At 62.2% G+C, this 115,343-nt stretch carries 88 protein-coding genes and 2 tRNA genes (2 of these 90 cut by a window edge); 52 read left to right on the forward strand and 38 right to left on the reverse strand.

The window, feature by feature from the left end:
• Together AC1DU8_RS08260 and AC1DU8_RS08265 are read left to right on the forward strand one after the other, a co-directional pair.
• On the forward strand, positions 1-2,110 hold the 3' portion of the coding sequence (locus tag AC1DU8_RS08260; protein WP_477726621.1) for a two-partner secretion domain-containing protein. The gene continues 440 nt to the left of window position 1, outside the view; 2,110 of the gene's 2,550 nt are visible here — the last part of the coding sequence; its start codon lies beyond the left edge, outside the window; its stop codon occupies positions 2,108-2,110.
• A 504-nt stretch (positions 2,111-2,614) separates the two neighbouring features.
• On the forward strand, positions 2,615-9,856 hold the full coding sequence (locus AC1DU8_RS08265; RefSeq protein ID WP_457280513.1) for a two-partner secretion domain-containing protein: 7,242 nt from the start codon (positions 2,615-2,617) through the stop codon (positions 9,854-9,856).
• 175 nt (positions 9,857-10,031) lie between these two features.
• Here AC1DU8_RS08265 and AC1DU8_RS08270 read toward each other — a convergent pair whose 3' ends face one another.
• Together AC1DU8_RS08270 and AC1DU8_RS08275 are read right to left on the reverse strand one after the other, a co-directional pair.
• Complete coding sequence (locus tag AC1DU8_RS08270; RefSeq protein ID WP_457280514.1) at positions 10,032-12,023, reverse strand: sensor histidine kinase; 1,992 nt, start codon at positions 12,021-12,023, stop codon at positions 10,032-10,034.
• Between the two features lie 12 nt (positions 12,024-12,035).
• A complete protein-coding gene (locus AC1DU8_RS08275; protein ID WP_457280515.1) occupies positions 12,036-12,731 on the reverse strand; it encodes a response regulator in 696 nt (231 codons plus the stop codon).
• 395 nt (positions 12,732-13,126) lie between these two features.
• Between AC1DU8_RS08275 and AC1DU8_RS08280 the strand changes: the two genes are divergently transcribed.
• The 4 genes from AC1DU8_RS08280 to AC1DU8_RS08295 all read left to right on the forward strand — a co-directional run bounded on the left by AC1DU8_RS08280 (position 13,127) and on the right by AC1DU8_RS08295 (position 21,582).
• A complete protein-coding gene (locus AC1DU8_RS08280) occupies positions 13,127-18,277 on the forward strand; it encodes a two-partner secretion domain-containing protein (RefSeq protein WP_477726622.1) in 5,151 nt (1,716 codons plus the stop codon).
• 114 nt (positions 18,278-18,391) lie between these two features.
• Entirely contained in the window at positions 18,392-18,673 is a 282-nt protein-coding gene (locus tag AC1DU8_RS08285; RefSeq protein ID WP_457280517.1) for a hypothetical protein, read from the forward strand.
• Positions 18,674-19,204: 531 nt separating this feature from the next.
• Positions 19,205-20,890: a ShlB/FhaC/HecB family hemolysin secretion/activation protein gene (locus AC1DU8_RS08290; RefSeq protein ID WP_457280518.1), complete on the forward strand. Its 1,686-nt coding sequence runs from the start codon at positions 19,205-19,207 to the stop codon at positions 20,888-20,890.
• A gap of 494 nt (positions 20,891-21,384) precedes the next feature.
• A complete protein-coding gene (locus AC1DU8_RS08295) occupies positions 21,385-21,582 on the forward strand; it encodes a hypothetical protein (RefSeq protein WP_457280519.1) in 198 nt (65 codons plus the stop codon).
• A 35-nt stretch (positions 21,583-21,617) separates the two neighbouring features.
• Here AC1DU8_RS08295 and AC1DU8_RS08300 read toward each other — a convergent pair whose 3' ends face one another.
• The 3 genes from AC1DU8_RS08300 to AC1DU8_RS08310 all read right to left on the reverse strand — a co-directional run bounded on the left by AC1DU8_RS08300 (position 21,618) and on the right by AC1DU8_RS08310 (position 23,449).
• On the reverse strand, positions 21,618-21,926 hold the full coding sequence (locus AC1DU8_RS08300) for a pentapeptide MXKDX repeat protein (RefSeq protein ID WP_457280520.1): 309 nt from the start codon (positions 21,924-21,926) through the stop codon (positions 21,618-21,620).
• Positions 21,927-22,018: 92 nt separating this feature from the next.
• Entirely contained in the window at positions 22,019-22,810 is a 792-nt protein-coding gene (locus AC1DU8_RS08305) for a molybdopterin-dependent oxidoreductase (RefSeq protein ID WP_457280521.1), read from the reverse strand.
• Between the two features lie 42 nt (positions 22,811-22,852).
• Positions 22,853-23,449: a cytochrome b/b6 domain-containing protein gene (locus AC1DU8_RS08310; protein WP_457280522.1), complete on the reverse strand. Its 597-nt coding sequence runs from the start codon at positions 23,447-23,449 to the stop codon at positions 22,853-22,855.
• A 226-nt stretch (positions 23,450-23,675) separates the two neighbouring features.
• On the opposite strand from AC1DU8_RS08310, the gene AC1DU8_RS08315 reads away from it, so the two are divergent.
• The gene (locus AC1DU8_RS08315) at positions 23,676-24,242 is read left to right on the forward strand and encodes a TVP38/TMEM64 family protein (protein ID WP_457280523.1); all 567 of its coding nucleotides are present in this window, start codon (positions 23,676-23,678) and stop codon (positions 24,240-24,242) included.
• A 2-nt stretch (positions 24,243-24,244) separates the two neighbouring features.
• Here the strand turns inward: AC1DU8_RS08315 and AC1DU8_RS08320 are convergent, their stop codons facing one another.
• The 6 genes from AC1DU8_RS08320 to AC1DU8_RS08345 all read right to left on the reverse strand — a co-directional run bounded on the left by AC1DU8_RS08320 (position 24,245) and on the right by AC1DU8_RS08345 (position 28,592).
• Positions 24,245-24,661, reverse strand: a complete 417-nt coding sequence (locus AC1DU8_RS08320; RefSeq protein WP_457280524.1) for a hypothetical protein — start codon at positions 24,659-24,661, stop codon at positions 24,245-24,247.
• Positions 24,662-24,664: 3 nt separating this feature from the next.
• Complete coding sequence (locus tag AC1DU8_RS08325) at positions 24,665-25,192, reverse strand: O-acetyl-ADP-ribose deacetylase (RefSeq protein WP_477702165.1); 528 nt, start codon at positions 25,190-25,192, stop codon at positions 24,665-24,667.
• A gap of 69 nt (positions 25,193-25,261) precedes the next feature.
• Complete coding sequence (locus AC1DU8_RS08330; protein ID WP_457280526.1) at positions 25,262-25,993, reverse strand: amino acid ABC transporter ATP-binding protein; 732 nt, start codon at positions 25,991-25,993, stop codon at positions 25,262-25,264.
• Positions 25,971-26,738 (reverse strand): amino acid ABC transporter permease, encoded by a 768-nt coding sequence (locus tag AC1DU8_RS08335; protein WP_457280527.1) that lies wholly within the window; start codon positions 26,736-26,738, stop codon positions 25,971-25,973. Before AC1DU8_RS08335 ends, AC1DU8_RS08330 begins: the two co-directional genes overlap by 23 nt.
• An 18-nt stretch (positions 26,739-26,756) precedes the next feature.
• Positions 26,757-27,524, reverse strand: a complete 768-nt coding sequence (locus AC1DU8_RS08340; protein ID WP_457280528.1) for a basic amino acid ABC transporter substrate-binding protein — start codon at positions 27,522-27,524, stop codon at positions 26,757-26,759.
• A 177-nt stretch (positions 27,525-27,701) separates the two neighbouring features.
• Positions 27,702-28,592: a dienelactone hydrolase family protein gene (locus AC1DU8_RS08345; protein ID WP_457280529.1), complete on the reverse strand. Its 891-nt coding sequence runs from the start codon at positions 28,590-28,592 to the stop codon at positions 27,702-27,704.
• A gap of 313 nt (positions 28,593-28,905) precedes the next feature.
• Here AC1DU8_RS08345 and AC1DU8_RS08350 point away from each other — a divergent pair, with 313 nt between their 5' ends.
• The 4 genes from AC1DU8_RS08350 (at position 28,906) to AC1DU8_RS08365 (ending at position 34,431) form a co-directional block, all read left to right on the forward strand.
• Positions 28,906-29,712, forward strand: coding sequence for a DUF2726 domain-containing protein (locus AC1DU8_RS08350; protein ID WP_457280530.1), 807 nt, complete (start codon positions 28,906-28,908; stop codon positions 29,710-29,712).
• A gap of 67 nt (positions 29,713-29,779) precedes the next feature.
• Positions 29,780-30,067, forward strand: a complete 288-nt coding sequence (locus tag AC1DU8_RS08355; RefSeq protein ID WP_477702164.1) for an HNH endonuclease — start codon at positions 29,780-29,782, stop codon at positions 30,065-30,067.
• An 8-nt stretch (positions 30,068-30,075) separates the two neighbouring features.
• Positions 30,076-32,835: a 7TM diverse intracellular signaling domain-containing protein gene (locus AC1DU8_RS08360; protein ID WP_477702163.1), complete on the forward strand. Its 2,760-nt coding sequence runs from the start codon at positions 30,076-30,078 to the stop codon at positions 32,833-32,835.
• Between the two features lie 9 nt (positions 32,836-32,844).
• Positions 32,845-34,431 carry an alkaline phosphatase D family protein gene (locus AC1DU8_RS08365; RefSeq protein ID WP_477665836.1) on the forward strand — a complete coding sequence of 529 codons (1,587 nt, stop codon included), beginning with the start codon at positions 32,845-32,847 and terminating at the stop codon, positions 34,429-34,431.
• A 171-nt stretch (positions 34,432-34,602) separates the two neighbouring features.
• Here the strand turns inward: AC1DU8_RS08365 and AC1DU8_RS08370 are convergent, their stop codons facing one another.
• From AC1DU8_RS08370 to mfd, 3 genes are all read right to left on the reverse strand, one after another.
• Positions 34,603-36,459 (reverse strand): ABC transporter ATP-binding protein, encoded by a 1,857-nt coding sequence (locus AC1DU8_RS08370; protein ID WP_477665837.1) that lies wholly within the window; start codon positions 36,457-36,459, stop codon positions 34,603-34,605.
• 115 nt (positions 36,460-36,574) lie between these two features.
• Complete coding sequence (gene serB / locus AC1DU8_RS08375; protein WP_457280535.1) at positions 36,575-37,285, reverse strand: phosphoserine phosphatase SerB; 711 nt, start codon at positions 37,283-37,285, stop codon at positions 36,575-36,577.
• The gene (gene mfd / locus AC1DU8_RS08380; RefSeq protein WP_477726623.1) at positions 37,282-40,782 is read right to left on the reverse strand and encodes a transcription-repair coupling factor; all 3,501 of its coding nucleotides are present in this window, start codon (positions 40,780-40,782) and stop codon (positions 37,282-37,284) included. Before mfd ends, serB begins: the two co-directional genes overlap by 4 nt.
• Before the next feature lie 157 nt (positions 40,783-40,939).
• Between mfd and ispD the strand changes: the two genes are divergently transcribed.
• Positions 40,940-41,674: a 2-C-methyl-D-erythritol 4-phosphate cytidylyltransferase gene (gene ispD / locus AC1DU8_RS08385; protein WP_477665839.1), complete on the forward strand. Its 735-nt coding sequence runs from the start codon at positions 40,940-40,942 to the stop codon at positions 41,672-41,674.
• Between the two features lie 49 nt (positions 41,675-41,723).
• Positions 41,724-42,206, forward strand: a complete 483-nt coding sequence (gene ispF / locus AC1DU8_RS08390) for a 2-C-methyl-D-erythritol 2,4-cyclodiphosphate synthase (RefSeq protein ID WP_477726624.1) — start codon at positions 41,724-41,726, stop codon at positions 42,204-42,206.
• A 101-nt stretch (positions 42,207-42,307) separates the two neighbouring features.
• On the opposite strand, the gene AC1DU8_RS08395 is transcribed toward ispF, so the two are convergent.
• Both AC1DU8_RS08395 and ompR read right to left on the reverse strand, forming a co-directional pair.
• A complete protein-coding gene (locus AC1DU8_RS08395) occupies positions 42,308-43,684 on the reverse strand; it encodes a sensor histidine kinase (RefSeq protein WP_457280539.1) in 1,377 nt (458 codons plus the stop codon).
• A gap of 345 nt (positions 43,685-44,029) precedes the next feature.
• Positions 44,030-44,767: an osmolarity response regulator transcription factor OmpR gene (gene ompR, locus AC1DU8_RS08400; RefSeq protein WP_007866319.1), complete on the reverse strand. Its 738-nt coding sequence runs from the start codon at positions 44,765-44,767 to the stop codon at positions 44,030-44,032.
• A gap of 362 nt (positions 44,768-45,129) precedes the next feature.
• On the opposite strand from ompR, the gene AC1DU8_RS08405 reads away from it, so the two are divergent.
• A complete protein-coding gene (locus AC1DU8_RS08405) occupies positions 45,130-45,846 on the forward strand; it encodes an SIMPL domain-containing protein (RefSeq protein WP_457280540.1) in 717 nt (238 codons plus the stop codon).
• Here AC1DU8_RS08405 and AC1DU8_RS08410 read toward each other — a convergent pair.
• Positions 45,815-46,357, reverse strand: coding sequence for a multidrug/biocide efflux PACE transporter (locus tag AC1DU8_RS08410; RefSeq protein ID WP_457280541.1), 543 nt, complete (start codon positions 46,355-46,357; stop codon positions 45,815-45,817). The two genes, AC1DU8_RS08405 and AC1DU8_RS08410, sit on opposite strands and share 32 nt — an antisense overlap.
• A 125-nt stretch (positions 46,358-46,482) precedes the next feature.
• On the opposite strand from AC1DU8_RS08410, the gene AC1DU8_RS08415 reads away from it, so the two are divergent.
• Positions 46,483-47,391, forward strand: a complete 909-nt coding sequence (locus AC1DU8_RS08415; protein WP_477690048.1) for a LysR family transcriptional regulator — start codon at positions 46,483-46,485, stop codon at positions 47,389-47,391.
• Positions 47,392-47,534: 143 nt separating this feature from the next.
• Here the strand turns inward: AC1DU8_RS08415 and AC1DU8_RS08420 are convergent, their stop codons facing one another.
• Positions 47,535-48,158 carry an outer membrane beta-barrel protein gene (locus AC1DU8_RS08420; protein WP_457280543.1) on the reverse strand — a complete coding sequence of 208 codons (624 nt, stop codon included), beginning with the start codon at positions 48,156-48,158 and terminating at the stop codon, positions 47,535-47,537.
• 215 nt (positions 48,159-48,373) lie between these two features.
• Here AC1DU8_RS08420 and AC1DU8_RS08425 point away from each other — a divergent pair, with 215 nt between their 5' ends.
• The 3 genes from AC1DU8_RS08425 (at position 48,374) to AC1DU8_RS08435 (ending at position 51,434) form a co-directional block, all read left to right on the forward strand.
• On the forward strand, positions 48,374-49,219 hold the full coding sequence (locus AC1DU8_RS08425) for an N-formylglutamate amidohydrolase (protein WP_477726625.1): 846 nt from the start codon (positions 48,374-48,376) through the stop codon (positions 49,217-49,219).
• A 72-nt stretch (positions 49,220-49,291) separates the two neighbouring features.
• On the forward strand, positions 49,292-50,338 hold the full coding sequence (locus AC1DU8_RS08430; protein ID WP_477665845.1) for a histone deacetylase family protein: 1,047 nt from the start codon (positions 49,292-49,294) through the stop codon (positions 50,336-50,338).
• A 1-nt stretch (position 50,339) separates the two neighbouring features.
• The gene (locus AC1DU8_RS08435) at positions 50,340-51,434 is read left to right on the forward strand and encodes an NAD(P)/FAD-dependent oxidoreductase (protein ID WP_477726626.1); all 1,095 of its coding nucleotides are present in this window, start codon (positions 50,340-50,342) and stop codon (positions 51,432-51,434) included.
• Positions 51,435-51,440: 6 nt separating this feature from the next.
• Here AC1DU8_RS08435 and AC1DU8_RS08440 read toward each other — a convergent pair whose 3' ends face one another.
• A complete protein-coding gene (locus tag AC1DU8_RS08440) occupies positions 51,441-52,223 on the reverse strand; it encodes a 3-hydroxybutyrate dehydrogenase (protein WP_477649166.1) in 783 nt (260 codons plus the stop codon).
• A 118-nt stretch (positions 52,224-52,341) separates the two neighbouring features.
• Between AC1DU8_RS08440 and AC1DU8_RS08445 the strand changes: the two genes are divergently transcribed.
• The 5 genes from AC1DU8_RS08445 (at position 52,342) to rimO (ending at position 58,003) form a co-directional block, all read left to right on the forward strand.
• The gene (locus tag AC1DU8_RS08445; RefSeq protein WP_477665848.1) at positions 52,342-53,253 is read left to right on the forward strand and encodes an alpha/beta fold hydrolase; all 912 of its coding nucleotides are present in this window, start codon (positions 52,342-52,344) and stop codon (positions 53,251-53,253) included.
• An 82-nt stretch (positions 53,254-53,335) separates the two neighbouring features.
• Entirely contained in the window at positions 53,336-55,597 is a 2,262-nt protein-coding gene (locus AC1DU8_RS08450; protein ID WP_457280549.1) for a RelA/SpoT family protein, read from the forward strand.
• Between the two features lie 90 nt (positions 55,598-55,687).
• Positions 55,688-55,764 (forward strand) — tRNA-Val (locus tag AC1DU8_RS08455).
• Positions 55,765-55,949: 185 nt separating this feature from the next.
• Positions 55,950-56,528 (forward strand): polyhydroxyalkanoate synthesis repressor PhaR, encoded by a 579-nt coding sequence (gene phaR / locus AC1DU8_RS08460; protein ID WP_457280980.1) that lies wholly within the window; start codon positions 55,950-55,952, stop codon positions 56,526-56,528.
• A gap of 65 nt (positions 56,529-56,593) precedes the next feature.
• Entirely contained in the window at positions 56,594-58,003 is a 1,410-nt protein-coding gene (gene rimO, locus AC1DU8_RS08465) for a 30S ribosomal protein S12 methylthiotransferase RimO (RefSeq protein WP_457280550.1), read from the forward strand.
• 135 nt (positions 58,004-58,138) lie between these two features.
• Here the strand turns inward: rimO and AC1DU8_RS08470 are convergent.
• Positions 58,139-58,223 (reverse strand) — tRNA-Leu (locus AC1DU8_RS08470).
• A 167-nt stretch (positions 58,224-58,390) separates the two neighbouring features.
• Here AC1DU8_RS08470 and rnr point away from each other — a divergent pair.
• Together rnr and AC1DU8_RS08480 are read left to right on the forward strand one after the other, a co-directional pair.
• Complete coding sequence (gene rnr / locus AC1DU8_RS08475) at positions 58,391-60,712, forward strand: ribonuclease R (RefSeq protein WP_477665849.1); 2,322 nt, start codon at positions 58,391-58,393, stop codon at positions 60,710-60,712.
• A 75-nt stretch (positions 60,713-60,787) separates the two neighbouring features.
• The gene (locus AC1DU8_RS08480; RefSeq protein ID WP_457280552.1) at positions 60,788-61,357 is read left to right on the forward strand and encodes a YggT family protein; all 570 of its coding nucleotides are present in this window, start codon (positions 60,788-60,790) and stop codon (positions 61,355-61,357) included.
• A gap of 36 nt (positions 61,358-61,393) precedes the next feature.
• Here AC1DU8_RS08480 and AC1DU8_RS08485 read toward each other — a convergent pair whose 3' ends face one another.
• The 3 genes from AC1DU8_RS08485 to AC1DU8_RS08495 form a co-directional block, all read right to left on the reverse strand.
• Positions 61,394-62,935 carry an NAD(P)H-hydrate dehydratase gene (locus tag AC1DU8_RS08485; RefSeq protein ID WP_477690052.1) on the reverse strand — a complete coding sequence of 514 codons (1,542 nt, stop codon included), beginning with the start codon at positions 62,933-62,935 and terminating at the stop codon, positions 61,394-61,396.
• Between the two features lie 71 nt (positions 62,936-63,006).
• Positions 63,007-64,266: a D-amino acid dehydrogenase gene (locus tag AC1DU8_RS08490; RefSeq protein ID WP_477726627.1), complete on the reverse strand. Its 1,260-nt coding sequence runs from the start codon at positions 64,264-64,266 to the stop codon at positions 63,007-63,009.
• Between the two features lie 121 nt (positions 64,267-64,387).
• The gene (locus AC1DU8_RS08495) at positions 64,388-65,731 is read right to left on the reverse strand and encodes an amidase (RefSeq protein WP_477726628.1); all 1,344 of its coding nucleotides are present in this window, start codon (positions 65,729-65,731) and stop codon (positions 64,388-64,390) included.
• Between the two features lie 162 nt (positions 65,732-65,893).
• Here AC1DU8_RS08495 and rpsB point away from each other — a divergent pair, with 162 nt between their 5' ends.
• The 20 genes from rpsB (at position 65,894) to AC1DU8_RS08595 (ending at position 87,149) form a co-directional block, all read left to right on the forward strand.
• Positions 65,894-66,646, forward strand: coding sequence for a 30S ribosomal protein S2 (rpsB, locus tag AC1DU8_RS08500; protein ID WP_457280556.1), 753 nt, complete (start codon positions 65,894-65,896; stop codon positions 66,644-66,646).
• Between the two features lie 126 nt (positions 66,647-66,772).
• Positions 66,773-67,687 carry a translation elongation factor Ts gene (tsf, locus tag AC1DU8_RS08505; protein WP_477726629.1) on the forward strand — a complete coding sequence of 305 codons (915 nt, stop codon included), beginning with the start codon at positions 66,773-66,775 and terminating at the stop codon, positions 67,685-67,687.
• Between the two features lie 61 nt (positions 67,688-67,748).
• Positions 67,749-68,459: a UMP kinase gene (gene pyrH / locus AC1DU8_RS08510; protein ID WP_036838012.1), complete on the forward strand. Its 711-nt coding sequence runs from the start codon at positions 67,749-67,751 to the stop codon at positions 68,457-68,459.
• Between the two features lie 52 nt (positions 68,460-68,511).
• Positions 68,512-69,072 carry a ribosome recycling factor gene (gene frr / locus AC1DU8_RS08515; RefSeq protein WP_457280558.1) on the forward strand — a complete coding sequence of 187 codons (561 nt, stop codon included), beginning with the start codon at positions 68,512-68,514 and terminating at the stop codon, positions 69,070-69,072.
• Between the two features lie 26 nt (positions 69,073-69,098).
• Positions 69,099-69,839: a polyprenyl diphosphate synthase gene (gene uppS, locus AC1DU8_RS08520; protein WP_457280559.1), complete on the forward strand. Its 741-nt coding sequence runs from the start codon at positions 69,099-69,101 to the stop codon at positions 69,837-69,839.
• The gene (locus tag AC1DU8_RS08525) at positions 69,839-70,699 is read left to right on the forward strand and encodes a phosphatidate cytidylyltransferase (protein WP_457280560.1); all 861 of its coding nucleotides are present in this window, start codon (positions 69,839-69,841) and stop codon (positions 70,697-70,699) included. Before uppS ends, AC1DU8_RS08525 begins: the two co-directional genes overlap by 1 nt.
• Before the next feature lie 13 nt (positions 70,700-70,712).
• On the forward strand, positions 70,713-71,900 hold the full coding sequence (gene ispC / locus AC1DU8_RS08530) for a 1-deoxy-D-xylulose-5-phosphate reductoisomerase (RefSeq protein ID WP_457280561.1): 1,188 nt from the start codon (positions 70,713-70,715) through the stop codon (positions 71,898-71,900).
• Position 71,901: 1 nt separating this feature from the next.
• Complete coding sequence (gene rseP / locus AC1DU8_RS08535; protein ID WP_457280562.1) at positions 71,902-73,275, forward strand: RIP metalloprotease RseP; 1,374 nt, start codon at positions 71,902-71,904, stop codon at positions 73,273-73,275.
• Positions 73,276-73,288: 13 nt separating this feature from the next.
• Complete coding sequence (bamA, locus tag AC1DU8_RS08540) at positions 73,289-75,586, forward strand: outer membrane protein assembly factor BamA (protein WP_457280563.1); 2,298 nt, start codon at positions 73,289-73,291, stop codon at positions 75,584-75,586.
• Positions 75,586-76,092 (forward strand): OmpH/Skp family outer membrane protein, encoded by a 507-nt coding sequence (locus AC1DU8_RS08545; RefSeq protein WP_457280564.1) that lies wholly within the window; start codon positions 75,586-75,588, stop codon positions 76,090-76,092. The genes bamA and AC1DU8_RS08545 overlap by 1 nt, the downstream gene beginning before the upstream one ends.
• Before the next feature lie 48 nt (positions 76,093-76,140).
• Complete coding sequence (gene lpxD, locus AC1DU8_RS08550) at positions 76,141-77,205, forward strand: UDP-3-O-(3-hydroxymyristoyl)glucosamine N-acyltransferase (RefSeq protein WP_457280565.1); 1,065 nt, start codon at positions 76,141-76,143, stop codon at positions 77,203-77,205.
• On the forward strand, positions 77,202-77,642 hold the full coding sequence (gene fabZ, locus AC1DU8_RS08555; protein ID WP_457280566.1) for a 3-hydroxyacyl-ACP dehydratase FabZ: 441 nt from the start codon (positions 77,202-77,204) through the stop codon (positions 77,640-77,642). Before lpxD ends, fabZ begins: the two co-directional genes overlap by 4 nt.
• Before the next feature lie 155 nt (positions 77,643-77,797).
• Complete coding sequence (lpxA, locus tag AC1DU8_RS08560; protein ID WP_457280567.1) at positions 77,798-78,592, forward strand: acyl-ACP--UDP-N-acetylglucosamine O-acyltransferase; 795 nt, start codon at positions 77,798-77,800, stop codon at positions 78,590-78,592.
• Between the two features lie 92 nt (positions 78,593-78,684).
• The gene (lpxB, locus tag AC1DU8_RS08565; RefSeq protein WP_477702205.1) at positions 78,685-79,821 is read left to right on the forward strand and encodes a lipid-A-disaccharide synthase; all 1,137 of its coding nucleotides are present in this window, start codon (positions 78,685-78,687) and stop codon (positions 79,819-79,821) included.
• Positions 79,793-80,410, forward strand: a complete 618-nt coding sequence (rnhB, locus tag AC1DU8_RS08570; RefSeq protein WP_457280569.1) for a ribonuclease HII — start codon at positions 79,793-79,795, stop codon at positions 80,408-80,410. The genes lpxB and rnhB overlap by 29 nt, the downstream gene beginning before the upstream one ends.
• On the forward strand, positions 80,407-81,198 hold the full coding sequence (locus tag AC1DU8_RS08575; protein WP_457280570.1) for a TrmH family RNA methyltransferase: 792 nt from the start codon (positions 80,407-80,409) through the stop codon (positions 81,196-81,198). The genes rnhB and AC1DU8_RS08575 overlap by 4 nt, the downstream gene beginning before the upstream one ends.
• 470 nt (positions 81,199-81,668) lie before the next feature.
• Positions 81,669-82,853 carry a glutamine-hydrolyzing carbamoyl-phosphate synthase small subunit gene (gene carA, locus AC1DU8_RS08580; protein ID WP_477726630.1) on the forward strand — a complete coding sequence of 395 codons (1,185 nt, stop codon included), beginning with the start codon at positions 81,669-81,671 and terminating at the stop codon, positions 82,851-82,853.
• Positions 82,853-86,083, forward strand: a complete 3,231-nt coding sequence (carB, locus tag AC1DU8_RS08585) for a carbamoyl-phosphate synthase large subunit (protein WP_457280572.1) — start codon at positions 82,853-82,855, stop codon at positions 86,081-86,083. Before carA ends, carB begins: the two co-directional genes overlap by 1 nt.
• A gap of 134 nt (positions 86,084-86,217) precedes the next feature.
• Positions 86,218-86,694: a transcription elongation factor GreA gene (greA, locus tag AC1DU8_RS08590; protein WP_457280573.1), complete on the forward strand. Its 477-nt coding sequence runs from the start codon at positions 86,218-86,220 to the stop codon at positions 86,692-86,694.
• Between the two features lie 17 nt (positions 86,695-86,711).
• Positions 86,712-87,149 carry a DUF4149 domain-containing protein gene (locus AC1DU8_RS08595; RefSeq protein WP_477726631.1) on the forward strand — a complete coding sequence of 146 codons (438 nt, stop codon included), beginning with the start codon at positions 86,712-86,714 and terminating at the stop codon, positions 87,147-87,149.
• A 96-nt stretch (positions 87,150-87,245) separates the two neighbouring features.
• Here the strand turns inward: AC1DU8_RS08595 and folD are convergent, their stop codons facing one another.
• From folD to AC1DU8_RS08610, 3 genes are all read right to left on the reverse strand, one after another.
• Positions 87,246-88,112, reverse strand: coding sequence for a bifunctional methylenetetrahydrofolate dehydrogenase/methenyltetrahydrofolate cyclohydrolase FolD (folD, locus tag AC1DU8_RS08600; protein WP_457280575.1), 867 nt, complete (start codon positions 88,110-88,112; stop codon positions 87,246-87,248).
• A gap of 83 nt (positions 88,113-88,195) precedes the next feature.
• A complete protein-coding gene (locus tag AC1DU8_RS08605; protein ID WP_348047552.1) occupies positions 88,196-88,822 on the reverse strand; it encodes a response regulator transcription factor in 627 nt (208 codons plus the stop codon).
• 50 nt (positions 88,823-88,872) lie between these two features.
• On the reverse strand, positions 88,873-91,440 hold the full coding sequence (locus tag AC1DU8_RS08610; RefSeq protein WP_457280576.1) for a PAS domain S-box protein: 2,568 nt from the start codon (positions 91,438-91,440) through the stop codon (positions 88,873-88,875).
• Between the two features lie 351 nt (positions 91,441-91,791).
• Between AC1DU8_RS08610 and aceE the strand changes: the two genes are divergently transcribed.
• From aceE to AC1DU8_RS08635, 5 genes are all read left to right on the forward strand, one after another.
• A complete protein-coding gene (aceE, locus tag AC1DU8_RS08615; protein ID WP_457280577.1) occupies positions 91,792-94,527 on the forward strand; it encodes a pyruvate dehydrogenase (acetyl-transferring), homodimeric type in 2,736 nt (911 codons plus the stop codon).
• Between the two features lie 44 nt (positions 94,528-94,571).
• Positions 94,572-96,239 carry a dihydrolipoyllysine-residue acetyltransferase gene (gene aceF / locus AC1DU8_RS08620; protein ID WP_477702203.1) on the forward strand — a complete coding sequence of 556 codons (1,668 nt, stop codon included), beginning with the start codon at positions 94,572-94,574 and terminating at the stop codon, positions 96,237-96,239.
• Positions 96,240-96,252: 13 nt separating this feature from the next.
• Positions 96,253-96,843 carry an Ntn hydrolase family protein gene (locus AC1DU8_RS08625; RefSeq protein ID WP_457280579.1) on the forward strand — a complete coding sequence of 197 codons (591 nt, stop codon included), beginning with the start codon at positions 96,253-96,255 and terminating at the stop codon, positions 96,841-96,843.
• A complete protein-coding gene (gene lpdA, locus AC1DU8_RS08630) occupies positions 96,840-98,708 on the forward strand; it encodes a dihydrolipoyl dehydrogenase (protein ID WP_477726632.1) in 1,869 nt (622 codons plus the stop codon). The genes AC1DU8_RS08625 and lpdA overlap by 4 nt, the downstream gene beginning before the upstream one ends.
• 558 nt (positions 98,709-99,266) lie before the next feature.
• The gene (locus AC1DU8_RS08635; RefSeq protein ID WP_477726633.1) at positions 99,267-100,694 is read left to right on the forward strand and encodes a reverse transcriptase family protein; all 1,428 of its coding nucleotides are present in this window, start codon (positions 99,267-99,269) and stop codon (positions 100,692-100,694) included.
• A gap of 63 nt (positions 100,695-100,757) precedes the next feature.
• Here AC1DU8_RS08635 and AC1DU8_RS08640 read toward each other — a convergent pair whose 3' ends face one another.
• The 12 genes from AC1DU8_RS08640 to AC1DU8_RS08695 all read right to left on the reverse strand — a co-directional run bounded on the left by AC1DU8_RS08640 (position 100,758) and on the right by AC1DU8_RS08695 (position 111,567).
• A complete protein-coding gene (locus tag AC1DU8_RS08640) occupies positions 100,758-101,552 on the reverse strand; it encodes a bestrophin-like domain (RefSeq protein WP_457280582.1) in 795 nt (264 codons plus the stop codon).
• A gap of 358 nt (positions 101,553-101,910) precedes the next feature.
• Positions 101,911-102,822, reverse strand: a complete 912-nt coding sequence (locus AC1DU8_RS08645) for a polysaccharide deacetylase family protein (protein ID WP_457280583.1) — start codon at positions 102,820-102,822, stop codon at positions 101,911-101,913.
• A 7-nt stretch (positions 102,823-102,829) separates the two neighbouring features.
• Positions 102,830-103,195, reverse strand: a complete 366-nt coding sequence (locus AC1DU8_RS08650; protein WP_477727043.1) for a nuclear transport factor 2 family protein — start codon at positions 103,193-103,195, stop codon at positions 102,830-102,832.
• Positions 103,196-103,305: 110 nt separating this feature from the next.
• Positions 103,306-104,286 (reverse strand): Bug family tripartite tricarboxylate transporter substrate binding protein, encoded by a 981-nt coding sequence (locus tag AC1DU8_RS08655; RefSeq protein WP_477726634.1) that lies wholly within the window; start codon positions 104,284-104,286, stop codon positions 103,306-103,308.
• 354 nt (positions 104,287-104,640) lie between these two features.
• Complete coding sequence (soxA, locus tag AC1DU8_RS08660) at positions 104,641-105,414, reverse strand: sulfur oxidation c-type cytochrome SoxA (protein WP_457280585.1); 774 nt, start codon at positions 105,412-105,414, stop codon at positions 104,641-104,643.
• Complete coding sequence (gene soxZ / locus AC1DU8_RS08665; protein WP_457280586.1) at positions 105,411-105,734, reverse strand: thiosulfate oxidation carrier complex protein SoxZ; 324 nt, start codon at positions 105,732-105,734, stop codon at positions 105,411-105,413. The genes soxA and soxZ overlap by 4 nt, the downstream gene beginning before the upstream one ends.
• On the reverse strand, positions 105,734-106,207 hold the full coding sequence (locus AC1DU8_RS08670; protein WP_457280587.1) for a SoxY-related AACIE arm protein: 474 nt from the start codon (positions 106,205-106,207) through the stop codon (positions 105,734-105,736). Before AC1DU8_RS08670 ends, soxZ begins: the two co-directional genes overlap by 1 nt.
• A gap of 4 nt (positions 106,208-106,211) precedes the next feature.
• On the reverse strand, positions 106,212-106,658 hold the full coding sequence (soxX, locus tag AC1DU8_RS08675) for a sulfur oxidation c-type cytochrome SoxX (protein WP_457280588.1): 447 nt from the start codon (positions 106,656-106,658) through the stop codon (positions 106,212-106,214).
• Positions 106,655-108,862 (reverse strand): xanthine dehydrogenase family protein molybdopterin-binding subunit, encoded by a 2,208-nt coding sequence (locus AC1DU8_RS08680; protein WP_457280589.1) that lies wholly within the window; start codon positions 108,860-108,862, stop codon positions 106,655-106,657. Before AC1DU8_RS08680 ends, soxX begins: the two co-directional genes overlap by 4 nt.
• Entirely contained in the window at positions 108,859-109,362 is a 504-nt protein-coding gene (locus tag AC1DU8_RS08685; RefSeq protein ID WP_457280590.1) for a (2Fe-2S)-binding protein, read from the reverse strand. The genes AC1DU8_RS08680 and AC1DU8_RS08685 overlap by 4 nt, the downstream gene beginning before the upstream one ends.
• 166 nt (positions 109,363-109,528) lie before the next feature.
• Complete coding sequence (locus AC1DU8_RS08690; RefSeq protein ID WP_457280591.1) at positions 109,529-110,653, reverse strand: winged helix DNA-binding domain-containing protein; 1,125 nt, start codon at positions 110,651-110,653, stop codon at positions 109,529-109,531.
• A gap of 2 nt (positions 110,654-110,655) precedes the next feature.
• Entirely contained in the window at positions 110,656-111,567 is a 912-nt protein-coding gene (locus tag AC1DU8_RS08695) for a glycosyltransferase family protein (protein WP_457280592.1), read from the reverse strand.
• Positions 111,568-112,099: 532 nt separating this feature from the next.
• Between AC1DU8_RS08695 and AC1DU8_RS08700 the strand changes: the two genes are divergently transcribed.
• Positions 112,100-113,803: a ShlB/FhaC/HecB family hemolysin secretion/activation protein gene (locus tag AC1DU8_RS08700; RefSeq protein ID WP_457280593.1), complete on the forward strand. Its 1,704-nt coding sequence runs from the start codon at positions 112,100-112,102 to the stop codon at positions 113,801-113,803.
• A gap of 41 nt (positions 113,804-113,844) precedes the next feature.
• Positions 113,845-115,343, forward strand: partial view of a beta strand repeat-containing protein gene (locus tag AC1DU8_RS08705; protein WP_477726635.1) — the beginning only. Its footprint extends 3,424 nt past the window's final position; only the first 1,499 of its 4,923 coding nucleotides appear in the window; it begins with the start codon at positions 113,845-113,847; the stop codon falls past the right edge of the window.

Here is a 115,343-nt window from a genome sequence, read left to right on the forward strand (position 1 = left end):
CGCCTCGACGCTCAGCATGAGCAACGCCGACTTCATGTCCGGCAACCATGTGCTCACAGGCTCGGTCGGCTCGGTTGTCAATCAGGGCACGCTGAACGCGGGGCAGGGTGGCTACCTCGCCTTGCTGGCGCCCGAAGTACGCAATGAAGGCGTGATGACGGCATCGCTGGGCACTGCACTTCTGGCCGCAGGCAACAAGGTCACGCTGAACATCGACAACGGCAGCCTGCTGGGCTACAGCATCGACCAGGGCGCCATTAACGCGCTGGCCGAGAACAAACATTTGATCCAGGCGAACGGCGGGCAAGTACTGCTTTCCGCGAAAGCCATGGACAGCTTGACCACCGCCACGGTGAACAACACCGGTGTCATCGAAGCCAAAACGATCCAGAACAAGGCCGGCCGTATCCTGCTGATGGGCGACATGGACACCGGCACGGTGAACGCAGGTGGCACGCTGGATGCATCGGCACCCATGGGCGGTGATGGCGGCTTTGTCGAAACGTCGGCGGCCCACGTCAAGGTAGCCGACGGTGCCGTCATCACCACTTTGGCCGCTGCAGGCGGTGGGGGCCACCACGGCACATGGCTGATAGACCCGACCGACTTCACCATCGCCGCGGGCAGCGGCGCGCTGACCGGCAGCGGCATAGGCGCGGGTACCCTGGCCGCCAGCCTCAACCTGGGCAATGTGGCGCTGGCGACCAACAATGCCGGCGGTACGGATAACGGCGACATTCACGTCAACGCGGCCTTCACCTGGAACGCGGGCACCACGCTGACCTTGAGCGCCTGGCGCAATATCAACATCAACGCGTCCATCACCTCGCAGCACGCCAATGGCAAGCTGGCGCTGGAATACGGGCTGGGCGCCATCAATGCGGGGAACACTGCAACGTACAACGTCAGGGCGACAGTCAACCTGCGGGCTGGCGACAATTTCAGCACCCGGCTGGGCAGCGACGGCGTCACCGACCCATACAAAGTCATCACCAGCCTGGGCGTGGCAGGCAGCACCACCGGCACCGACCTGCAGGGCATCAACGGCAACCCCACCGGCAACTACGTGCTGGGCGCCGACATCGACGCGAGCGACACGGTGAACTGGAACGCCGGTGCCGGCTTCGATACCCTGGGTGGCGTCGGCGCGCCGGGTATTTTCGAGGGGCGTTTTGACGGCCTCAACCACAAGATTCGCAACCTCTTCATCAACCGCCCGGGCGACAACTTTGTGGGCCTGTTCGGCCTTACACAGAGCACCAGCATCCAGAACCTCGGGCTGGTGGGCGGCAGCATCACCGGCGCCGACTTTGTGGGCGCCATCGCGGGGCAGGGCTGCTGCACCACCTTCAGCAATGTCTACAGCACAGCATCGGTTCAGGGCAACGACGAGGTTGGAGGCCTGGTGGGCGAACTCAGCCAGGGCGGCATCACCGACGCGTACGCCAGCGGCGCCGTGAGCGGCGCCGACAAGGTGGGCGGACTGGTCGGCAGCTCGCTGGACGGCATCATCACGCGCGCCTACAGCACCGGCCGCGTCACTGCCACCGGCATGGCAGGCGGGCTCGTGGCCGAACAGGTTGGAACGGCAGCGACAAACAACAGCTATTGGGACATTGGCACTTCTGGGCAGGCCACCAGCGCGGGCGGCACCGGCAAGACCAGTGCGCAGCTGACGCAGGCCAGCACTTTCAGCGGCTGGGACATCGCCACCCAAGGCGGCTCCACGGCCACGTGGCGCATTTATGAAGGCCAGACCGGTCCGCTGCTGCGCAGCTTTCTGCAGCCGCTCGCGCTGCCCGACACCAGCGTGGCCTACAACGGTGCGCAGCAGTCGGGCGCCGGTGCGCCGGGCGTCACGGCCGCCAGCGGCACCAACCCTGGCAGCTACTTCGCCTGGTCGGACCAGGAGGGCTACGACATCACGGGTGGCACGCTGACGATTTCGGGTGGCAATTTCCTGATCGACGAGGCCTACCGCAGCGCGATGATCTACCTGGCCGGCGTGAACCGCTCCGCGAACCCCCGCATCGGCCTCAGCCCCGACGCCCAGGTCGATGCCCTGAGGACGGCCGCCGCCGAAGCCGGCAACACGGGTGAAGACGAGTAAGTGTCAAGCTGGCGGTGGAGGACAGGAAACGCTTCTCGTCATGCGGTACCACCCAGGAAGTCAGGAAGTGACTGGAGGGGTGCTATGTTTTTTATAGCTGCTGGCGCACGTCTGTATTGCCTGTAGGCGTGATTTCTTGGTCAAAAATTGCCAACAAAATGGGATTTTTGGGATCTACGCACCCCGACAGGGCTGGAAAACAGCGCTAAACGTTTTTTTCAGCCAATTCCGGCCTGTTCTTTAATGCAAAAAGTGCCTCCAGCGCAATATGGACGTGCGCGAGCAGCTATTAAAAACATAGCGTCAAAATCCCCCTCCAACACGCGCGGGCATCGTTGGTTCCCGCACCCGCGTAGGTACGCCGGTGTTGAAACGCCACATGCAGTCGTTTCCCCATGCATTTCGGGGGTAATTCAAGGATACTTATGGTTACCTTCACGGGGCCCTTGTTACCCCGCTCGCCCAGGCGGTAGCCGGATTTCCTGACCTTCCGAAAAGACTCCCATGAAAAGTCACGCCAGCATCAACCGCATCTATCGCCTGGTCTGGAACGCCGCGCTTGGCCTGTGGGTGGCCGTGGCTGAAACCGCCAAAGGCCGAAGCAGGGGCGGCTCCGCGCGCAGCGGTGTTGAAGTTGCTTCCGCCGGCCCTCGTGGGGGCCTCGTTTTTGTCCTGCATGAACGGTGCCGCGCTGCCGTGGTCATGCTGCTGGCGATGTCCGTCTTTAACTTGCAGGTGCATGCTGCCGATGCGCTGAATTCCACCGTGGTGGTGGGCAGCGGCAATGTCAGCACCAGCGGCGCCACCACCACGATCAACCAGGCCAGCCAGCGCCTGGCGATCGACTGGACGCATCTTTCCACCGCGGCCAATGAGGCGCTGGTGTTCAACCAGCCGAATGCGCAGGCCATCGCGCTGAATCGCATCACCGGCAGCAGCCCGAGCGAATTCCTGGGCAGCCTGACGGCGAACGGCCAAGTGTTTATCCTCAACCCGAACGGCGTGCTGTTTGGTGCGGGCAGCCAGGTCAATGTCGGCGGCCTCGTGGCTTCGACGCTTTCCATGAGCAATGCTGACTTCATGGCCGGCAGCACCACGTTTGGCACAGACCCCGGCCAAGCTGGCACCGGCAGCAGCGCCGGCAAGGTTACCAACAAGGGCACGTTGACGGCTGCGAATGGCGGCTATGTGGCCTTGCTGGCGCCCGAGGTACGCAACGAAGGCGTCATCCGGGCCATGCTGGGAACCGCCTTGCTGGCAGCGGGCAACAAGATCACCCTGAACCTGGACAACGGCAATTTGCTGGGCTACAGCATTGACCAGGGCGCCATTAACGCGCTGGCTGAAAACAAGTTGCTGATCCAGGCGAATGGCGGCCAGGTTCTGCTGTCCGCCAAGGCCATGGACCAGCTGACCACGGCGACGGTGAACAACACCGGCGTCATTGAAGCCAAAACCCTGCAGAACAAGGCCGGGCGCATCCTGCTGATGGGTGACATGGAGACGGGTACGGTCAATGTCGGCGGCACGCTCGATGCCTCGGCTCCCGATGGCGGCAATGGCGGCTTTGTCGAAACCAGCGCCGCGCATGTGAAGGTGGCCGACAGCGCCAGGGTCACCACGCTGGCTTCCGCCGGCAACACCGGTAAATGGCTGATAGACCCCAACGATTTCACCATCTCCGCCGGGGGCGACATGACGGCCGCAGCCGTCGCGGCCGCTTTGACTGGCGGCAACTTTGAAATCCAGACCGCGACCATGGGCACGGCCGGCGGCAACGGCGACATCCACGTCAACCAGGCCATCAACCGGACGGACAACAACACCTTCACGTTGACTGCCGAGCGCGACATCAACATCAATACCGGCGCGAACATCACCAAAACCAATGCAGGCGCGGCCGGTATGACCATGACCGCCGGGCGCAACATCCTCCTCAACGGCAATATCGGTGTGGGCGGGCCTTCCACAACTCTTTCTGTGACGGCCAACGCCGTCGGCGATATCACCGGCGTGGGAACCCTGAACCTGAACGGCGGTGCGCTGGACATGACGGCCGGCGGCAGCATCGGCGGCACCGACGGTCTGGGGCAAATCTTTGCCGGCAGTTTGAAGCTGAAAGCCACCACGGGTGAAGTGGTCATGAATAGCGGCGTGGACTGGCAGGGTTCTTCCTTCGACCTGTACGCGGGTACCAACATCCGGGGAAATGCCGGCGCCGTCAACGCCACCATGAGTGCCCCCGGCGGCAGTTTCACCGCATCTGCGGGCAACACGGGTAATGGCCGAATACGCATCAACAGCTTCTCCAATGCCATAGGCACGCTCAACCTGACCGCCCTGGGGACAGGCGGAGGTGGCCAGGTCGACTTTTTGAGTGCCTCAGCCATCGCCAACGCTTCCATCACGGCAGCCCAGGACGTGAACGTCAGCGCGACTGGCAGCCTCAACCTCAATGCCCTGACCCTGACGGGCGCCAACCAGAACGTCAGCCTGGCGGCCGGCGGTGGCACGCTAACGACGCTGGGGGCCTTGAACACCGGCGCAGGCAACCTGACCTTGTCGGGCGGCTCTATTTCCCTGGGCGGCGACCTGGGCGCCAAAGACCTCAGCCTGACCGCAACAAGCGGCCTGAACATCAACAGGAACCTCACGGCGACGGGCAACCTGGCGCTCACCGCGAGTAATGCGGCCATCCAGCAAACCGCCGGCGTCCTGGTCGCGGGCGGCACGACGACCGTCAATGCCGGCGCGGGTAGCGTCAACTTGAGCGGCCTCAACAATTTCAACGGCGCAGTCAGCGTCAGCAACCTGGGCGTGAACAACGTCGCGATCAACAACGCGGGCGGTGCGCTGACCCTGGGCACTGTGTCGGTCGGCAGCGGCACGCTGAGCCTGAGCGGCAACAACATCGCGCAGACGGGCGCGATCACGCAGGCCGCCGGCGCGGGCGCGGTGACCATCAACGGCGGCGCCAGCGCGATAGACCTGAGCAACGCGGGCAACAATTTCACGGGCGCGGTCGGGCTCAATAATTCCGGCAACAACGCCGTGACCATCCGGAATGTGAACGATCTGGTGCTGGGCCCATCCACCGTGGGCGGCAGCCTGACGGCGACTTCCAGCACCGGCTCCATTTCGCAAGCCGGTGCATTGAACGTGACGGGCGCCTCCACGTTCACGCTCAACGGCACCAGCAAGGACGTGTTGCTGGGCACTTCGGCCAATACCTTCGGCGGTGGCGTGACGGTCAATGGCAGCGGCAGCGTCAGAGACATGGCCTTCCGTTATGGCAGCGGTTTTGCCTTTCCCACCACGCCCACCTACTCCGGCATCCTGACACTGATCAGGGACGTCGGAGCCATCAACCTGGGCACGCAAACCTTCAGTGGCGGCCTCGCGCTGACGGCGGGCGGGGGCATCAACCTGTTCGGCGGTACGCTGCAGACGGGCGGCGCGCAAACTTTCAACAGCGCGGTAACGGTTGCCGGCACCGTCAGCCTGGTCAGCACCGCCGGTGGCATCACATTCGCCAACACGGTCGACGGCGCGAACGCGCTGAGCACCACGAGCGCCGGGCCCACCAATTTCAATGCGTCGGTGGGTGCCACCACGGCGCTGACCAGCTTGAGTGTCAATTCGGGCGGCGCCATCAACGTGCAGACCGGCGCCACGCTGCGCACGGGCGACCTGATGCTGACGGCAGCGGGCGGCATAGGCAACGGCACCGGTGGTGCGGCAGCCATCGATGCGGCGCGCCTGAGCGCCATCAATTCAGGCAGCGGCCATATTGCGCTGTCGCATGCCGGTACAGGTACGCTGGTGGTGACAGACCTGGGGCAGGGCGATGGCATACAGAACAGCGCAAGCGGCGCCAACGTCAGCCTGGCGGCGGCCAACGGCAGCATCCAGGTGCTGGGCAGCACGGTCAGCGCGGCCGGCGGCAACGTTGTGCTTAGCGCGGCTGGCGCCAGCGCGACGCATTCGGTGGAGATCGTGAACAACGGCGCTACCCAATCGAACGTTACTACCACCGGCACAGGCAACATCACCATCAACGGCAACCTGACGAGCGGCGGCGCCAGCGCCACCGGCGGCTCGGCGGGCGGCGTGGTCGTCACCAATTCCAACATCACCGCAGGCAACGGAGTCATCACCATTTCGGGCGATGCGGGCTGGCCTTCCGGTTTACCGCAAGTGTCACGTGGCGTGCGCCTGGATTCGGGCGCGAAAGTTACCGGCGCCGGCAACATCAGCATCACGGGCCGGGTCGGCAGCAGTTCGCTGGCCACCAGCAAAGGCCTGCAGTTGGCCGGCGGGGCGGAAGTTTCCAGCACCGGTGGAGACGTTGCGCTCACTGGCACGCTAACCAATCATTCCATCCTTGATGGTACGGGCCTGCATGTCAGCGGCAAGGTGCAGTCCGGCGCCAGCAAAAAAATCACGCTTACGGGCTCGGCTACGGTGGGCGGTAGCGCAGGCAAGGGTGTGCTGATCGATGGGGCGGCGGAGCTGCTCGCGGGCACGGGTGGTTTGACCATTGTGGGCACCACCAGCTCCGCGACCACTGCCACCAGCGTCGTCGGCACATCCATCACCGTCAGCATTGGTGGCGTCAGCCCCATTGTCAGCTCCACCGGTGCAATGGACATCACGGGCACCCTCGACGGGGGATCTATCGTCGGAGGCTCCGGCTTGGTCATGGAGGGCGGCACCATCAACTCCAATGGCGCGAACATCGTTTTGCGTGGCTCCGGCGTGCCTGCGCCTGCGCCTGTGGCTTCCCGTGATGTCAATCTCAGCGGTACGACGGTCACCAGCGGTGGCGGTGAAATCCAGATTATTGGCAACCGGGTCCAGATTGACAGTACGGTCAATGCAGGGGCCGGCCGTGTGGTGATTGCGCCCTTTAGCACCAACCGGGAGATCACGCTCTCGTCACCGGTGGGGGGTATTGAAGCCGTAACACTGAATTTGAGTACCACTGAGATCAACAACATCACGGCGGGGGTGTTGCAGATCGGTACCCTGACGAGCACGGGCGGCATTGAGATTGGTGGTGCCATAACTGCCGCACCGGGACCCTTGCCGGTCATCAGTTTGCTCAATGCCAGCACCATCAGCCAGACGGGGGCCATCAGTGTTGGCAAGCTCAACGCGGTAGGCTCCTCCGTGACCCTGACCAACGCCGGCAACCAGATCGACGAGATCAGCGGGCGCTCTACCACCGGCGCATTCGCCGCCACCAGCAGCAAGGCTGCGCCGCTCACGGTTGGTACGGTTGACGGGTACACAGGCATCAACTCGGGCAGCAACGCCACCACGCTCACCAACCTGAACGGCGCCATCGCGCAGACCCAGGCCATTGTGGCCAGCAGCTTCACCGGCAGCGGTGTGGGTGGCGTCAATCTCAACCTGGCTGCCAACCAGATCGGCGCCTTTACGGCGACCAATAGCGGCGCGGGCGATATCGTGCTGCGCAACGGCATCAACACCACACTCACGTCCCTCACCAATACCGGCACCGGCCGCATTGACGTCGACAACATCGGCACGGTCACGCTGGCGTCAAGCGGCATCACCAGCAGCGGCACGGCCACGGGTACCACCGCCGGCACAGCGGCGGTGCGCGTCAAAGGCTCGCAGGGCATTGTGGCCAGCGGCGCGGCTCCGCACATCAGCAATTCGGCGGGCGGCTCGGTCTACCTCGACGGCGGCGCAGGCAGTGTAGGCACCAGCCCCGCCGGTGCGGTGGGTATTTCCGCTGCGTCCGTCACTGCGGTGGCGGCAGGCGGCGCCTCGCAGGTCAACCTGAGCCTGGCCAACGGCGGCACGCTGGAAAACATCTTCGCGGCGGGCAGCGTCAATGTCACGGCCACGACCGGTAACCTGGCGGTCAAGACGGTGTCGAGCAGCTCGGTCAGCCTCAGCGCCGCGGCCGGCGCCATCACCGACGCCAACGGCGCGGCGAACAACATCTCAGGGACGTCTCTGACTGCTTCCTCACAAAACGGCATCGCGCTGGGTACCAATGTGAGCGGTGCGCAGGCGCTGAGCACCACGGGCGCAGCCGGCGACATCACCATCACCGCCGCCAATGCCATCGACACCAGCAACTTCAGCGTGAGCACCAACGCGGGTTCCGCCCAGACCGTCAGCCTGGCTTCGAATGCCGGCATTACGGTGGGCGGCGCGTTCGGCAACAGCCAGGACAAGCTCAAGCTGATCACGACCGGCGGCAATATTGCCGTCAACGGCGCGCTGACGGCCAGCGAACTCACGCTGAACACCGCCGGTACCAGCACCCAGAGCGCGGCCATCACTGCCACGGGCCTGGAACTGCTGGGCACCGGCAGCCATACGCTGAACAATGCAGGCAACGCGGTGACCACGCTGGCCGGCAACACCGGCAACGTCAGTTATTCGCAGGCCGGCGCGCTGGCCATCGGTACCGTCAACACGGCAGGGTTGACCGCCAGCGGCAAGGTGCTGGTGCGCGCCACCGGCGCGGCGGGCGACATCACGCTGAACAATGCGGTCACCTCAGGCAGCGCGGCGAACGACTCGCTGGTGCTGGCCGCCGGGCGCAACTTCATCAACAACGCTGGCGCCACACCGCTGAACCCGGGCGCGGGCCGCTTCCTGGTGTATTCAACCGATCCGACGGCCAACACCATGGGCGGCTTGGCCTCTACCGGCAACGCCTTTAGCCGCACTTATGCGGCCAATGCGCCCACCGATGCTTCCATGACTTCGCTCAGCGGCAACCGCATGGTATACAGCGTGACGCCGGTGCTCACCATCACGGGTGACAACCAGGCCAAGGTCTATGGCGCGGCCGACCCGGGCCTGACTTACACGCTGAATTCCGGGCTGGTGGCCGGCGACACGGCCGCAACCGCGCTGGCCGGCCTGCTGGCAGCGCCGACGGGTTCCGCGGCCTCCGCAGGCACGCATGCCATCACCCAGGGCACGCTGGCTTCAGCCCTGGGCTACGGCATTGCGTACACCAACGGCACCCTGACGGTGGGCAAAGCCACGGTGAGCGTGACGGGCATGGCGGCCAACAACAAAACCTACGATGGCAGCGCAACAGCGACCCTCGGCAACGTCGGCACCCTGACGGGCCTGGCCTACGGCGAGCTATTGACCCTGAATTCCACGGGTGCCAGCTTCTCCGACGCGAATGCCGCCAACGGCAAGACCGTGACCGCCACTTACGGCCTGGCCAACGGCGCGGGCGGCCTGGCCAGCAACTACCAGCTGGCGGCGGCGCCCGTCACGGCGACGGCCGACATCAACAAGGCCAACCTGAGCATCACGGCCAACAATGACAACCGGACCGTGGGCGCCGCAGCCTATACCGGCGGAAACGGCGTGAGTTTCAGCGGCTTTGTGGGCGGCGAAACGGCGGTCGTGCTGGGCGGCGCGCTGACCTACGGCGGCAGTTCGCAAGGCGCGAGCGCTATGGGCAGCTACGCCATTACGCCCGGGGGCTACAGTGCCGGCAACTACGCGCTGGCCTATGTCGACGGCGTGCTGACCATCAACCCGGTAGCAGCGCCTGCGCCGGTGCCGGTAGTGCCAGGCGGCAGCCCGGCAAGCGACGCTTATCTGAGCGCGCTGCGGAACATCGCGAGCCTTGGCGCTTCAGGTGACGGTGGCGGCGCGCAGGGTGGTGGTGCGGACCCCAGTGACGCCCTGAAAGCCGCCGCTGCCGAAGCCGGAAATACGAACGAGGAATAAGCCCACCCCCGTCCAGCCTCACTTCGTGTAGCCTGTTCTCAGGGGGCGGCGCCTGCGGTCTGGCAAAGCCAGTCCCGCGACCCCCGTTTATGCGCCCAGAACTCTTCAACCAGCATGAGCCGTGGAACCGGCTTTGCCGGGCCACAGGCGGGCGGCCCCCTCGGGGGGCAAGGAACTACACGGAGTGAGTGACTGTGGGGGCCAATGGAAGCCACAAGGTAAAGCGCGTGCCCGCCGGCCCCGATTGCCAGTTGACCGTGCCGTCAATGGTTTGCGCGCGGCGCCGCTGGTTTTGCAGGCCTTTCCCCGCGGCGTCGCCAAAGGCTTGGTCGACATCAAAGCCCTGGCCGTTGTCTTCGATGATGACCTGCACCCCGGCGCCTTCGATGGCAGTGCTAAAGCGGATCTCGGTCGCATGCGTATGGCGCAGGATGTTGGCCACGCTTTCCTGGATGATGCGCAGGATGTGCAGCGCGCTGGAAGGGTTCAGCCAGTCCAGCGTGGGGAGTACCTGCACTTCCCACAGCAGCGTGACGCCGGTGCCTTCCAGCCGGGGTTCGAGCCGGAAACGCAGTGTGGCCAGCAGCAGCAACAGGTCGGCCTCCACCGGCTCCATCGAGTCGATGGCGAGCTTCAGGTCGTCCATGCAGTCCTTGAGGGTCTGCGTCACGCGTTCGTCACTCATGCCGCCGACTTCGATGGAGCGGATGGCGCTGATCAGCGTCGAGCCCAGGCCGTCGTGCATGTCCTGCATCATGCGCTGGCGTTCATCGCTCAGCATCTGCTGCTGGGCGATCTCGCGCAGGCTGCGGTGGCTGGCTTCAAGTTCGGCTTCACGCGCCCGCAGGCGCTCGGCCAGGCTGGCGTTGACCTGCTCGACTTCCGCAATGGCGCCGGTGTAACGGCGGTACATCACATAACCGAAGACGCTGAAGGTGATCGCGTTGGTATGCGGGCCCATATACCAGCTTTCGGGGCTGATGAAATTGTTCTGTACCAGCCAGTCGGTCGCGCTAAAGAGCGTGGCCAGCACCGTCCCGATGGCCACCACCATGGCGCTGCGAGAGCGCCCCCAGGCGTTGATGACGCCCGCCACGCTGACGCTCACGCCCATCAGTGCGGCCACCACATACAGCACTGGTGTGGTCCTCGGCGTGTTGGGCAGGGCCGACCACAGGGGCAGGGTCAGCAGGGCCATCAGCACGGACGCGGTGATCAGTGCCCGCGTCAGCCACAGTTGCTGGCGCCGGTGCAGCAGGCCGATTGAAAAGTGCACCACCGTGACCAGCCAGAACAGCGAGTTGACGGTGAACCAGGCAAACCAGTCGTTGGCAATCGGGAAGCTCACATAAAAATGCAGGCCCCGCACGAAGGACATGACCGCCAGCACAAAAAACAGCAGATAGCCCGGCTCATGCCGGCGCCGCAACCACACCAGCAAGGCGAAGATGCCGACCGCGAGGAAAGCCGAGCTGAACATGCCCGGCAATTCCTGCTGCAGCCATTGGCGGCCGCGGTAGCGCCAGCTGATGGCATCCACCGGGCCCAGCCACAGTGATGACAGCGCCACCTGCGTCGCAGCCGTGTGCTCGATGCGCAGCGTGATCTCGTGCGGCGGCCGGCCATCGGGTGATTTCTCCAGCAGCACCCACAGCGGCGTGTGCGGGCTGTTCCATAACGGGCCTTGCTGCTGTGCGGTGTGTACCAGGTGACCGTCGGCATACACCGCGAGGGTGCCGTCGGTGCGCACGCGGGCCGCATACAGCGCCAGCGGCGTGGACGATGCCGGGGCCTGCGGCACGGTCAGTCGAAACCAGCTGGTGCGTGTGACGGGGGCCACGCCGGCGGATGCTGCAGCCCGGGCCTGTCCCAGCAACGCTATGGGCAGGGCATGCGGCAGCGTAACGGGTTGCCAGCGGTCCAGCAGGATTTGGCCGTCGAGGGTGAGCGGTGGCGAGGTGAAGCCCGCATCGGTTTGCACCTGCCAGTCAGCCTGGGTGAGATGCAGGGCCGCTGCGTTGGGGGAACCACCCTCGCGGGTGCCTGCAGAGTCACAGGCGACAAGACCCGTCAGCACCGCAGCTGCTGCCAGCAGCGCTACGGCCGCACGGGGCGAAAAGCGCAAGGGGCGCAAGAGGCGCGAGAGGCGGTGGTGATGAAAGGGCATTCGCGCGGGCAACTACTGCGCCAAAATGCCCTGGTTCCTGGCTTCGTAGATTGCTTCAGCCTTGGAGGTCACCTTGAGTTTGCTGTAGATGCGCCGCACAAAAGTGCGCACCGTGAAGTGCGACAACTCCATCAACCTGGCGATTTCCACCGCAGTGAAGCCTTTGGTGATGTAGTCCAGCACTTCTTTTTCACGTGCCGACAGCAGCGATGACGCGTCGATATCGGCGGGCGTCGTGCCGGCGCCGGCTGCGGTGCTGCGGCGAAAGCGCGCCAGCACCTGCCGGGCGATGATGGGGCTGATCGGGCTGCCGCCGCTGGCCAGGCTGCGGATCTCTGCCGCCATCTTCAGCGGTGAGCTGTCTTTCAGCAGGTAGCCGGCAGCGCCGGACTCAATCGACTGCATCACATGCGTCTCGTCGCCAAAATTGGTGCTCACCATGATGCTGCATGCCGGCCACTGTCGGGAAGCCGCGCGGATCACGTCGATGCCAGAGCCATCGGGCAGGCCTAAATCAACCAGCAGCACATCGGCCGGCGGCTGCATCAGCATCTGCAAGCCTTCGGCACGGGTACCTGCCGCGCCCACCAGGCGCATGTCAGAAGCGCCTTGCACCACGCGGCTCAGCGCTCCGCGAAAGCCCGGATCGTCCTCGACGATGGCGACATGGATCATGGGCAGGTCTTGTTCAGCGGGAGGTGCATTCATCAGGCAGACATTTTGCGACGGTTTTCGGGTACACGACTCGCTATTTGTGTAGATCGTTTGTTCTACGTGCAAGCCGGTAACGGGTGTCTTGTCACCGGCAGGGCCTGTTCACTGCCCCGTCGGTGCCGATCATCATGCCATCCGGCCGACCGGATCGCTATATTTTTGATAGCTGTCTGCGCCCATTGCTGTTGGTCTGCAGCCCGATCTCGTCTCTAGAACGGGGCACCTGAAGGTATCTGGCGTAGCGCATATGCGCTACAGACAGCGGCTTTCGTGATTCGTACGATGACGGCCAGTCGGCCAGAGCGTTCCATAACAGCCGGGGCGCGGGCCCGGCTGATTGGCGAACCGCCTGGTCCGCTGCAAGCTCCGCCCTTCAACGAAAGTCTTCCATGAAAAGCCACGCCAGCATGAACCGTATTTACCGCCTCGTCTGGAACGCGGCTTTAGGGTTGTGGGTGGCTGTGGCTGAGAACGCCAGAGGCAAAAGCAAGGGCGGCTCTGCGCGTAGCAGCGTGCTGTTCGGCTCGGCACCGGCCGAATCGGCTGAAGGGGGTGGCGAAGGCGCGGGCTTCAGGCTCAATACCGCCTGCCGCGCAGCGCTGGTATTGCTCACTTCTCTTGCCGTGGTCACGCACCAGGCGCGTGCTGCCGATGCGGCCAATGCCAGCGTGACCGCGGGTGCGGCTGGCATCACCACGGTCGGCAACACCACCACGATCAACCAAAGCTCCCAGCGGGTAGCCATCGACTGGACATCCCTGTCTACCGCAGCGAACGAAGCGCTGAGATTCAACCAGCCCAATGCGCAGGCGATTGCGCTGAACCGCATCACCGGCAGCAGCCCGAGCGAGCTGCTGGGTAGCCTCACGGCCAACGGCCAGGTCTTCATTCTCAATCCCAACGGTGTGTTGTTTGGTGCGGGTTCTCAGGTCAACGTTGGCGGCCTGGTGGCTTCTACCCTTTCCATGAGCAATGCCGACTTCATGGCCGGCAACAACGTGTTCACGGGTTCCGGTGGCTCGGTGGTGAATCAGGGCACGCTGAACGCAGGGCAGGGCGGCTATCTGGCACTGCTGGCGCCCGAGGTGCGCAACGAAGGCGTCATGACCGCGAGCCTTGGCACGGCGCTTCTGGCAGCCGGCAACAAGATCACCCTGAATCTGGACAACGGGAGCCTGCTCGGTTACAGCATCGATCAGGGCGCGATCAACGCACTGGCCGAGAACAAACAGCTCATCAAGGCCGACGGCGGCCAGGTGCTGCTCGGCGCCAAAGCGCTGGACAGCCTCACCATGGGAACCGTCAACAACACCGGCGTCATTGAAGCGAAGACGATTGCCAACAAGGCCGGCCGCATCATGCTGATCGGCGACATGGAGCACGGCATGGTCAACATGGGCGGTACGCTGGATGCCAGCGCCCCGGATGGCGGTGACGGCGGCTTTATCGAGACAAGCGCCGCGCACTTCAAAATCCTGCCGGGCTTCAGGGTGAACACGCTGGCGCCGCGAGGCAAGACCGGCACCTGGCTGCTGGACCCGGCCACGATGACCATCGCGGGCGGCACAGGCGGGGCCGCCGACACCATTTACGAGGACACGATTGAAGCGATGGGTTCCGACGTGGTTATTGAGGCCACGGATTCGATCAACGTCACGGGCACTTTCGGCAATGGCGATGTGGAGCTCCTCAGTGGCCGCAATCTCACCATCAGAACCACAGGCCCCACCGGTACCGGCATCGACCTCACGGGCAGCACGCATGGCGCCGGCCTGACGTTCAAGGTTTCCGGCGGGGGCTCGGCGAGCGTGACCACAGCCGCGGCCAGCCAGGCCATCAAGACCTCCGCAATTTCCGTGACCGGCGGCGCCGGAACGATCAATATCAACTCCGCCGGCGCGCTGGATATCAGCAACACGGTCCTGCAGACCAGCGGAGGCGCGATCACGCTGTCCGGGGCGGGCCAGGCCGGGAGCTCGGGCGTTCTGGTGTCCCAGAGCACCGTGAACGCCGGCACCGGCGCCCTCACCATCAACGGCACCACGACAGACCAGTCGCAGTATGGCGTGCTGCTGGACCGCTCCACGCTTACCAGCGGCAATGCCAACATCAACAGCGCCGATAGCGCCGTGAAGCTGGCGGGCACCAGCGTGGCAAGCACCGGAAACATTACCGTCGAAGCGTCGGGTGCCAGGACGAGCCACCACGCGCTCGAGCTCGTCAATGAAGGCGTCACGCAAACCAACGTCGGCGTCAGCGGGGGCGGAACGATAAACATCACCGGCAGACTGGTGAACGGCGGCGGCAGCGCCACGGGCGGCTCTTCGGGCGGCGTGGTCGTCACCAATTCCAGCGTGACCGGCGGTACCGGCACCGTCACTATCGCCGGTGACGTAGGCACGACCGGGGTCATTGCTCAGGTGGCCCGCGGGGTACGGCTGGATTCTTTGGCCAGGATCACGGGTGCGGGCAACATCGACATCACCGGGCGTACAGGGTTGTTTTCCCTGGCAGGTACTGCCGGCGTGGAACTCGGCACCGGCTCGGAGGTATCCAGCACCGGCGGCTATATCACCGCTACCGGCCGGGCCGGTGTCAGTAGTGCCGCCACCGAGGTCAAGGGCCTTATAGCAAGAGGAAAAGTGCAGTCCGGCACCTTGCGCAGCATCACGCTCGACGGTTCGTCCTCGTTAAATGCTGCCGGGATCAGCGGCTCCGGCGTCCTCATCGATGCAGGCGCAGACATCATCGCGGGCAGGCTTGGTTTTAACAGTACGGGTTTGTTCAGTAGTTCAAACGGGGGAACGGCGAATATTACCGGCATCTCCATGGTGGGCGGCAGCATCAACTCGACCGGCGAGATCACCATGATCGGCAACCTCGGTGGGACAAGCTCTATGGGCGGGGGGCATGCCGTGAGCCTGACCGGCGGCAGCATCAACTCCAACACGGCGGCCATGACGCTGCGCGGAATGAATTTTCCTACGGGTGCAATTGCGCCGGCCGGCAGCTACGCCCTGAACATCGACGGCACCAGCATCACCAGCGGAGGCGGTGCGATCACGCTGCTGGGCGACCGCATCAACATCGGCTCCGCCGTCAACGCGGGCGCGGGCAAGGTGCTGGTCAACACGGACATCTTCAGCGCCAACCAGCCGATCACACTCGGCGGCGCATCAGAAACCGCCGCCATGAACCTGAGCAACGCCGAGCTTAACCGGATCACCGCGTCGGTGATCGCGATCGGCAGCACTTCCAATACAGGCGGCATAGTCATCGGCAACACCGGCGGCGCGATCAACCTGGCCAGCGCACCCAGCTTGAGCCTGATAAACAGCAACGCTGCAGGTTCGGGCATCTCGCAAACAGCGGCATTCACGGTTGCCAACCTGAAGGCCGATGCACAAACCGTCATCCTGGCCAACTCACTCAACCAGATCAGCCAGGTCAGCGGTCGCGCCTACGGAACGAACAATTTCGAGGTTAGCTCCTACTCTGCATTGTCGGTGGGGACGGTGGACGGAACGGCCGGCATCACCCAGTCCGGCACCGGTCTTGTTGCGCTGCTAAGCCGCGGCGCGCTGTCGCAAACCCAGGCCATCGTCGCGAACACCTTGCAGGCCACCAGTTTCGGGGGCATGACGCTGGCCAACGCAGGCAACCAGATCCAGAATTTCGGCAGACTTAACAACAGTACATCGGGCGACATCACCCTTCGCAACACCGCCGCCACCGCCAGCTTCCAGGGCAGCTTCAACAGCGCCGGCCGCGTCGATATCGCCAACACGGGCAATATCTTGATGGTGGGCTCCTACATGCCTTTTTTGAGCAACGCCACGGGTACGACTGCGGGCACCGCCGGCTTCAGCATGGTGGCCACGGGCGGCATCAGTACGCAAACTGTCCAGACCAACATCAATCCCCTCTCGGGTGGCTCGGTCTACCTGGAGGCGGGCAACGGCAGCATAGGCGCCAGCACCGCCCGCCCCATCACCATTTACACGACCGGCCCGGTCGTTGCGGTGGCGAGCGGCGCCGGTTCACAGGTCAACCTGGACCTGGCCAACGGCGGCACCCTGGAAAACGTCAGTGCAACGGGCGCGGTGAACGTCACCGCTGCCTTCGCCCTGGCGGTCAAGACGGTGTCCGGCAGCTCGGTCACTCTCAGCTCCTCGCTCGGAGCCATCCTTGACGCCAATGGCGCGGCCAACAACATCACCAGCACCACGCTTAACGCGACCGCACGGGAAAGCATCACGCTGGGCACCAATGTGACCGGCCTGCAAACGCTGGCGACCACAGAACCTGGCGCTGCGGGCGACATCAGCCTCACTGCCGCCAATGCGCTGAGTACCAGCAATCTCGCCATCAGCACTAACGCCGGGTCTGCGCAGACAGTCAGCGTGTCATCCGCGGCCGGCATCACGGTCGACAACGCCTTCGGCAATGCGCAGGACAAGTTCAAGCTGATCACGACCGGTGGCAACATCGCCATCAACGGCGCGCTGACGGCCAGCGAACTCACGCTGAGCACCGCCGGTACCAGCACACAAACCGCGGGCATCACGGCCACCGGCCTGGAGCTGCTGGGCACGGGCACGCACATCCTCAACAATGCAGGCAATGCGGTCACGACGCTGGCCGGCAACACAGGCGATGTGGCCTACGCGCAGGCCGGTGCGTTGACGGTGGGCACCGTCAACACGGCAGGCCTGACGGGCACCGGAAAGGTGCTGGTGCGCACCACCGGCGCAGCCAGCGACCTCACGCTGGCCAACAGCGTCACGTCCGGCAGCGCAGCCAACGATTCGCTGGTGCTGGCCGCCGGGCGCAACTTTGTGAACAACGCCGGGGCTGGCGCGCTCAACCCAGGCGCGGGCGGCCGTTTCCTCGTGTATTCGACCGATCCGGCTGCCAGCACCCTGGGCGGCATGGCTTCCACCGGCAATGCCTTTGGCCGCAGTTACGCCGCCAATGCGCCCAGCGATGCGTCGATGACCTCGATCACCGGCAACCGCTTTGTCTACAGCGTTGTGCCGACGCTCAACGTCAGCGGCGACAACCAGAGCAAGGCTTACGGCGGCGCCGACCCGGCTCTCACCTACGCCGTCAACAGCGGCCTGGTGGCGGGCGACACCGCGGCCAGCGCGCTGAACGGTGCGCTGTCGGCGCCCACAGGCGCTGCCACGACCGGCCCCACACATGCCATCACGCAGGGCACGCTGGCATCGGCCCTGGGTTACAACGTCGTCTATACCAACGGCACGCTGACGATGACCGGTACGCCGCCTTTGCCTGCATCCCTTTTCGGCGTAACTTCAGCGCTGGATGGGCCTTATGTGACCGCGCTCAACACCATTGCCGGCACGGGCAATGCCATGGGTGGCGTCACGGGTGGCGCCGATAGCGCCAATGGAGATGGCACAGGCAGCATATCGAGCGCGGTGGACGACGATCCGTTCAACATACTGGATGATGGCGCGCGCATGAAGGCGTTGAATGCCGCCGCAGAGGCAGCCCGCCAGGACAGAGGCGAATAGGCGGCAGCTTGGGGAGGAGGCGGGGTAGGCGAGGCCCTGGTGGGCCTGCGGTGAGACTCTGCGCAGGCAGCCTGCACGGGTGTGGTGACCTTGCTGGCCACTGGCTTGCCTTTGGTGACTGCCAGTACAGGCAGTACTACGCCCGGCACGCCAGACACAGTGCAGTACAGGATCGCGCTGCAAACCGTCTACCAAACCAGCCGCGAGACGGTCAACAGCGGCCCCGCCAGCTTCATTGAGCCCGACAACCGCGACGATGAGGCGGGCGGGAATGGCAACGGCAGTAACGGCAACAGCGGTGACAGCGGCGACGCCAGGCTGTTGAACTCGCTGGTCAGTATCGTCAGCTGCGGTTTATTGATGCCCAAAAGCGTTAGCCACGCCACTTGTGAATAAACCATTTTCATGGCTCTTCATTAGCTCAGTCGGGCTGTAGCCATTTATGGGCGGGCGCAAGCAGCTATTAAAAATGTAGCAATGACTCCGCGAAAGCCAAGTCGTCCCCCAACGATGGCAAGCTGGACGCGCGGCCTGGCCATTTCGGAGCCTGCAGGGAATCCCTGGTTGGGCTGAGCGCTTACATCAATTGGGGCGCCGTTGGGCGACGTTGGGCGACGGATTAGGGTGGGCCTCATAGCGCATTTGTGCTACAGGCAAAACCGGCAGATATAGTTACGATTGGTTTCATGTCCCTAAAAATGGGGACATACAGGATGAGCTGTCTCTGCGACATTGCCGGAGCGGTCACGCTGGACGTACTGCATCCGCAGTATGGCTGCATGAGAGTCGGGTACACACAATTGCAGGATGTCGCCCGGGGCATCGAAGCCATGGCCCTGGGGGGGCGATGGGGTGTATGGATGGTCAGCTGCCATGAAGGAGCAGTGGCTTGTGTTGGATGAGCATTAAGAAAAGTAGAGCGAAACAATGAAACAGAATTCGTTACCCCTTTCCGCGCTGGCTTCAGCCCTGATGCTGGCCTTGCATACCGGCGCCTGGGCGCAGACTGCCCCAGCCCCCGACGCCGGCCAGGTGCTGCGCGACCTGCAGCAGGCGCCCGCCTTGCCGCCGCCACAGAGCGTTCCGCTGCAGCGCATCGAAGAGTCAGCCGACCCCAGCCAGAAAGGCGAGGCGAGGGTGCTCGTCAAATCCATCACCATCACCGGGAATCAGGAGATTCCCAGTGCGCAGCTGCAACCGCTGGTGGCCGGCCTCGTCGGCGCCGAGCGGTCGCTGAGCCAGCTGAACGCCGCCGCCCGCCGCATCACCGCCTACTACCGCAGCCAGGGGTTTGCCGTGGCCCGCGCTTATTTGCCCGCGCAGGACATCACCGATGGCGCTGTCACCATCAGCGTGATTGAAGGGCGCATTTCCAGCCACAAGATCAACAACCAGTCGCTGCTGAGTGACGAACGCGCGCAGGCCTACCTGGGCCAGGTCAAGGACGGCGACGTCATCAAGTCCGACCAGATTGACCGCGGCCTGCTGCTCTTGCAGGACACCCCCGGCGTCAGCAACTCGCGCGCCACGCTGCAGCCCGGCGCCAGCGTGGGTACGTCCGAGCTGCTGATTGAGGTCAACCCCGCCAAGCCCTATAGCGGCAATGTTGTGGTCGACAACTACGGCAGCCGCTACACCGGCGAATACCGCGTGGCCGGTACGTTCAACCTCGTCAGCCCGCTGAAGATCGGTGACCAGCTCACCGTCAATGCACTGACCAGCGGCCGCAACCTCAGCTTCACGCGGCTGGCCTACCAGTTGCCTGTGGGCAGCGACGGCCTCAAGGTAGGCGCCGCGTACTTCGATACGCGCTACAAGCTGGGCCAGGAGTTTGAGACCTTGCAGGCCCATGGCACGGCCACCGCCGCCAGCGTGTTTGCCGCTTACCCCTTCATCCGCAGCCAGCTTAAAAACCTGAACGGCACCGTGTCGGTTGAAGACAAGCAGCTCAAAGACTATGTAGACGCCACCTCTACCTTCACACCCAAGAAAGTCCTGGTCACCACCTTCGGCCTTTCAGGCAACCTGCAAGACGCCCTGGGCGGCGGGGGCATCACCGGCCTGGATTTGTCGGTGGCGATGGGCAACCTGCGTATCAACTCGCCCACCGCCTTGGCCATTGACGCGGCCTCGGCCCAGTCCAACGGCAGCTACACCCGTGTTTCTTATGGCGCCAACCGTCTGCAGCGCTTTACCGACAGCACCTTCCTGGCGGTGTCGGTGACGGGCCAGCTGGCCAGCAAAAACCTGGATTCGTCCGAGAAGTTCTCCTTGGGCGGTGTCAACGGCGTGCGCGCCTATCCGCAGGGTGAGGCTGGCGGCGACGAAGGCTACCGCGGCACGGTTGAGTTGCGCCACAACGTGATGGCCAATGTGCAGGCTACCGTGTTCTATGACTGGGGCAAGGTCACCATCAACCGCAACCCTTTCGGCGCGGCGGCTTCCAACAGCCGCCAGCTGGCCGGCGCGGGCTTTGGCCTGAATGCCAGCCTGGCGGGTGTGCAGCTGCGTTCTTCGCTGGCCTGGCGCACCGACGGCGGCCTGCCGACTTCCATCCCGGCCTCATCGGCCAAACGGCCCACGCTGTGGCTGCAGGCGTCCATGGCCTTCTGAAGGGCCTGGTATCTGAGGCTTGCCGGCGGCTCTCAAATTCCCGAAGTAAATCGGGTGTTTGGCTAATAAGGACGGGCGCAAGCAGCTATCAAAAACATAGCGACTTCGAGCACTGCCTTGCGGGTTGCCGTGTAAAAGTTTTTTCGGCCTGGTGATTTGGAGCAGGGCGGTAAAGGGGCGGCACTATCGCGCGCTAGGCGCGCTGAAAAAATAGCGCGCCGAGGTTTCCAGGACGCGCAAAGCGTTTGCCCTGACATCGCTTGAGAGCTGCTTAGGGGCTTGCACGTAAAACGGCCAGTTGGCAGAGGTGCGGCCCTGTTGTGGCCGGGTGAACGGAATGACTGGCGTGGCCAGGGTGACAGGGGTGAAGGGTGGCCTGGTGGGAGGGTCATGTAGAAGCTGCATGTCAGTCTCTGGGTTGGTTGTTCTATGGAAATCACTTTTGAAGAACAATGGTACTGTACATACATACAGTCTTCAACTATGATTTACCCATGGACACAAACACCCCACCCGAATGGATTGCCCGCTGCGCTGAAAGGCTGCACCAGCGATGGCACACCGTCGGGCCTGACCAGCTTGAAGAGGTCGCCGCAGTCATCTGGCAGGACGTGAACCTGCGGCGCATGGCGCCCGCTGACGCCGCGGCGCTATGGCTCAAGCCGGTTGTGCCAGCCCCAGACGGGGCATAGCGGGCCGGCCGCAAGCGGCGCAGCGCGCAGCGGCCTTACTTTTTCATTTCGTCCTTGCCCATGGCGTCCTTGGCCATGGGGTCTTTTTTCATCTTGTCTTTTTTGGCCATGGCCATCTTGTCGTCCTTCTTCATGCCGTCCTTCGCCATGGCGTCTTTACCCATGGCATCTTTCGCCATCGGGTCCTTGGCCATGGCATCTTTTTTCATCGCATCCTTCTTCATGCCGTCTTTGGCCATGGCGTCTTTGCCCATGGCGTCCTTTTTCATCGCGTCTTGCGCCATGGCGCTGCCGCCGGCGAAGAGCATGCAGGCAGACAGGAGGGTTGCAGTCAATTTGTTCATGGTGTTGTCCTTGAGTGGTAGTGAATGAATGGATTGTTGAAAAAAGGCAATCGTTAAATGATTGCCCGCGTTGCAGGGTCTCTGAGCGGCGCTCAGCTACCTCCGAACCAGTTGTAGCCCTGGTCTTCCCAGTAGCCTCCAGGGTAGGTGTTGGTGACAAAAATCGCCTGGATGTGTTTGGGGTTCTTGTAGCCCAGCTTGGTGGGCATGCGCAGCTTCATCGGGAAGCCGTATTTGGGTGGCAGCGGCTGCCCGTCGTAAGTCAGCGCCAGCAGGGTTTGCGGGTGCAGCGCGGTGGGCATATCGATGCTGGTGAAGTAGTCGTCGGCGCATTTGAAGCCGACGTACTTCGCGCTCAGGTCGGCGCCCACATGACGCAGGAAACTGCCGAAGTGCACGCCGCCCCATTTGCCGATCGCGCTCCAGCCTTCCACGCAGATGTGGCGGGTGACCTGGTCCACTTGTGCCATGGCGTGCAACTCGGGCAACGCCCATTTGCGCCTGTCGGACACCATGCCCGTGACTTCCAGCCGGTAGCTGCTTTCCTCGATTTCCCGGATTTCGTCCTCGCCGTAGTAGGCGTTAAAGGGGAAAGGCCGGGTGATCATGGATTCGGGGTAGGTCGGCGCCAGGCGGTTGGGGTCAAACAGCAAGCCCTGCACTTCGTCGTTGATACGCGAAATCTTGCTGAGAGCCGTGTTGACGCTTTCGCTGTCGTCCAGCATGCAGCCGGTCAGCATGGAAAGGCCACCCAGCGTGAGCGAGGTGCGTAAAAAATTGCGGCGCGCCGTGCCGAGCTTGCGGGTGTGGGCAATGCGTGCAACGGCTTCGTCCAGCACAGCGGCGCTGTCGATGTCCATACGGGGAGGGGGCTTGATGATCATGGGGAATCCTTGCGCTTTGCGGCGGTTGGGCAGTTCGGCGGGTCAGCGGCCGCGAACCATGTAGACGAGGGTGCGCGGCACCAGCGCCACCATCACCAGGTGAACCGCGACGAATGCGGCCAGCGCGGCCATGGCGAAAAAGTGAACCAGGCGCGCACCTTCGTAACCCCCCATCAGTTCGCGCAGGAGCGGAAACTGCACAGACTTCCAGAGCACCAGGCCTGAAACGACGAGCAGGACACTGTCCACCATGACAAAGAGATAGGCCAGGCGCTGTACGGTGTTGTAGTGGCTGGGGTCGGCATGGGCCAGCTTGCCCTTGAGGGCCGCCAGCAAGTCGGCGACCAGCGCCTTGGGTGAAAGCGGAAAGAATTTGTGAAAGAGCCGGCGCGTGACGATGTTGAACGCCAGGTAGAGCAGGCCATTAAAGAACAGCAGCCACATGGCCGCAAAGTGCCACTGCAGCGCGCCGCCCAGCCAGCCGCCCAGCGTGAGGTCTTTGGGAATGCTGAAGCCCAGGAAGGCAGTGGCGTTGTAGATGCGCCAGCCGCTCATCATCAGCACGACCACGGCCAATGCGTTGAGCCAGTGCATGGCGCGCAACCAGCCAGGGTGGATGATCTGACGGGACGTGTTCATGAAATGCTCCTCTTGTGCTGGCCGCAACGCCCGGTTTTCCAGTGGATTACCGGGATTTCCGCCGCAGTCTTGCTGCGTGTTGCTGTTTGGTCGGGCCGGGCACGCACTTCTTACACGCTGATGGCATTTATTTGCAAAAAAGGGCCCCGGGCTGGCTGGATGGCCTTGGGTTGGCTGGCGCCTAAAATCGGCCGGTGTCCCTGCCCAAACCCGCAATAGAGCCAAGATGCACCGCTACAAAAGACTGATCGCCGTGGTCGCGTTTCTGGGCCTGCTGCTGGCGGTGTTCCAGCTTTCCGGTTTGCGCGACAACTTCAGTCTGGTCTTCCTGCACCAGAAATTCCTGGACAACGAAGTCAGCGGCTTGCTGATTTTTATCGCGCTGTTTGCGCTGGGCAACCTGATTCAGATCCCCGGCTGGATTTTTCTGGCCGCGGCTGTGCTGGCGCTCGGCGAGATGTGGGGTGGCCTGGCAACTTACCTCGCAGCCGTGATCTCATGCGCCTTCACCTTCTGGCTGATTCGCCTGATGGGCGGGGACGCTTTGCGGCAGATCAAGGGTCGGTGGGCTCAACGCACGCTGGCTCAGCTGGACGCGAGGCCGGTGGCGAGCATCGTGGTGCTGCGCACGCTGCTGCAGACCGTACCGGCGCTGAACTATGCGCTGGCAATGTCAGGCGTGAAGTTTCGTGACTACCTGGTGGGCACCCTGCTGGGCCTGCCGCTGCCGATTGCGCTGTACTGCGTGTTTTTTGATTACCTGGCGCGGGTGTTGAAGGTGCCGGGGTACTGAACCTAAACGGCGTTGCCTGCCATGCGGGAAAAGAAGGGCAGCGCAATCGCTGCCGCAAGAGAGAAGAAAAAAACCAGCCCATAGGTCATCAGGGCGAGCAAGGCTCCGCCTTTCAATTCAAGGGGTGCACCCGCCCTTGTTCTGGCTCGCGAGCCGAGCCACCATGCACCCAGACCCAGTTGTGCCGCCAGTCCGGTGGCCAGGTCCACAAGGGATTGGCGTATGGGGTCCGAGCCGGCGCCCAGCGACCTGACAACAGCACCGACGGCGAACAGAACCATGAACAGGACAACACCGAAAATGAATGCGTGTTTCCAGCTCAGTTGCGTACGGCGATAAAGCCAGGCCGCCAGTTTGACGCAGACAACATACGAAAAAATGGTGAATGCAATCGGGACAAGGCCGGGAAGTTCTGGCATGCGTCAATCTCCGCAGTCAAGGGCCTTGCCCAGCACATGCTGGTAGACCGCCAGGTCTTGCGCCGAAAAGCAGCAGAACACCACTTCCGTCAAGGAAGAGGGTTGCTGCAGAGCCTGGCGCACGCTGGCCACTGCGACCTGGGCAGCCAACTCAATCGGGTAGCCGTAAATGCCGGTGCTGATGCTGGGGAAGGCCATCGACGTGACGCCTTTGGCTGCCGCGATTTCCATGGCGCGCCTGTAGCAGGAGGCCAACAACTCAGGCTCGCCGTTGTTGCCGCCGCGCCAGACCGGACCCACCGTGTGGATGATGAACTTCGCCGGGAGCCGGTAGCCTTTGGTGGCTTTGGCCTCGCCGGTTTTACAGCCGCCCAGCAGGCGGCATTCATGGACCAGTTCAGGCCCTGCAGCGCGATGAATGGCACCGTCGACACCGCCGCCGCCCAGCAGCGATGAATTGGCAGCGTTGACGATGGCGTCAAGCTGCAGTTTCGTGATGTCGGCCTGGACGGCCCGGAGGGTTGCAGGCATGGCGACCTCTCTGGATGGCTGAACCTTGCTGGGAGAAACGCGTGCCCGCAGGAGCGGGCGCGCGCTGTCTCACAACACCTTGCTCAAAAAGCGCTTGGTACGCTCTTCCTTGGGGTTGTCAAAGATCTCCGCCGGTGAGCCCTCTTCGATCACCAGGCCTTCGTCGATGAACATCACGCGGTCGGCCACCTGGCGGGCAAAACCCATTTCGTGGGTGACGACCACCATGGTCATGCCTTCTTCGGCCAGGGCCTGCATCACGGCCAGCACTTCGCCGACCATTTCGGGGTCGAGCGCAGAGGTGGGTTCGTCAAACAGCATGATGCGCGGCTGCATCGCCAGCGCACGGGCAATTGCCACGCGCTGCTGCTGCCCGCCCGAAAGCTGGTTGGGGTAGGCGTCGATCTTTTCGAGCAGCCCGACCTTGACCAGCAGTTCACTGGCGCGGTTGCGTGCCTCAAGTGCCGTCAGCTTGCGCACCTTGGTGGGCGCCAGCGTGATGTTTTCCAGCACGGTTTTGTGCGGAAACAGGTTGAAGCGCTGGAACACCATGCCGATTTCCGAGCGCAGGGCATCGACGTCGGTTTTGGGTTCATGTACGGACACGCCGTGCACCAGCACCTCGCCACCGCTGGCGTCTTCCAGTCCGTTCAGGCAGCGCAAAAAAGTGCTTTTGCCCGAGCCGGAAGGGCCGATGACGCAGACGACTTCGGTGGCCTTGATGGCGCAGTCGATGCCGCGCAATACCGGCGTGTGGCCAAACTGCTTGGTCAGCCGCTTAACGCGAATCACCTCGTCCATAACGAGCCTCCAGTTTTTTGACAAGGTAAGCCAGGCCCAGCGTCAGCACCCAGTACATGAGGGAGATGGTGAGGTAGGGCTCCCAGTAGCGTGAATAGGCGCCGGCGACGGTGCGCGCGGCGTAGGCCAGTTCGGCCAGACCAATCGCCGAGATCAGCGACGAGTCTTTCAGCAGCGAGATCGCGTTGTTGCCCAGCGGCGGCAGCATGCGGCGAAAAGCCTGCGGCAGCACGACGTGGTACATGGTGCGCGGAAAAGACATGCCCAGCGAACGCGAGGCTTCGACCTGGCCCTTGTCGATGGACTGGATGCCGGCGCGGAAGATCTCGGAAATGTAGGCGCCGGCATTGAGCGTGAGCGCCACGATACCGGACAGGAAGGCGCCGTAGTTCTGCTTGATGTCGCGCGCTGTCTCGCCCGAGATGATCAGGCCGTCAGTCGGGTTGATGAACAGCGGCAGCACTGCGAAGTGGATCAGCAGGATCTGCACGAACAACGGCGTGCCGCGGAAAAAGCTGACGTAGACGGTAGAGGGCCAGCGCAGGGCGTATTTGCAGATCGCGCGCGCGGGCGAGTGGCGCGATTCGGCCACGCGCGCCATGCCGACCGCCAGGCCCAGCAAGGTGCCCTGCACGATGCAGATCAGTGTCACCATGATGGTCATCTGCAGGCCGCGCCAGAACAGCACGCTGTACTCGGCAATGATGTCGGCCCGGAACCAGCCGAACCAGAGGACGTGTTCCATAAGGAGGTGTCCTGATGTTTACTGGGCGGGCAACGCGGGAGCGTCGGCCTGGAACCATTTCTTGTAGATGGCGGCGTAGCTGCCGTCGGCCTTGACGGCGGCCAGGCCTGCGTTGAGTTTGTCCTGCAGCGCCTTGTTGCCCTGTTTCACGACGATGCCGAAGTATTCCTTGGGAAAGCTCGCGTCGCTGACGGTCTTGAGCTGTTTGTGTTCCTGGGCGCGAAAGGCGATCACCCCGTTGTCGCCGATGGCGGCGTCCAGGCCGTTGTTGGCCAGCTCGGAGATCACGACCGGGGTGCTTTCAAAGCGGCGGATGTCGGGGTTGGTCTTGCCGAATTCGCGCGAAGCCATGTCGTCGCCGGTGCTGCCGGTGACCACGCCGATTTTTTTGCCGGCAAGGTCTTTCAGGCTCTTGGCCGTGCTGTTGCTGTGCACGGCGATCAACTGGCGGGCTTCGAAGTAGGGGGCGGTGAAGTCGTAGGACTGCTTGCGCTTGTCGTTGATGGTGACGCCCGAGATGACCAGGTCCACATCGCCGTTGTTGAGGGCCGCGAAGATGCCGGTCCAGGGGGTGTTGACGATCTTGATCTGCAGGCCGGATTTCTGGGCGATGGCTTTGATCATGTCTACGTCATAGCCGACAATTTCCTTGGTCGGGCTTTCATAGGCAAACGGACGGTAGGTGGCGCTGGAGCCGACGACCAGCTCCCTGTTTTGGGCCTGGGCTGCGCCCAGCGCACAGGTAAGCAAGCCGGCTGTCGCGGCAATTTTTTGCAGAATGTTCATGGTTGTGTCCAGAGGATCTGAGTGAGGGAAACGCTCGCCGGCTCGCGGAGAGGCCGAAAAGCGAAAGTAGCCAATGGTAACGCGTGCAAAAGCCGTGCCTGGCGCGTTCCGGGCAGGGTTTTCGCGGGGGACGATGCAGGGATGGGCGGGCAGCGGGCCCGCGATGCCTGACCGGTTCTAGGCCCTGAGCTGTTTGTTAAAAAACGCCAGGGTGCGCTCCCACGCCAGCTTGGCCGCGGCGGCGTCATAACGCGGCGTGGTGTCGTTGTTGAAGCCGTGTTGCGTGCCCGGGTACTGGTAGGCGGTGTAATTCGCACCTGCCGCCTTGAGTGCCGCCTCGTAGGCAGGCCATGCGGCATTGATGCGCTCATCCACCGCAGCGAAATGGATCAGCAGCGGTGTCTTGACCTTGGCGGCATCTTCCGCTGCCGGCAGGTTTCCGTAGAAGGGAACGGCTGCGCTGAGCTCCGGCAGGCGCGTGGTGAGTGTGTGCGACATGCCGCCGCCATAGCAGAACCCGACCACACCCAGCTTGCCGGTGCAGTCGTCCCGGCTCTTGAGCCAGGTGGTGGCCGCCACGAAATCCTCCACGCACTTTCGCTGGTCCAGTTTGGCGAACAACTCGCGCGCCTTGTCTTCGTCGCCGGGGTAGCCGCCCAGGGGGGTGAGTGCGTCGGGTGCGAAGGCGATGAAGTTGTCCAGCGCCAGCCGGCGGGTGATGTCTTCAATATGCGGGTTGAGGCCGCGGTTTTCATGAATGACAAGCACGCCGGGCAGTTTGCCCGTGGCATTGGCAGGCCTGGCCAGATAGCCTTTGACTGTGCCTGAGCCGGCGGACGACGGATAGCTGACCATGTCGGTCTTGATGCGTTTGTCATCCCGGGCAATTTGCTGCCCCGCGGCAAAATCGGGGCTGAGGGCGGCCAGCAGGGCTGTTGCGGTCAGGCCGGCGGTGGCGAATTTCTGGGCGCGCTCCAGGAACCCGCGCCTGTCAATGGTGCCGTGGACATAGGCATCAAACAGAATCAGCAGTTCCTGGTCAAAATCCTGGGCGGTCTTGCGTGGCATGTTGGGCTCCTGCAAAAAATCGAGCATACCGATTCGTGGCCTGCGTGGCAAAGGTCATCGTCAACCCGCAGGGCCGCAGTGTTTTGCGGCGCCATCCGGATGCTATGAAAAATATAGCTGCTTGCGCACGGCGGGGTTGGGCTGGAGGCTCTTTTTGTGCCTGAAACCCCTGGAAAACCGGCAAAACCTGTTTTAATAACGCACCGGGACGCTGGCCTGAATTGACAGGGCGTCCGTTCTGTGACTCACTGGGGTCGCTGTTCGCACTGCCTGGCTTCGGCGGCATCCCCAATCGATAGAGGAGAACTGCATCTTGAACCTGATTTCCTGGCTGATGACGTTGCTGGGCGTCGCCGTGGGCGCGCTTGCAGGTGTTTTGCTGTATGCCGCCTGGCTGCGCAAAAGCGCGAGTGCGAAGCTGCGGATACCCCACAAATGGCCGCTGCGTGCCCGCGGGGTGGTTACCAACGATGAATACGAGGTATGGAAATGGCTGCGAAGCACTTTCCACGACCACGCGGTGATGGTCAAGCTGCCGGTGCTGCGCTTTACCATTCCGCTGGAAAAAGACAAGGAAAAGGAAAAAGACAAGGAAAAAACCGAACGCCTGCTTGAGCTGCTCAATGGCGTCTACACGACTTTCACCATCTGCACCCTGGATGGCAAAGTTGTCGGTTGCGTGGATTTGCGCGGCAAACGTGATGTGAGCAAGGCCACCCGCCAGCTCAAGGAGACACTGCTGTCGGATTGCGGCATTGCCTACACCTCCATCAAGGCCGGCCGTCCGCCCACGGTCAGCGCCATGCGTGCCGCCTTCCTGGGGGAAATTCCGGAGGAGCTGGTGCAGGAGCACCAGGAAACCCGCGGCGGCGACAGCAGTTTCCACGCCGACCTGGAATCTTTCACCCGGGAACGTGTCAAGGCCGCCAAGGACGCCGCGCTCAAGGAACTCAACAAGGACAACCAGCCAGAAGTCTCGCGGGCCGCGGCTACGAGTAACGTCGGCTTCAATCCCGACGGTACGGGGGGCATTCGCATAGACAAGAACAATCGTTTCGCCACGCAGTGGGAAGATTCCTTTACTCAACCCGCCGATGCGCGGCCGGCCAGGATCGAATAGGGGACGCGGCAATGAGCGCTGCGCAAAGGCAGCTGCCCGCGAGCGGCGGTCAGAGGAAAACGCTGCCGTGAGCAGGCTGGGGCATACCCGGGACAAGATCTACAAAACTGTGGCACGGCAGCTCCACGGGGTGGTGCCGTGCTGGGTGTGCGGCGAACATGTCACGCCCCAGGCCGCCACCCTGGAGCACATCCTGCCCCTGAGCGAAGGGGGCAACAGCCATGCAGAAAACCTGGCGATCAGCCATGAAGTCTGCAACGGCCAGCGGCACGCTGCAGGTGCCGTTCCGGCTTCTGCCGTCTCGCCGGGGCAGGTCCAAAGGCGCAAGTCCCCGCTTCTTGCCGCCAATCCATGACATCTTGCTTGCGGTACCTGTTTCGGTTTGTGCTTGCCTTGCTGCTGGTGGGTGCCGGGCCATTGGTTTGGGCGCAGCCGCAGGAGCCCGTGCAGGAGCGCACCGAAGCGGGTGAGATCACCATCGGCGGCGACGACAGATATGTACTGTCGCAGTCGTTTACCTACCTTGAAGACGCCGGCGGCGAGCTGACACTGGCCGACCTTTTGAAACCGGATGCCCAGGCGCGCTTTCAGCCGGTGCCGCAAACCGGCTCGGCCACCAATTTTGGTTTGACCAGCTCGGCCATCTGGCTGCGTGTGAACCTGCGGACCGAACGCAGCACACCCGCAGACTGGATGCTGGAGCTGGCCTATCCGCCGCTGGACCGGCTGGAGCTGTATTCACCGGACGGCAAGGGCGGCTTTGTGTGGCAGGTGGGCGGTGACCTGTTGCCTTTTGCAGATCGGGCCGTGGTGCACCGCAACCACGTGATGCCGGTGCGTCTCAAGCCCGGTGCCGTCAATACGCTCTACCTTCGGGTGACGTCGGACGGCACGGTGTCTGCGCCCGTTCGTCTCTGGCAGCCCGCGGCGCTGTGGCGGCACGACCAGGCTGAGTACGCCACGATCAGCCTCTACTTTGGGTTGCTGGTCGGGCTCTTTTTCTACAACCTGCTGCTGTTTTTCTCGGTGCGTGACCGGGCCTACCTGATCTATGTGGCATTTGTCGGCTGCATGGCCATCGCGCAGGCCGCGTTGACGGGTTTTGGCGCGCAATTCATCTGGCCGGGCCTTACCTGGTGGAACAGCATTTCGCCCCCTGCGGGCATGGCGGCGACCGCCTCTTTCGGCATTTTGTTTGCACGCAGCTTTCTTTCCAGTGCACTCAAGATGCCCCGCATGGACCGCTTTATAAAGGCGCTGGTGGGCGGCTGGCTGCTGACCCTGCTGGCCGCTTTTACGATGCCTTATGTGGTGTCTTCATGGATGGTGACCGTGCTGGCGGTTCTCAGTGTCACCACGCTGGTCGCGGTGGGTTTGCTGAGCGTGCGCATGGGGCATCCCGGGGCCCGGTATTTCCTGGCGGCATGGGCCCTGCTGCTGGTGGGTGTGGTGACGCTGGCGTTGCACAACACGGGTGTCCTGCCGTCGAATGTACTCACGGCCAATTCGCTGTTGATCGGGTCGGCGCTGGAAATGGTGGTGCTGTCGTTTGCGCTGGCGGACCGCATCAACGTCACCCGGCAGGAAAAAGAGCAGGCCCAGGCCCGCATCATGGCTGAGCAATCCATGGTGGAGGCCTTGAGCGTTTCCCAGGAAAACTTTCGCACCCTGCTGAAAGAGCGCGAAATGATCCTGGAAAACTCCATTGTGGGCATTGCCTTCCTGACACCGGATGGCCGCTTTCGCTGGGCCAACCAGGCCATGCTCAAGGTATTCGGTGCAGGCAGCAATCCATTGACCTCGATGGAGCCGTTTTACCTGTCGCGTGAGCAGTACCTGACGGTGGGCGGTGAAGTGGCCGCCTGCGTGAGCCGCGGTGAAAACTACGAAGGTGAGATCCAGGTCCGGCAGTTTGACGGTACGCTGATCTGGGTGTCGCTGTCGGGCAAGTCCGTAGCCGGACGCGACCTTTCGCAGGGCACGGTCTGGGTGATCATCAACATCACGCAGCGCAAGGAACTGGAGGCCAAGCTGCTGCGCACATCTTCCGAGCGCGAAGCCATTCTTAATAGCGCGCTGGTGGGCATTGTGCTGTCGGTGAACCGGCGCCATGAGTGGGTCAACGAGAAATTCGCCCAGATGATCGGCGGCCCGCGCGAAGAACTGATGGGGCAGTCTTCCAGCTATATTCATCCCGACCTTGCCACCTGGGAGCAGTTCGGCAAGGAGGCGCGTGAGACGCTGATTGCCACCGGCAGTTATATCAATGAACGCCGGCTCAGAAGGCGGGACGGACAGCTCTTCTGGGTGCAGATGGCCGGCAGCTGTGTTCAGCCCCATGACCCTGATTCAGGCGTGATCTGGGCGTTCCTTGACATCACAGAACGCAAGAAATCGGAAGAAGACACACGCGAGGCCCTTGAGCAGCAAAAGGCGCTCAATGAACTGCGCACGCGCTTCGTGGCCATGACCAGCCATGAGTTCCGTACACCGCTGTCTGGCATTCTTTCCGCCGAGGAATTGCTCAGGCATTACGGCAGCCGCTTGCCTGAGTCGGAAAAACTGGAGATTCTGGACAGCATTGCCGCCGGCGTGAAACGCATGACGGGCATGTTGGACCGCGTGCTGCTGCTGGGCAAGGCCGATGCCCAGATGCTGGAGTTTGAACCGCATCCGCTGGACCTGCACAGGCTGTGCCAGCAATTGGTGGAAGAGGCGCGCACCCAGCAACCGGACAGCCTGTGCGAGTTGCAGCTGGATTATTCCGCCGGGGCGGGAGAAGGCCTGTACGACGAGAAGCTCCTGCGCCACATCTTCAGCAACCTGCTCTCCAATGCGGTCAAGTACTCGCCGCTGGGCGGTCTTGTGCGGTTCACCGTGAGCATCGATCAGGACATGACCGTCATGGAGGTGGCGGACGAGGGCATCGGTATTCCGGAGGACGAGTTGCCGCACCTGTTCGAATCTTTTCACCGCGCCAGTAACGTGGGCACCATCCAGGGCACCGGCCTGGGCCTGGCGATTGTGCGCAACGCGGTCGACATCCACGGCGGCACCATCGATGTGCACAGCAGCGCCGGCTCGGGAACCACCTTCATTGTGCGCCTGCCGGCCAGGCACTGAGCGATCCACATGACTCCCGTAATCCACAGGCGCCGGTTGCTTCAGTCGCTGGCGGCGGCGGGTGCTGGTTTTTACCTGCCAACCAGGGCATCGGCCCAGCAACGGCTGACCGGCAATCCTTTCACGCTGGGCGTGGCCAGCGGCTCCCCCACCCATGACTCGGTGGTGCTCTGGACGCGGCTGCTTCTGGACAATGATGCGGCCATGCGCTTGCAGCCGGCGCCGGTGGCCGTGCGATGGGAGATTGCGCACGACGATCATTTTTCGCGCATCGTGCAAGCCGGCCAGACCCATGCCGTACCCGGTCTGGCCCACTCGGTGCATGTGGAAGTGCAGGGCCTGGAAGCCGACCGCTGGTATTTCTACCGCTTTGCGGTGGGCGATGCGTTAAGCGCCACCGGCCGCACCCGCACCTTTCCGGCACCCGATGCCGCTGTGGGGCGGCTGCGGCTGGCCTATGCCTCTTGCCAACGCTGGGAACACGGCTACTACAGCGCCTACCGCCATATGCTTGCAGAAGAGCTTGATCTCGTGCTCTTCCTGGGCGACTACATCTACGAGTACCCCAACGCCGGCCAGCCGGTGCGTGTGCCCACGGGCGGTTGGGTGCTCACGCTGGACGACTACCGCCAGCGCTATGCCATGCACAAGGTTGACGCCGACCTGCAAGCGATGCATGCAGCCTGCCCCTGGCTGGTGACGTGGGATGACCACGAGGTGCAAAACGACTACGCGGGCGCCACACCCGGCAACAGCGGGCCGCCGGCGCCGGACTTTGCCGCCCGCCGCGCTGCCGCTTACCAGGCGTTTTATGAACACATGCCCGTGCGCGCTTCGGCGCTGACGCGGGCCGTGGGCGGCCTGGCAAGCGGCGCAGAAATGCGCATTTACCAGCGCGTTCCCTACGGCCGCCTGGCCTCGCTCTACATGCTGGACGCCCGCCAATACAAAGATGCGCAGGCCTGCACGCGTGACGGCAAAGCTGGCTCCGGCACACTGAACCCCGCCACTTGCGCTGCGTGGAAAGATCCGGCCCGCAGCATGCTGGGGGCGCAGCAAGAAAGCTGGCTGGATGCTGAATGGAGCCGGGCCGCCAGCAAGGAGAGCGGCTGGAATCTGGTCGGCCAGCAATCGCTTTTTGGCCAGCGGGACTTTCGCCGTGGGCCTGAGCAGGTCTTCTGGAACGACGGCTGGGACGGTTATGCCGCGGCGCGTATGCGGTTCACGGACTCCCTGCGCAAGCACGCCGTTGCGAACCCGGTCATCCTGGGCGGCGATGTGCATGAAAACTGGGTTGGCCACATCAAGGCCGACTACGCGGATACTTCCAGCCCGTCCGTGGGCACCGAATTCTGCGGCACCAGTATCACGTCCCGTTCAGCCGGTAACGCGAAAATTCCGGACTACCTCGCCGAAAATCCGCATTTCGTGTTTGCGGACTCAGAACGGAAGGGCTACGGCGTGGTGGAACTGACCCCGCGCAAGCTCACTACCACCTTGCGTGTGGTGAGCGACGTGACGCGCGCCGACAGCGGTGTGCGAACACTGGCGCAGTTTGCGGTGCAGGCGGGGCGCCCGGTGATCGAGAAAGCCTGAATCCGGCATGAGTGCAGCAGGCCCCGGGTTCAGGTATTTTGAGGCTTTTTCGTAAGAAAAATCGGGCTCTAGCCCTTTCAGTGCATGCGCGAGAAGCTATTAAAACAATAGCAAACGAGTGCCCGCCCCAGATGAGTACCTGAGGCGCGGCACCCGGCGCGGCCAGCAGCGTCAAGCCGCCAGCTCTTCTTCTTCCAGGTTGTCGCTGAGGAAGCCACCGCTTTGGTGCGCCCAGAGCCGTGCATACAGGCCGCCGTTGGCCAGCAGGCTGCGGTGGTCGCCTTCTTCGACGATGCGCCCTTGGTCCAGCACGATCAGCCTGTCCATGGCGGCGATGGTTGAGAGGCGGTGGGCGATGGCGATTACCGTCTTGCCCTGCATCAAAGTGTTGAGGCTGCTCTGAATGGCGACTTCCACTTCGGAGTCGAGCGCGCTGGTGGCTTCGTCCAGCAGCAGGATGGGCGCGTCCTTGAGCATCACGCGCGCAATCGCGATGCGCTGGCGCTGCCCGCCTGAAAGCTTCACGCCGCGTTCACCCACGTGGGCGTCGTAGCCGTGGCGGCCGTGCGGGTCGGTCAGGTCGGCGATGAAGGTGTCGGCCTCGGCACGCCGCGCGGCCAGGCGCATGTCGTCGTCCGTGGCGCCGGGGCGGCTGTAGGTGATGTTGTCGCGCACCGAGCGGTGCAGTAGCGAGGTGTCTTGCGTCACCATGCCGATGTGGCTGCGCAGGCTGTCCTGCGTCACGGTGGCGATGTCCTGGCCGTCGATCAGGATGCGCCCGCCGTCGAGGTCATAGAACCGCAGCAGCAGGTTGACCAGCGTCGATTTGCCGGCGCCCGAGCGTCCGATCAGGCCGATTTTTTCACCGGGCCTGACGGTCAGTGTCAGCTGGTCGATCACGGGTTTGTTCTTGCCGTAGCTGAAGTTCACGGCTTCAAAGCGCACCTCGCCGCGCGGCACGTCCAGCGCGGCCGCATCGGGCGCATCGACGATGGTGTGCGGCCGCGAAAGCGTGTTGATACCGTCCTGCACGGTGCCCACGCTTTCAAAGAGGCTGGTGGTCTCCCACATGATCCAGTGCGACATGCCTTGCAGGCGCAGTGCCATGGCAGTGGCCGCGGCCACCGCACCCGCGCCGACCTGGCCCAGGTGCCAGAGCCATAAGGACGTGCCGGCCATGCCGAGGATCAGGCCCATGCTGAGCGTGTGGTTGACGATCTCGAACGCGCTGACAAGGCGCATCTGGGTGTAGCCGGTCTTCATGAACTCGCTCATGGCGTCGCGCGCGAAGCCGGCCTCGCGCCGGGTGTGCGAGAACAGCTTGACGGTGGTGATGTTGGTGTAGGCGTCGGTGATGCGGCCGGTCATCAGCGACCGGGCGTCGGCCTGCTGCTTGCCAATGCGGCCCAGCCGCGGCACGAAGTAATAGAGGCTGGCGATATAGAGCGCCAGCCAGACCAGGAAGGGCGCCACCAGTTTCGTGTCGAACGCGGCGGCCAGCACCGTCATGGTGGCGATATAGACGCCCATGGCCACCAGCACGTCGGCCAGCACGAAGAGCGTGTCGCGCACCGCCAGTGCAGTCTGCATGACCTTGGTGGTCAGCCGGCCGGCGAATTCGTCCTGGTAGAAGGACATGCTTTGCCCCAGCATCAGGCGGTGAAAGTTCCAACGCAGCCGCATCGGGAAGTTGATGGCCAGCGTCTGGTGCTTCACGGTGGTCTGCAGCGCGACGGCGGCGATGCTGGCCACCACGATGAAGGCGAGCCAGCCCAGTGTGTTGCCGTGCTCGACCCACAGGTTGGCGGGCGCCGTCGCGCCCAGCCAGTCGACGATGCGGCCCAGCATGGCGAACAGCAAAGCCTCAAAAACCGCCATCACCGCCGAGAGCAGCGCCAGCTGCAGGATGTAGCCGCGCGCGCCTTCGGTGCAGGCCCACAGAAAAGCCATGAAACCCTTGGGCGGCAAGGAAGGGTCGGCGTCAGGGTAGGCGGGAAGCTGGCTTTCGAATCGTTTGAAAAAAACCATGGATGTCGTTTGTCTTTGGTTCAGGTGTCTGCTTATAAGGTGTTATGGCTGTGGGATCGTTGACTTATTTCGGAGTGATTGATGCGCCGGCTGTGATGCCGGCAACACCAGGGCTTCAGCTGAAGAGCTCCAGCATCCGGTCCAGGCCGCCTTCATTGATGGCCACCATGGCCTGCTCGCGTACGCGCGGCTTGGCGTGATAGGCCACCGAGAGGCCGGCCACGCCCATCATGGGCAGGTCGTTGGCGCCGTCGCCCATGGCGATCGCCTCAAGCGGGTTGATGCCCAGATTGCCGCAGGTCTCGAGCAGCATCTTGCGCTTCTCTTCGCCGTCGCAGATGTCGCCCCAGGGCTGGTCGACCATCTTCCCAGTGAGAAAGCCGTCTTTCACCTCCAGCACGTTGGAGCGCGTGTAGTCGATGCCGAGTTCGTCACGCACGCGGTCGGTAAAAAAGGTGAAGCCGCCGCTGACCAGCAGCACTTTCATGCCGGCTTTCTTGCAGGTCTGCACCAGTTCGGCCGCGCCGGGGTTGAGTTTCAGTCGCTCGCGGTAGACCTCGTCCATGCTGGCCACGCTCACGCCCTTGAGCAGGGCCACGCGCTGGCGCAGGCTCTCCTTGTAGTCGGTGATCTCGCCGCGCATGGCGGCTTCGGTGATGGCTGCCACCTCGGCCTTGCGGCCCGCAGCGTCGGCGATTTCGTCCACACACTCGATATTGATGAGCGTGGAATCCATGTCAAAGGCGATCAGCCTGAAATTGCTGAGCTTGAGGTCTGGCGTAGAGACGTTGACGACGAGGCCGGGGGAGATTTCAGCGGGGGTCATGCGGGCGTTGCTTCTGTGGTGGAGGGGGTTTTGGGTTGACCGAGAGAGCGCAGGATGTCGCGCACCATTTGCGCGCGGTCTTTGGGTTCGGGGAGCTCGCGCTCGATACGCAGCTTGTCGTTGCCGGCCAACTTGATGTGCCGGTTCTTCTGGATGAGGTGCATGATGGCCATCGAATCGATGGGCGGGTCTTTCTTGAAGGTGATGTTGATGCCGCCGGGCGCGGCATCGACCTTGACCACGCCATAAGGCCGGGCGATCACGCGCAGGCGGTGCACGTCGATGAGTGTCTGTGCCTGCGGCGGCAGCTTGCCGAAGCGGTCGACGATTTCCTCCAGCAGCGCGTCGATCTGGTCGGTGTTCTTCGCCGTGGCCAGTTTTTTGTAGAAAGACAGGCGCAGGTGCACGTCGCCGCAATAGTCGTTGGGCAGCAGGGCCGGGGCGTGCAGGTTGATTTCGGTCGTCACGCTGAGCGGCGACAGCAGGTCGGGCTCGCGCCCGGCCTTGAGTGAGGCCACGGCTTCGCTCAGCATCTCGTTGTAGAGCTGAAAGCCCACCTCGAGCATGTTGCCGCTCTGGTTTTCGCCCAGCACTTCGCCGGTGCCGCGGATTTCCAGGTCGTGCATTGCCAGGTAAAAGCCCGATCCGAGTTCCTCCATCTGCTGGATGGCTTCGAGCCGCTGGCCTGCCTGCTTGGTCAGGCCCTCGATGTCGGGAACCATCAAATAGGCATAGGCCTGGTGGTGGCTTCGGCCCACGCGACCGCGCAGCTGGTGCAGCTGTGCCAGGCCGAACTTGTCGGCGCGGCTCATCACGATGGTGTTGGCGGTCGGCACGTCGATGCCGGTTTCGATGATGGTCGAGCACAGCAGCAGGTTGTAGCGCTGGGCGATGAAGTCTTTCATCACGCGCTCCAGCTCGCGCTCGGGCATCTGGCCGTGCGCCACAGCAATGCGCGCTTCGGGCAATATCTCTTCGAGCTTTTCGCGCCGGTTCTGGATGGTCTCGACCTCGTTGTGCAGAAAGTAGACCTGACCGCCGCGTTTCAACTCGCGCAGCACGGCTTCGCGGATCACGCCGTTGTTTTCGCTGCGCACAAAGGTCTTGATGGCCAGGCGGCGCTGCGGCGCGGTGGCGATCACGCTCAGATCGCGCAGGCCTTCAAGCGCCATGCCCAGCGTGCGCGGGATCGGCGTGGCCGTCAGCGTCAGCACGTCAACCTCGGCGCGCATGGCCTTCATGGCTTCTTTGTGGCGCACGCCAAAGCGGTGCTCTTCATCGATGATCAGCAGGCCCAGGCGCTCGAACTTCACGTCCTGGCTCAGCAGCTTGTGCGTGCCGACAACGATGTCGACCGTGCCGTCGGCCAGGCCCTTGATGGCGGCGGTAATCTCTTTGCCCGAGCGGAAGCGGCTCATCTCGGCGATCTTGACCGGCCATTTGGCAAAGCGGTCCACCAGCGTCTGGTAGTGCTGCTCGGCCAGCAAGGTGGTGGGCGCCAGCAGGGCCACCTGCCGCCCGCCGGTCACGGCGATGAAGGCGGCACGCAGCGCGACCTCGGTCTTGCCGAAACCCACGTCGCCGCAGACCAGCCTGTCCATGGGCCGCGGGCTGATCATGTCCTGGATCACGGCGTGGATGGCGGCGCGCTGGTCGGCGGTCTCTTCAAAGCCGAAGTCGTTGGCGAAAGTTTCGTAGTCGCCGGGCGAATAGCGGAAAGCATGGCCTTCGCGCGCGGCGCGGCGGGCGTAGATGTTGAGCAGCTCGGCGGCCGAGTCGCGGATCTGCTCAGCGGCCTTGCGCTTGGCTTTTTCCCACTGGCCGCTGCCCAGCCTGTGCAGCGGGGCTTCTTCGGCGCTGACGCCGGTGTAGCGGCTGATCAGGTGCAGCTGGCTGACGGGCACATACAGTGTGGCGCTGTCGGCATACTCGAGGTGCAAAAACTCCTGCAGCAGCGGCGTGCCGTCGGCATTGGTGCCCTGGCCCAGGTCCATGTTGATGAGGCCGCGGTAGCGGCCAATGCCGTGGGCGCTGTGCACCACCGGATCGCCCACGTTGAGCTCCGACAGGTCCTTGATCAGTGCTTCAACGTCGCTGACCTGTTCCTGCTTTTTGTTGCGGCGGCGCACGGTGGCGCCCGCGGCAAACAGCTCGGTCTCGGTGATGAAGTCGATGCCTTCTTCCAGCCAGCTGAAACCGGTGTTCAGCGCCGCGGTGGCGATGCCGAGCTTTTCGTCGCTGGCCTGGAAGTCTTCGAGGGAATCAAACGCCGGCGGGCTGACGCTGCTCGCGCGCAGGAAGTCCAGCAGGCTTTCGCGCCGGCCCTCGCTTTCGGCCAGCACCAGCACCCGGTGGGCCGTGTTGCGTACGTGGCCCTTGAATTTGGCCAGCGGATCTTCGGCGCCACGCACCACGGCCATTTCGCCCAGCTTTTGAAACTGCGCGTTGTCGGCCACGTCTTCGACCGTGGCGCGTATGGCCAGTTGCGCGTAGTCGTTGGCGCGCGCGTAGAACTGCTCGGTGCCCAGGAAGAGCGACTCGGGCGGCAGCGCCGGGCGGTCGGGTGCATCACGCACCAGCCGGTATCGGTCCTTGGTGTCTTGCCAGAAACGCTGGAAGGCCGGCTCCAGGTCACCGTGCAGCACCACGGTGGCATTGCCGCCCAGGTAGTCAAACACGGTGGCGGTTTCTTCAAAGAAGAGCGGCAGGTAGTACTCGATGCCGGCGGTGGCTACGCCGTTGCCCATGTCTTTGTAGATGCGGCTCTTGGTTGGGTCCCCGTCGAGTAGTTCGCGCCAGCGGCTGCGGAACCGGGCACGCGCCTCGTCGTCCATCGGGAATTCGCGTCCAGGCAAGAGGCGCACCTCGGGCACGGGATAGAGGCTGCGCTGGCTGTCAGGGTCAAAGGTGCGGATGCTGTCGATCTCGTCGTCAAACAGATCGACGCGGTAAGGCACAGGGCTGCCCATGGGGAAGAGGTCAATCAAACCGCCGCGCACCGCGTATTCGCCGGGGCTGACTACTTGCGTCACGTGGCTGTAGCCCGCCAGCGTGAGCTGGGCCTTGAGCCGCGTTTCATCGAGCTTTTGTTTGACCTTGAACTGGAAGGTGTAGCCCGCCAGAAAGCTGGGCGGCGCCAGGCGATATAGCGCCGTAGTAGCGGGCACGATGACGACGTCGGCGCCAGTTTCCTTGTCGCGCTGCTGGATTCGCCACAGCGTGGCCAGGCGCTCGCTGATCAAATCCTGGTGCGGCGAGAAGGTGTCGTAGGGCAGGGTTTCCCAGTCCGGGAACAGCGCGCAGCGCAGGTCAGGTGCAAAAAACGTGATCTCGTCCATCAGGCGCTGGGCCGTGGTGGCGTCCGACGTGATGATGGCGGTGAGCTTGCCGGCGGCTTTTTCGCGGGTGCCCAGACGTGCCAGCAGCAGGGCATCGGCAGAACCGGCGGGCTGGGGCAGGGTGTAGCGTTTGCCGGTGACGAGTGAGGGTAGGTGCATTGATCGGTGCGCTGGCGAGTGTGTCGTTTCAAACAATCAGGAAAGAGGAAGGCAGGAAAGGCCAAAATCCAAACGACAAAAGCCAGACACCCCAAACCATCCGGAGTGGGGTGCCTGCATGCGTTCAAGCATCGATTTTAGAATCTATGATGAAGTTATGACGACAAGCCCTGCCAATAACCGTTCCGAACCCCGTTTTTTTGTGCTGATTCCCTGTGCGGGGCAAGGTAGCCGGGCCGGAACCCCTCAAGCCAAGCAATACCAGATGATTGACGGCATCCCTATGGTCCGCCATACCGTAGAGGCTTTTCGGGCGCTTCCAGGCACTTTCACCGGTTTGTGGGTGGTCATTTCCCCGTCGGATGACGATTTTTTGAAGGTGTTTCCCGATTTCGGCAACGCGAACGAAACCCTGTCGGTTGGTGGCGGACTGACCCGTGCGGCCACGGTGCTGAACGGCCTCAAAGCGATGGTGGCGCGGAAACCCGGCGGCGCGGCCCTGACCGACTGGGTGCTGGTGCACGATGCGGCGCGCTGCCTGGTCACAGCCGGGCAGATCAAGGCCCTGATCCATGAATGCCGCAATGATTCCGTGGGCGGCCTGCTGGCTCAAAAGCTGCCGGACACGCTTAAAACCGAACGGGACGGCCGCGTGGCCGCCACTGTGGACCGTAGCGACAAATGGCTGGCGCAAACGCCGCAAATGTTTCGTATCGGCGCGCTGATCGATGCGCTGGAGCGCGCCGGAGACGCTGTCACGGATGAATCCAGTGCCATGGAGGCGGCAGGGCTTTCTCCCCGGCTGGTCAGTGGGAGTGCGCAGAACTTCAAAGTGACCTATCCGGAGGATTTCGCGCTAGCGGAAGCTATTCTCGAGCGGCGCAGAAAATAGCTCATGGCTGCTACTCAATCACGCAATTCCATTCACGCAAGGCCCGACGATGACCACCTTGAACTTTCGAATCGGTGAAGGCTGGGACACCCACGCGTTGGTGCCTGGGCGCAAGCTCATCATCGGTGGTGTGGACATTCCCCATACCGTCGGCTTGCTTGGCCATTCGGACGCCGATGTGCTGTTGCACGCAATCACCGATGCGTTGCTGGGCGCTGCCGGGCTGGGCGACATCGGCTCGCATTTTCCGGACACCGACGCGCGCTTCAAGGGCGCTGATTCGACCCTCTTGCTGGCAGAGGTCGGGCGCTTGCTGGCAGAGCGCGGCCACAAGATCGGCAACATCGACAGCACGGTCATTGCGCAGGCGCCCAAACTTGCGCCTTACATTGCGGCAATGCGGACACGCATCGCAGAAGTGCTGGCGCTGGAAGTGGGACAGGTGAACGTCAAGGCCAAGACCGCCGAAAAGCTCGGCCCGGTAGGACAGGGCCTGAGCATGGAAGCCCGGGCTGTTGTTCTGCTTTTCTAGTGCTATCGTTTTGATAGCTTCTCGCGCACGGCCTGCCTGGTCGGAGAGGTGATTTCCCTTTGAGGCCGGCTGCGGAGCCGGGCAACCGTCCGCAGGGGGAATCAGCTCCTGCGCAGCTTGATATGCGCGGCGAGCCCGCCGGAGCCTGTGTTGGCCAGGCCAAACACGCCGCCCATGCGGTGAATCGTCTTTTCGACAATCGCGAGACCCAGGCCCGCGCCGGTGGCGGCGGTGCGTGCGGCGTCTCCCCGGAAAAACGGGCGGGTGAGCTTGGACAAGGTTTCGGGCGCCACGCCCATGCCGTGATCCCGTACCTTGATCAGCACCCACTGGTCACGGCCTTTGGCCGCAATATCAACCAAGGCAATGCCGGTTTCGGGCGTCTTGCCGTAGCGCCTGGCATTTTCAAGCAGGTTTGAAATCACGCGCGACAGCTCGACCTCGTCGGCCAGCACGGCCATATCGTCCGGGATGGTGACGGTGACCCGCATGTCTTCATAGTCGGCGATGGCGTACACGGCGGCATCGACTACCGCATTGAGTGAAACCCGTTCCAGCCGCGGTGGCTCGGGCCGGGCATAGTCGAGGAATTTGTCGATGATGGCGTCCAGCTGGGTGATGTCTGCGGCCATGTGCTCGCGCGCATCCATGTCGGTGACGCTCATCTCGGTTTCCAGGCGCAGCCGGGCCAGCGGGGTGCGCAGGTCATGGGAAATCCCCGCCAGCATGATGACCCGGTCCTGCTCGATTTTGGACAGCTGCTCGGCCATGCGGTTAAAGCCGATGTTGACCTCACGGATTTCGCTGGTCGCCACTTTTTCATCGAGCAGGCTGGCATCGAAGTCGCCGTCCCGCATTCGGCTGGCCGCGAACGACAGCTGCTTGAGCGGCCGGTTGATCAGGCGTGCGATAAAGGCTGCCCCGGCCAGCGACAGCGCTGCAGCCGTGATGAGCCAGATGATCCAGGTGCTGTTGCGTGAGGGCCCGATCTTGGAGGGGTCAGTGAGCAGCCAGTACGCATCGCCGTCGATAGTAAAGCCCACCCACAGGCCCTTCTGGCCGTTGACGCTGCTGGCCACCACAGTGCCGGCACCCAGCCGTGTCTTCAGCTCTTCGGCCGTGCGTTCACCGAGTTCATCGCTTTCAAAAAGCTCGTACTTGTCCTTGGGCTCGCGCGGCGTGATGCGTACGCGCTCCTCGTCCGCCAGGGTCTTGATCAGCGATACGCGGGCGATGGAGTCGGAATAGCGGAGCGCGGCGCGGCTGAGGTTGACCAGCGAGGCCAGTTGCTGCGCACTCTGGATGGCCCGCGGCTCGGATTCGAGTGCCCGGAAGGTCTGCAGCCAGGCAACGATGGAGCCGAACAGCAGTAGCGCCAGGAAAAAGAAGGTCCGCCAGAACAGGCTGAAACCCCTGCGCGGGCGCATTTCCAGCGGGGCCGGGGCGGTTTCGAGGGGAACTGGGTTGGTAGCGTCCATAGGAGATCAGTGCATACCGCAAAGCGCGGGCGAAAAATGGACGTTAGCACGATACAGCTGGGCAGCGGCAGGCAAGCTGTTGCCGCCTGTTGCTGGCGCGCCATACAGGCCCCCACGGTCGCTCACTTCGTGTGGCTCCCTGCCCCCCGAGGGGGCCGCCCGCCTGCGGCCTGGCAAAGCCAGTTCCGCGGCTCATGCTGGGTTGAAAAATTCCAGCGGGCACAGTGGGAGCACATGTTTTTACCAGCATGAGCCGCAGGGCCGGCTTTGCCGGACTGCAGGCGGGCGGCCCCCTCGGGGGCAGCGCATTACACGAAGCCGAAGGCGCAGTGAAAAGCGTGGGGGCTAGTTCGTGCCGTCCGGCACAAACACGTAGCCAATACCCCAGACCGTCTGAATGTAGCGGGGCACCGCTGCGTCCACTTCGATCAGTTTGCGCAAACGCGATACCTGCACGTCCAGGCTGCGGTCAAAGGGCTCGAATTCGCGCCCGCGTGCCAGTTGTGCCAGTTTTTCGCGGGACAGCGGCTGCCGCGGGTGGCGCACCAGGGTTTTCAGCATGGCGAATTCGCCGGTGGTCAGCGGCAGCTCTTCGCCGTTCTTGTGCAGGGTGCGCAAGCCCATATCGAAGGAAAACGGCCCAAAGGTAATCACTTCCTGGTCGCTGGACGGCGCACCCGGCACTTCGGCCGTCGGCCGGCGGCGCAGCACGGCGTGGATGCGGGCGAGCAATTCACGGGGATTGAACGGTTTTGCCAGGTAATCGTCGGCGCCGACCTCCAGGCCGACAATGCGGTCCACGTCCTCACCTTTGGCGGTCAGCATGATGATGGGCGTACGGTCATTGGCGGCGCGCAGGCGGCGGCAGATGGAAAGGCCGTCTTCGCCGGGCATCATCAAATCCAGGACGATCAGGTCGACGGCGTCGCGCAGCATGATGCGGTTCAGCGCTTTGCTGTCTTCGGCGAGGATGACCTCAAAACCTTCCTGGGCCAGGTAGCGGCGCAGTAGATCGCGAATGCGGGCATCGTCATCAAGGATCAGGATTTTGTCGGCACGGGCGTTGGGTTGAGCTTGGGTCATAGTCATCTGGTAATTTGTAACAGAGCCATTTTGAAGGCTGAAAAGGCGGGATGTCGCATTTTTCAGTCGGTTTGACACACTGTTACAAAAGTTGCGGCCACATGCAAGTGTGCGTGTTGACTATGGCAATGCGCCTACATTCGATTGAAAAAACACATGTAAAAATAATCGGCCGCTCCCCGGGCACCGCGCTGGCGGGCCTTTGCAAGAGCAATACCGGGCGAATGCGCCTGGTTACTTGCGGTGAACAGGCTGCTTGATTTGCAGCGTTCCGGATGTTCACCGCGATTTTCCCCTCCATTTCACGCTTGTCTTTTTTAGCCAGAAGCGGCTGAAATTCACCACCCCGAAAGGTAATTCTGATGCGAGCTCCAAAATCGATCGCTTTGTGTGTCCTGTTGGCAGGCGCAGTGCTGGGTAGCCATGCCATGGCCCAGACCAACTTCCACGAATCCCTGCAGAACGTGGCCCAGTTATCGGTCAGCGGCTCGGTGGAGGTGCAGCAGGACCTGTTGTCGATTTCATTGACCACAACCCGTGACGGTGTTGACGCAGGCGTCGTGCAAAGCCAGCTCAGGCAGGCGCTTGAGACCGCGCTGACCCAGGCCAAGCAGGCGGCAGTGCCCGGACAGATGGACGTGCGCACCGGGAATTTCAGCCTGTATCCGCGCTATGGCAAAGACGGCAAGATCAATGGCTGGCAGGGCTCCACCGAACTGGTGCTGGAAGGCAAGGACTTCCCGCGCATCACCAGCACGGCGGGCAAGATCCAGACCCTGACCATGGGCAACGTCAGTTTTGCATTGAGCCGGGAGCAGCGCGCCAAAGTCGAGGGCGAGGCACAGGCGCTCGCGATTGAGCGTTTCAAGGCCAAAGCCAGCGAGGTGGCGCGCAGTTTTGGTTTTGCCGGCTACTCGCTGCGCGAAGTCTCGGTGAATGCCAACGACCAGGGCTCTCCACCGCGTCCCCGCATGATGGCAATGTCGGCCAAGGCCGAAATGGCCGATGCATCAGTGCCTGTGGAAGCCGGCAAGAGCACGGTATTGGTCATCGTGTCGGGCTCTGTGCAGATGAAGTAAGACACTTGCCGGCGGGCGCTGCACAAAGCAGCGCGGGCGCCGGCTGCTGCCCGCCGGCCGTACGGCTGGCCATCTGGGCTTTGCGCGCGTGGCGCGCCACCACCCGTGAGCGGACATGGTCGTAAGCCCAGTTAAAGCAGAAGGTATAGGGCAGGAAGAACAGCACGATCGCAATGTCCAGTACAAAGGCTTCCCACAGGCCGATGTCCAGCCACCAGGCCGCCAGCGGAACCACCGCGATGATCAGGCCGATTTCAAACAGCACGGCATGCACGGCACGCGCCGCCAGGGTGCGCTGAAAGCCCATGCGGCGCTGCGCCCGGTCAAACAGGACGTTGAACAGCATGTTCCAGCTCATCGCCATCAGCGAAACCATCAGGGTCAGCAGGCCCATGTGCGCCAGCGAATAACCGAGGAGCCAGGTGCCGAGCGGCGCGCAGATGGCAATGGCCAGAATTTCAAAGCCGAGGGCGTGGAAAAAACGTTCTTTCAGGGATTTTTGGAGGCTCATGACGCGCGTTCTAAATGATTTACCGACCGTTGAGGCGAGATGCCTTACTGTCATGACGGTATTTTCATCGTTATTTCGAATACATTAAAATCAATAATCATCGAAAAAATAGATAGAAGACCGCCATGCGCCATTCCCCGGAAGCCTTGACCGCTTTTGCCGAGGCTGCGACCCTGGGTTCGTTCTCGGCCGCGGCCCGCAAGCTGGGAAAAAGCCAGTCAACAGTGAGCAGTGCGATTGCCAATCTGGAAATCGACCTTGGCTTGAACCTGTTTGACCGGAGCAGCCGAAAGCCGGCATTGACGGAACACGGACGGGTCATGCTGGGCAAGGTGCAGGAAATCCTGGCGGCCAGCGACCGGCTTGACCGCACCGCCAGCCAGCTTGGGGGAGGCCTGGAGCCCAGGCTCAGCGTGGTCTGGTCAGATACCTACCAGTCTGACCGGTTTGAAGAAATGCTTTCGGCTTTTGAGAAAAGCTTTCCCGACCTGGAGTTTGAATGCCTGATTGCCGAACACGGCGACCTGGTGTCGTTGGTGCAAACAGGGCGGGCAAACATTGGCGTGGTAGCCGCCCAAGGCGCCTATCCGCCCGACATCGGTTCGGCCACGATTGCCGAGCAGTCTGAAATCACGCTGTTTGTGGCCACCGCCCACCCATTGGCCAGCATGAAAGACATCACGCCCGACGTTCTGGCCAATTTCAGGGAACTGCGGCTGGATACCTATATAGAGATGGAGCAGGGGGCCCAGGGAGCCCGGGGCTCGCATGGGGCGCGCCAGTCGCGCAGCGCCTGGTCCGCTCCCAGCTACCTCATGCTGCTGGAAATGGCGGTGTTGGGTTTTGGATGGGCAGCCATTCCACGCTGGATGGTGACGCGCTTTGCGACCGGCAAACTGGTCGAACTTCATGCGCGCGGCTGGCCGCGCAGGGTGCCTGTGGACGCCGTGTGGTCACGCCAGCGCCCCCTGGGCCGTGCCGGAATCTGGCTGTTGCAGGAGATGCTGGCACCGCATCTGCCCGCGGTTTTATAAGAAGAAAGTGCTTGAAAGCAAAGAAGAACGGGCGCAAGCAGCTATGAAATTGATAGTGAATGCATGAAGCGAAAATGTGAAAAAGCCCGCATGCCATGAAAGGCATGCGGGCTTTGGGCTGGTGGCTACGCTGCCACAACGGTCTAGAAGCGGTAACGCAGGCCTATGCTGGTGGTACTGAGGCGTTCCTTGCCGCCACCGGGGTACTTCATGTCATGTTCGTCCCACTGCAGCACCGCCGACAAGGTAGGGGTGAATGCCCATTCGGCACCCAGGCCGTACGACACGCCCCAATTGCTTTCGCTGCCTGTTGCAATGCCGGACGCAGGTGCAGCGGACACGTGGCTGCGTCCATAGGTCGTCCCCAGCTTGCCCAGCAGGTTGAAGGAGTTGCTCATTGGCAAACGGCCGACCAGGCTCAGGTTGATGCCTTCTGCATCGGTCTGCCCGCCGCCACGGTTGATCTTGCCGAAATCGGTATAGCCCAGTTCCAGTCCGAAGTTGTTGTTGAAATAGCTGCCGCCGTAGATGTTGTACGACGTGTCCCTGTTGTCGGAAGGAAAACCGCCGGCACCGCTTGGCAGGGAAAAGTCTGAGCTCCCCACGTTCAGGCCGAAATAGCGCGAGCCCGGTGCGTAAAACGAATAATTGCTGCTGGACGTGGTGTTGGACGATGTCGAACCGCTTTGGGCGTTGGCCCCTGCGGCCGCAGCCAGGGCAGCGGCGGCCAGCACGGTTGCGGAGAGTTTGCGGGTCAAGGATGGCATGGTGTTTCCTTCAATGGCTGAAATTTCGGAATGCACTTTTTCGTCTGGAAAAAGCGGCTTGATTGGCTTTCCGCTGTGAAATTTAAGGGTCGTACCCACACGCCGTTGTGAGGCTAAAAGTTAAAACGCTGTAGGACAAACGGAAGTTTGCGAAGGGGCTGAACCGCGGGGACGCTACCGCTGGTTTGCCAATGTGCTGCTGCTAAAGTCAGGGCATGCCCTCCATTACCTGCCTGCCCGGAAGCACTCCGCTGGTTCTTGATTCCCCGCACAGCGGGACGATGTATCCGGCTGATTTCAGGCATGCCTGCGAGCTCGCCGTGCTGCGCAGCGCCGAAGACACTCATGTTGAAAAACTGTATGACTTCGCGCCGGCGTTGGGTGCGCATTGGGTTGAGGCGCATTTCCCCCGAAGCTACCTGGACGCCAACCGCAACACCACCGAAATGGATGTGTCCCTGCTGGATGCGCCCTGGCCCGAACCGGTAGACGACGATCCCCGGGTCATGTCCAAGGTCCGCCTGGGCAAGGGGCTGATCTGGCGCACCACCGACGAAGGCGTGCCGCTGTATGACCGCAAACTGGGAGTGGCGGAAATCCAGGCGCGCATCGAGCAGTGCTGGAAGCCCTACCACGCCGCCGTGGCGCAGGCGATTGACGCCGCCTGGCGGCAGCACGGCTACAGCATCCACATCAACTGCCACTCCATGCCGGCAGTGGCTTCGGGCAGCGCCACCGATTTTCCGGGTGAGGCGCATGCGGACTTTGTGGTCGGCGACCGTGAAGGCACAACTGCCAGCAAGGCGTTGTCGACACTGGTGTGTGAGAACCTGCGCGCGCATGGTTACAGCGTGGCCTATAACCACCCCTATAAAGGCGTGGAACTGGTGCGCCGCTACAGCAACCCGGCCGGGCACCGGCACAGCATCCAGCTGGAGATCAACCGCAAGCTGTACATGGACGAAACCACGCTGGAGATGACACCGGGCGCCGGGCCGCTGAAGGCGACGTTGCGCTCATTGGTCGAGGTGTTGCTGAAGACCGACCCGCGCACACTTTGATGGCGGCGCGCTGCGCTGTTCGGGTGACCACCATCACCTCCTTTTCATGAACGAACCAAACCATTCGCCACCATGCTCACCTTTTTCAGCGACAGCCACCACGACCATGCCCCTGTGTTTGAGTTTTACCGCGGTGAGCGCGTGCCGTGCTTTGAAACCCCGGCGCGCGCCGAATACATCAAGGCCCGCCTGAGCGAGCGCGGCCACGAGCTGCGCACACCCCAGGCCGACAGCCGCGCGCTGTTGGCCAAAGTGCATAGCGCCCGCTACCTGGCGTTTCTCGAGCATGCCTGGCGCGACTGGGTGGCGCTTGAAGAGGGCAACGACCAGCGGCAGCCTTTTCCCTCTGTCTGGCCCGTGCGTACCTTGCGCAGCGATGTGGAGCCCCTCAATTTCACCGCACGGCTGGGGCTTTATTCGATGGACAACGGATCACCGCTTTCCGCGGGGACCTGGACGGCCGCCAAGGCCGGTGCAGATGCCGCCGCTGGGGCTGCCGCCTTGTTGGCGACTGGTCAGTCCGCCGCGCGCGGCGTGTTCTGTTGCAGCCGTCCGCCGGGCCACCATGCAGGGGCCGATTTCATGGGGGGCTACAGCTTCCTGAACAACGCTGCGGTCGCTGCCCAGGCGTTTCGGGACGGCGGCGCCGCGCGCGTGGCGGTGCTGGACGTGGACTACCACCACGGCAACGGGACACAAAGCATTTTTTATGACCGCGCTGACGTGCTTTTTGTGAGCCTGCATGGCGACCCCTTGACCGAATACCCGTTCTACCTGGGCCATGCCGATGAAACCGGAGCGGGCGAGGGCGAGGGCTTTAACCTGAACCTGCCGCTGGCCGCCGGCTGTACGGTGCTGCGCTGGTTTGAGGCGCTGGAAGCGGCATGCCTGCGCATCAAGCAGCACCGCGCCGACGCGCTGGTGGTGTCACTGGGGCTGGACACCTTTGCCGAAGACCCTATCTCCAAATTCGCGCTGCTGCCTGGCGACTTTATCCGCCTGGGCGAGCGCCTGGGCAAGCTGGGGTTGCCCACGGTATTTGTGCTCGAAGGCGGTTACGCCGCTGCGGCGCTGGGCACCAATGCCGTCAACGTCATTGAAGGTTTTGAGGGCGTTTGATATGGACCAGGTCGATTGCGTGGTGATTGGTGCGGGTGTGGTGGGCCTGGCGGTGGCGCGTGCGCTGGCCTTGCAGGGCAGGGAGGTGATGGTGCTGGAAGCCGCCGACGCGATAGGCACAGGCACCAGCTCGCGCAACAGCGAGGTGATTCACGCCGGCATTTACTATCCGCAGGGTTCGCTCAAGGCGCAGCTGTGTGTGGAAGGCAAGGGCCTGCTGTACGACTACTGCGCGGAACGCGGCATAGGCCACAAGCGCTGCGGCAAGCTGATCGTAGCGACCAGCGAGGCTCAGGTGGCGCAGCTGCAGGCCATCCGTGAAAAGGCCGCCGCCAACGGCGTGAAGGACCTGGTGCTGCTGACCCGCGAAGAAGCCCGGGCGATGGAGCCGCAACTCGAATGCGTGGCGGCGCTGCATTCGCCCAGCACCGGTATTGTCGACAGCCACGGCCTCATGCTGGCGCTGCAGGGCGATCTTGAGAATGCTGGCGGACTTGTGGTGCTCAATTCGCCCCTGACCCATGCGGAGTGTGCGCAAGCAGCTATTAATTTAATAGCAAAAGACGGTACGGAGCTGCAGGCCAGGACTGTCGTCAACGCCGCCGGGCTGCAGGCCCAGCACCTGGCCAGCCGCTTTGCAGGCTTTCCGGCGCAGCATGTGCCGCCCAGCCACTACGCCAAAGGCAACTACTTCACCTTGCCCGGCCGTTCGCCCTTCAGCCGCCTGATCTACCCCGTGCCCGAAGCAGCCGGCCTGGGCGTGCACCTGACCATCGACCTCGGCGGCCAGGCCAAGTTCGGCCCTGATGTGCAGTGGGTCGAGTCACCCGACGACCTGGTGGTGGACCCGAAGCGCGGCGATGGCTTTTACGCCGAAGTGCGCAAGTACTGGCCCGCATTGGCCGACGGTGCGCTCATGCCGGGTTACTCGGGCATGCGTCCCAAGATCCAGGCGCCTCATGAAGCCGCTAAAGATTTTCTGATCCAGGGGCCGCGTGATCACGGTGTCGCCGGCCTTGTGAACCTCTTCGGTATTGAGTCACCGGGGCTCACGAGCTCGCTCGCGATTGGCGACTACGTCAGCCGGCTGCTGTAAACACGTTTACTGCGCCGCCCAGCCGCCATCCATGTTCCAGGCCACGCCGCGCACATTGTTGCCGGCCGGTGAGCAGAAAAACACCGCCAGCGCGCCCAGCTCTTCGGGCGTGGTGAACTGCAGCGAAGGCTCCTTTTCACCCAGCAGTTGCTGCTTGGCGGCCTCATTGCTGATGTTGCCCGCCGCGGCTTTGGCATCCACCTGTTTTTGTACCAGGGGCGTCAGCACCCAGCCGGGGCAGATGGCGTTGCAGGTGACACCGGTGGTGGCGTTTTCGAGGGCGGTGACCTTGGTCAGGCCCACGATGCCGTGCTTGGCGGCAACGTAGGCGGATTTTTCTGCAGAGCCCACGAGGCCGTGGACGGACGCCACATTGATGATGCGGCCCCAGCCCTTGCCGCCGTTGGCGGCCAGCATGGCAGGCAATGCCAGGCGGGTGGCATGAAAGGCGCTGCTCAGGTTGATGGCGATCACGGCGTCCCATTTCTCCACCGGGAAGTTCTCCACGCGAGCCACGTGCTGGATGCCGGCGTTGTTGACGAGGATGTCGACCTGGCCGAATTGCGCGGCAGCGAACCGCATCATGTCCTCGATGTCGGCGGGCTTGCTCATGTCGGCGCCGTGGTAGGCCACGCGCACGCCCAGCGCCTCGATCTCGGCCTTGGGGCCGTCCACATCACCGAAGCCGTTGATGACGATGTTGGCGCCTTGGGCCGCCAGCGCCTTGGCAATGCCCAGGCCGATCCCGCTGGTCGAGCCGGTGACGAGGGCTGTTTTACCTTTGAGCATGATGTTTCTCCGGATGATTTACGATGGTTGAGCTGGGATTCTGAACAGCGCGCGGTGCAGACTGCGCGTCGCCGATTTTTCAAGCAATTATCAAGCCTTTGAATTGAACTGCCGCACCATGACCCAACCTACGCTGAACTACGTAAATTGCCCGGACGCCGCAGGCGGGCATCGCATGGCGTACTGGCAATGGGGCCGGCCGGACAGCGCGCACGTCGTGGTGTGCGTGCACGGCCTGTCGCGGCAGGGGCGCGATTTTGATGTACTGGCGCGCACGCTGTGCGAGCAGGCGCCGGACGGCATTCGCGTGGTCTGCCCCGATGTGGTGGGCCGTGGGGAAAGCGACTGGCTCAAAGACCCCATGGGCTACCAGCTGCGGAGCTATGCCGCCGACATGCTGGCGCTGCTGGGCCAGCTGCACGTGCAGGCGCCCGTGGTTTCGCTGGACTGGGTGGGTACCAGCATGGGCGGCTTGATCGGCGTGGCGGTGTGTGGGACGCCTGGTCTGCCCTTGCCCACGGCAGTGCGCCGGCTGGTGCTCAATGACGTCGGGCCGGCCATCCAGTGGCAGGCAATCGTGCGAATCGGCACCTATCTGGGGCAGGCCGGTCACTTCGGGTCGGTGCAGGAGGCGGCCGATGCGATGTGGGCGATTTCCCAGAGTTTCGGCCCGCACACGCCCGAACAGTGGTTGGCGCTGTCGCGTCCCATGCTCAGGCGCGTCTCGGACGCCGCCGATACCAAGTGGCGCCTGCATTACGACCCGGCCATCGCCGTGCCTTTCAAGCAGGAGACCGAGGACTCCGCGCGCCAGGGTGAAGCCGTGCTCTGGCAGCTCTACGACAATATCAAGGCCGAAACGCTGGTGATTCGCGGCAAGCAGTCGGACTTGCTGAGCCCCCAGACGGCCCAGGCCATGACGGCCCGCGGCCCGCGCGCCCGCGTGGTGGAGTTTGACGGCGTAGGCCATGCACCCACGCTGGTGGCTGCGGACCAGGTGACCGCCGTGGCGGGTTTCCTGCTTGGGTAGCACCCTGGTATTGAATTGGGTAATGCTGGGTAAGTGCCGCAATGCTGCACTGCCAGCCTCGCAACTATTTGACTGAAGTTTCATGAAAAGCAATGTGGTCGGGCCCGGTAGCCCCGCAGCCTCCCAGGGGGTGAATGCCTCCATCGTGACCGCCACGGCCGACAGCCTGCCGGACCAGCCGCATGCGCTGGCCCGTGCCCGGGCGTTTGCCGAGCCCCTGATTGCCAGTGAAACGCACGACACAGGCGAAAACATCCTGGCGCACGCTGATGCGGTGGCGGCCATCCTCAAAACCATAGGCGGCTCGGAAGCCATGCAGGCGGCCACCTACCTGGTGTATGCCTGCCAGCACCTGACCAAGCCGCAGGAAGTGATCACCAAGGCCTTCGGCGCCAACTACGCGGCGCTGGCGATAGAGACCACCAAATTGGTGCAGGTGCAGCGCCAGGCGCGTTCGGCCAATGCCAAGGCGCAACTGCTGGACGACCCGGCTGCGCAAACCGAGAACGTTCGCAAGATGCTGCTGGCGTTTTCGCGCGACCTGCGGGTGGTGATGCTGCGCCTGGCCTCGCGCCTGCAGACGCTGCGCCACTACGCCTCGACCCGGCAGACCGCGCCCCTGTCGCTGGCCTACGAGTCGCTGCATGTGTTTGCACCGTTGGCCAACCGCCTGGGCATCTGGCAGATCAAATGGGAAATGGAAGACCTGGCCTTCCGTTTCCTGGAGCCCGATACCTACAAGCAGACGGCCCGCCTGCTGGATGAAAAACGCGTGGAGCGCGAAGGCTTCATGGAGGCCTTGCGTGCGCAGCTGGAGCGCGAACTGAACCAGAACGGCATTGCCGCGCTGGTGCAGGGCCGGCCCAAGCACATCTACAGCATCGTTAAAAAAATGCGCGGCAAGTCGCTCGACTTCGAGCAGGTGTTTGATATCCGTGCCTTGCGCGTGATTGCCGCCGACGTGAAGGGCTGCTATGCGGCGCTGGGCTTCGTGCATTCGCGCTTTACGCCGGTGGACGGCGAGTTTGACGACTACATCGCCAAACCCAAGACCAATGGCTACCAGTCGCTGCACACCGTGGTGCGCGATGACGCGGGCAGGGCGGTGGAGATCCAGGTGCGCACGCAGGCCATGCATGACCACGCAGAGCACGGCGTGGCCGCGCACTGGGCGTACAAGGAGGCGGGGGCCAAAGGCTACGCGGGCGTGTCGGCCAGCAGCGAGTACGACGCCAAGATTGCTGTTCTGCGGCAGTTGCTGGCCTGGGAGCGCGATCTCTCGGGGCCAGCTGCCCAGCGAGCGCGTGATGACAAGCAGGGGCTCTTTGAAGACCGCATCTATGTGCTGACGCCGGACGCGGCCATCGTGGAGCTGCCGCAGGGCGCGACCACGGTGGACTTCGCCTATAGCGTGCACACCAGCCTGGGGCATCGCTGCCGCGGCGCGCGCCTTGACGGCGTGATGGTACCGCTCAACACCCCGCTGCAAAACGGCCAGACGGTCGAGGTGATCACCGTCAAGGAGGGCGGGCCGTCGCGCGACTGGCTTAACCCGGAACTGGGCTTTTTGTGCAGTCACCGCGCGAAGTCAAAAGTGCGCGCTTGGTTCAACGCGCTGGCGATGGAGCAGACGGTTGCCAGGGGCCGCGAAGCGGTTGAAAAACTGCTGCAGCGAGAAGGCAAGACGTCCATGAAGCTGGACGACCTGGCGGTGCAGCTCGGATTCAAGACGGCGGATGATTTGTTCGAGGTGGTGGGCAAGGACGAGTTGTCCCTGCGCACGATCGAAAACATGCTCAGGCCGCCCGAGCCGGCCATGAGCCAGGACGACTACGTGCTGGCCAAAAAGGCGCGTGCGCCCAACCCGAATGCAAAAAAAGGCAATGGCGGTGTGCTGGTGGTGGGCATGGGTTCCTTGTTGACCCAGCTCGCCAAGTGCTGCAAGCCCGCACCGCCCGATGAAATCCTCGGCTTCGTCACCAAGGGCAAGGGCGTCAGCATTCACCGCAGCGATTGCAGCAACTTCCGCAACATGGCGAGTGGCAGTCCTGACCGCGTGATTGAGGTTGAATGGAACTCGCCCAAAACCGCAGACGGTGCGGTGTATCCGGTGGATGTGGCGGTGGAAGCCGCCGACCGCCAGGGGCTGCTGCGCGATATCTCCGAAGTATTCGCCAAGGAAAAGATGAACGTCATCGGTGTGCAGACACAGTCGGTGAAAGACAACCGCGGCGGCACGGCCTGGATGACCTTCACGGTGGAAGTGGCGCAGTCAGGCCGACTGAACCAGGTGCTGGGCATCGTGGCCGAAGTGCCCGGCGTGCGGTCCGCGCGGAGACGTTGAACCCGGCTGCAGGACTTTTTTCGGCAAATTTTCGGGGCGAAGCAAGATAGCCGTTTTGCTTTGCTACAATACGAGCTTCGAACAGTCCTTAGGCGCGTAGCTCAGCTGGTTAGAGCACCACCTTGACATGGTGGGGGTCGTTGGTTCGAGTCCAATCGCGCCTACCAATTCCCTCGACGGTTCCTGATCCAGATCTGCATTCTTTGTAATGCGGACTGGCACACAGGGTAAACCAAGGGGATTGAGTACATCAGAATTCCTAGAATGTATTGAGTCCCGGCGTTTCGACGCCGGTCGTCATTCAGAGGAGAAATCAGTGCCAAAAAGCAAATCCACCAGCCCGTCATCCGGCATGCCGCCTTCACAGGGCGACGCCTCTGCCGACGGCACTTCCGGCGCCAAAAGCGGCCGGGCTGCCGGTAAGGCTGCGGCTTCACGTGTGATCAAGAAGTACCCGAATCGCCGGCTGTACGACACCGAGACATCGGCCTACATCACGCTCACGGAAGTCCGCCAGCTGGTGATGGACAGTGCCGATTTTGTGGTGCGCGATGCCAAGACCAATGAAGACTTGACGCGCAGCATCCTGCTGCAGATCATCCTTGAAGAAGAAACCGGCGGTGCGCCGATGTTTACCGAAGCCGTGCTGGCCAACATCATCCGTTTTTACGGCAATGCGATGCAGAGCTTCATGGGCGCTTACCTCGAGAAGAACGTGCAGAGTTTTATGGACCTGCAGGTCAAGATGGCCGAGCAGTCCAAAGGGCTGAGCCCCGAAATGTGGGCGCAGTTCATGAATGCGCAGTCACCCATGATGCAGGGCATGATGGGCAATTACGTGGAGCAATCCAAAACCGTTTTTACGCAAATGCAGGAGCAGATGCAAAAGCAGAGCGAGCAGATGCTGCAGGCTTTCGGCCTGAAACGCTGAGTTAAAAGCCAGGGGTTGAATCTCTGGTGGTCCCTGGAAATCAGGGACCTGAGACAATACACCCCATGAGCGAAGTTATTTCCCCACCTGTTTCCGTAAACACCAAGCCCGCACCGCGCGTCGGCTTTGTCAGCCTGGGCTGCCCCAAGGCCTTGACCGATTCCGAGCTGATCCTCACGCAATTGAGCGCCGAGGGCTACCAGACCTCCAAGACCTTCGAAGGTGCGGACCTGGTCATCGTCAACACCTGTGGCTTCATCGACGACGCGGTCAAGGAAAGCCTGGACACCATCGGCGAGGCGCTGGCCGAAAACGGCAAGGTCATCGTCACGGGCTGCCTGGGCGCCAAGGCGGGCGAGGGCGGTGGCAACCTGGTGCGCCAGATGCACCCGAGCGTGCTGGCCGTGACGGGCCCGCACGCCACACAGGAGGTGATGGACGCGGTGCACCTGAACCTGCCCAAGCCGCATGATCCTTTCGTGGACCTGGTGCCGAATGCCTTTGGCATTGCCGGCATCAAGCTGACGCCCAAGCATTACGCCTACCTGAAGATCAGCGAAGGCTGCAATCACCGCTGCACCTTCTGCATCATCCCGTCCATGCGCGGCGACCTGGTGTCGCGGCCTATCGGAGACGTGCTCAACGAAGCGCGCGCCCTGTTTGAAGGCGGCGTGAAGGAATTGCTGGTGATCAGCCAGGACACCTCGGCCTACGGCGTCGATGTGAAATACCGCACCGGCTTCTGGGATGGTAAGCCTATCAAGACGCGCATGCTGGAACTGGTGCAGGCACTGGGCGAGATCGCCGAGCCGTATGGCGCCTGGGTGCGCTTGCATTATGTGTATCCGTACCCAAGTGTGGACGAAGTGCTGCCGCTGATGGCCACCGGCAAGGTGCTGCCTTATCTGGATGTACCGTTGCAACACAGTCATCCGGATGTGCTCAAGCGCATGAAGCGGCCAGCCAGCGGCGAGAAGAACCTTGAGCGCATTGCGCGCTGGCGCGAAATCTGCCCTGAAATTGTGATTCGCAGCACATTTATCGCCGGTTTTCCCGGCGAGACGGAAGCAGAGTTCGACCATCTGCTGGACTTCATGCGCGAGGCCAAAATCGACCGTGCAGGCTGCTTTGCCTACAGCGCGGTAGAAGGTGCGACGGCTAACGATATTCCCGGTATGCTGCCGCTGGCGTTGCGTGAAGAGCGGCGCGCCCGCTTCATGGCCGTGGCCGAAGCGGTGTCCAGCCAGAAACTGCAGCAGCGCATAGGTGCAACCATGCAGGTGCTGGTGGATTCGGCGCCGGCGCTAGGCCGAAAGGGTGGCACCGGGCGCTCTTATGCCGATGCGCCGGAGATCGACGGCATCGTCAAGCTGTTACCGCCCGAGAAAATCAGCAAGACGCTGAAAGTCGGCGAATTCACCCGGGCCCGCATTGTCGGAACCCAGGGCCATGACCTGGTTGCCGTGCCTGTTTGATTAACGATACTGCGGACGCTAAACCGGGCCTGAAGAAGAGGCCCGGCCACAAAAAAAGCCACTGGGTCACAGTGGCTTTAATCTTGCTTTACCCCAGAGTCAGTTTAAGAGTCTGGAGAAGCTGTTTGGTGTATCTGGTGCCCGGGAGAGAACTCGAATCTCCACATCTTGCGATACACGGACCTGAACCGTGCGCGTCTACCAATTCCGCCACCCGGGCACAGCTAGCAGTGTACCATTACTTCAATGCTTTCTCAGGCTCGGCCCCTCAAATTTTCCTGAAATATTTCGGCTGCATACTTAAACCCGGCAGCCTCCAACGAAAAGAGACTTTCTATCAAAACAACTCACTCCCATCCGGGCGGATCGTCCGCCCATTCATCCGGTTTGCTCGCTGAATTCGAGGGCACCGTTTCCGGCCACCGAGACGGCCATGGTTTCGTATTGCGCGATGACGGCGAAGCAGATATTTACCTGCCGCCCAACGAGATGCGTGCAGTCCTGCACAAGGATCGCGTCAAGGCCCGCATCGTGCGGCACGACCGCAAAAACCGGCCCGAGGGCCGCGTCACGGAAATCGTTGAGCGATCCTCGAATCCCATCATCGGCCGCCTGCTGCAGGAAAGCGGCGTCTGGCTGGTTGCACCCGAAGACAAGCGCTACGGCCAGGACGTCCTGATCCCCAAGGGCGCTACCGGCACGGCCAAGGCCGGCCAGGTGGTGGTAGTGCAACTCACCGAGCCGCCGGCGCTGTTCGGCCAGCCTGTGGGCCGCGTCAAGGAAGTACTGGGCGAGATCGACGACCCCGGCATGGAAATCGAGATCGCGGTGCGCAAGTACGGCGTGCCGCATGAATTCAGCGACGAAGCGCTGGCCCTGGCCCGAACCCTGCCGGACGCCGTGCGGCCTGCCGACAAAAAGCACCGCGTTGACCTGACGGACGTGCCGCTGGTCACCATCGACGGCGAAGATGCCCGCGACTTTGACGACGCCGTGTATTGCGAGCCCGCCAAAGTGGGCCGCGGCAAAGGCTGGCGCCTGCTGGTGGCGATTGCCGACGTGAGCCACTATGTGGAAACCGGCAGCGCCATCGACATCGACGCTTACGACCGCGCTACCAGCGTGTATTTTCCGCGCCGCGTGATTCCCATGTTGCCGGAAAAATTGTCGAATGGCCTTTGCTCGCTCAACCCGAATGTCGAGCGCCTGTGCATGGTCTGCGACATGCTGGTCAATGCCAAGGGCGAGGTCCACGCCTACCAGTTCTACCCGGCGGTGATGTTCAGCCAGGCGCGCTTTACCTACACTGAGGTCGCCGCCATCCTGGCCAACACACGCGGCCCTGAAGCTGCGCAGCGCAAGGCGCTGGTGCCGCACCTGCTCGACCTGCACGACGTGTACCAGGCGCTGCTCAAGGAGCGTGGCGAACGCGGCGCGGTGGATTTTGAAACCACCGAGACCCAGATTGTTTGCGACGAAGCAGGCCGGATTGAAAAAATCGTCCCCCGCACCCGCAACGTGGCGCACCGGCTGATTGAAGAAGCCATGCTGGCGGCCAACGTCTGCTCGGCGGACTTCATCTCGCAAAGCAAGCACGTGGGCCTGTACCGTGTGCACGAAGGCCCAACGCCCGAGAAGAAGGAGATGCTGCGCAACTACCTGAAGGCGGCCGGCATCGGCATGACCATCACCGATGACCCGGCGCCCGGCGAATTCCAGAAGATCGCGCTGGCCACCAAGGACCGGCCTGACGCACAGCAAATCCACTCGATGCTGCTGCGCTCCATGCAGCAGGCAATCTATACGCCGATGAACAGCGGCCACTTCGGTTTGGCCTACGAGGCTTACACGCACTTCACCAGCCCGATCCGGCGCTACCCCGATTTGCTGGTGCACCGCGTCATCAAAGCTGTGCTGAACAAGGCCAAGTACCAGCTCCCGACCCTGCCCACGCCGGGCGAGGCTGAGGCCAAGCTGTCCAAACGCCTGGCCGCGCGCGTCAAGGAACCAACGCAAAAACCGAAAAAAGCCAGCGCCGACGAACTCGCCTGGCAGGCGGCCGGCCTGCACTGCAGCGCCAACGAACGCCGCGCCGACGAAGCCAGCCGCGACGTGGAAGCCTGGCTTAAGTGCAAGTACATGCGCGAGCATCTCGGTGAGGAATTCGGTGGCGTCGTCACCGCGGCCACGGGCTTCGGCATTTTTGTCACACTGGATGCGATGTACGTCGAAGGTCTGGTGCACATCACCGAGCTGGGTGGCGAATACTTCCGCTTCGACGAAGCTCGCCAGGAACTGCGCGGCGAGCGCACCGGCATCCGATATGCCATCGGCACGCGGGTGCGGGTGCAGGTCAGCCGGGTGGACCTGGACGGCCGCAAGATCGACTTCCGCCTGGTGAACGAGGGCCAGGACCTGGTCGGACGCGCCATGAAGGACAAGACAGGCGGCCATGCGGCGGAACTGCCTGTACAGGAACGCGGCGCCTCGCGCCATGCGGCGGAGCCCCGAAGCGGCAAGGCGGGCAGCAAAGGCGCTGGAAAACGCTCGGAGTCGCGCTCAGGCGGCCGCGGCGGCGGCACAGCCAGCCGCGGCGCCAGCAGCAGTGAAAGGGCGCCCAAATCGCCCATCCAGGCCCTCAAGGCGGCTGTCAAGAAGGCGGCAGGCAATCCGCCGGGCCGCAAGCAGGGCAAGAAGCCGCGCCGTTAGGCATCGGGACACCATGAGATTTCAGTTCAAACCCTTTTTCCCGACTGTGTTCCCTGCGCATAAGGCACGCCGCCCATGCTGATACGCGTATTGGCCTTCCTGCTTGAAACGCTGTTCTTCCTGTTGATTGCAGCGGCTTTGCTGCGAGCCTGGATGAACTGGGTCCGGGTCAACATGACGGCCCAGCCCGGCCGTTTTGTGATGGCCGTGACCGATTGGCTGGTCAAGCCCTTGCGCCGCGTGCTGCCCAGGCCGGTGATGCAGTCCCGGGTGGACTGGGCCAGCATTCTGGCGGCCGTGTTGCTGGCAGTGGCCTATGCGTTGCTGTGGGGCCTGTTGTTTGGCCTGCTGTTGGGGGGTACCGTGTGGACTGCCGGGGCTGCGCCTGTCGTATTGCTGACGCTGCTGTCCTTTGCGCTGAAGATGCTGATCCGGGTGGCGCTGCAAACCCTGTTCATCCTGGTGCTCGGTTTTGCCATCCTCTCGTGGGTGCAGCCGGGATCATCCGCGTATGGTTTGCTGGGGCGCCTGACCGAGCCCTTGCTGGCACCCCTGCGCCGCGTGGTCCCCACGGTGGGCGGCGTGGATTTGTCCGCGCTGGTGCTCATCGTCCTGATTCAAATCGCGCTGATGATCCTGGTGTAAGGCCTCATCGGCCTCATCTGCCATCTGCCGCGCAGGTCACTTGTGATGGCCTTGTGCACGGGCCAGTTCCGACGCCGTCAGGGCCATACCCGGGGCCTGGGCGGCCCAGTCATCGGCCAGGCGGCCATGTGCAAACACGGCGCTGCAGGCGGCGTCGAAAGCCTCCAGCCCGGCCGCCAGCCGTGCGCCCACCATGCCCGCCAGCACGTCGCCGGTGCCGGCCGTGGCCAGCAGGGCGTTGCCGGTGCTGTTGATGGCGCTGCTGCGGCCCGGCGCCGCGATCACCGTTCCTGAGCCCTTGAGCACCACCACACACTGAAACCGTTCGGCAAGCTGCCGGGCCGAAGCCAGCCGGTCGGATTGAACCGCGGCCGCTGTGGTTCCGGCCAGCCGGGCGGCTTCCAGCGGGTGCGGTGTCAGCACCGTGCGGTAGCCGCGGCCGTGACGTGCAATGAGCTGCGCCTGGAACTGCGTGTCCCCTGCAATGGCATTGAGCGCATCGGCATCCAGCACCAGCCGCCTGGCTGTCGACAGCACCCTGGCCAGCATGGCCCTGACGGCCTCGCCGCCGCCGCAGCCGCACACCACCACCTGCTGTGCGAGGTCCAGCGCCTCGGGCGCGCGGAACATCAGCTCCGGTTGTTGCGGGTCGACTGCGATGGTTGGCTTGCCGAGCAGCGCCACAAATACCCGGCCGGTGCCGGCATGCAGGGCGGCCCGCGCCGCCAGCAGCGCGGCGCCCGCCATATGGCTGTGGGCGGCGGACTCTCCCCCGAGCACGGCCACGTCACCAAAGCTGCCTTTGTGGCTGGCATGCGCGTTGGCTGACCGGGGCGGCTGGCCGGCCCGGTCGGCGCCCAGCAACCAGGCGTCGGTCTGGCCTGGTGTTGCAGCCTGCGTCTCATGGACGCCAAGATCGTTAAACCAGACCTGGCCCGCCCAATCCCGGCCGCCGGCGGTGAACAGCCCCGGCTTCAAGGTTAAAAGGCTTAAGGTAAAAATGGCCGTAGCGTCCGGTGAATGGGCGCAAGCAGCTATCAAATGTGTAGCAGACCCGGTGTCCGCGTCCAGGCCGGTCGGCACGTCCACCGCCAGCCGCGGCGCACTGCCGGCTTGCATTCGCGCCAGCCACTCCAGGATTAAGGCCGTGCCTGGGCGCTCAGGGTCCAGCGCGCCGCCTATGCCCAACAGGGCGTCGATGCAGAAATCAAAATCATCGGGCGGTTGCGCCGCCATGGGCACGCCCGCGGCGATGGCGCGCTCGCGCGAGGCATGGGCGTCGCGCGGCAGGCTGGTTTTTCCGGCGGGCAGGCCGGTCCAGGTTACGACCACTGTTTTGCCCCATTGGTGCAGATGCATGGCGGCCTCAAAACCGTCGCCGCCGTTATTGCCTGGCCCGCAGGCGATCCAGATGCGCTGCGCATGCGGCGCCAGGGCCAGCGCCAGGCGCGCCACCGAGAGGCCGGCTCGCTGCATCAGCGTGTGGGGCGGCAGCCCGGCGGCGGCATGCCGTTCAAGTTCACGCGAGGCCGCCACACTGTGAAGTGGCTCGCTGCGGGCGCTGGAAATTTTTCGCATGGCCCGATTGTGCGGCCCCGCAAAGTAAAAAACCCGGCAGGCCGGGCTTTGGGCGTAGCCGCGGGGTGGTTTCAGCCCAGGCGGGCGATGCCCAGGCCTTCCATGTCGATGTCCGCGCTTTTGCCGGCCATCAGGTCGACCAGCGCCCGCGCGCTGCCGCAGCTGAGGGCCCAGCCGCTGGAGCCATGCCCCAGGTTGAGCCAGAGGCCGGGAATGCCGCTGTCGCCGATGATGGGCGGCCCGTCGGGGAGCATGGGCCGGGCGCCTTTCCATTCCTGCACGCTGGCGCCGGTGTTGGAGAGCTGGGCCGCACCCGGGAACCAGTCGTGCAGCACCTTGTACAGCGTCTGGATGGACGATGCCCGTTTGCTTTCAAGCGTGCCGCCGATTTCGGCGCTGCCCGCCACGCGCACGCGGTTGCCCAGGCGGGAAATCGCGACCTTGTAGCGCTCGTCCATCAGTGCGCTGCGTGGTGCGTTCAGCGGTTCGCGGATCGGCGCGCTGATGGAGTAACCATAAACCGCTGCCATGGGAATCTTCAGGCCCAGCGGCCTCAGGAGTTCCGCGGAGGCCAGGCCGGCGCACACGACCACACGGTCGAAGCCGCGTGGGGCGGTTTCGCCTGCTATCAAAATGCTAGCTGGTTGCGCACGTTCCAATTGGGCTACAGCCGTATTGAACTCAAAATTCACGCCGATGCGCTGGGCTTCGTTCTTCAGCAGCAGGGCAAACTGGCGGCAATTGGCTACCTCGTCGTTCGGCAAGTGCACGGCGCCCAGGAAGTCGGTGTCCGGGCTCAGTGCCGGCTCGATCTTGCGCACCTCGTCGGGGCCGATTTCCTTGAACACCACGCCGGCGTCGCGCAGCACGGCCAGGCCCGGCTGCACCAGCTTGCTGTCTTTTTCAGAGCGCAACAGCACCATGTAGCCGGGGCTGCCGTCGTACTCGAGCTCCAGTTCGGCCGTCAGGTAGTGCAGCCTTTCGCGGCTGTAGAAGGCCAGTCGCTGCATGCGTGCGCGGTTGGCCAGGTAGGTTTCGAGCTTGCAGGCGCGGAACCATTTCCACATCCAGGCCAGGTCGCGGCCTGACAGGGGCAGGCCGAGCTTGACCGGCGCGTGGCGGCTGAAAAGATGGCTGATGACTTTTCCCGGCATGCCCGGCGCGGCCCAGGGCGTGACGTAGCCGGGCGCTACCAGGCCGGCGTTGGCAAAGCTGGTTTCCTCGGCCGCCGCACCGCGGCGTTCAAAGACGGTGACCTCGTGGCCGTCCAGGGCCAGCTCGTAAGCGGTGGTAATGCCGATGATGCCGGCGCCAATGACGGCAACCCTCATGCGAGGCTCGCGCGGTCATGTGGGGCAGGCACGGGGCGCTGGGCTGGAGAGATGTTTTTGTACATTTTTATAGGAAAAGAGCTTTGAAGCCAATGGGGATGAGCGCAAGCAGCTATTGTTTTTATAGCGAATTCGCCAGGGCGGCTTCCACCTGCAGGGCCAGGTCCAGCACCGCGTCGTCATGCAACGCCGCATGCCAGAGCATCAGGCCCACGGGCAACTGGCCGGGTGTGTGACAAGGCAGGGAAATGGCGCAACCGTCGAGCATGTTCACCACGGAGGTGTTGCGCAGCAGCAGGCCGTTGACCCGGAAAAATTCGGCATCGTCATCCAGCACACCGGCGATCGGCGGCGCGACGATGGGGACGGTGGGCGAGAGCACGGCGTCAAAGCCTTGCAGGCATGTTTCCATGTGGGCCACCCAGGCCTTGCGGGCGGCCAGCAGGTCGATGTAGTCGGCCGCGCTCATGCCGGCGCCGCGCAGGATGCGCAAGGCCACGCGCGGGTCGTATTCGGCCTGGTGTCTGGTGATCAGCGTTCGGTGCCAGGCATAACTTTCCGCCGCCGAAAGGCCGCCGGTGGCATTGATGGCGGCCAGCTCGCCGATCTCTTCCAGGTCGATTTCTTCAATATGCGCGCCCGCCTGGCGAAGGATTCGCAGGCTGCGCCCAAACGCCTCGGCGACGGTGTTGTCCAGGTGGTCCTGCATCACGGTGCGGGCAACGGCCAGGCGACAGGAGGCGAGAGGTTTGCCGGCCAGTTGGACCTTGCGTGCCGCCAGGACCTCATGCACGGTGACTGTGTCGCGCACTGAACGGGTCAGGGCGCACACGGTGTCCAGGCTGGTGGACAAGGGTAGGGCGCCTTGCGTGGGCACCAGGCGCGCGGTGCTTTTGAAGCCGACGATGCCGCAAAGCGCCGCCGGGATACGGATCGATCCGCCGGTGTCGGAGCCGAGCCCGACCAGGGCCGCACCCGTGGCCACCGAGACTGCCGCACCGGAGGACGAGCCCCCGGGAATACGCGCCACCTTCGGGTCGGCCGGGTTGACGGGTGTGCCGTAGTGCGGGTTGATGCCGACGCCGGAGAAGGCGAACTCGACCATGTTGGTGCGCCCCATGAACGTGGCACCGACAGCACGCAGACGTGCCACGGCGGGGCAATCTTCTGCGGCAGGCGCGGCGCCTGCCAGCACGGTGGATCCGGCTGCGGTGGTCTGGCCTGCCACGTCGAACAGGTCCTTGACCGATACCGGGATACCGGCAAGCGGAAGGCCTGCAGCGTTCGAAACGGGGTTTTCCGCCGTTCCGGCGAGGTTTGGGCTCCCCGGCATGAAAACGTGGCGGCAGGCGTCACTTTGGGCCGTGGCCAGGGCCTGTTCGAAAACCCGCTGGGGGGAGGTCTGACCGGCGGTCATGGCCTGGCGAGTGGCATGGAGGTCGCCTGAGGGGGGTATCTGGCTCATGGGTCAGGAGGGTGTTATACTCGACAGGCTTTGCAAATGACGATTTTGTTGTTTGCAAGGCAAATCGCAAATCAGCCACTCAAGGTGTTGCCCCGGAAATCTCGAAAGAGGCCAACGGGACGATAAGCGCTGATTTTAGACACAACCTTTTGGAGTATTCCTATGTCGACCACTATGCGCGAAATGCTGGAAGCAGGCGTTCATTTCGGACACCAAACCCGCTTCTGGGACCCCAAGATGGCCCCTTACATCTTCGGCCATCGCAACCGTATTCACATCATCAACCTGGAAAAGTCGCTTCCGATGTACCAGGAAGCGATGAAGTTCGCGAAGCAGCTGTCTGCCAACCGCGGCACCATCCTGATGGTAGGCACCAAGCGCCAGGCTCGCGACATCGTCGCCACCGAAGCCAAGCGCGCAGGTGTTCCCTATGTTGACCAGCGCTGGCTGGGCGGCATGCTGACCAACTTCAAGACGGTCAAGACTTCCATCAAGCGCCTGAAGGAAATGAAGGCCCAGCAGGAAGCCGGCCTTGATTCCATCAGCAAAAAAGAACAGCTCACCTTCAAGCGCGAAATCGAAAAGCTTGAAAAAGACATCGGCGGCATTCAGGACATGAACGCCCTGCCGGACGCCATTTTCGTGATCGACGTGGGCTTCCACAAAATCGCGATCCTGGAAGCCAAGAAACTCGGCATTCCCCTGATCGGCGTGGTTGACTCCAACCACTCGCCTATCGGCATCGACTACGTGATCCCCGGCAATGACGACTCCTCCAAGGCTGTCGCCCTGTACGCCCGCGGTATCGCCGACGCGATCATCGAAGGCCGCGCCAATGCCGTGAACGACGTCGTCAAGGCGGTTTCGGCTGAGAGCTCGGATGAGTTCGTGGAAGTGGAAAACGCAGCCGCCTGATAGTTTTCGGCTCTGCGCCAGACGCGAAAAAGGGGCTCGCGTAGCCCCTTTTTCACAACCTAACGAAAAGCTGGGTGCGAATTGATCGCTTCCAGCGTGTCAAAACGACAAAACGGAGAATCAAAGATGGCAATTACTGCAAGCATGGTCGCTGAACTGCGCGCCAAGACCGACGCCCCCATGATGGAGTGCAAGAAAGCACTGACCGAAGCCGAAGGCAACTTCGAAAAAGCCGAAGAAATCCTGCGCGTCAAGCTCGGCAGCAAGGCCGGCAAGGCCGCTTCCCGCGTCACCGCCGAAGGCGTTGTGGCTGCGCACCGCGAAGGCGATGTGGGCGCGCTGGTGGAAATCAATTGCGAAACCGACTTCGTGACCAAGAACGACAGCTTCCTGGCCTTCACCAAGGCAGTGGTCGAAGGGATTGTCAAGAACAACCCGGCCGACGTGGAAGCTGTTGGCACCATGCCTTTGTCGCTTGACGGCTTTGGCCCGACGGTCGAAGACGTGCGCAAGGGCCTGATCGGCAAGATCGGCGAAAACATGAGCGTGCGCCGCTTCAAGCGTTTCTCGGGCAGCAAGCTGGCCTCTTACCTGCACGGCACGCGTATCGGCGTAGTCGTGGAGTTTGAAGGCGACGAAGCCGCAGCCAAGGATGTCGCCATGCATGTGGCCGCGATGAAGCCCGTGTCCCTGTCCAGCGCTGAAGTTCCCGCCGAACTGGTCGCCAAGGAGCGCTCGGTTGCTGCAGCCAAGGCCGCTGAAGATGCCGCCAAGGCACAGGCTGAAGGCAAGGCCGTCCAGTCCGCTGAAATTGTTGCAAAGCGTATCGAAGGTGGCGTGCAGAAGTACCTGAAGGAAGTCAGCCTGTACAACCAGACTTTCGTCAAGAACGACAAGCAGACCGTCGAGCAAATGCTCAAGGAAAAAGCGACAACGATCAAGTCTTTCACGCTGTATGTCGTGGGTGAAGGCATTGAGAAAAAGGTGGACGATTTCGCTGCCGAAGTCGCCGCCCAGGTCGCCGCAGCCAAGGCTGCTTGAGCATTTCAGTCCAGCCGGAAGGCCGCTAAACTTCAGACAACCCAACAAAGAAAGCTCTCACATGCCAGCCTACAAGCGAATCTTGTTAAAACTGTCAGGTGAGGCCTTGATGGGGGATGATGCCTTTGGCATCAACCGCGCGACCATCGTGCGCATGGTGGAAGAGATTGCCGAAGTCACCCGCATGGGTGTCGAAGTGGCGGTCGTGATCGGCGGCGGCAACATTTTTCGCGGTGTGGCCGGCGGTTCCGTCGGCATGGACCGCGCCACCGCCGACTACATGGGCATGCTGGCCACCGTGATGAACGCGCTGGCCTTGGGCGACACGATGGACAAGGCCGGGCTGATCGCTCGCGTAATGTCGGCCATCGGCATTGAGCGCGTGGTCGAGCCTTATGTTCGTCCCAAAGCCCTGCAGTACCTCGAAGAAGGCAAGGTCGTCATCTTCGCGGCCGGCACCGGCAACCCGTTTTTCACCACCGATACGGCAGCCGCATTGCGCGGCGCGGAGATCGGCGCCGAGATCGTGCTGAAGGCCACCAAGGTCGACGGTGTGTACACTGCGGACCCCAAGAAAGACCCGAAAGCCACGCGCTACACCAACATCACGTTTGATGAAGCCATGGGCAAAAACCTCGAGGTCATGGATGCCACCGCTTTTGCGCTGTGCCGTGACCAGAAGCTGCCCATCAAGGTGTTCAGTATTTTCAAGCATGGTGCGCTCAAGCGCGTCGTGCAGGGCGAGGACGAGGGAACCCTGGTTCACGTCTGAGCCTCCTGTCCCAGCTTGTTCTTTTTCGCTATAAAAATCCGGAGATTCGACCATGAGCATTGTTGAAGTCAAGCAGCAGGCAGAGCAAAAGATGCAGCAGTCCATTGACTCGTTCAAAAATGGCCTGACCAAGATCCGCACTGGCCGCGCCAACCCCGGTTTGCTCGATACCGTGCATGTTGATTATTACGGCTCCATGGTGCCGATCAGCCAGGTGGCCAATGTGTCGCTGCTCGACGCCCGCACCATCAGCGTCTCGCCCTGGGAAAAAGGCATGGGCGCCAAGATCGAAAAGGCCATCCGTGATTCAGACCTGGGACTCAATCCGGCCGCGCAGGGTGACCTGATCCGCGTGCCCATGCCGGCCATGACCGAAGAGCGCCGTCGCGAACTTACCAAAGTCGTGCGCGCCGAAGGGGAGCACGCCAAAGTGGCTATTCGCAACCTGCGCCGCGATGCCAATGATGGCGTCAAGAAACTCGTCAAGGACAAGCTCGCTTCTGAAGACGACGAACGCCGTTCGCAGGACGATATCCAGAAGTTCACGGATCGTTTCATTGCCGAAGTCGACAAACTGGTCGCCGGCAAGGAACAAGACATCATGGCGGTTTGACGCCTCGTCGTCTGGCCTGATTCACCATGGCCACCGCCCATCCCATAGTCCCGCACCACGTTGCCATCGTTATGGATGGCAATGGTCGCTGGGCGACCAAACGGTTTTTACCCCGCATTGCGGGCCACAAGCAGGGCGTTGATTCGCTCAGCCGCTGCGTTCGCGCATGCCTGGACCGCGGCATCGGCGTCCTCACGGTTTTCGCTTTTTCTTCCGAGAACTGGAACCGGCCGGCTGAAGAGGTGTCCGGGCTGATGGAGTTGCTTGCCTATTCTCTTTCCAAGGAAGTCCCCAGCCTGAATGCCAACGGCGTGCAACTGCGTTTTGTCGGAGACCGCCTGCGGCTTTCCGAGAAAGTCCAGGCAGGGCTGGCGCAAGCTGAGCTCGACACCTCCACCAACCAACGGCTGGTTTTTAATGTGTGCTTCAACTACGGCGGCCGCTGGGATATTGCCCAGGCTGCCAACAGATTGGCCAGCCGCGGTGAAGCCATTACCGAGCTGTCGCTGGACAGGGAGATGGCACTGGCGCACGTGCCGGACCCGGATCTGCTGATTCGCACAGGCGGTGAATTGCGGATCAGTAATTTTTTGCTGTGGCAGGCAGCTTATTCAGAGCTGCATTTCTCCGACAAGTTGTGGCCTGAATTTGACGAGACGGCGCTGGACGAGGCGATAGCCGTCTTTCGGACTCGCGAACGACGCTTCGGCAAGACCTCCGCCCAGGTCAGCGGCCGCAGCACCAATGAAAATACAAAGGCTGCCTGATGCTTAAACAGCGCGTGATCACAGCGATTGTCCTTCTGGCTATTTTGCTGCCAGCCCTTTTCTACAAGACGCCAGAGCCCTTTTGTGCCGTCGCGCTGCTGTTGATTGCTGCGGGTGCCTGGGAGTGGGGCCGGCTGAATGCACTCGGGCAGGGAGCCTCTGTGGGGCTCGCCGCCGTTTGTGTCGGGCTGTGCGCGCTCGCGTGGTACTTTGGCCTGCTCGTAAAGCCGCTGCCGCTTCTTTGGGCTGCTGCAGGTGCTGCCTGGGTGCTTGCCGGTGGCTGGTTGCTGCGCAATGGCGTGGCGGGCTGGCCGCGCATACCCAAAGTAATTCGCCTTCCAGGGGGGCTGGCTGCGTTGTTGGTCGCCTGGCTGGCTGTGGCACAGGCCCGTGTGGCAGGCATTGACTTTTTGCTGTCCGTTCTGCTGCTGGTCTGGGTGGCCGATATCTTTGCCTACTTTGCGGGTCGCGCCCTGGGAGGCCGGTTCAGCAAGGGCAAGCTGGCTCCTTCAATCAGCCCGGGTAAAAGCTGGGAGGGCGTGTGGGGCGGCATGGCCGGTGTGGTGGCGCTGTCGCTGGCCTGGGTGTGGCTGGGCCGCGCGGGCATTGGCGGTGGCTTCTGGGCTGACGCCACGCTTTACAGCCGGCTGGCTGATCATCACGGCATGGTCGTCATGCTGCTGGCGGTTATTTTCCTGGCCGCCATGAGTGTGGTGGGCGATCTGGTCGAGTCCCTTATCAAGCGCAGTGCCGGGGTGAAAGACTCCAGCGGCCTGTTGCCGGGCCACGGCGGCGTGCTCGACCGGGTCGACGCGCTATTGCCCACACTGCCCCTGGCGATGATGCTGGTTACCCTTTAGGCTTTGCTCCCGTATGTCCTTTGAAAAGCAGCGTGTGACCGTTTTGGGCTCCACGGGGTCCATTGGTGTCAACACGCTTGATGTCATCGCCCGCCACCCTGAGCGCTTTGAGGTGTTTGCCCTCAGCGCGGCAACCCAAACGGACTTGATGCTGGCGCAGTGCGCCCAGTTCAAACCCCAATACGCGGTGATGGCCAGTGAGCCGCATGCCCGTTTGCTGGCGGAGAAGATCAAGGTAAATCAGCTTCCGGTGCAGGTTCTATGGGCGCAAGACGCTCTCGAAATGATAGCGTCACACGAGTTGGTGGATACCGTCATGGCCGCTATTGTGGGCGCTGCCGGGTTAGGCCCATGCGTGGCGGCCGCAAAGGCGGGCAAGCGCCTGCTGCTCGCCAACAAGGAGGCCCTTGTCGTCGGCGGCGAAGTGTTTATGCGGGCGGTTCGTGAAGGGGGTGCCCGGTTGCTACCGATTGACAGTGAGCATTCGGCCATTTTCCAGTCATTGCCCGAAGACCCGGCGGTGTGGCCCCGGCGCATCGAAAAAATCATGCTGACCTCGTCGGGCGGTCCTTTTCGCGCCCGTGATCCGGCAACTCTGCGCGACGTAACGCCCGAGCAGGCCTGCACGCACCCGAATTTTTCGATGGGCCGCAAGATTTCTGTGGATTCGGCCACGATGATGAACAAGGCTTTGGAGGTGATTGAAGCCAAGTACCTGTTTGGTGTCGTGCCGGAGCAGATCGAGGTGGTGATCCATCCGCAGCAAATCATCCATTCGATGGTGCAGTTCCATGACGCATCGGTGATGGCCCAGCTGGGTACGCCGGATATGCGGGTGCCGATTGCCTATGGCTTGTCCTGGCCGGAACGGATCGAAAGCGGCACGGCGCGCCTGGATTTTGCCCGTATGGCCGCCATGACATTCGAGGTCCCGGACTTTCAGCGCTTTCCCTGCCTGCCTTTGGCCTGGGAGAGTTTGCGTGCGCCGCCGGGCACTTGCGTGGTACTGAACGCAGCCAATGAGATTGCTGTTGCGGCCTTTTTGGACCGGCGCATCCGCTTCGACCACATTCATCATGTAAACCATGCAACTTTGGAGGCCGCGGCAGTCTCTCAGGTGGACGATATAGCGGGCTTGCTGGCGCTGGATGAGCAGGCCCGCCGCGTTGCCACTCAAATCACCCAAGGTCTGGAGTCCTGAGATGCTGACACTGGTTTCTTTCGTTGTGACTCTCGGTATCCTGATTGCCGTGCACGAATACGGCCATTACCGCGTCGCAGTGGCGTGTGGCATAAAGGTTCTGAAATTTTCCATCGGATTCGGCAAACCGATTTACACCTGGAAGCTCAAAAACAAGTCGACAGAGTTTTCCATCGGCATGCTGCCTCTGGGCGGCTACGTCAAGATGCTGGATGAGCGTGAGGCCCCGGTGGATCCATCCGAGCGCCATCTGGCTTTTAATACCCAGCCGCTGAAATCGCGGGTTGCCGTGGTGGCCGCAGGCCCGGCCGCCAATTTGCTGCTGGCCATAGTGCTGTATGCCGTGGTCAACTGGAGTGGCTTGCAGGAGCCCAAAGCCATTTTGGCCAGCCCGGTGGCAGGATCGCTTGCCGAAAAGGCTGGCCTGGATGGCGGAGAAACGGTTCAGCAGGCGGCTTTTGAAGGTGACGACCTGGAGGTCGTTCATTCTTTTGAAGACTTGCGCTGGAGGCTCACGCAAGGTGCACTGGATGGTCGCGACCTCACCTTGGTGCTTGGCAGCGATGGCGCAGCGTCAGGGCAGACTGTGCGGTTGCCGCTCAGTACGCTGGGTGCACCCGAAGCAGATGCCGACCTGTTCAGGAAAATTGGCATTCTCGGCCCCTGGACCCGTCCCGTAATTGGTAATGTGATGCCCGGGGGCGCCGCCGAAAAATCCGGACTGCGTGCCGACGATCTCGTGCTTCGCATCGGCGAGACGGCCATTGTGGATGGGCAACAGCTGCGCGAGGTGATACGTACCTCTGCCCGCTCGCCCGGCGCCGGGGCTTCCGTCGTCCCGCAGGCATGGCAAATCAGCCGTGCCGGCGCATCCGTAGTGCTGCAAGTGACGCCTGAGCTCAAGGCGGTGAACGGAGTGATGGTCCCTCGGATTGAAGCCTACGTGGGGTCTCCTCCCGAGTTTGTCACGGTGCGCTACGGCCCTGTCGATGGTTTGTGGCAAGGCGCCGTCCGCACCTGGCAGGTTTCGCTGCTCACACTCAAGATGATTGGGAAAATGGTCATCGGCGAGGCGTCGCTTAAAAACCTGAGTGGCCCGCTCACGATTGCGGACTATGCGGGGAAGTCAGCCAGCCTTGGGTGGAGCAGTTATCTGCTGTTTCTGGCCCTTATCAGCGTGAGCCTTGGCGTCCTGAATTTACTGCCGCTGCCGGTTCTGGATGGGGGGCACCTGATGTATTATCTTTGGGAGGGGATCACCGGCCGGGGCGTGTCCGACGCCTGGATGGACCGGTTGCAGCGCGGTGGCGTTGCTATCCTGCTGGGCATGATGTGCGTTGCCCTGTTTAACGATGTCACCCGGCTTTTGGGCTAATTCCTTACATTTCATGCAAAAACAAATAAATCGCTTCAAAGTTCGTGCAGTTTGCGCTATCGCCGCCGGTCTTTTTGCAGCCAGTTCGGCTTGGGCCGTTGACCCTTTCACGGTGCGTGATATCCGGGTTGAAGGCTTGCAGCGCGTTGAGCCCGGAACCATTTTTGCCTCCTTGCCCTTTCGGGTCGGCGAAACCTATAACGACGACAAGGGTTCCACCGCCATTCGTGCGCTGTTTGGGCTGGGTCTGTTCAAGGACGTGCGGCTTGAAGTCAGTGGCGACGTATTGGTGGTGATCGTTGAAGAGCGTCCCACCGTTGCTGACGTGGACTTTGTGGGTGCCAAGGAGTTCGACAAGGACGCGCTCAAGAAGGCACTCCGCGAGGCCGGTGTTGCGGATGGCCAGCCGTTCGACAAGGCGCTCGCCGACAAGGCGGAGCAGGAGCTCAAGCGCCAGTACATCAACAAGAGCCTGTACGGCGTTGAAATTGTCACCACAGTCACGCCGATCGAACGCAATCGGGTCAACCTGACTTTCAGTGTGACCGAAGGCGATGTCGCGAAGATCAAGGAAATCCACATTACAGGCAACAAGGCGTTCAGCGAGTCAACCCTCCTGAGCCTCTTTGACCTTGATACAGGGGGCTGGCTCAGCTGGTACACCAAGTCGGATCGCTACTCGCGCACCAAGCTCAACGCCGACATTGAAACGCTGCGCTCCTACTACCTTTCGCGGGGCTACCTCGAGTTCAAGATCGACTCTACCCAGGTTGCGATTTCCCCGGACAAACAAAGCATTGCCATCACCGTCAACGTGACCGAGGGCGAGCGTTTTGTGGTTTCGGGCGTCAAGCTTGAAGGCAACTACCTGAACAAGGAAGAAGAATTCAAGACTTTGGTGAAAATCACGCCTGGTGAGGCCTACAACGCGGACGAGGTCGCTGAAACGACCAAGGCGTTCAGCGACTATTTCGGTACTTTTGGCTACGCTTTTGCCCGCGTCGAAGCGGTGCCGGAAATTGACCGTGTCAATAACCGCGTGGCATTTGTGCTTCAGGCAGAACCATCCCGCCGTGCTTATGTGCGGCGCATCAACGTGGCCGGAAACAATCGCACGCGCGATGAAGTTGTGCGTCGCGAGTTCCGCCAGTTTGAGTCGTCCTGGTACGACGGCGACAAAATCCGGCTTTCCCGCGACCGTGTCGACCGTCTGGGTTTCTTTACCGATGTGAATGTAGAAACGCAGGAAGTGACCGGTACAAACGACCAGGTCGACATTACGGTGAACGTGGTTGAAAAACCAACCGGTAATTTGCAGCTTGGTGCGGGGTATTCCAGCGCGGACAGCCTCTCACTGGTATTCGGTATCAAGCAGGAAAACGTTTTTGGCTCCGGCAACTACCTGGGCGTTGAAGTCAACACCAGCAAGTCAAACCGCCAGATTGTGCTCAGCACCATTGACCCATATTTCACGGCCGACGGTATTTCGCGCACCATTGATGTCTATGACCGTACGTCGAAGCCGACCTCGGGCCAAGGTGGTGACTACAGCCTGAAAACGCGTGGTGCAAGCATTCGTTTCGGTGTTCCGTTTACCGAGAACGACACGGTTTATTTTGGTACTGGCTACGAGCAATTGACGATTGTGCCGGGTACCAATTTGCCGGTCAGTTATCTGAACTATGCGAACCAGTTTGGCTATAAAAGCAACTCGATTCCGTTGACCGTGGGCTGGTCGCGCGACAGCCGCGACAGCGCGCTGGTGCCTACCTCGGGCCTGTACCAGCGTGTGTACGGTGATTGGGGTGTTGCCGGCGATATTAAATTTGTGCGAGCCAATTACCAGGCTCAAAAATACATTCCACTCAACAAGCAGTTCACGATTGCGCTTAACGGCGAGTTTGGCTGGGGTAAAGGCCTGAGTGGCCAGCCCTATCCGCTCTTCAAGAACTACTATTCAGGCGGCCTGGGTTCCGTGCGCGGATTTGAGCAGGGCTCACTGGGCCCGCGCGATGCGTCTGATCTCGCTATCGGTGGTCCGAAGAAGCTCACGCTCAATGCCGAACTCATTGCGCCGTTTCCTGGTGCGGGCAATGACCGTACCTTGCGCCTTTATGGGTTTGTGGACGCAGGCAACGTTTTTGGTGAGAATGAACGTTTCCGTGTGAATGACCTGCGGGCCTCCACAGGTATTGGTATCAGCTGGATTTCCCCAGTGGGGCCCTTGCGCATCGCTATTGCGACGCCGCTGCGCAAAATGCCAGGCGATAGAATAGAGCGGTTGCAATTCCAAATTGGTACATCTTTCTAATGAAGCATTTTTCAATCAAAATTTTCCTGGGCGTTGCCATTGCACTGGCGGGTTTCTCCGCAAGTGCGCAGGAGTTCAAGGTCGGGATTGTCAACCTTGACCGGATTTTCCGGGAAGCCAATTCCGCGAAAGCCGCCCAAACCAAACTCGAGCAGGAATTCAGCAAGCGTGAAAAAGAGCTGAACGATCTGGCGACCCAGCTGAAAACACTCTCCGACAAGTTTGAGCGTGAAGCCCCAACGCTTGCCGAGAGTCAGCGCGTTTCACGGCAAAAGCAGCTTGTTGACCAGGATCGGGACTTCCAGCGCAAGCGCCGTGAGTTTCAGGAAGACCTGAACACCCGCAAAAATGAAGAGCTCCAGCAAGTCATCGAACGCGCCAACAAAGTTGTGAAGACGCTGGCTGAGACGGAAAAGTACGACCTGATTCTCCAGGAATCGGTCTATGTCAATCCCAAGCATGACATCACCGACAAGGTGATCAAGGCGTTGAACGCTTCCCGTTGATTGCGGGGTGTTCACCACGATCACCATCGTGAAAATGGCAGGCGCAGTGTGACACTCCGTCTTGCCGATATCGTTGAATCCCTGGCCGGTGCAGTACAGCTCGAACTGGTCGGCGACCCCGGCCTGCAGATAGAGCGGCTCTCCACTTTGGAGGCTGCCGGTCCCGCGGACCTGAGTTTTCTCAGCCACCCCAAATACCTGTCCAAGCTCGCGCAGTCCGAGGCTGTCTGCGTCATTGTGGCGCCCGCCGCGCGCGAGGCCGCAGTCAAGCGGGGCGCCTGCATCGTCACAGACGATCCTTACCACGCTTTTGCGTTGGTCACCCAACTCTGGAAGAGGCGGCATTCCCCGCAGGTGGTTCCGCACATTCACCCCAGTGCCTATGTCGATCCTTCTGCCACTGTGGCGTCCGGCGTTTCGATTGGTGCATTTGCCTGCATCGGCCAAGGCGCGGCGATTGGTGAAAATGCGCGGATTGCGGAGCATTGCGTCGTCGGGCCGCATGCGCAAATCGGCGCGAACACCCGATTGTCGGCGCGCGTGACTGTCGCCGACGGCTGCCGCGTCGGGGAGCGCTGCATCGTACATTCCGGCGCGGTGATCGGCGCCGACGGTTTTGGCTTTGCGTCGCACCAGGGGCAGTGGGTGAAGATCGAGCAACTCGGCGGTGTGCAGATCGGCAATGATGTCGAGATCGGTGCCAACACCTGTATTGACCGCGGTGCGCTGCAGGACACGGTGCTGGAAGATGGTGTGAAGCTCGACAATCTGGTTCAGATCGGCCACAACGTCCGGATTGGCAAACATACCGCCATGGCCGGCTGTGCCGGCGTCGCGGGCAGCGCCACGATTGGTGCGCATTGCACGGTGGGGGGCGGCGCCATTGTGCTGGGCCACCTGACGCTCGCCGATGGTGTGCATGTCTCGGCTGCATCGGTGGTAACCCGATCCATTTTGAAGCCCGGGCATTACACCGGGCTCTTTCCCATCGACGACAATGCTGTCTGGGAAAAAAATGCCGCTACGCTCAAGCAGCTTCATACGCTTCGTGAGCGTCTCAGGGAGGTCGAAAAAGCCATCCTGCACTCAGGACACACTCAAGAAAAATCATGATGGATATCCACCAAATTCTCAAACAGCTGCCGCATCGTTATCCCATCCTGCTGGTGGACCGTGTGCTGGAAATTGAAAAAGGCAAACGCATCAAGGCGCTCAAAAACGTCACGATCAACGAGCCCTTTTTCATGGGGCACTTTCCCCATCACCCGGTGATGCCGGGGGTATTGATACTGGAAGCTATGGCGCAGGCGGCCGCGCTGCTGGCTTTCGAGACGCTGGGCGTCACGCCCGACGACAAGACGGTCTATTACTTCGCCGGTATCGATGGCGCACGCTTCAAGCGCCCCGTTGAACCTGGCGACCAGCTGATCATGGACGTCACACTGGACCGCATGAAGGCCGGCATTTTTAAATTCAAAGGGGTCACCAGGGTAGGTGACACCATTGCCTGCGAAGCCGAATTGATGTGCACCATGCGCACGATCGCGTGAATGGCCCCCACGCTTTTCGCTTCGCGTAATTCGCTGCCCCCCGAGGGGGCTGCTGCGCCTGCGGTCTGGCGGAGCCAGTCCCGCGGCCCCGGTGTGAAGGGGGACTTGCCCATGCGGCTTTTGGCCGACCTATTCGCTGAACAGTTGATTTTGTCATGACGGCTATACATTCCACCGCACTTATTAGTCCGCAAGCCCAGCTCCATGAATCGGTGAGCGTCGGTCCTTATACGGTCATTGGTCCGCACGTGAAGATTGGTGCCGGCACCACCGTGGGCGCCCACTGCGTAATCGAAGGACACACCACCATAGGCCGTGACAACCGGATTTTCCAGTTCAATTCACTGGGTGCAATTCCGCAGGATAAAAAATACGCGGGTGAACCTTGTGAACTGGTGATCGGCGACCGCAACACCATTCGCGAGTTCTGCACCTTCAACATCGGCTCGCCGGGCGACACTGGCGTGACCCGTGTGGGGGATGACAACTGGCTCATGGCCTATGTGCATCTGGCGCACGACTGCGTGGTGGGAAACAACACCATTTTTGCCAACAACACCCAACTGGGTGGCCATGTGCATGTCGGCGACTGGGTGATTCTGGGCGGCTTCACCGTCGCGCACCAGTTCGTGAAAATCGGTGCCCACAGCTTCACCGCCATGTGCTCGCTGCTGTTTGCCGATTTACCGCCTTTTGTCATGGCGCAGGGACAACCGGCCGAGGCGCGCTCCATGAATTTTGAAGGGCTGCGGCGACGGGGCTTTTCACCGGAGCGAATTTCCGCTGTCAAGGCCATGCACAAAGCGCTGTACCGTGACGACCTGACCCTGGACGTATCGCGCGAGCGCATTGCCGCTCTGACGGAAAAGTACCCGGATGCTGCGCCTGACGTGCAGATGATGCTTTCATTTCTGGAGCAAACCTCGCCGCAGCGCGGCATTGTCCGGTAAGACCTATGTCGTTGATGGAGCCAAGCCCTCTGCCAGCCCGTAGAGAGGCAGGCCTCCCCGTTGCGGATTCCCTGAGAGCCCGTTCCCCCTGCGTGGCGATGGTCGCGGGCGAAACCTCTGGAGATTTGCTCGCCGGCCTGCTGCTCGATGGTTTCAAGGCCCGCTGGCCGGCACTGACGTCAAACGGTATCGGCGGCTCACAGATGGCGAGTCGCGGTTTTAACGCCTGGTGGCCCAGTGAAAAGCTCGCGGTACGCGGGTATGTCGAGGTATTGCGGCATTACCGCGAGATTGTCGGCATACGCGAACAACTGAAGCAACGCCTGCTGGATCAGCGCCCAGACCTTTTCCTTGGCATTGATGCACCCGACTTCAATCTTGACCTGGAGGCGGCGCTCAAGGTCCAAGGCATCAAGACCGTGCATTTTGTCAGCCCCTCCATCTGGGCCTGGCGTGCCGACCGTGTTGAAAAGATACGGCGCAGTGTGGACCACGTGCTGTGCATCTTTCCTTTTGAGCCTGCGCTGCTGGCCGCTCATGGTATTGCCGCGACCTATGTGGGGCACCCGCTGGCCAATGTCATACCCCTGCAGCCTGACCGCGCAGCGGCCCGGCGCAAACTGGGTTTGCAGGATGAAGACACCGTGGTGGCCATTCTTCCCGGCAGCCGGAAATCCGAAATAGAGTACCTCGCTCAACGATTCTTTAAGGCTGCAGCCCTTATTCAACGTGCGCAACCAGCTATCAAATTTATAGTTCCGGCCATTCCCGCGTTGAAGCACATGATTGAACGCCATGCCGACCTGGCAGGAATGAAACCCCATCTGCAGATCATCGAGGGCCAGTCCCACAGTGCACTGGCGGCATGCGATGTAACGCTGATCGCCAGCGGTACCGCCACGCTGGAGGCGGCGCTTTTCAAGCGGCCCATGGTGATCGCCTACAACATGAACTGGCTGTCATGGCAAATCATGCGGCGCAAAAAATTGCAGCCCTGGGTGGGCCTGCCCAATATCCTCTGCCGGGAGTTTGTCGTTCCGGAGCTGCTGCAGGACGCCGCTACGCCTGAGGCGCTGGCAGTGGGCGTGCTGAAATGGGTTGACGCAAAGTCTTCGGCACCTGACAAAATAGCGGCCGTAGAACAACGATTTACCGCGCTGCATGCGGAACTGCAGCGGGACACTTCAAAACTGGCGACAGATGCGATCCAGCAAATTCTTGAAAGCTGAGCAGACACCCTTGTCATGGGATACGCCTGGCCTTGTGGCTGGCGTGGACGAAGCTGGCCGGGGACCGTTGATGGGCCCGGTGGTCGCGGCCGCCGTCATTCTTGATGAGCTCAATCCCATTCAGGGGCTGGCCGACTCCAAGAAGCTCACGGCCTTGCGCCGCGAAAAACTCTATGACGAAATTCGCGCCAAAGCGTTGTGCTGCTCGATTGCGCTGGCAACCGCCGAGGAAATCGACAGCATCAACATCCTGCAGGCCACCATGCTGGCCATGCGGCGCGCGGTAGAGGGCCTGCGCCTCAAGCCCAACAAGGTGCTGGTCGATGGCAACCGGCTGCCGACACTGGTGATCCTGTCCGAGGCCATCGTGGGTGGTGACGCGCTGGTGCCTTCGATTTCCGCTGCGTCGATCCTGGCCAAGGTCTACCGCGACCGTTGGTGCGCGGAGTTCCATCTTGAGTATCCCCAGTACGGATTTGCCGACCATAAAGGCTACGGCACGGCCGAACATCTGGCTGCGTTGCGCGAACACGGCGCCTGTCCCCAGCATCGCAGGTCCTTTGCGCCGGTGGCTGAGGTCTTGCGGTGAGTTCCAGCTTCTCCGGGTCCTCCGGCTCCGCCACGTACATCACTTCGCGCGACAACCCCCTGATCAAAGAGCTGCGCAAACTGTCGCAAGACAGCACCGCGTACCGCAAGCAGGGCCGCGTCTGGCTGGAGGGGGATCATCTATGCCGTGCTGCACTGGCGCGCGGCCTGAAACCTGCCATCGCAGTTTTTTCTGAATCATTTTGGTCTGCAAGCCAGTCTGAATGGGCGCAAGCAGCTATCAAAAACATAGTGATTCCCGATGCAATGCTGCCGGAAATCAGCGGCCTGGAGTCACCCGCGCGCATGGGTTTTGTGATGGATTTGCCGGCGCCCGCCAGCCCGCAACCCCATGCATCCTCGGTCATTCTGGACCGGGTACAGGATGCCGGCAACGTGGGCTCCATCCTGCGCAGCGCGGCGGCCTTTGGGTTTGGCCAGGTTCTCGCCCTCAAGGGCACGGCGGCCCTCTGGTCGCCCAAGGTGCTGCGCGCCGGTATGGGCGCCCACTTTGCACTGCAGCTGGTGGAAGGCCTGGAGCCCGAGGCTCTGGCAGCATTGACCGTGCCCATCGTTGTCACCAGCTCGCACCAGGGCAGCTTTTTGCATCAGCAGAAGTTGCCTATGCCGTGTGCGTGGGCCATGGGCCACGAAGGGCAGGGCGTTAGCGACGACCTCATGAGCCGGGCGGCGCTCAAGGTCCGCATCGACCAACCGGGGGGCGAGGAGTCTCTTAATGTGGCAGCCGCGGCCGCAATTTGCCTGTACGCAAGTTCGCTGAAGATATAGACCCACCCCCGTCCAGGCTCACTGCGTGTAGCCCATTTCCCCTTGCAGGGGGCGGCGCCTGGGGCCGGCAAAGCCGGACCCGCGGCCCCCACTGGTGAAATACTCCCCTGCATTCGCCCTGAATCTTCAAGCCAGCATGAGCCGCGGAACCGGCTCTGCCGGGCCGCAGGCGCAGTCCCCTGCAAGGGGAAATGGGCTACACGTAGTGAGCCCGATAGGGGTGTGCCATTTTCGGCTTTGCCGGGCCGCAGGCGGGCGGCCCCCTCGGGGGCAGCGACTCACACGAAGCGGGGGAGCGTGGGGGCCACATCCCTAGGCTATAATCAAGGGCTTTTCAAAACACAGCTTCGCCCGAGCGCAGACAAAGCAAACACCCTCACAAAAGCAGCCAACTAAGGCAGCCAGCAAGAGTCTCCCAGAGACGTTTCTTGTGCACGCTTGGGCGAACCGTAACCAACCCGGAGAACCCAGTGCTTTTGTCTCTACAGGGATCACGCGAAAAATCCCCACACGCCATACTGGCGCTCGCAGACGGCACGGTCTTTATCGGCAATTCCATTGGAGCCGCAGGCTCCACAGTCGGCGAGGTGGTGTTCAACACCGCCATGACCGGCTACCAGGAAATCCTCACGGATCCGAGCTACTGCCAGCAGATCGTCACCCTCACGTACCCACACATCGGCAACTACGGCATCAATGCCGAAGACGTCGAGGCTGAAAAAGTCCACGCCGCCGGCCTGATCATCAAGGACCTGCCGCTGCTGGCCTCGAACTTCCGCATGACCATGACCTTGTCCGAATACCTGGTCAAGGAAAACACCGTCGCCATCGCCGGCATAGACACCCGCCAGCTCACACGCCACCTGCGTACCAAGGGCGCGCAAAACGGGTGCATCCTGGCTTTGCCCGCCGGCGAAGCGGTGAGCCAGCCAGCGATCGAAAAAGCCGTCGCTGCTGCCCGCGGCGCGCCCAGCATGGCCGGCCTGGACCTGGCCAAGGTCGTCTCGGTCAAGCAAACCTACGAATGGACGCAGACCGAGTGGAAACTCGGCGCGGGTTACGGCGTGCAGATCACGCCCAAATTCCATGTCGTGGCTTTCGACTTCGGCGTGAAGAAAAACATCCTGCGCATGATGGCCGAGCGCGGCGCGCGCATCACAGTGGTGCCGGCGCAAACGCCTGCAGCCGATGTGCTCAAGCTCAAACCCGATGGCATCTTCCTGGCCAACGGCCCGGGCGACCCTGAGCCTTGTGACTATGCGATTGCGGCGGTGCGCGAACTCATTGAAACCGGTATCCCGACTTTCGGCATTTGCCTGGGCCACCAGATCATGGCCTTGGCCAGCGGCGCGAAAACCTTCAAGATGAAGTTTGGCCACCACGGTGCCAACCACCCGGTGAAAGACCTGGACAACGGCCGCGTCAGCATCACCAGCCAGAACCACGGTTTTGCGGTTGACGAAAAAAGCCTGCCCGCCAACCTGCGGCCCACGCACATCAGCCTGTTTGACGGCACATTGCAAGGCCTGGCCCGCACCGACAAGCCGGCGTTTTGCTTTCAGGGTCACCCGGAGGCCTCGCCCGGCCCGCACGATATTTCGTATCTGTTTGATCGTTTCACAGCCCTCATGGAACAGCATGGAGGGAACAAATAATGCCAAAACGTACAGACATCAAATCCGTCCTCATCATCGGCGCCGGCCCCATCATCATCGGCCAGGCCTGCGAGTTCGACTACTCCGGCGTGCAGGCCTGCAAGGCGCTGCGCGAAGAGGGCTACAAGGTCATCCTGATCAACAGCAACCCCGCCACGATCATGACCGACCCGGCCACCGCCGACGTCACCTATATCGAGCCCATCACCTGGCAGACGGTCGAAAAAATCATCGCCAAGGAACGTCCCGACGCCATCCTGCCGACCATGGGTGGTCAGACTGCGCTCAACTGCGCGCTCGACCTCTGGCACAACGGCGTGCTCGACAAGTACAAGGTCGAGCTGATTGGCGCCAAACCTGAAGCCATCGACAAGGCCGAAGACCGCCTGAAATTCAAGGACGCGATGACCAAGATCGGTTTGGGCTCAGCCCGCTCCGGCATCGCGCACAGCATGGACGAAGCCTGGGCCGTACAGAAGACCGTCGGCTTCCCGACAGTGATCCGCCCCAGCTTTACGCTGGGCGGCACCGGCGGCGGCATTGCCTACAACTCCGAAGAATTCGAAGTGATCTGCAAACGCGGCCTCGAAGCCTCGCCCACCAACGAGCTGTTGATTGAAGAATCACTGCTCGGCTGGAAGGAGTACGAGATGGAAGTTGTGCGTGACACCGCCGACAACTGCATCATCGTCTGCTCGATCGAAAATCTGGACCCGATGGGCGTGCACACCGGCGACTCCATCACTGTCGCGCCGGCGCAGACGCTGACCGACAAGGAATACCAGATCCTGCGCAACGCCTCGCTGGCTGTGCTGCGCGAAATCGGCGTGGACACCGGCGGCTCCAACGTGCAGTTCTCGATCAACCCGGTCGATGGCCGCATGGTCGTGATCGAGATGAATCCGCGCGTCTCGCGTTCTTCGGCGCTGGCTTCCAAGGCCACGGGCTTCCCGATCGCCAAGGTTGCCGCCAAGCTGGCGGTGGGTTACACGCTCGACGAGCTGCGCAACGAGATCACCGGCGGCGCTACCCCTGCGAGCTTTGAGCCCAGCATTGACTACGTTGTCACCAAGATTCCACGGTTCGCGTTCGAGAAATTCCCGGCCGCCGATTCGCGCCTGACCACGCAGATGAAATCCGTGGGTGAGGTCATGGCCATGGGCCGTACCTTCCAGGAGTCCTTCCAGAAAGCGTTGCGCGGCCTGGAAGTCGGCGTCGACGGCATGAACGAGAAGACGCAAGACCGCGAAGTGCTCGAGAAAGAACTCGGCGCGCCAGGTCCTGACCGCATCTGGTACGTGGGCGATGCTTTCGCCCAGGGTATGAGCGTCGATGAAGTCTTTGCGCTGACCAAGATCGACCCCTGGTTCCTGGTGCAGATCGAGCAAATTGTCAAGATCGAGCTCGAGCTGGAAACCACCTCGCTCGACAAGATCGACGCCGTCACGCTGCGCGCGCTGAAGCAGAAAGGCTTTTCCGACCGTCGCCTGGCCAAGCAACTCAAGACCACCGACACGGCCATCCGCGAAAAGCGCCGTGCGCTGGGCGTGCGCCCGGTCTACAAACGTGTGGACACCTGCGCCGCCGAGTTTGCAACCAATACTGCCTACATGTATTCGACCTACGAGGCCGAAGGCAGCGAGTGCGAAGCTGCGCCGACCGACAAGAAGAAAATCATGGTGCTGGGCGGCGGGCCCAACCGCATCGGGCAGGGCATCGAGTTTGACTACTGCTGCGTACACGCGGCGTTGGCCATGCGTGAAGACGGCTACGAGACCATCATGGTCAACTGCAACCCTGAAACCGTCTCTACCGATTACGACACCTCGGACCGCCTCTACTTCGAGCCGCTGACGCTTGAAGATGTGCTCGAAATCGTCGACAAGGAAAAACCGCTGGGCGTGATCGTCCAGTACGGCGGCCAGACGCCTTTGAAGCTGGCGCTGGACCTCGAAGCCAACGGCGTGCCCATCATCGGCACCTCGCCTGACATGATCGACGCGGCAGAAGACCGCGAACGCTTCCAGAAGCTGCTGCACGAATTGAAGTTGCGCCAGCCGCCCAATGCCACGGCGCGCACTGAACCTGAAGCGCTTGAAAAAGCCGCTGCGCTGGGCTACCCCCTGGTCGTGCGCCCCAGCTATGTGCTGGGTGGCCGCGCCATGGAAATCGTTCACGAACAGCGCGACCTCGAGCGTTACATGCGCGAGGCCGTCAAGGTCAGCCACGATTCACCTGTGCTGCTTGATCGCTTCCTGAACGACGCCATCGAATGCGACGTCGACTGCCTGCGAGACCCCGAAGGCCGCACCTTCATCGGGGGCGTGATGGAGCACATCGAGCAGGCCGGCGTGCACAGCGGTGACTCCGCGTGCTCTTTGCCGCCATATTCCCTGAGCGCCGAAACCGTCACCGAAATCAAGCGCCAGACCGCCGCGATGGCCGAGGCACTGACGGTGGTGGGTCTCATGAACGTGCAGTTCGCGATCCAGAACATTGACGGCAAAGATGTCATTTACGTGCTGGAAGTCAACCCGCGTGCCTCGCGCACGGTACCCTTTGTCAGCAAGGCCACCGGAATACAGCTGGCCAAAGTGGCAGCACGTTGCATGGTGGGCCAGTCGCTGGCTTCGCAAGGCATCAAGGACGAAGTCACGCCGCCTTACTTCAGTGTCAAGGAAGCGGTGTTCCCCTTCGTCAAGTTCCCCGGTGTGGACACGATTCTCGGCCCCGAGATGAAATCCACGGGCGAAGTCATGGGCGTGGGCAAAACTTTCGGCGAAGCCTTCGTGAAGTCCCAGCTCGGCGCGGGCACCAAACTACCAACCTCCGGCAAGGTGTTCCTCACCGTCAAGAACAATGACAAACCGCGTGCCGTGGAAGTCGCGCGCAAGCTGGCGGCCCTGAAGTTTGAAATCGTGGCCACCAAAGGCACTGCGGCCGCCATCCAGGCCGCGGGTATCGCCTGCACCGTGGTCAACAAGGTCACCGAAGGCCGGCCGCACGTGGTGGACATGATCAAGAACAACGAAATCGCCCTGGTCATCAACACGGTGGAAGAGCGGCGCAACGCGATTACCGATTCGCGCCAGATCCGCACATCTGCGCTGCTGGCCCGTGTGACGACCTACACCACCATTGCCGGCGCCGAAGCGGCCGTGGAGGGCATGAAGTACCTGGACAACCTGCCGGTTTATTCCGTGCAGGAGTTGCATGCTCAGCTAGGCTGACAGCCTCACGACCCGGGTTTTTTCCGGATTTCCGCAGGTCCGATTTGCATTAAACTTGTTTGATTGAAATTTTGGATTCAAGCGCCGCCGCCAGGTGACTGGTGGCGGTTTCGCTTTTGAGAGGAGCAAAAAACATGGCAACCATTCCCATTACCAAGCGTGGCGCGGAAAGCCTCAAGGCCGAGCTGCACCAGCTGAAAACCGTCGACCGGCCCTGGGTCATCAATTCCATTTCCGAAGCGCGTGCCCAGGGTGACCTGAGCGAAAACGCCGAATACGACGCCGCCAAGGACCGTCAGGGCTTCATCGAAGGCCGTATTCAGGAAATCGAAGGCAAGCTCTCCGCCGCCCAAATCATCGACCCGTCCGAACTGGACGCGGGCGGCAAGGTCGTGTTCGGTTCCACCATCGAACTGGAAGATGAAGATACCGGCGACAAGGTGACTTATCAGATCGTGGGTGAAGACGAGGCCGACATCAAGGCGGGCCGGGTCAACATCAGCTCGCCGATTGCACGTGCGCTGATCGGCAAGGACGAAGGCGATACGGCTGAAGTTCAGGCACCCGGTGGCCTCAAGCGCTATGAAATCATCTCGGTGATGTACATCTAAACATCCTGATTTCATTCATGAAGCAGCGCTTCAATGTGATGGTGGCAGCTCTCTGGTGGGGCAGCTTGACCAGTTTGGGATTCGTCGTGGTCCCGATGCTGTTCGCCAATCTGGGAGCCCCCGCCGTGGCCGGTGCCATGGCCGCCAAACTCTTTACCGCGCAAACATGGCTGAGCACGGGCTGTGCGATGTTCCTGTTGCTGATTCTTAATAAAAAAGACGATCCAGCCCTGGCGTGGCAAGCGCAAGCAGCTATCAAATTCATAGTGGCCGGTTTGCTGCTGGCCCTGCTGGTGGAGTTCGGGGTTGCGCCGCGTATCGTCAGCGTACGCGCCGAAGGCGGCAATCTCAAGCTCTGGCATGGCCTGGGCACCGCCTTCTATGTGGTGCAGTGGCTGTGCGCCGGCCTGGCGCTGTGGCGCCTGAGTCGCTCGACGGTAACCGAAATCACCTGAGTTTCGCCGGCAAGCAGGGGCCGCGGGACCGGCTCTGCCGGACCGCAGGCGCAGCGGCCCCCTCTCGTGATGAAAGGGGCAGGGAGATGCCGCAGGCTACACGGAGTGAGCGACCGTGGGGGCCATTTCCGCGGCTTCCAGCGTATTGACCAGCAGCATGGTGATGGTCATGGGGCCGACACCGCCGGGCACCGGTGTGATGTAGCCCGCCACTTCCTTCACGCCGTCAAAGTCCACATCACCGCAGAGTTTGCCTTCATCGTTGCGGTTCATGCCCACGTCGATCACGACGGCGCCCGGTTTGACCATATCGGCCGTCAATACGTTTCGCTTGCCGACGGCCGCCACGATCACGTCGGCCTGCAGCGTCATGGCCTTGAGGTCTTTGGTTGCGCTGTGGCAGATGGTGACGGTGGCGTTCTTTTGCAGCAGCATCAGCGCCATCGGCTTGCCGACAATGTTGCTGCGGCCGATGACCACGGCATGCTTGCCTTTGAGGTCGTAGCCGATGCTTTCCAGCATCTTCATGCAGCCATAAGGTGTGCAGGGCCAGAAGCCAGGCTGGCCGACCATGAGCGCGCCGGCGCTGGCGACGTGAAACCCGTCAACGTCTTTCGCGGGAGAGATCGATTCGATGACTTTTTGCGCGTCGATATGGGCAGGCAGCGGAAGCTGCACCAGGATGCCGTGGATGGCCGGGTCGTTGTTGAGCGCCTCTACCCGTGCCAGCAGGTCAGCTTCACTCAGGGTGGCAGGGTATTGCTCAAGCACCGAATGCAGGCCGTTGTCTTCGCAGGCCTTGACCTTGTTGCGCACATAGACCTGGCTGGCCGGGTTTTCACCCACCAGCACCACGGCCAGACCCGGTGTGATGCCGCGAGCGCGCAGGGCGGCGGCGCGTTGGGCGACTTCAGCGCGCAGTTGTTTGGAGAGGGCGTTTCCGTCGATCAGCTGGGCAGTCATTTTTATCGATTTTTCAAGTAAAAACGCCCGCAAATCCAATCATCACGGGCGCAAGCAGCTATCAAAAAGATAGCGAAAGGAGGTCAACCCTTGGGTGCGTTGGATCCGAGGGCTATTTTGAGCAGGTCGGCCACGGTATTGGCGTTGAGCTTTTCCATGATGTTGGCGCGGTGCGCTTCTACCGTCTTGATGCTGATGCCCAGGTCGTCGGCAATCTGCTTGTTGAGGCGGCCGGCCACGATGCGCTCGAGCACCTGCGCTTCGCGCGAGGTGAGCTTGGCGAGCAGGGCGTCGCGGCTGGCAGATTGCTGGTAGTCGCTGAAGGCTTCCTTGGCCTGCTCAAGCATGCGTTCGACCAGGTTGACCAGGGCTTCTTCCTGGAAAGGCTTCTGGATGAAATCCATGGCGCCTTTTTTCATGGTGTTGACCGCCATGGGTACGTCGCCGTGGCCGGTAATGAACACGATGGGGAGCGGTGACTTGCGTTCGACCAGGCGGTCCTGCAATTCGAGGCCCGTCATGCCGCCCATGCGGATGTCGACTATCAGGCAGGCGACTTCACGCGGGTCGTAGCGGGAGAGAAAGGTTTCGGCCGAGTCGTAGCAGCGGACCCGGTAGTCCTTGCCTTCGAGCAGCCACTGCAGGGAGTCGCGCACGCCCTCGTCATCATCAACGACGTAGACGGTACCTTTTTTGGGAATCAAGCTCATGCCAAACTTTCTTTCGTGAACTTCTCGAAAAGACGGTTCTTGAAGGGGTTTCAATGAACGCCGGTATCCTTGGTTGCTATGGTATCGCTAGCAGGCACCACCGGTGCCAGCAGGGGCGTCACGGGGATCCAGAAGGTAAACCGGCACCCCACCACTTCGTCCCCATTGTAGAGGTTCTGGGCCTCCATTCTTCCCTGGTGGGACTCGACAATACTGCGGCAGAGTTTGAGGCCTATGCCCATGCCTTCGGCCTTGGTCGAATAGAAGGCTTCATACAGCCGGCCCATGACTTCAGGCGACAGGCCGCGCCCCGTATCGAGCACCGAAAACTCCACCACGGCCTGGTCTTCAATCTGCTTGGGCACCACGCGCAATTCGACGCTGCGCCGCGCCGTCGGCAGGTGCGCCTGTTCAATCGACTCAGCCGCGTTTTTCATCAGGTTGATCAGCACCTGCTCGATCAGGATGGGGTCCACCATGATGTCGGGCAGGCGGGCGGCGATGTAGTGGCTGAGCCGCACGTGATGGCGCCGCAGCTCGATGTCGGCCAGCTCCATCGCATTGCTCACGATAGTCGCCACGTCGGCGGAGCTGCGGTTGGGCTCGCTGCGTTTGACGAAGGACCGTATGCGCTGGATGATCTGCCCGGCGCGGTGCGCCTGTTTGGCGGTTTTCTCCAACGCCACCAGCAGGTCTTCGTTGCTGATCTGCTGGCCCTTGATGCGCGACACCATGCCGTTGCAATAATTGTTGATGGCCGTCAGCGGCTGGTTGAGCTCGTGCGCCACGCTGGAGGCCATTTCCCCCATGGTGATCAGGCGGCTCGCAGTCTGGGCCCGCTCGTTCTGCTGGGCCGCCTGCTCTTCGGCATGGCGCCGCGGTGTGATGTCGGTGGCAATCACCATCTGGGCCAGGCGGCCGTCCACCCACGTGAGGTAACGCGAGCGAACCTCCAGCCACTTGCTGAGTTCGGGCACAAAAATTTCGGCGTTTTCCGTCTGCGCCGCTGTCAGCGTGTCGGTCGGCAGGCCCGCCAGGCCATCGACCGCATCCAGCGCATCTTCGGTGGGTACGGCTGAAGGCACGCCGGCTTGCGCGATCAGGTTCAGGTGACCGGAAACTTCACCGCCAAACCACGAACGGTACAGCTTGTTGGCAAACAGCAGCTCTTCACTGCCCAGCGGCGCCACGGACACGGCCGCGTCCAGCCCCTCAAGTACCGTGGTGAAACGTTCGTAAGAAGCTGTGAGTTCTTCGCGAATGCGCTTGGGCTCGGTGATGTCCGTCATGGACGTCATCCAGCCGGTTTGCTGGCCGCGCGGATCAATCAGCGGCGAGACATACATGCGAGCGTCAAAAATCTGGCCGTTCTTGCGCTTGACGCGCACCTCGAAACCACCGGGCGGCGTGCGGCCGTGCAGTTCATCGTCCAGCCGCTGCATCAGGGTCTCGATCTCGCCTTCCGGCCAATGCGGGAAGGGCGGCGTACGGCCCACCAGGTCGCCTTCAGTGAGGCCCGTCATCTGGCAAAACGCCGGGTTCACATAGGTGATGCGGCCCTGCAGGTCCAGCGCGCGCATGCCGGTCAGCATGGAGTTCTCCATCGCGCGGCGAAAGTTGGTTTCGGAAATCAGCGCCTGCTGGGCCTGCACACGGCGGCGCGTATGGCGCCAGGTGCCCAGCAGCATCCACACCGTCAGTGCGCTCAGGGCGCTGACCAGCCAGAAAAAGCCGCTGCCCACCACGCCCAGTGAGGCCCGATAGCCTTCCGCACGAATCAGCAGGCCGTTGCCCACCGGTGAAACCGGTATTTCATATTCGGCGGCGGCATCGGTCCAGGGCAAAAGCCGGGCCGCGGGGTTGCGGGGCGGCGGGAGGTTGCCCGCCAGCACCGTGTTTTTGTCGTCGATCAGCGTGACCGCATATTTGGCCGTCACGTCCGTCGGTACGCCAAAGCGCAGCAGCCCGTCGATGGAGTATTCGCCCATGATGACGCCGGCAAATTTCCCCTGGTCATCGAGCGGCACCTGCAACTGCAGGGTAGGGGTGTTGTAGCCGCTGGCTTCCTTGGTCACCAGCGGGCGCGAATACACGGGTTGCCGCAGGTCTCTTGCCAGGTCATAGGTGCCGTCTGTTTCGCCGACCTTGAGTTGCTCGCCGGCGCCGCGCAGCTGGCTGGCATTGGCGCTGGGCGATACATAAGCCACCTTGATCCGCCGCCTGCTGTCCACCCAGGTGACTGCCATGAGTTCCGGATATTGGTTGACCAGGGATTCGGCCTGCGAGATGAATTCTTCCGTATCCACTTCCTTGTTGGAGACATCCCGCCCTATGCGCATGAGCTGTTCCTGGCGCTCCAGCAGGCGCAGGCGCAGGCGTTGCTGGGCGTATTCCACATCGCGCTTGACGGCCTGCTGTTCGCGGTCGATTTCTTCGATGCGCAGGTAACCGAAGGCTGCGATCACGGCTGCCAGAAACAGTACCACGGCCAGCAAAGGCCCCAAGGTGATGAAACGGTCCTGGCGCGACGGCGACTGCTTGCGCCACCAACGCCTCCACAGGGCAAAGGTGGCGGAGTTCGCCATCGTGTCGGGGGGGGCAGGGGCTTGCTGGGTCATAGGGATGGTGCAGTTTAAGTGAGATGCCCCTCTGTGGTCAGGGTTGACCCTGATCTTTTAAGGTGAGGCTACAGGCTGCGCTGTCGCATCGTCGGTTTCAGTAACGCAGCCAATATTTGCCAGAGGCATTTGCCATGGGTATCGATTTGCCCAAGGCGTATGAAATTTCTTAATGTGAAATCAATAAGCACTATTTGAAATTTAACAAATATTGTGAGAAACTAGACGCTTGAATCTAATTTGCGTTTAAAACACGCTTAGGCGCAATTGGACACAGGCTCCGCGCACAGCCCGACAAGAGGCTGTATTGCGGATTAACAAAGCTTTATCAGGCTACTCAGGAGACAAAAAATGGCTGCCATTCCGAACCAAGCGGGCGACAACTTGCGCGCTGCCGCCAACGACGCGCTGGACAAGGACACCCAGGAAACCCGCGAATGGATGGACGCCCTGTCCGCCGTCATCGAAAGTGAAGGTCCCGAGCGCGCCCACTTTCTGCTCGAGCAACTCCTTGAGCACGCCCGCCAGAAAAGCATCGACATGCCTTTTTCGGCCAATACGGGCTATGTCAACACCATTGAAACCGACCACGAAGAGCGTTCCCCCGGCAACCTCGAGATTGAAGAACGCCTTCGCGCCTACATGCGCTGGAACGCCATGGCCATGGTCGTCAAGGCCAACCGCCTGCACCCCGCTGATGGCGGCGACCTGGGTGGCCACATCGGCTCCTTCGCCTCGCTGGCCAGCCTGTTCGGCGCCGGCTTCAACCATTTCTGGCACGCCGAGAGCGCTGAACCGGGTAAAGAGCACGGCGGTGACTGCCTTTACATCCAGGGCCATGTATCGCCAGGTGTCTATGCCCGCGCTTACCTTGAAGGCCGCCTGACCGAAGAGCAGCTGCTCAACTTCCGTCAAGAGGTCGACGGCAAGGGCCTGTCCAGCTACCCGCATCCCAAGCTCATGCCCGAGTTCTGGCAGTTCCCCACCGTCTCCATGGGCCTCGGCCCACTGATGGCGATTTACCAGGCGCGTTTCCTCAAATACCTGCACGCCCGAGGCATTGCCAACACCGAAAACCGCAAGGTCTGGGTCTTCTGCGGCGACGGCGAGATGGATGAGGTCGAATCCATGGGCGCCATCGGCCTGGCTGCGCGCGAAAAGCTCGACAACCTCGTCTTTGTCATCAACTGCAACCTGCAGCGCCTCGACGGCCCTGTGCGCGGCAATGGCAAGATCATCCAGGAGCTCGAAGGTGAGTTCCGCGGTGCCGGCTGGAACGTCATCAAGCTCATCTGGGGCAGCAACTGGGATCCGCTGCTGGCCCGCGACAAGGATGGCGCGCTGCGCAAGGTCATGATGGACACGGTGGACGGCGACTACCAGGCCATGAAGGCCAACGACGGCGCCTTCGTCCGCAAGCATTTCTTCGGCAAGGACCCACGCACGCTCGAGATGGTCGCCAAGATGAGCGACGACGACATCTGGAACCTGCGCCGCGGCGGCCACGACTCGCAAAAGGTCTATGCGGCATTCCACGCGGCCGTCAAGCACGAGGGCCAACCCACCGTCCTGCTGATCAAGACGGTCAAGGGCTTCGGCATGGGCAAGATTGGTGAAGGCAAGAACAACGTCCACCAGACCAAAAAACTGGCCGACGAAGACATCAAGGCTTTCCGCGACCGCTTCAATATCCCGATTCCCGACAGCCAGCTCGCCGACATCCCGTTTTACAAGCCGGCCGACGACACGCCCGAGATGCGTTACCTGCACGAGCGCCGCAAGGCCCTTGGCGGCTACCTGCCGCATCGCCGCGTCAAGGCCGACGAGCAGTTCACCGTGCCGGCCCTGGAGACCTTCAAGTCGGTGATCGAACCCACGGCCGAAGGCCGCGAAATTTCGACCACGCAGGCTTATGTGCGTTTTCTCACGCAACTGCTGCGCGACCAGGCCCTGGGCCCGCGCGTCGTGCCCATCCTGGTAGATGAAGCCCGCACCTTCGGCATGGAAGGCCTGTTCCGCCAGATCGGTATCTACAACCCTGACGGCCAGCAATACACGCCGGTCGACAAAGACCAGGTGATGTACTACAAGGAAGACAAACAGGGCCAGATCCTGCAGGAAGGCATCAACGAAGCCGGTGGCATGAGCAGCTGGATCGCAGCCGCCACCTCGTACAGCACCAACAACCGGATCATGATCCCGTTCTATGTGTACTACTCGATGTTCGGCTTCCAGCGTGTCGGCGACCTGGCCTGGGCGGCCGGCGACATGCAGGCGCGCGGTTTCCTGCTGGGCGGCACCTCGGGCCGCACCACGCTGAATGGCGAAGGCCTGCAGCACGAAGACGGCCACAGCCACATCCTGGCCGGCACCATCCCCAACTGCATCAGCTACGACCCGACCTTTGCGCATGAAGTCGGCGTCATCCTGCACCATGGCCTCAAACGCATGGTGGAAAAGCAGGACAACGTCTATTTCTACCTGACGCTGCTCAATGAAAACTACGCGATGCCCGGCCTCAAGCCCGGCACCGAAGAGCAGATCATCAAGGGCATGTACCTCTGCAAAGAGGGCGCCAAGCTCACGCCGCGCGTGCAACTGCTCGGCTCCGGCACCATCCTGCGCGAGTCCATTGCCGCGCAAGAACTGCTTGAGAAAGAGTGGGGCGTTGCCGCCAACGTGTGGAGCTGCCCGAGCTTCAACGAACTGGCCCGCGACGGCCAGGACTGCGAACGCTGGAACCTGCTGCACCCGACCGACAAACAGCGTGTGCCGTTTGTCAGCCAGCAGCTCGAAAAGCACACCGGTCCGGTGGTTGCATCCACCGACTACATGAAGGCCTATGCCGAGCAGATTCGCTCCTTCGTACCCAAGGGCCGTACCTACAAGGTGCTGGGCACCGACGGGTTTGGCCGCAGCGACTTCCGCAGCAAGCTGCGTGAGCACTTCGAGATCAACCGCCACTACATCGTCGTGGCGGCGCTCAAGGCGCTCAGCGAAGAGGGCACTGTGCCGGCGGCCAAGGTCGCCGAGGCCATCAAAAAGTACGGCATCAACGCCGACAAGATCAATCCGCTTTACGCTTGAGTTAAAACCCTGACGTAGCACCTGTAGCAACCGGAGACAAGAATATGGCAGTGGTAGACATTCAAGTTCCTGATATCGGGGATTTCGACGAAGTGACGGTGATTGAGCTGATGGTCAAGCCCGGCGACACCGTGAAGGCGGAGCAGTCGCTGATCACCGTGGAGTCCGACAAGGCCTCCATGGAAATCCCCTCCAGCCACGCGGGTGTGGTGAAGGAGCTCAAGGTCAAGCTCGACGACAAGGTCAAGCAGGGCTCCGTGGTCCTGACGCTGGAAGTGTCCGGCGCCGAAGCCGCCCCGGCTTCAACAGAAAAACCGGCTGCAGCGCCCGCTGCGCCTGCGCAAGCAGCTAGCAAATCTGTAGCGGCGTCGGCACCTGCACCTGTAGCGGCCCCTGCTGCTTCCGGTCCGGTGGAAGTCCGTGTGCCCGATATCGGCGACTTCAAGGACGTGTCTGTCATTGAAGTCCTGGTCAAACCCGGCGACACCATCAAGGCCGAGCAGTCGCTGATCACGGTGGAATCCGACAAGGCCTCGATGGAAATCCCGTCGTCTGCCGCAGGTGTGCTGAAAGAACTCAAGGTCAAGATGGGCGACGTCGTCAACATCGGCGACCTGCTGGCCATCCTGGAAGGTTCTGCGGCTGTGAGCGCATCGCCTGCGCCCGCGCCAGCCCCCGCTGCAGCGCCTGCCGCAGCATCTGCTGTTGCCCCTGCACCGGCAACGTCATCTGCTCCAGCGAGCCAGCCGGCCCACAACCCCACCACCGCACCGCAGGGCAACCTGCCGCATGCCTCACCCTCGGTGCGCAAATTCGCACGCGAGCTCGGTGTGCCGCTGGCAGAGGTCAAAGGCAGCGGCCCCAAAGGCCGCATCACGCAAGACGACATCCAGGCCTTCACCAAGTCGGTGATGGACGGCAGCGTTCGCACCCAGGTGCAGGCCGCCAAAGCGCCCGCATCTTCGGGTGGCGGCGCAGGGCTCGATTTGCTGCCATGGCCCAAGGTTGACTTCACCAAGTTCGGCCCGGTCGAGCGCAAAGACATGTCGCGCATCAAGAAGATCAGCGGTGCCAACCTGTTGCGCAACTACGTGATGATCCCGCACGTCACCAACCATGACGATGCCGACATCACCGAACTGGAAGCCTTCCGCGTTTCGACCAACAAGGAAAACGAAAAGGCGGGCCTCAAAGTCACCATGCTGGCTTTCCTGATCAAGGCCAGCGTTGCTGCCCTGAAGAAATACCCCGAGTTCAATGCCTCGCTCGACGGCGACCAGATCGTCTACAAGCAGTATTACCACATCGGTTTTGCTGCCGACACGCCCAACGGGCTGGTCGTTCCCGTGCTGAAAGACGCCGACAAAAAAGGCGTGCTGCAGATCAGCCAGGAAATGGGCGAGCTGGCCAAGAAGGCGCGTGACGGTAAATTGACGCCAGCCGAAATGCAGGGCGCCAGCTTCACCATCTCTTCACTGGGCGGCATCGGCGGGCGTTACTTCACCCCCATCATCAACGCGCCGGAAGTCGCCATCCTCGGCGTGTCCAAGAGCCAGATGGAGCCGGTCTGGGACGGCAAGGCCTTCCAGCCGCGCCTGATGCTGCCGATGTCTTTGGCCTGGGATCACCGGGTGATCGACGGCGCAGGCGCTGCGCGCTTTAACGCTTACCTGGGCCAAATCCTCGCCGACTTCCGCCGCGTCCTCCTCTAAACGGGGCGGAACCATGACAACACTTGTAGTCGTCAAAAAGGCGGGGCAGGTTGCCATCGCTGCCGACACGCTGGTGACCTTCGGCGACACCAGCCTGGGCCACCGGTTTGAAGCCAACAGCAAGATCTTCAAGGTCGACACGCCTGCCGGCATGAGTTACGTGGGCATGGCCGGTACGGTGGCGCATTTTCCGGTGCTGCGCAAGGCCATGGCGGCCTTGCCCAAAGAGCAGCTCAAGCTGGGTTCGCGCGACGAGGTGTTCGACACCTTCGTCAAGCTGCATCCCATGCTGAAGGAAACGTTCTTCCTGCAGACCAAGGAAGACGACAACGATCCCTACGAGTCCAGCCAGTTCACCGTGGTCATTGCCAATGCCAGCGGCATTTACGGCCTCTACAGCTACCGTGAAGTCTTTGAGTTCAAGGAATTCTGGGGCATTGGCTCAGGCCGCAGCTTTGCGCTCGGCGCCATGCATGCCGCCTGGGACAAGGCCAAGACCGCGCGCGAAGTGGCCATGGCCGGCCTGAACGCGGGTTGCGAGTTCGACAAGAACTCCGCCGGGCCCGTCGACATATTCACCCTTAAATTGAAAGCCTCCAAATGAGTGCATCCCCTGTGATCGACATCAAGGTACCGGACATCGGCGACTTCGACGAAGTGTCCGTCATTGAAGTGCTGGTCAAGCCCGGCGACACCATCAAGGCCGAACAGAGCCTGATCACCGTTGAAAGCGACAAGGCCTCGATGGAAATCCCGTCTTCGTCGGCCGGCGTGGTCAAGGACATCAAGGTCAAGGTGGGCGACAAGGTCAAGCAAGGCTCCGTCGTGCTGACGCTGGAAAGCACCGGTGCTGCCGCTGCGACCGCCACAGATGCGGCACAAAAACAGGCTGCAGCGCCCGCAGCACCTGCGCAAGCAGCTCCTAAAACTGTAGCGATCCCTGCCGCAGCACCAGCCCCGGTTGCCGCCAGCTTCACCGGCTCGGCCGACCTGGACTGCGACGTGCTGGTGCTGGGCGCCGGCCCTGGCGGCTACTCCGCCGCCTTCCGTGCCGCCGATCTGGGCCTGAAGGTTGTGCTGGTAGAGCGTTACGCCACGCTGGGTGGCGTCTGCCTGAATGTCGGCTGCATTCCTTCCAAGGCCTTGCTGCATGTGGCCGCCGTGATGGACGAGGTCAAGCATTTCGACAGCCTGGGCGTGAGTTTTGGCGAACCCAAGCTCGACATCAACAAATTACGCACCCACAAGGAAAAGGTCGTCGGCAAGCTCACCGGCGGGCTGACGGCCATGGCCAAGATGCGCAAGGTCACCGTCGTGCGTGGCCTGGGCCAGTTCGTCGGTGCCCATCACCTGCAGGTTGAAGAAACCAGCGGCGCCGAAGGCCAGGAGAAAACCGGCAAGAGCCAGACCATTGCGTTCAAGAACTGCATTATTGCCGCTGGTTCGCAAGCTGTACGCCTGCCTTTCATGCCAAACGATCCCCGCGTGGTGGACAGCACCGGCGCGCTGGCACTCAAGGAGGTGCCCAAGCGCATGCTGATCCTGGGCGGCGGCATCATCGGCCTCGAGATGGGCACGGTGTATTCCACACTGGGCGCACGCCTGGACGTGGTCGAAATGATGGACGGCCTGATGCAGGGTGCCGACCGCGACCTCGTCAAGGTCTGGCAAAAAATGAACGCGCCGCGTTTTGACAACATCATGCTCAAGACCAAAACGGTGGGCGCCAAGGCAACCAAGGCAGGCATCGAAGTCACGTTTGAGTCCGCGGAAGCTGGCGGCAGCGCCCCGGCCCCGCAGACCTATGACCTGGTGTTGCAAGCCGTGGGCCGGACACCCAATGGCAAGAAGCTGGCTGCCGAAAAAGCCGGAATCACAGTCTCCGACCGCGGCTTCATTCCGGTCGACATCCAGATGCGCACCAACGTGCCGCACATCTTCGCCATCGGCGACATCGTGGGCCAGCCCATGCTGGCGCACAAGGCCGTGCACGAAGCGCATGTGGCTGCCGAAGTCATTGCGGGTGAACTGCAAGGCAACAAGGAACTGGCCAGCGCCGCCTTCAACGCCCGCGTGATCCCCAGCGTGGCTTACACCGACCCCGAAGTCGCATGGGTCGGCCTCACCGAAGACCAGGCCAAGGCCGAAGGCATCAAGGTCAAGAAGGGCCTGTTCCCCTGGACGGCTTCCGGACGCGCCATCGCCAACGGCCGCGACGAAGGCTTCACCAAGCTGCTGTTTGACGACAGTCCCGAAGCGCATGGCCACGGCAGGATCCTGGGCGGCGGCATTGTCGGCACGCATGCCGGCGACATGATCGGCGAGATCGCACTGGCCATCGAGATGGGTGCGGACGCCGTCGACATCGGCAAGACCATACACCCGCACCCAACGCTGGGCGAAAGTATCGGCATGGCGGCGGAAGTGGCGCACGGTAGTTGCACCGATTTGCCGCCAACGCGAAAGTAACGCTGAAAAGTTGCCAGAGGCGCTACTAAAGTCAGTAGCCGGCCGCGCAGACACCGCAAGGGTTGCGCGGTTTTTTTTATGGGTTGAGTTTGAACGCAGTCCTGAGAGAGCCTTGCCCAACCCAAGGCCGACGTGTAGCTGACGCCTTGCATGCGTTGGTGCGGCGTATCACCGATCTTCAAGGGAAAAGTGCCTCTAGCCCTTTCCAGATAAGCGCAAGCAGCTATTGAATTGATAGCGAAGTTCGCCCTCTTGGTGGACATTTTTTTTGACATGCGCGGGCCGTGTAGACGTATACCAAAAGCATTCCCTGTTGTTTTGGCGCCTTCACAGCGCTGGACAACAACTCGTTGTCAAGGGCAAGCCATTAGAATTTCGACGACGCCAGCATTCCAAGTGTTGCGAGCGGGACGCGATTCGTTGCTGCCTGTCCGCGCCATGGGGTACCCCCATGGTTTTTTTGTACTTTGCGATTTCGGCGCGTGAGCGGACTGCGCATTCTGCGCACCCAGCTCACGCATGACCTGCTGGTTGGGATGCCGGCGTCAACCCAATTCCATGCGCGAAGCCAGCTTCCGACATTTGATTGCACGCGGCCTGGCTCGCGCACTGCTCGCCGACGCGGACAAGGCGGGCGGCACCACCTTGCGAGCTCTTCAGGCCAGGGCTGCCGCAGCCATCGGGCAACGCCCCGCGTGGCTTCGGGAACTGCTTGAACCGCTGTCTCTGTTGTCGGCCATCACCTGGCAAAAATTTGACGTCACTTCGCTGGCACGGCGGATGGAGGCATCGCATGCCTTTGATCTGGCCTTTCGGGAGGAGGGCGACGACGAAGACGAAGACGGGGAGCCCAATGACTCCAGGGAGCCGCAAGCCTCGCAACCGGATGATGACCGGGATGACCCCGAGCCGGAAAGGCCACCGCGCATTCGCCGGTTGATCCTGCGACCGGCGGTGATGCGCCCCCGGCCGTTGGGGCTGGAAGCTTGCGTCTTGCCCGACATCCCTACGGATGCCGATCTGGCGCGCTGGCTCCAGCTCTCCCGCGAGCAACTGCGCTGGCTGGCCCCGGCGACGCCGGCAGTTGTCGAGCATTACCGTTACGGCCTGCAGCCTAAGCAGACAGGTGGCCTGCGTTTGCTGGAGACGCCCAAGGCAGAACTCAAGCGTGTGCAACGTCACATCCTGCATACGCTGCTCAGTCAGGTGCCGGTGCATGAAGCCGCGCACGGCTTTACCGTCGGCCGCTCAGTCAAAACCCATGCGGCAGCTCACGTCGGGCAAGCCGTGGTCATCCGTTTTGACTTGCAGGATTTCTTTGGCAGCGTAGGGGCAGCCCAGGTCAATGCCGTCTGGCGCACGCTGGGTTACCCCGAAGGTGTGGCGCGAAGTCTCACCGCGCTCTGCACACACCGTACGGCGGGGATGGTGATCGAGCGTCTGCGCGACGATGGCGGGCTTGACTGGATGGGTGCCAAGCGCCTTGGTTCCGCGCATTTGCCGCAAGGCGCGCCCACCTCCCCGGCGCTGGCAAACCTCTGCGCTTTCAATCTCGATTTGCGGCTTGAGGGATTGGCCTGGGTGTTCGGCGCGAGCTATACGCGCTACGCCGATGACCTGGTATTTTCAGGCCCCGAGTCGCTGCGACGGCAGTTTCGCGCCTTGCACGCCTGGGTTGCAGAGATCGTTCGCGATGAAGGCTTTACCCTGCATCCGGACAAGACGCGTTGCCTGCCGCGGCATCAGCGGCAGCGCGTGACCGGAGTCGTGGTCAACGTTCACCCGAACGTGCCGCGTGATGATTTCGATCGGCTTAAAGCGTGTTTGCATCAAAGCGTGTTGCACGGGCCGGCGTCGCAAAATAAAAACCGGCTTGCCGACTTTCGCTCGCACCTGCTGGGCCGGATCGGTTGGGTCGGGCAATTCAGCCTGGCGCGGCAGGCGAGACTCATGCGCCTGTTTGAGCAGATCAACTGGTCGACCTGAAGGCTGCGAGGGCCGCGGAAGCGGCGCACCGCAGTTGTACGAATTTGCCGCCGGCGCGCGGCTCTAGCGCGGGGACGGCATGAGCCGTTCCTGAATCAGCTTCAGGGCGTCCGGCGAAACGCTCTCTTCGCCGCGGAAGGGGTTATCCATCGCGGCGATGAAAAACAGCATCAAGCCGACAAAAGTCGCCAGGATGCCCGACAGCACAAGGTGTAGCGCCAGCCGGTCCATGGAAAACAGCCACAGCAGCGAAAAGTTCAGCGCCGCACCCAGACATACCACCCACCACAGCACACCCGAGAGGGAGGTGCTGACGCTCTGCAGGCGCGCATACCGGGCCTCCAGAAAGCTGTTGAATTGCCGCAGTGTTTCGGCATGCAGGATTTCCTGGGTCCGGTTGGCAGGGGCAAATGACAGCAGCTTTTGATGAAGGTCTGAAACGCGCGTGGTGCCGCCAGCATGCAGCCGTCCTTGCCGCTGCTCGGGCCAGGCTTCGACGATCAGAAAGCGTACGTAGTCCCTCATCTGGCCCTCCAGGGTGGCGCGCGCAGGCTCCGGATAGTTCGACAGATCACGGTACAGCGCCGCAATGGCGGTGGCCTCCTTGCCCACGGCTTTTTCTGCATCCGCGAAGTTCTGGTAAGTGGCAACCGCGATCAGGCCCAGCATCAGCCCATAGAACACCCCATAAGCCGAAAGAAAGTAGCTGACAAATTCATTGGCGTCCGGCTGCGGGCCCACCCACTTGCGCACCAGCGGCCGCAGCAGAAGCAGGCCACCCCACGTGTAGGCCAGGCAGACGGCGCAAAAAAGCAGCGCCAGCATCCAGTTGGGTATGTCGTAAATCCAGTAGAACATGGCGCCTGCCCCTTTTTTTATGTCGAACCCCCACCCCGATGCGGATGATAACCACGGTTGCATGCCGGAAGCTTTCGGTCCGGCGGTCCCGGCAAATGCGGGGCAGTGCTGCGGCAGGGATTGAATACCCGAAATGTTGAAGGGAGAGTTGGGTGAAAGGCCTGTAAATAGTGCGCAAAATGCTATCAATTTAATAGCTAACTCGCTTTGCGTGAACCTCAGGCCGTACACCGGGCGACTCCAGCGCTGTGCCTTTCGCGCGGACATTCAGCTCAAGCTCCACCAGCTCCTGCGCGTAATAAGCAAAAGCCTCTGCCCGCGCTCCGGCATGCACACGAGCGCCTCTTTCAGGGGCCGCTCACGCGGCCATCTGTACGGCGTGCCGGAAGATATCGCCCGGCGTGCTCATCCAGACCTGGCCCCGGTCACGTGCGGAGGCGACATGCTGAAGCGCGCGCCGCAGGTGGCGCAGGCGGTAAGGCTGGCCGACGATGTAGGGGTGCAGTGCAATGCCCATCACCAGTGGTGCTGAACCGCTGGCCTGCGATTGCTCCAGCATCTCATCAAGCTGATCGATGATCAGCTGCGCAAAGTCTTTGCCGTCCATCTGACGCGCAATGATCATCGGGATGTCATTGAGTTCCTGCGGGTAAGGCACAGCCCACAAAGCCTTTCCGCTGCGGGTGCGCATTGGCAGCGGCTGGTCGTCGTGGCACCAGTTCAGGGTGTAGCCATAGCCGCTTTCAGCGAGCAGGTCAGGGGTATGCAGGCTTTCCGAAATCCACGGTGAAAGCCACCCGGCGGGGGACTGGCCGCTCTCCTGTTGCATGCGTGTGCGGCACTGCACCAGCAGGCTGCTTTCGTCCGCTTCACTCATGGCGGCCTGGCGTTCGGCGTTGGTGTGGCCATGGCCGACCAGTTCATCGCCGCGCGCTACGCAGGCAGCCACCAGCTCGGGGCAGTGGTCATACAGTGCGGTGTTGATCAGGGCGGCCGCCGGCAGGCCCAGGCTGTCAAACAGCTCGAGGCAGCGCCAGCTGCCCACGCGGTTTCCGTACTCGCGCCAGCTGTAGTTCAGGACATCCGGCTGCGGGCTGGCCGGGCCGATGGTGGCACCCATGCCCTCGCCGAAGGCAAAGTGCTCGATGTTGAAACCCAGGTAGACAGCCAGACCAGCACCGTTGGGCCAGCGATAAGGTTTGCGCTGGTTGATCGCCTGGTAGTCAAAGCGATTGTGCGTCGGCAGGGCGCCGCTGTAGCTTGCCGCCATCAGCTGATCACAGCACAACCAGGCCTGCCCGCACCAGCAGCCATTCGGCGCTGTCGTTCCACACGTCCATGTGTGTGATCAGCCCGCTTTTGACGACATAGCGGTCCACATAGCGGTTGCCTTCGAAAGGCGTTCCGTCAGGCCATTCTCCGTACAGGGTTCCCAGGCTGTAGACCACCGCTTCGTCGGGCACGGCACCGTTTGAGCCAGCGGCAACCGTTTCGGTGCGCTCAATCCTTTTTTTCACCCATTTGTAGCGCGATGCATTAAATTTGGTGCACTCAGCGGGGGCGCTCATGGCCCGGCCTCCGGTGAAAAGAATCTTCATGCCGGGTGCGGTGAACCGGCTGGCGGCCACCGGGTCAGGAAGCATGATGAGCCGGAGGAACTCATTGACCACGTCGGCAGCGCTTGCCGTGTCGCTGGAAAAGGTGTGAGTGCTGCTCAATCAGGATGCTCCTGCGGCTGTCGTTGCCGGAAAAATCATGTTATCACCTCGACGTTGGCCAGCTTGGCCACGCTGCGCCAGGTGTCGATCTGCGAATTGATCAACTGAACGAACTCTGCGCCGACCACCGCATTCTTGCGCGGCAGGGTCTGGATTTCTTCCAGTCTGGCTGCGATGTCCGGTTTGGCGAGAATTTCAGGGATCAGTGCCGTCAGCCGCGCAAGAATGGGCCCAGGCAGGCCTTTGGGCGCTGACAGCCCCAGCCACTGGGAACCCGTCAGCCTGGGAAAGCCGAGCTCGGCAAAGGTCGGAATGTTGGGAAGCGCTGGCAGGCGGCTCGGGGTAGAGACAGCCAGCGCGCGCAGGGACCCCGCCTTGAGTTGGGCCACGTTGGTGGTGATGGGATCGAGCAGGCTGTCGATCTGCCCGCCCAGCAGGTCTTGCATGGCCGGCGCGCTGCCTTGGTAGGGGATGTGGTCGTGTTGGGGCGCCTTGCCTTCAATCTTGAGCATTTCGCCAAACAGGTGATTGGCAGAACCGATGCCCGATGAGCCATAACGCACAGGCCGGGTCCTGGCGGCCGTCAGGTATTGCTCCAGGGTCTGGAAGGGCGACTGTGCACGCACCAGCAGCACCATGGGCGCTTCGACCAGCATGCCCATGTGAGAAAAATCATTCACCGGGTCAAAGGGCATGACTTTGCGGGTGGCTGTGGCATAGATGTGCACCGACGCATGGCTGACCAGCAGGGTGTAGCCGTCGGCGGGCTGCTTGGACACGTGGTCGGTGCCGATCAAGCCACCCGCACCCGCGCGGTTTTCCACCAGGACGGTCTGGCCCAGCGCCTGCGACAGGTGTGGCGCCATCATGCGTGACACGGTATCAACCAGACCGCCTGGTGGGAATTGCGCGACCAGTCTGATCGGCCCACGCGAAGGCCAGGCGCTTTGGGCGCTTGTCCATGCTGGAGCGGTCAGGGCAGAGATGCCGGCGGCCAGGGCGTGACGACGTTTCATGGAATGCTCCTGAAGGGCTGAAGGCTGCATTGGCAACCATCAACACGATTGAAAGCGGGGAAGCGGGGAAGCGGGGAAGCGGCTGATGACATCTGGCGATCAGCAACTTGTGTGCCAATTCGACTGTTCAGGCATTCGCGCTTTGGAGCCGGGTTTTCTTTGTGCCCCGACGCTGGCACCAGGAGGTGCCTCCCGGCCCAGGTCGTGTGACGGGATAAGCCTCATGTGACGGAAAGCCGGCACTGACCCGAACGGGACGGTCCGGTTTTGAGATGGTAAAAAGCGCAGCAGCCCCTCGCCGGATTTGCTCAATACGCTATGTAATTGATAGCATCCGCAGTACTGCCGCTCAAATCACGGCCGCACGCCCGGCGTCTCCATTGCCATGCCTTTTGCACGGGCATTCAGGTAAAGCTCCAGTTCCACCAGCTCCTGCGCGCCATAGGCAAACGGCTCGGCACGCACCCCGCTCATGCAGCCGCGGATGCGGCGCTGCAGCGAACCCAGCGCCTGCCATTCGAGACGGTACACCGGGTAGCCCGTGGGATGTGCCTCGGGAATCAGGCTGCTGGCCAGACGCCTGCCGGCCAAACCGTCATGGCACTGCGCGCAGGACAGGTTGAGCTGGCCCATGCGCTGCGCGAAAAGCTGCTGCCCACGCTGGCGGAAAGGCTCCAGCCGGGCATCATCGGGCGGTAATATTGGCAGGCCGCGCGACTGCAGCGCCACATAGCTTTCCAGGCTCAGCAGATCCTGGCTCTCCGGACGAAGTGGCGCGGCCTGCTGGTGATGCTGGCGGCACTGGTTGATGCGCTGGCTCAAGGTGATGGGCCGGCCGAGTTGAATGTCAAACGCCGGGTATCGCGCCGACACGCCGCGCATGCTGTCCGGCGTTGTGTGGCAGCTGATGCACGCCTTTCCGTTGGCACCTGTTGGCTGTTTCCACAGCGCTTCGCCGTCCTTGACCCACAACATGCCGGGATTCAGCGCATCGTCTTTCTGCATGGCCTGGGTGGATGCGCTCATGTCCTCAAAGCCTGAACGGCGAAGGTCTTTTGGCGGCGCGGTCTGTGCGCCGGCATGGCATGCCAGCAGGAAAGACAAAAGGCCCGCGGGGATGCGCGTCATCCCGTGACGGCCAGGTTGATGCTTTCAGTCTGCGCAAAACCGTTGTCGCCTTCCCAGCGAAGCACCAGCGTACCGCTCTCGGTGGCCACGGTATGGAAGGCGAGGTAGGGATTGGCCGAGACGGCCGAAAACAGCTCGGCGCTGAAGACCAGTTCGCCGTTGTAGCGGCAGCTGAAGGTCTTGATGATGTTGCGCGGCAGGATCTTGCCGTCCTCGCCGGCGCGAAAGCCGGTTTCCATCGGGTGGCCTATGGTCGCGCGTATCTCGATGACTTCACCGCGTCTGGCGGTAGTTGGGGCATTGATGAGTGTGCGTGCCATCAGGGATCGCCTTCAATACAAGCCGCCAGGGTCACGATGACATTGACGGTGTGCGACCAGTAGCTGCCGTCGCTCATCAGCGCCACTGCCACAAGCTGCTGCGAAGTGGCGAGCCGGATGCGCGTGGTCACGCTGGCCTTGCCGGAGCGAGGCCCTAGCGTGAAGCGGGCCACATCGCGCTGGGGGTTTTTCTCGTTGAAGACGGCAATGCTTTTCACGTGGTCGGCCGCCGTCATGGGGCTGTCCACCGTGACGGTGATGGGCACCACATTGCCGTTGTCGACCAACTCGGCTATGTCAAGCTTGACTTTGCCCGCTCGTACCGGAGCGCTTTGGGCATAGGCCGCCACCGCTGCCGCCAGCTCACCGGCCTGCGCCGCTGCGGGACGCAAAACGACGCCCAGGCCCATGCTGGCCGCGCCCGCCAGAATCTGGCGCCGATTAAAAGAAATAAAACGGCCTGCTGTGGTCATGAGTTCACTTCAGTGTGAGCAGAAAGGCCACCACGTCTTCAATTTGCTGGGCGTTCATGATGGGCTTGCCCTGCCAGGCCGTACCCACGCGCACGAGGCCGTCGTTGCGGTAGTAGGCGGGCATGATGCTGGCCGGGTTCAGGCGTTGCGCGTCGGCAATGCGCAGGCGCAGCTGCCCTTCGTTCCAACGTGCGCCCGCGCCCGCCAGGTCGGGCGCCAGGTTGCCCTGGAAGCGCTCTTCGGGAATGGGCCCGGTGTGGCAGAGCAGGCACAGGCCGTGTTGGCGGCTCGCGACGATGGCGCGGCCGCGTGCCGGGTCGCCGGGCGTGACCGTCAGTGCCTGGGGTATCGCGTCGCCAACAACCTGCAGCGCCGGGACGGATTGTTGCGCGAAGCTGGTCCAGGGCGCCAGCATCATCACCCCGCCGGCGATGGCGCCATGCCAGTTCATGCCTTCTTGAGATCGTGGTTCTTCAGCGGCAGGTCGCGTATGCGTTTACCCGTCGCCGCGAACACGGCGTTGAGCACTGCAGGCGCGGCGACCGCGATCGTCGGTTCACCGACGCCGCCCCAGAAGCCGCCCGAGGCGACAATGATGGTTTCCACCGCCGGCATGTGCTGCATCTGTACGACGGGGTAGGTGCTGAAGTTGTCCTGCTCCATGCGTCCGTCTTTTTGTGTGCATTCGCCGAACAGCGCTGCTGACAGGCCGTAAGCAAAGGAGCCTTCGACCTGCGCCTCGATCTGCTGCGGATTGACCGCATAGCCCGGGTCGGTGGCGGCCACGATGCGGTGGACCTTGAGCACGCCGTCGCTGCTCACCGATACCTCGGCGCAGGCCGCCACGTAGCTGCCGAAACCCATGGTTTGTGCCAGGCCCCGGTAGACCTTCTGGCCGCCGACGTCGGGCGGGGGCACGTTCCACTTGACGCGTTCGGCCACGGCATTGAGCACGGCCAGGTGCTTGGGGTGGTTCGTCATCAGCTTGCGCCGCAAGGCCAGCGGGTCCTGCCTGGTGGCAACCGCGATTTCGTCGATGAACGATTCGAGGTAAATCGTGTTCTGGTTCAGGTTCACGCCGCGCCAGAAGCCGGGCGGCACACTGGGGTTGCGCATTGCATGGTCGATCAGCAGGTTGGGGAAGCTGTAGCCAATGGAGGCTTCAGGCCCCGGTGCGTTGAGGCCCTGAAACTGCACCGGGTCGAGTCCGTTGCGCACGTTTTGCGGCGCCACGCCGGCCAGGATGGACTGGCCTGAAATGCGCATGTGCAACGCGGTGACGTTGCCCTGCGCGTCCAGCCCGGCCTGCAGCTTGCACTGCGTAACCGGGTGGTAGCGCCCATGCAGCATGTCTTCCTCGCGCGACCACAGCAGCTTGACCGGCACACCCGGCATTTGTTTGGCAATGTCCACCGCCTGGCGTACCCAGTCGTGCACCGCGCCGCGCCGCCCGAAGCCGCCGCCCAGGTGAATCTTGTAGACCTCGCATTTGCCGGCCGGCAGGCCTGCCGCTTCGGAGGTGGCCGCCAGAGCCGCTTCACCGTTCTGGGTAGGCGTCCAGACTTCGCAGCGCTCGGGCGTCCAGCGTGCGGTCGCATTCATGGGCTCCATGGTCGCGTGGTTCTGGTGCGGGTAGGAATACACCGCTTCGATGCGTCTGGCCGCTGAGGCCAGCGCTGCTTTGGCGTCGCCGTTCTGGTTGCCGACGGCTGCGTCGGGCGCGTCCAGCCCGGCCTTGAGCATCTGGGCAACGCTGGCGCTGGAGTTGGCGGCATTGGGGCCGTTGTCCCATTCGATGGGCAGCGCGTCGAGTGCGGTCTTGGCGCGCCACCAGGTGTCGGCCACGACGGCCACCGCACTGTCTCCGACTGCCAGCACCTTCTTCACGCCGGGGCGTTTCTCAACTGCGGCGGCATTGAAGCTTTTGACCTTGCCGCCGAACACCGGGCAGTCCTTGATGGCCGCGTTGAGCATGCCGGGCAGTTTCAGGTCTGCGCCGTACACCTGCTTGCCGGTGACTTTGTCCATTGTGTCCAGGCGCGCCAGTCGCTTGCCCACGAGCTTCCAGTCTTTCGGGTCCTTCAGCTTGACCTCGGCGGGCGGCGCCACTTTGGCTGCCGCAATCGCCACTTTGCCGTAGGTGGTTTTGCGGCCCGATGGCGTGTGGGTGATCACGCTGCTGGCCGCGGTGCATTCGGCCGCCGGCACCTTCCATTCATCGGCTGCGGCCTGCACCAGCATCATGCGGGCGGTGGCTCCGCCTTTGCGCACATAGTCGTGCGATTCGCGGATGCCGCGGCTGCCGCCGGTAGAGAAGTTGCCCCAGGCCCGGTTACGCGCCAGGTTCTGGCCGGGTGTCGGGTATTCGGTGGTGACTTTGGCCCAGTTGCATTCCAGCTCTTCGGCTACAAGTTGCGCGAGCCCGGTCAGGCTGCCCTGGCCCATTTCAGAGCGCGCGATGCGGATGACCACCGTGTCGTCGGGGCGCACCACAACCCAGGCGTTGATCTCCGGCGAGGCTGCGCCCTGGGCAGCCGCCGTGCCGGCGAACGGAATGTGGAAACCTACGATGAGGCCGGCCGAGGCACCCGAGGCCAGGAAGCGGCGGCGCGAGAGACGCAGAGAGTTTGCGGAGGGCAGGGGGGTGGCGCTCATGTCGTGCTCCCGTCGGTGTGTTGAATGGCGAGCGCCGCGCTTTTGGTGTTACCGCCCGCGGCAACAACCTTGATGGCGGCGCGGATGCGGTTGTAGGTGCCGCAGCGGCAGATGTTGGTCATCGCCTCGTTGATGTCGGCATCGGTCGGGTTCGGCTTGGCCTTGAGCAGCGCTGCTGCCGTCATCACCATGCCGCACTGGCAATAGCCGCACTGCGGAACGTCCAGCGCAACCCAGGCCTTTTGTATGGGGTGCGAGCCGTCGGGTGAGAGACCTTCGATGGTCACGATTTTTTCGGTCGCACTCACCGTCGAGACGGGCCGCACGCAACTGCGTGTAGGCACGCCATCGATGTGCACGGTGCAGGCGCCGCAGGCCGCGATGCCGCAGCCGTATTTTGTGCCGGTGAGCCCAAGCTGTTCGCGGATGACCCACAGCAGCGGTGTGTCGTCCTCCACTTCAAACTCACGCACGGTACCGTTGACGTTCAGTTTTGCCATGGATGCGCTCCTCAATATTTGAAGGAAGGATGGGCCGGATGACTGGGGGATAGTAGCGCTGGTGCATGTCAAATGCACCCGGCAATGCTATACCTGAGTAATGTGCTGACTTGCGCTTGGCAATAAAGTTCGGCCGGGTAAACCCTTGTGAGACCGGCGCTTTTCGTCAGCGAGCTTCTGCCAGCGGCAGGCCGGTGAAAGCCGCGTAGCGTTGAGCGGCAAGCCGCAGTGCGCCGGCGCTGCCGCGCGGCAGTGGCGCGAAGGGCGCTGTGCTGATGCTGAGCGCGCCTTTTTTTACCTGCGCCTGCCAGGTGCCGGCCACGCGCCCGCCGACCAGCAGCGCCGGGCGGAACAGGCCATTGGGCGTCATGAGCTTGCCGGCGTGTTCGCTGTCGATGATGGCTTTGCGATCCGTATAGCCCAGCACGTATTCGTCGAAGCCGGCGAGTAATTGAAGCGCGGGCTTGCCGGCTGGCGGTAAAGGCGTGCGTTTGGACCACCACACGGTGTTCCCCTCAAACAGTGCCCGTGCCAGGCCGGTTTCGGCCATCTCCAGCGCCGCCCTGGCTTCGCCGGCGGCCAGCCCTGACCACCAGGAAAAATCGGCCAGCGTAGCGGGGCCATGGCTGGCGAAGTAGCGCTGCGCCAGTTGTTTGAGTGCGTCCTCGCGAAGCAGCTCCTTGCTGGCTTCGAGTCCGGGAGGCAGCCATTCATCGAGCAGTGTGTAGGTGGCCTGCTTGCCGCGCGGGTTGCCCAGGCAAATCAGCCCGACCTGGGCCGCGCGGTACAGGATGCGCCCCCCGCGATGGCCTTCAGTGTTGATACGGTGCTGCGCGAGTGCAGCAAAAAGTTCCAGGCGCGTGAGCTGCTGGCCGCCTTCCAGGCACTGCCGGATGGCCGGGAGGATTTTGCGGAAGGCTGCCTCATCCAGCTGGACCTCACGGTAGGCTGCCGCGGTGCGGGTCAGCAAAGCCGGTGCGGTCAGTGCCAGCAGCCAGCGCAGGTCGGCGGCCGCCACCAGGTGCAGCGTGCCGCGCAGGACCCAGCTGCGGACCACCTTGCGTTGAGCCAGTGCCTGTTCAATCGACGCGTCGGTGATGGCCGCAGCGGTTGTGAAGCGCGAGCCAACTGCCCATCGGGCGTGGGCATATTCCTGTGCCTGCACGGCGCCAAACCACTGCACGGCCTGATCGGTTCGTTTGAAATTTGAGGCCCCAGGCGGGGCGGTTGCAACAAGGCGCTGGCTGGCCTGCCGCAGCGCGAGCAGTTCCTGCCGCGAGATCTCCGCCATGCTCAGGCAACGTTTTCAAGCATGGCGAGCATGCGGCTTTGCCAGGCTGCGGAAGAAAACCGTTCACGCAGCAGTTGCTGCGACGCCTGCACCATGGCCTGGCGGCGGGGTACGTCTGCCAGCAGGTCGGCGCATGCCAGGGGCATGTCCTTGAGGTCTGCCATGACCAGATGAACGCCTGGCTCGATGCCGAAATCTTCAGCGCCTTCAAAGATGTCGGAAACGACGGCCGTGCCGGCCGCCCAGCTTTCGAATGTCCGGAACTGGTCGAAGTACGTGTGTTCCGGATCGGCATGGATGTTCAGGTTGATGCGCGCACCGGCGCGGCAGGCGTCGCGCGCGGCGCCCCACAGGCCGCTCCAGACGAATTCGGCCTTCAGGGTGGGCGCCGTGCCGGCGAAGTATTGCTCGGCATCCCGCCGCCGGGGCGTGTCGCCGCCCAGCATGATGATGTCGCGGGTTCTCTGCGCTTCAGGAAGGGGCGTTCGCACATGTTTGCCGGCCACCATATAGGGCAGCTGGCAAGTGGCAAGTGCCGGGAAATGCTGTGCGAGGTAGCGTGCTATGGAGGAATCCATCGCCAGCACAGCGTGCAAGCCGGGTGCGATGGCGTCGAAAAGATCGGTCTTGTACCGATGTACGGTAGCCAGTGCATTCTTTGTCAATGGATCAAACATCCACAGCACGTGCTTGCCGTTGCGCGGCAGGCCCTGCACGGAAAAACGGGGCAGTGCATAAATTCCGGCAATCAGCAGGTTGACGTCGCAGTGGCCGACATCGGGCAACGGCGCGTCGGTGCTGGTGCCCAGGTCAATGAACTCCACGTCATGGCCTGCCTTCACCAAAACGTCCATCCACAAGCGCGAAGCGTTGCCAAACAAGGTGTCGATGTCGGTGTAGATGTGGATTTTCAACGCGTCTTCCTGCGGCTTCTTTGTGTTGCTCTTCAGCTTATAGCGCAAGGCGCCAAGGTGGCCAGGGCCAAGCAGGCGTTGGCGATCCGCAAATAGACCCAGGAGTCATTGCCGCTGTGATCTGTTGTCATCGCCGTTCGACGGTCCGAATGGCGGCGCTTGTCGTTCCGGCAATGCCATCCGTGCGCGGTATCGGGGACCTGCGGCAAAACTTTACACAACGCACCTGGATTTCCTGGGGAATTCTTCACCGGCAAGAAAGATTTTCAGTAAGTCAAAGGTAACTGAATGTATGTCTTTCTGGCTCTAAATGTAACCAATAGGGCCGCGTAATGTGTGCAGAAAAGCCCTTTTTGAAAAAATTGGGGCGAAATCATTACATAAGACTGTTGGTAATTAATCACTTTTTCTCCCTTGTATCAGGTTTCACAATTGGTTACCGTGAATTAGTTCACAAAAAATACAGCCCGCAAGTGTCGAATCACAACACCTGCAGGCACTTCGGAAACCTTGATTTTCAACGGGGCTGGCGATGAAGCGTATCGATCATGTGGGCGTGCACAGGATGTGGACTGGTGCTTTTTCTGTGCTCATGGTCATTGCGACAACTGCGCTGGCGCAGCAGGCGCCATCCACCATTGACCCCGGCCGGGTTCGCGAGCGTTTTGATTTCCAGCCTGAGCCCGGCGCCTCAGCGGCACCTCCGGAAATCAGGACCGAGCCAACAGGGCCTTTGCCTGAATCACTCAGGGCCATTAAGGTCACGCTCAGGCGCATTGATATTGAAAGCAGTACCGTGCTGCCCGGTGGCATTCTTCAGGCGAATGCGGACAGCTATACCGGACGGGAGATTACCGGCAGCGAGATTCTGCAACTCGCGTCTTCGCTCACCGCGATGTACCGTAACGCAGGCTACATCCTGTCATTGGTGGTGGTGCCGCCGCAGTCTCTCGCCGACGGTACGCTCACCCTGCGTGTGGTTGAGGGCTACATCGACAAGGTGAACATTCAGGCAGGGGACGATGTCAGTGCCCATGTGAAGGAGCAGCTCGCAGCCATCGGCGAGAAGATCAGGGCGTCGCGGCCCATTCAGGGCCCCGTGCTTGAGCGCTACCTCCTGATCGCCAATGATTTTCCGGGTGTCGAGTTGCGCAGCGTGCTGGCCCCTGCGCATGCGCCGGGTGCGGCTGACCTCACACTGATCGCCAGCGTGAAGAAAGTCGAGGGCTTCGCTGCCGCCGACAACTATGGGTCGAAATACCTCGGCCCCGCCGAGATCGGCGTGGAAGTGAACATCAACCAGTTGCTGGGCGTCAACGACCAGTGGCGCTTTCGGGGCATGAGCAGCGGCAACTCCGAGCTGGCCTATGCACAAATTTCCTATAGCCAGGTAGTCACGACAGAGGGTCTCAAACTGTCCGCTGCCGTGTCCAGGGCTCGCACACGTCCAGGCGACATCCTGACGCCGTTTGATATGCGTGGCAACGCGGACACGATGACGGTCTCTGCTGCGTATCCGCTGCTTCGAACCCGCAATGAGAGCGTGACTGCACGGGCAACGTATGAGCACACCGACGTGCAAACCGACGTGCTGGGCACCCGGGTGATTGAAGACCATCTCCGTGTGCTGCGCCTGGGGCTTGGGTGGCGGGTGCTTGACCGCCTGGGCGGGCAGAACTCGCTGGATGTGGATTTCAGCCAGGGACTGGGTGGCACCCGGGAATCCGATCCGCTCAAAAGCCGGGCAGGGGCCAAAGGGGTGTTCAACAAACTTACCTTCGATTACGAGCGTACCCAGCCCCTTGCTTCGAACCTTGCACTTACGCTGGGCCTGAGCGGGCAGTGGGCCAACACCCCCCTGCTTTCGTCCGAGCAGTATGCGGTGGGCGGCCGGCGGTTTGGGCGGGCCTACGAGCCTGCTGAACTGGTGGGCGAGCGCGGGCTGGCGTTTCGCGCCGAACCTCGTTATTCCGGTTCCTCGGACTTCGCGGGCTTCAGGTCATGGCAGCTCTTTGCCTTTTATGACATCGGCAAGGTCTGGACGGTGGGCTGTACTTGTGTGGGCATGCCCAACAGCCAGAGCCTGGCATCGGCAGGGCTGGGGACTCGCCTCTTCCTTCCAAGGAACGTGGTGGCTGCGGTCGAGATCGCCTGGCCCCTGACCAAACCCATCGCGAGTTATCAGCCCCACGGAAAAGACCCCCGGCTACTGGGCACGCTGCTGGTGCGCTTTTGATGATTTGTTCAATGACTTTTCTTTGCCTCAAGAGGTGATCCATGAACGCTAAGCTGAACCCCCCGCGTATTTTTCCTGCCGTCCGGCGCCGGCGATCTTTTGCGCTGAAAGCCCTTCCGGCGGCGGTCGCCATGCTGTTCTCGCCGCCAGGCTGGCCGGTTGACATCGCCGGTGGCGCAGGCCTTCCCCAGAACGGCACGGTGTTTTCCGGCACGGCCTCAGGCTCGGTGTCGGGCAACCAGCTCACCATCAACCAGGGAACCGACCGCGCCGTGGTTAACTGGGGCTCGTTCGACATCAACCCCGGAAAGATGGTGCAGATCAACCAGCCCAACGCAAGCTCGGCCATGCTGAACCGCGTGACAGGCGACGCCAGCCCTTCCCAAATACTGGGCAGCCTTTCGGCCAACGGAACAGTGATGCTGATGAACCCCAATGGTGTGATGTTCGGGCAAAACGCCGTGATCAATGTGGGCTCGCTCATTGCCACCACGGGCAACATTGACGTCAACAACTTCATCAACACCGGCGGCGCACAGATCACCGGGGCCGTCGGCAGTATCACCAACCATGGCAGCATCACCGCGCAAAATGCCGGCCTGGTGGCTTTGGTCGCGCCGTCGGTCACCAACCACGGCAGCATCACCGCCACCGGCGGCACGATTGCCCTGGCCGGATCGACCGCCGCCACGGTCACCACGGTGTCGCTCAACAGCGGGCTGTATGAGTTCGCCATACCGGGCGGTGCAACGGGTTTGAGCGTGTCCAATATGAACCATGCCAGCCTGAACGGCGCGACCCTCTTGCTGGGCGTGGGCGATGCCGCCAATCTGCTGTCCGGCGTCATCAACCTGGAGGGCATTCAGCAAGCCAGCAATGCCATCGTTGTCAACGGCCATACGGTGGTGCTGAAGTCGGCACTGGACGCAACCCAGGTCAGCGGCAATGCAGGCCAGGTCGATGTGTACAGCGGGGCACGTATCCAGGACGCCGTCAACATTTCAAAGACCGGCACACCAGGAGCGGGGGGCTCTGTAGATGTTCACGGAGGCGCTTATGCCGAGCAGGTCACCCTGAACAAGGCCAACCTGACACTGACAGGCCTGGATGGCGCAAAAATCGTGGTGCCCGATGCCGGGCAGGTCAACGGCATCAGCATTACCGCCAACAATGTGACGGTGACCGGGATGGAGATCGCCGGGCCGGTTAACCAGCCCTACACAAGTTATGCGTGGGGTTCCAACATCAGCCGCGGCATTGCCGTGGCCAATGGCGTCACCGGTTTCACGATCAGCAACAACAACATCCATGATGTGCGCAACGGCATCCTGATCGACGGGCGCAACACGGGCAGTGTGACAGGCAACCGGATTGAAAATACCAAGAGCGCCATCTCTGTGCAGTACACCGACGGCAGCGGCATTGGCATGGCCGGCAACAGCCAGGGCCCGGTGGGCAACGAGTGGGGCCTGAACCTGCACCTGAACGGGCACATGGTTGGATCGAATCCCAACCCTGTCTCCAACAGCACGCCCATCGC

The sequence above is a fragment of the Polaromonas sp. P3_A5 genome (assembly GCF_056403055.1).

Coding starts and splice junctions, on each gene's coding strand:
- rseP (WP_457280562.1), top strand. CDS start 71,902: ATGCTGACACTGGTTTCTTTCGTTGTGACTCTCGGTATCCTGATTGCC.
- AC1DU8_RS08320 (WP_457280524.1), bottom strand. CDS start 24,661: ATGCCAGAACTTCCCGGCCTTGTCCCGATTGCATTCACCATTTTTTCG.
- AC1DU8_RS08330 (WP_457280526.1), bottom strand. CDS start 25,993: ATGGACGAGGTGATTCGCGTTAAGCGGCTGACCAAGCAGTTTGGCCAC.
- AC1DU8_RS08545 (WP_457280564.1), top strand. CDS start 75,586: ATGAAGCATTTTTCAATCAAAATTTTCCTGGGCGTTGCCATTGCACTG.
- AC1DU8_RS08290 (WP_457280518.1), top strand. CDS start 19,205: ATGAAACAGAATTCGTTACCCCTTTCCGCGCTGGCTTCAGCCCTGATG.
- AC1DU8_RS08595 (WP_477726631.1), top strand. CDS start 86,712: ATGAAGCAGCGCTTCAATGTGATGGTGGCAGCTCTCTGGTGGGGCAGC.
- AC1DU8_RS08300 (WP_457280520.1), bottom strand. CDS start 21,926: ATGAACAAATTGACTGCAACCCTCCTGTCTGCCTGCATGCTCTTCGCC.
- AC1DU8_RS08445 (WP_477665848.1), top strand. CDS start 52,342: ATGACCCAACCTACGCTGAACTACGTAAATTGCCCGGACGCCGCAGGC.
- AC1DU8_RS08405 (WP_457280540.1), top strand. CDS start 45,130: ATGCGAGCTCCAAAATCGATCGCTTTGTGTGTCCTGTTGGCAGGCGCA.
- AC1DU8_RS08525 (WP_457280560.1), top strand. CDS start 69,839: ATGCTTAAACAGCGCGTGATCACAGCGATTGTCCTTCTGGCTATTTTG.
- uppS (WP_457280559.1), top strand. CDS start 69,099: ATGGCCACCGCCCATCCCATAGTCCCGCACCACGTTGCCATCGTTATG.
- mfd (WP_477726623.1), bottom strand. CDS start 40,782: ATGCACCTACCCTCACTCGTCACCGGCAAACGCTACACCCTGCCCCAG.
- AC1DU8_RS08365 (WP_477665836.1), top strand. CDS start 32,845: ATGACTCCCGTAATCCACAGGCGCCGGTTGCTTCAGTCGCTGGCGGCG.
- AC1DU8_RS08495 (WP_477726628.1), bottom strand. CDS start 65,731: ATGAGCCAGATACCCCCCTCAGGCGACCTCCATGCCACTCGCCAGGCC.
- AC1DU8_RS08270 (WP_457280514.1), bottom strand. CDS start 12,023: ATGCCCTTTCATCACCACCGCCTCTCGCGCCTCTTGCGCCCCTTGCGC.
- AC1DU8_RS08645 (WP_457280583.1), bottom strand. CDS start 102,822: ATGGCGGCAAGCTACAGCGGCGCCCTGCCGACGCACAATCGCTTTGAC.
- phaR (WP_457280980.1), top strand. CDS start 55,950: ATGCCGCCTTCACAGGGCGACGCCTCTGCCGACGGCACTTCCGGCGCC.
- AC1DU8_RS08640 (WP_457280582.1), bottom strand. CDS start 101,552: ATGTTCTACTGGATTTACGACATACCCAACTGGATGCTGGCGCTGCTT.
- rimO (WP_457280550.1), top strand. CDS start 56,594: ATGAGCGAAGTTATTTCCCCACCTGTTTCCGTAAACACCAAGCCCGCA.
- greA (WP_457280573.1), top strand. CDS start 86,218: ATGGCAACCATTCCCATTACCAAGCGTGGCGCGGAAAGCCTCAAGGCC.
- AC1DU8_RS08655 (WP_477726634.1), bottom strand. CDS start 104,286: ATGAAACGTCGTCACGCCCTGGCCGCCGGCATCTCTGCCCTGACCGCT.
- AC1DU8_RS08435 (WP_477726626.1), top strand. CDS start 50,340: ATGGACCAGGTCGATTGCGTGGTGATTGGTGCGGGTGTGGTGGGCCTG.
- folD (WP_457280575.1), bottom strand. CDS start 88,112: ATGACTGCCCAGCTGATCGACGGAAACGCCCTCTCCAAACAACTGCGC.
- AC1DU8_RS08275 (WP_457280515.1), bottom strand. CDS start 12,731: ATGAATGCACCTCCCGCTGAACAAGACCTGCCCATGATCCATGTCGCC.
- carB (WP_457280572.1), top strand. CDS start 82,853: ATGCCAAAACGTACAGACATCAAATCCGTCCTCATCATCGGCGCCGGC.
- AC1DU8_RS08305 (WP_457280521.1), bottom strand. CDS start 22,810: ATGATCATCAAGCCCCCTCCCCGTATGGACATCGACAGCGCCGCTGTG.
- AC1DU8_RS08450 (WP_457280549.1), top strand. CDS start 53,336: ATGAAAAGCAATGTGGTCGGGCCCGGTAGCCCCGCAGCCTCCCAGGGG.
- AC1DU8_RS08325 (WP_477702165.1), bottom strand. CDS start 25,192: ATGCCTGCAACCCTCCGGGCCGTCCAGGCCGACATCACGAAACTGCAG.
- AC1DU8_RS08395 (WP_457280539.1), bottom strand. CDS start 43,684: ATGGACGCTACCAACCCAGTTCCCCTCGAAACCGCCCCGGCCCCGCTG.
- AC1DU8_RS08680 (WP_457280589.1), bottom strand. CDS start 108,862: ATGAGCGCCACCCCCCTGCCCTCCGCAAACTCTCTGCGTCTCTCGCGC.
- fabZ (WP_457280566.1), top strand. CDS start 77,202: ATGATGGATATCCACCAAATTCTCAAACAGCTGCCGCATCGTTATCCC.
- AC1DU8_RS08315 (WP_457280523.1), top strand. CDS start 23,676: ATGCACCGCTACAAAAGACTGATCGCCGTGGTCGCGTTTCTGGGCCTG.
- AC1DU8_RS08370 (WP_477665837.1), bottom strand. CDS start 36,459: ATGGTTTTTTTCAAACGATTCGAAAGCCAGCTTCCCGCCTACCCTGAC.
- ispF (WP_477726624.1), top strand. CDS start 41,724: ATGACCACCTTGAACTTTCGAATCGGTGAAGGCTGGGACACCCACGCG.
- AC1DU8_RS08340 (WP_457280528.1), bottom strand. CDS start 27,524: ATGAACATTCTGCAAAAAATTGCCGCGACAGCCGGCTTGCTTACCTGT.
- ompR (WP_007866319.1), bottom strand. CDS start 44,767: ATGACCCAAGCTCAACCCAACGCCCGTGCCGACAAAATCCTGATCCTT.
- AC1DU8_RS08485 (WP_477690052.1), bottom strand. CDS start 62,935: ATGCGAAAAATTTCCAGCGCCCGCAGCGAGCCACTTCACAGTGTGGCG.
- lpxA (WP_457280567.1), top strand. CDS start 77,798: ATGACGGCTATACATTCCACCGCACTTATTAGTCCGCAAGCCCAGCTC.
- lpdA (WP_477726632.1), top strand. CDS start 96,840: ATGAGTGCATCCCCTGTGATCGACATCAAGGTACCGGACATCGGCGAC.
- soxA (WP_457280585.1), bottom strand. CDS start 105,414: ATGACGCGCATCCCCGCGGGCCTTTTGTCTTTCCTGCTGGCATGCCAT.
- ispC (WP_457280561.1), top strand. CDS start 70,713: ATGTCCTTTGAAAAGCAGCGTGTGACCGTTTTGGGCTCCACGGGGTCC.
- AC1DU8_RS08280 (WP_477726622.1), top strand. CDS start 13,127: ATGAAAAGCCACGCCAGCATGAACCGTATTTACCGCCTCGTCTGGAAC.
- AC1DU8_RS08420 (WP_457280543.1), bottom strand. CDS start 48,158: ATGCCATCCTTGACCCGCAAACTCTCCGCAACCGTGCTGGCCGCCGCT.
- tsf (WP_477726629.1), top strand. CDS start 66,773: ATGGCAATTACTGCAAGCATGGTCGCTGAACTGCGCGCCAAGACCGAC.
- AC1DU8_RS08635 (WP_477726633.1), top strand. CDS start 99,267: ATGCGCGAAGCCAGCTTCCGACATTTGATTGCACGCGGCCTGGCTCGC.
- aceF (WP_477702203.1), top strand. CDS start 94,572: ATGGCAGTGGTAGACATTCAAGTTCCTGATATCGGGGATTTCGACGAA.
- AC1DU8_RS08425 (WP_477726625.1), top strand. CDS start 48,374: ATGCCCTCCATTACCTGCCTGCCCGGAAGCACTCCGCTGGTTCTTGAT.
- rnhB (WP_457280569.1), top strand. CDS start 79,793: ATGCGATCCAGCAAATTCTTGAAAGCTGAGCAGACACCCTTGTCATGG.
- AC1DU8_RS08480 (WP_457280552.1), top strand. CDS start 60,788: ATGCTGATACGCGTATTGGCCTTCCTGCTTGAAACGCTGTTCTTCCTG.
- soxZ (WP_457280586.1), bottom strand. CDS start 105,734: ATGGCACGCACACTCATCAATGCCCCAACTACCGCCAGACGCGGTGAA.
- pyrH (WP_036838012.1), top strand. CDS start 67,749: ATGCCAGCCTACAAGCGAATCTTGTTAAAACTGTCAGGTGAGGCCTTG.
- bamA (WP_457280563.1), top strand. CDS start 73,289: ATGCAAAAACAAATAAATCGCTTCAAAGTTCGTGCAGTTTGCGCTATC.
- AC1DU8_RS08345 (WP_457280529.1), bottom strand. CDS start 28,592: ATGCCACGCAAGACCGCCCAGGATTTTGACCAGGAACTGCTGATTCTG.
- aceE (WP_457280577.1), top strand. CDS start 91,792: ATGGCTGCCATTCCGAACCAAGCGGGCGACAACTTGCGCGCTGCCGCC.
- serB (WP_457280535.1), bottom strand. CDS start 37,285: ATGACCCCCGCTGAAATCTCCCCCGGCCTCGTCGTCAACGTCTCTACG.
- AC1DU8_RS08685 (WP_457280590.1), bottom strand. CDS start 109,362: ATGGCAAAACTGAACGTCAACGGTACCGTGCGTGAGTTTGAAGTGGAG.
- rpsB (WP_457280556.1), top strand. CDS start 65,894: ATGTCGACCACTATGCGCGAAATGCTGGAAGCAGGCGTTCATTTCGGA.
- AC1DU8_RS08650 (WP_477727043.1), bottom strand. CDS start 103,195: ATGCTTCCTGACCCGGTGGCCGCCAGCCGGTTCACCGCACCCGGCATG.
- AC1DU8_RS08295 (WP_457280519.1), top strand. CDS start 21,385: ATGGACACAAACACCCCACCCGAATGGATTGCCCGCTGCGCTGAAAGG.
- AC1DU8_RS08410 (WP_457280541.1), bottom strand. CDS start 46,357: ATGAGCCTCCAAAAATCCCTGAAAGAACGTTTTTTCCACGCCCTCGGC.
- AC1DU8_RS08335 (WP_457280527.1), bottom strand. CDS start 26,738: ATGGAACACGTCCTCTGGTTCGGCTGGTTCCGGGCCGACATCATTGCC.
- AC1DU8_RS08700 (WP_457280593.1), top strand. CDS start 112,100: ATGAAGCGTATCGATCATGTGGGCGTGCACAGGATGTGGACTGGTGCT.
- AC1DU8_RS08625 (WP_457280579.1), top strand. CDS start 96,253: ATGACAACACTTGTAGTCGTCAAAAAGGCGGGGCAGGTTGCCATCGCT.
- AC1DU8_RS08265 (WP_457280513.1), top strand. CDS start 2,615: ATGAAAAGTCACGCCAGCATCAACCGCATCTATCGCCTGGTCTGGAAC.
- AC1DU8_RS08605 (WP_348047552.1), bottom strand. CDS start 88,822: ATGAGCTTGATTCCCAAAAAAGGTACCGTCTACGTCGTTGATGATGAC.
- soxX (WP_457280588.1), bottom strand. CDS start 106,658: ATGAACTGGCATGGCGCCATCGCCGGCGGGGTGATGATGCTGGCGCCC.
- AC1DU8_RS08670 (WP_457280587.1), bottom strand. CDS start 106,207: ATGACCACAGCAGGCCGTTTTATTTCTTTTAATCGGCGCCAGATTCTG.
- AC1DU8_RS08690 (WP_457280591.1), bottom strand. CDS start 110,653: ATGGCGGAGATCTCGCGGCAGGAACTGCTCGCGCTGCGGCAGGCCAGC.
- AC1DU8_RS08310 (WP_457280522.1), bottom strand. CDS start 23,449: ATGAACACGTCCCGTCAGATCATCCACCCTGGCTGGTTGCGCGCCATG.
- AC1DU8_RS08610 (WP_457280576.1), bottom strand. CDS start 91,440: ATGACCCAGCAAGCCCCTGCCCCCCCCGACACGATGGCGAACTCCGCC.
- AC1DU8_RS08430 (WP_477665845.1), top strand. CDS start 49,292: ATGCTCACCTTTTTCAGCGACAGCCACCACGACCATGCCCCTGTGTTT.
- frr (WP_457280558.1), top strand. CDS start 68,512: ATGAGCATTGTTGAAGTCAAGCAGCAGGCAGAGCAAAAGATGCAGCAG.
- AC1DU8_RS08490 (WP_477726627.1), bottom strand. CDS start 64,266: ATGAGGGTTGCCGTCATTGGCGCCGGCATCATCGGCATTACCACCGCT.
- ispD (WP_477665839.1), top strand. CDS start 40,940: ATGACGACAAGCCCTGCCAATAACCGTTCCGAACCCCGTTTTTTTGTG.
- AC1DU8_RS08440 (WP_477649166.1), bottom strand. CDS start 52,223: ATGCTCAAAGGTAAAACAGCCCTCGTCACCGGCTCGACCAGCGGGATC.
- AC1DU8_RS08415 (WP_477690048.1), top strand. CDS start 46,483: ATGCGCCATTCCCCGGAAGCCTTGACCGCTTTTGCCGAGGCTGCGACC.